This is a genomic window from Nocardioides panacihumi (assembly GCF_039530925.1).
GTDB classification, from domain to species: Bacteria; Actinomycetota; Actinomycetes; order Propionibacteriales; family Nocardioidaceae; genus Nocardioides; species Nocardioides panacihumi.
In genome coordinates this window covers 889,000-980,433 of record NZ_BAAAPB010000001.1, presented here as the reverse complement: position 1 = coordinate 980,433, position 91,434 = coordinate 889,000, and the positions used below count along the sequence as shown (strand labels likewise).

Annotated in this window: 90 protein-coding genes and 3 tRNA genes; 49 read left to right on the top strand and 44 right to left on the bottom strand. The window is 70.6% G+C overall.

Annotated features, from left to right (window positions below; translation table 11 throughout):
• Nucleotides 1-55: 55 nt before the first annotated feature.
• Together ABD205_RS04700 and ABD205_RS04695 are read left to right on the top strand one after the other, a co-directional pair.
• On the top strand, nt 56-547 hold the full coding sequence (locus tag ABD205_RS04700) for a hypothetical protein (RefSeq protein ID WP_344042907.1): 492 nt from the start codon (nt 56-58) through the stop codon (nt 545-547).
• 130 nt (nt 548-677) lie between these two features.
• Complete coding sequence (locus tag ABD205_RS04695; protein WP_344042905.1) at nt 678-1,532, top strand: sigma-70 family RNA polymerase sigma factor; 855 nt, start codon at nt 678-680, stop codon at nt 1,530-1,532.
• A gap of 164 nt (nt 1,533-1,696) precedes the next feature.
• On the opposite strand, the gene ABD205_RS04690 is transcribed toward ABD205_RS04695, so the two are convergent.
• From ABD205_RS04690 to ABD205_RS04680, 3 genes are read right to left on the bottom strand one after another with little or no spacing between them, the layout of a single operon-like run.
• Nucleotides 1,697-2,608, bottom strand: coding sequence for a pseudouridine-5'-phosphate glycosidase (locus ABD205_RS04690; RefSeq protein ID WP_344042903.1), 912 nt, complete (start codon nt 2,606-2,608; stop codon nt 1,697-1,699).
• Nucleotides 2,605-3,510, bottom strand: a complete 906-nt coding sequence (locus tag ABD205_RS04685; RefSeq protein WP_344042901.1) for a PfkB family carbohydrate kinase — start codon at nt 3,508-3,510, stop codon at nt 2,605-2,607. Before ABD205_RS04685 ends, ABD205_RS04690 begins: the two co-directional genes overlap by 4 nt.
• Complete coding sequence (locus ABD205_RS04680) at nt 3,507-4,094, bottom strand: TetR/AcrR family transcriptional regulator (protein ID WP_344042899.1); 588 nt, start codon at nt 4,092-4,094, stop codon at nt 3,507-3,509. The genes ABD205_RS04685 and ABD205_RS04680 overlap by 4 nt, the downstream gene beginning before the upstream one ends.
• Before the next feature lie 79 nt (nt 4,095-4,173).
• Here ABD205_RS04680 and ABD205_RS04675 point away from each other — a divergent pair, with 79 nt between their 5' ends.
• Nucleotides 4,174-5,610, top strand: a complete 1,437-nt coding sequence (locus ABD205_RS04675) for a DHA2 family efflux MFS transporter permease subunit (protein ID WP_344042897.1) — start codon at nt 4,174-4,176, stop codon at nt 5,608-5,610.
• 83 nt (nt 5,611-5,693) lie between these two features.
• Here the strand turns inward: ABD205_RS04675 and ABD205_RS04670 are convergent, their stop codons facing one another.
• The 3 genes from ABD205_RS04670 to ABD205_RS04660 are packed head-to-tail and all read right to left on the bottom strand — an operon-like array spanning nt 5,694 to nt 8,643.
• Nucleotides 5,694-6,686, bottom strand: a complete 993-nt coding sequence (locus ABD205_RS04670; protein WP_344042895.1) for an aldo/keto reductase — start codon at nt 6,684-6,686, stop codon at nt 5,694-5,696.
• 21 nt (nt 6,687-6,707) lie between these two features.
• A complete protein-coding gene (locus ABD205_RS04665) occupies nt 6,708-7,985 on the bottom strand; it encodes an alpha-hydroxy-acid oxidizing protein (RefSeq protein ID WP_344042893.1) in 1,278 nt (425 codons plus the stop codon).
• A gap of 4 nt (nt 7,986-7,989) precedes the next feature.
• On the bottom strand, nt 7,990-8,643 hold the full coding sequence (locus ABD205_RS04660) for a TetR/AcrR family transcriptional regulator (RefSeq protein WP_344042891.1): 654 nt from the start codon (nt 8,641-8,643) through the stop codon (nt 7,990-7,992).
• Between the two features lie 68 nt (nt 8,644-8,711).
• Between ABD205_RS04660 and ABD205_RS04655 the strand changes: the two genes are divergently transcribed.
• The 3 genes from ABD205_RS04655 (at nt 8,712) to ABD205_RS04645 (ending at nt 10,925) form a co-directional block, all read left to right on the top strand.
• A complete protein-coding gene (locus tag ABD205_RS04655; RefSeq protein WP_344042889.1) occupies nt 8,712-9,596 on the top strand; it encodes a sterol desaturase family protein in 885 nt (294 codons plus the stop codon).
• The gene (locus ABD205_RS04650) at nt 9,593-10,441 is read left to right on the top strand and encodes an alpha/beta fold hydrolase (protein ID WP_344042887.1); all 849 of its coding nucleotides are present in this window, start codon (nt 9,593-9,595) and stop codon (nt 10,439-10,441) included. Before ABD205_RS04655 ends, ABD205_RS04650 begins: the two co-directional genes overlap by 4 nt.
• A 64-nt stretch (nt 10,442-10,505) precedes the next feature.
• The gene (locus ABD205_RS04645; protein ID WP_344042885.1) at nt 10,506-10,925 is read left to right on the top strand and encodes a VOC family protein; all 420 of its coding nucleotides are present in this window, start codon (nt 10,506-10,508) and stop codon (nt 10,923-10,925) included.
• Here the strand turns inward: ABD205_RS04645 and chrA are convergent, their stop codons facing one another.
• Nucleotides 10,926-12,041, bottom strand: a complete 1,116-nt coding sequence (chrA, locus tag ABD205_RS04640; protein WP_344042883.1) for a chromate efflux transporter — start codon at nt 12,039-12,041, stop codon at nt 10,926-10,928. It lies immediately after the preceding gene.
• A 72-nt stretch (nt 12,042-12,113) separates the two neighbouring features.
• On the opposite strand from chrA, the gene ABD205_RS04635 reads away from it, so the two are divergent.
• Nucleotides 12,114-12,254 (top strand): hypothetical protein, encoded by a 141-nt coding sequence (locus ABD205_RS04635; protein WP_344042881.1) that lies wholly within the window; start codon nt 12,114-12,116, stop codon nt 12,252-12,254.
• A 119-nt stretch (nt 12,255-12,373) separates the two neighbouring features.
• Here the strand turns inward: ABD205_RS04635 and ABD205_RS04630 are convergent, their stop codons facing one another.
• The gene (locus tag ABD205_RS04630) at nt 12,374-13,753 is read right to left on the bottom strand and encodes a cytochrome P450 (RefSeq protein WP_344042879.1); all 1,380 of its coding nucleotides are present in this window, start codon (nt 13,751-13,753) and stop codon (nt 12,374-12,376) included.
• 300 nt (nt 13,754-14,053) lie between these two features.
• Between ABD205_RS04630 and ABD205_RS04625 the strand changes: the two genes are divergently transcribed.
• The 4 genes from ABD205_RS04625 to ABD205_RS04610 all read left to right on the top strand — a co-directional run bounded on the left by ABD205_RS04625 (nt 14,054) and on the right by ABD205_RS04610 (nt 17,186).
• The gene (locus ABD205_RS04625) at nt 14,054-15,199 is read left to right on the top strand and encodes an HNH endonuclease signature motif containing protein (protein ID WP_344042877.1); all 1,146 of its coding nucleotides are present in this window, start codon (nt 14,054-14,056) and stop codon (nt 15,197-15,199) included.
• 53 nt (nt 15,200-15,252) lie between these two features.
• Nucleotides 15,253-15,636: a hypothetical protein gene (locus ABD205_RS04620; RefSeq protein ID WP_344042875.1), complete on the top strand. Its 384-nt coding sequence runs from the start codon at nt 15,253-15,255 to the stop codon at nt 15,634-15,636.
• A gap of 7 nt (nt 15,637-15,643) precedes the next feature.
• Nucleotides 15,644-15,946, top strand: coding sequence for a DUF1905 domain-containing protein (locus ABD205_RS04615; RefSeq protein WP_344042873.1), 303 nt, complete (start codon nt 15,644-15,646; stop codon nt 15,944-15,946).
• Between the two features lie 79 nt (nt 15,947-16,025).
• The gene (locus ABD205_RS04610) at nt 16,026-17,186 is read left to right on the top strand and encodes a S1C family serine protease (protein WP_344042871.1); all 1,161 of its coding nucleotides are present in this window, start codon (nt 16,026-16,028) and stop codon (nt 17,184-17,186) included.
• Nucleotides 17,187-17,206: 20 nt separating this feature from the next.
• Here the strand turns inward: ABD205_RS04610 and ABD205_RS04605 are convergent, their stop codons facing one another.
• Both ABD205_RS04605 and ABD205_RS04600 read right to left on the bottom strand, forming a co-directional pair.
• Nucleotides 17,207-18,226, bottom strand: a complete 1,020-nt coding sequence (locus ABD205_RS04605) for an aldose epimerase family protein (RefSeq protein ID WP_344042869.1) — start codon at nt 18,224-18,226, stop codon at nt 17,207-17,209.
• A gap of 11 nt (nt 18,227-18,237) precedes the next feature.
• The gene (locus ABD205_RS04600) at nt 18,238-18,594 is read right to left on the bottom strand and encodes an ArsC/Spx/MgsR family protein (protein ID WP_344042867.1); all 357 of its coding nucleotides are present in this window, start codon (nt 18,592-18,594) and stop codon (nt 18,238-18,240) included.
• Between the two features lie 182 nt (nt 18,595-18,776).
• Between ABD205_RS04600 and ABD205_RS04595 the strand changes: the two genes are divergently transcribed.
• Together ABD205_RS04595 and ABD205_RS04590 are read left to right on the top strand one after the other, a co-directional pair.
• Nucleotides 18,777-20,900, top strand: coding sequence for a CARDB domain-containing protein (locus ABD205_RS04595; RefSeq protein ID WP_344042865.1), 2,124 nt, complete (start codon nt 18,777-18,779; stop codon nt 20,898-20,900).
• Nucleotides 20,900-21,361, top strand: coding sequence for a hypothetical protein (locus tag ABD205_RS04590; RefSeq protein WP_344042863.1), 462 nt, complete (start codon nt 20,900-20,902; stop codon nt 21,359-21,361). Before ABD205_RS04595 ends, ABD205_RS04590 begins: the two co-directional genes overlap by 1 nt.
• A 6-nt stretch (nt 21,362-21,367) precedes the next feature.
• Here the strand turns inward: ABD205_RS04590 and arfA are convergent, their stop codons facing one another.
• Both arfA and ABD205_RS04580 read right to left on the bottom strand, forming a co-directional pair.
• The gene (gene arfA / locus ABD205_RS04585; protein WP_344042861.1) at nt 21,368-22,906 is read right to left on the bottom strand and encodes an arabinosylfuranosidase ArfA; all 1,539 of its coding nucleotides are present in this window, start codon (nt 22,904-22,906) and stop codon (nt 21,368-21,370) included.
• Between the two features lie 308 nt (nt 22,907-23,214).
• Nucleotides 23,215-23,298 (bottom strand) — tRNA-Leu (locus ABD205_RS04580).
• 157 nt (nt 23,299-23,455) lie between these two features.
• Between ABD205_RS04580 and ABD205_RS04575 the strand changes: the two genes are divergently transcribed.
• The 7 genes from ABD205_RS04575 to pknB are packed head-to-tail and all read left to right on the top strand — an operon-like array spanning nt 23,456 to nt 32,149.
• Nucleotides 23,456-24,157: an FHA domain-containing protein gene (locus ABD205_RS04575; RefSeq protein WP_344042859.1), complete on the top strand. Its 702-nt coding sequence runs from the start codon at nt 23,456-23,458 to the stop codon at nt 24,155-24,157.
• Entirely contained in the window at nt 24,157-24,627 is a 471-nt protein-coding gene (locus ABD205_RS04570; protein WP_344042857.1) for an FHA domain-containing protein FhaB/FipA, read from the top strand. Before ABD205_RS04575 ends, ABD205_RS04570 begins: the two co-directional genes overlap by 1 nt.
• The gene (locus ABD205_RS04565) at nt 24,624-25,910 is read left to right on the top strand and encodes a PP2C family protein-serine/threonine phosphatase (RefSeq protein WP_344042855.1); all 1,287 of its coding nucleotides are present in this window, start codon (nt 24,624-24,626) and stop codon (nt 25,908-25,910) included. The genes ABD205_RS04570 and ABD205_RS04565 overlap by 4 nt, the downstream gene beginning before the upstream one ends.
• On the top strand, nt 25,910-27,322 hold the full coding sequence (locus tag ABD205_RS04560) for an FtsW/RodA/SpoVE family cell cycle protein (protein WP_344042853.1): 1,413 nt from the start codon (nt 25,910-25,912) through the stop codon (nt 27,320-27,322). The genes ABD205_RS04565 and ABD205_RS04560 overlap by 1 nt, the downstream gene beginning before the upstream one ends.
• Nucleotides 27,319-28,815, top strand: coding sequence for a peptidoglycan D,D-transpeptidase FtsI family protein (locus ABD205_RS04555; RefSeq protein WP_344042851.1), 1,497 nt, complete (start codon nt 27,319-27,321; stop codon nt 28,813-28,815). The genes ABD205_RS04560 and ABD205_RS04555 overlap by 4 nt, the downstream gene beginning before the upstream one ends.
• Nucleotides 28,812-30,365, top strand: coding sequence for a protein kinase domain-containing protein (locus tag ABD205_RS04550; protein ID WP_344042849.1), 1,554 nt, complete (start codon nt 28,812-28,814; stop codon nt 30,363-30,365). Before ABD205_RS04555 ends, ABD205_RS04550 begins: the two co-directional genes overlap by 4 nt.
• Nucleotides 30,362-32,149, top strand: a complete 1,788-nt coding sequence (gene pknB / locus ABD205_RS04545; protein ID WP_344042847.1) for a Stk1 family PASTA domain-containing Ser/Thr kinase — start codon at nt 30,362-30,364, stop codon at nt 32,147-32,149. The genes ABD205_RS04550 and pknB overlap by 4 nt, the downstream gene beginning before the upstream one ends.
• A 153-nt stretch (nt 32,150-32,302) precedes the next feature.
• Here pknB and ABD205_RS04540 read toward each other — a convergent pair whose 3' ends face one another.
• Complete coding sequence (locus tag ABD205_RS04540; protein WP_344042845.1) at nt 32,303-33,079, bottom strand: DUF881 domain-containing protein; 777 nt, start codon at nt 33,077-33,079, stop codon at nt 32,303-32,305.
• A gap of 65 nt (nt 33,080-33,144) precedes the next feature.
• Between ABD205_RS04540 and ABD205_RS04535 the strand changes: the two genes are divergently transcribed.
• Nucleotides 33,145-33,597 (top strand): cell division protein CrgA, encoded by a 453-nt coding sequence (locus ABD205_RS04535; protein ID WP_344042843.1) that lies wholly within the window; start codon nt 33,145-33,147, stop codon nt 33,595-33,597.
• Between the two features lie 344 nt (nt 33,598-33,941).
• On the opposite strand, the gene ABD205_RS04530 is transcribed toward ABD205_RS04535, so the two are convergent.
• Nucleotides 33,942-34,856: a rhomboid family intramembrane serine protease gene (locus tag ABD205_RS04530; protein ID WP_344042841.1), complete on the bottom strand. Its 915-nt coding sequence runs from the start codon at nt 34,854-34,856 to the stop codon at nt 33,942-33,944.
• A 1-nt stretch (nt 34,857) separates the two neighbouring features.
• Complete coding sequence (locus tag ABD205_RS04525; RefSeq protein WP_344042839.1) at nt 34,858-35,364, bottom strand: peptidylprolyl isomerase; 507 nt, start codon at nt 35,362-35,364, stop codon at nt 34,858-34,860.
• A gap of 90 nt (nt 35,365-35,454) precedes the next feature.
• On the opposite strand from ABD205_RS04525, the gene ABD205_RS04520 reads away from it, so the two are divergent.
• Nucleotides 35,455-35,934 (top strand): hypothetical protein, encoded by a 480-nt coding sequence (locus ABD205_RS04520; protein WP_344042837.1) that lies wholly within the window; start codon nt 35,455-35,457, stop codon nt 35,932-35,934.
• Nucleotides 35,935-35,988: 54 nt separating this feature from the next.
• Here the strand turns inward: ABD205_RS04520 and ABD205_RS04515 are convergent, their stop codons facing one another.
• From ABD205_RS04515 to dnaA, 14 genes are all read right to left on the bottom strand, one after another.
• Complete coding sequence (locus tag ABD205_RS04515) at nt 35,989-36,297, bottom strand: DUF3817 domain-containing protein (protein ID WP_344042835.1); 309 nt, start codon at nt 36,295-36,297, stop codon at nt 35,989-35,991.
• A complete protein-coding gene (locus tag ABD205_RS04510) occupies nt 36,294-37,052 on the bottom strand; it encodes an SURF1 family protein (RefSeq protein WP_344042834.1) in 759 nt (252 codons plus the stop codon). Before ABD205_RS04510 ends, ABD205_RS04515 begins: the two co-directional genes overlap by 4 nt.
• 274 nt (nt 37,053-37,326) lie before the next feature.
• Nucleotides 37,327-37,399: transfer RNA gene (locus ABD205_RS04505), tRNA-Ala, on the bottom strand.
• Nucleotides 37,400-37,408: 9 nt separating this feature from the next.
• The gene (locus ABD205_RS04500) at nt 37,409-37,543 is read right to left on the bottom strand and encodes a DLW-39 family protein (protein ID WP_344042832.1); all 135 of its coding nucleotides are present in this window, start codon (nt 37,541-37,543) and stop codon (nt 37,409-37,411) included.
• 53 nt (nt 37,544-37,596) lie between these two features.
• Nucleotides 37,597-37,670: transfer RNA gene (locus ABD205_RS04495), tRNA-Ile, on the bottom strand.
• A 134-nt stretch (nt 37,671-37,804) separates the two neighbouring features.
• Entirely contained in the window at nt 37,805-38,332 is a 528-nt protein-coding gene (locus ABD205_RS04490; RefSeq protein ID WP_344042830.1) for a DUF3566 domain-containing protein, read from the bottom strand.
• Between the two features lie 38 nt (nt 38,333-38,370).
• Nucleotides 38,371-41,034: a DNA gyrase subunit A gene (gene gyrA / locus ABD205_RS04485; RefSeq protein ID WP_344042828.1), complete on the bottom strand. Its 2,664-nt coding sequence runs from the start codon at nt 41,032-41,034 to the stop codon at nt 38,371-38,373.
• Nucleotides 41,034-43,070: a DNA topoisomerase (ATP-hydrolyzing) subunit B gene (gene gyrB / locus ABD205_RS04480; RefSeq protein ID WP_344044461.1), complete on the bottom strand. Its 2,037-nt coding sequence runs from the start codon at nt 43,068-43,070 to the stop codon at nt 41,034-41,036. Before gyrB ends, gyrA begins: the two co-directional genes overlap by 1 nt.
• A gap of 264 nt (nt 43,071-43,334) precedes the next feature.
• Entirely contained in the window at nt 43,335-43,907 is a 573-nt protein-coding gene (locus ABD205_RS04475) for a DciA family protein (protein WP_344042826.1), read from the bottom strand.
• Nucleotides 43,897-45,069 (bottom strand): DNA replication/repair protein RecF, encoded by a 1,173-nt coding sequence (gene recF / locus ABD205_RS04470; protein WP_344042824.1) that lies wholly within the window; start codon nt 45,067-45,069, stop codon nt 43,897-43,899. Before recF ends, ABD205_RS04475 begins: the two co-directional genes overlap by 11 nt.
• A gap of 34 nt (nt 45,070-45,103) precedes the next feature.
• A complete protein-coding gene (locus ABD205_RS04465; protein ID WP_344044459.1) occupies nt 45,104-45,715 on the bottom strand; it encodes an HAD family hydrolase in 612 nt (203 codons plus the stop codon).
• A gap of 20 nt (nt 45,716-45,735) precedes the next feature.
• Nucleotides 45,736-46,638 carry a phosphogluconate dehydrogenase (NAD(+)-dependent, decarboxylating) gene (gene gnd, locus ABD205_RS04460; protein ID WP_344042822.1) on the bottom strand — a complete coding sequence of 301 codons (903 nt, stop codon included), beginning with the start codon at nt 46,636-46,638 and terminating at the stop codon, nt 45,736-45,738.
• A gap of 67 nt (nt 46,639-46,705) precedes the next feature.
• Nucleotides 46,706-47,839: a DNA polymerase III subunit beta gene (dnaN, locus tag ABD205_RS04455; RefSeq protein ID WP_344042820.1), complete on the bottom strand. Its 1,134-nt coding sequence runs from the start codon at nt 47,837-47,839 to the stop codon at nt 46,706-46,708.
• A 525-nt stretch (nt 47,840-48,364) separates the two neighbouring features.
• Nucleotides 48,365-49,864: a chromosomal replication initiator protein DnaA gene (gene dnaA, locus ABD205_RS04450; RefSeq protein WP_344042818.1), complete on the bottom strand. Its 1,500-nt coding sequence runs from the start codon at nt 49,862-49,864 to the stop codon at nt 48,365-48,367.
• Nucleotides 49,865-50,459: 595 nt separating this feature from the next.
• On the opposite strand from dnaA, the gene rpmH reads away from it, so the two are divergent.
• The 8 genes from rpmH (at nt 50,460) to ABD205_RS04410 (ending at nt 55,632) form a co-directional block, all read left to right on the top strand.
• The gene (rpmH, locus tag ABD205_RS04445) at nt 50,460-50,597 is read left to right on the top strand and encodes a 50S ribosomal protein L34 (RefSeq protein WP_192679977.1); all 138 of its coding nucleotides are present in this window, start codon (nt 50,460-50,462) and stop codon (nt 50,595-50,597) included.
• 41 nt (nt 50,598-50,638) lie between these two features.
• The gene (gene rnpA, locus ABD205_RS04440; protein ID WP_344042814.1) at nt 50,639-50,986 is read left to right on the top strand and encodes a ribonuclease P protein component; all 348 of its coding nucleotides are present in this window, start codon (nt 50,639-50,641) and stop codon (nt 50,984-50,986) included.
• On the top strand, nt 50,983-51,228 hold the full coding sequence (yidD, locus tag ABD205_RS04435) for a membrane protein insertion efficiency factor YidD (protein WP_344042812.1): 246 nt from the start codon (nt 50,983-50,985) through the stop codon (nt 51,226-51,228). Before rnpA ends, yidD begins: the two co-directional genes overlap by 4 nt.
• 22 nt (nt 51,229-51,250) lie before the next feature.
• Nucleotides 51,251-52,216 (top strand): membrane protein insertase YidC, encoded by a 966-nt coding sequence (yidC, locus tag ABD205_RS04430; protein ID WP_344042810.1) that lies wholly within the window; start codon nt 51,251-51,253, stop codon nt 52,214-52,216.
• The gene (locus ABD205_RS04425) at nt 52,213-52,713 is read left to right on the top strand and encodes a Jag family protein (protein WP_344042808.1); all 501 of its coding nucleotides are present in this window, start codon (nt 52,213-52,215) and stop codon (nt 52,711-52,713) included. Before yidC ends, ABD205_RS04425 begins: the two co-directional genes overlap by 4 nt.
• A gap of 110 nt (nt 52,714-52,823) precedes the next feature.
• A complete protein-coding gene (rsmG, locus tag ABD205_RS04420) occupies nt 52,824-53,528 on the top strand; it encodes a 16S rRNA (guanine(527)-N(7))-methyltransferase RsmG (RefSeq protein WP_344042806.1) in 705 nt (234 codons plus the stop codon).
• 221 nt (nt 53,529-53,749) lie between these two features.
• A complete protein-coding gene (locus tag ABD205_RS04415; RefSeq protein ID WP_425572786.1) occupies nt 53,750-54,628 on the top strand; it encodes a ParA family protein in 879 nt (292 codons plus the stop codon).
• Nucleotides 54,625-55,632, top strand: coding sequence for a ParB/RepB/Spo0J family partition protein (locus ABD205_RS04410; RefSeq protein WP_344042802.1), 1,008 nt, complete (start codon nt 54,625-54,627; stop codon nt 55,630-55,632). The genes ABD205_RS04415 and ABD205_RS04410 overlap by 4 nt, the downstream gene beginning before the upstream one ends.
• A gap of 173 nt (nt 55,633-55,805) precedes the next feature.
• Here ABD205_RS04410 and ABD205_RS04405 read toward each other — a convergent pair whose 3' ends face one another.
• Nucleotides 55,806-57,128 (bottom strand): aminotransferase-like domain-containing protein, encoded by a 1,323-nt coding sequence (locus ABD205_RS04405; RefSeq protein WP_344042800.1) that lies wholly within the window; start codon nt 57,126-57,128, stop codon nt 55,806-55,808.
• Between the two features lie 88 nt (nt 57,129-57,216).
• Between ABD205_RS04405 and ABD205_RS04400 the strand changes: the two genes are divergently transcribed.
• Nucleotides 57,217-57,915 carry a GNAT family N-acetyltransferase gene (locus ABD205_RS04400; protein WP_344042798.1) on the top strand — a complete coding sequence of 233 codons (699 nt, stop codon included), beginning with the start codon at nt 57,217-57,219 and terminating at the stop codon, nt 57,913-57,915.
• A gap of 49 nt (nt 57,916-57,964) precedes the next feature.
• On the opposite strand, the gene trxA is transcribed toward ABD205_RS04400, so the two are convergent.
• From trxA to ABD205_RS04365, 7 genes are all read right to left on the bottom strand, one after another.
• Complete coding sequence (gene trxA, locus ABD205_RS04395) at nt 57,965-58,297, bottom strand: thioredoxin (protein ID WP_344042796.1); 333 nt, start codon at nt 58,295-58,297, stop codon at nt 57,965-57,967.
• An 89-nt stretch (nt 58,298-58,386) separates the two neighbouring features.
• The gene (gene trxB / locus ABD205_RS04390) at nt 58,387-59,391 is read right to left on the bottom strand and encodes a thioredoxin-disulfide reductase (RefSeq protein WP_344042794.1); all 1,005 of its coding nucleotides are present in this window, start codon (nt 59,389-59,391) and stop codon (nt 58,387-58,389) included.
• Nucleotides 59,392-59,471: 80 nt separating this feature from the next.
• The gene (locus ABD205_RS04385) at nt 59,472-60,122 is read right to left on the bottom strand and encodes a hypothetical protein (protein WP_344042792.1); all 651 of its coding nucleotides are present in this window, start codon (nt 60,120-60,122) and stop codon (nt 59,472-59,474) included.
• Between the two features lie 76 nt (nt 60,123-60,198).
• On the bottom strand, nt 60,199-60,876 hold the full coding sequence (gene sigM, locus ABD205_RS04380; RefSeq protein WP_344042790.1) for an RNA polymerase sigma factor SigM: 678 nt from the start codon (nt 60,874-60,876) through the stop codon (nt 60,199-60,201).
• A complete protein-coding gene (locus tag ABD205_RS04375) occupies nt 60,873-62,621 on the bottom strand; it encodes a protein kinase family protein (protein ID WP_344042788.1) in 1,749 nt (582 codons plus the stop codon). The genes sigM and ABD205_RS04375 overlap by 4 nt, the downstream gene beginning before the upstream one ends.
• Nucleotides 62,622-62,760: 139 nt before the next feature.
• The gene (gene murJ / locus ABD205_RS04370; protein ID WP_344042786.1) at nt 62,761-64,413 is read right to left on the bottom strand and encodes a murein biosynthesis integral membrane protein MurJ; all 1,653 of its coding nucleotides are present in this window, start codon (nt 64,411-64,413) and stop codon (nt 62,761-62,763) included.
• Nucleotides 64,410-66,536, bottom strand: a complete 2,127-nt coding sequence (locus ABD205_RS04365; protein WP_344042784.1) for a DUF6049 family protein — start codon at nt 66,534-66,536, stop codon at nt 64,410-64,412. The genes murJ and ABD205_RS04365 overlap by 4 nt, the downstream gene beginning before the upstream one ends.
• 80 nt (nt 66,537-66,616) lie before the next feature.
• Between ABD205_RS04365 and ABD205_RS04360 the strand changes: the two genes are divergently transcribed.
• From ABD205_RS04360 to ABD205_RS04350, 3 genes are read left to right on the top strand one after another with little or no spacing between them, the layout of a single operon-like run.
• Nucleotides 66,617-68,053: a CCA tRNA nucleotidyltransferase gene (locus ABD205_RS04360; protein WP_425572785.1), complete on the top strand. Its 1,437-nt coding sequence runs from the start codon at nt 66,617-66,619 to the stop codon at nt 68,051-68,053.
• Between the two features lie 10 nt (nt 68,054-68,063).
• Entirely contained in the window at nt 68,064-68,717 is a 654-nt protein-coding gene (locus ABD205_RS04355; protein WP_344042782.1) for a class E sortase, read from the top strand.
• 20 nt (nt 68,718-68,737) lie between these two features.
• Nucleotides 68,738-69,226: an SRPBCC family protein gene (locus ABD205_RS04350; RefSeq protein ID WP_344042780.1), complete on the top strand. Its 489-nt coding sequence runs from the start codon at nt 68,738-68,740 to the stop codon at nt 69,224-69,226.
• A gap of 101 nt (nt 69,227-69,327) precedes the next feature.
• On the opposite strand, the gene ABD205_RS04345 is transcribed toward ABD205_RS04350, so the two are convergent.
• Both ABD205_RS04345 and ABD205_RS04340 read right to left on the bottom strand, forming a co-directional pair.
• Nucleotides 69,328-70,410, bottom strand: coding sequence for an inositol-3-phosphate synthase (locus ABD205_RS04345; RefSeq protein ID WP_344042778.1), 1,083 nt, complete (start codon nt 70,408-70,410; stop codon nt 69,328-69,330).
• 13 nt (nt 70,411-70,423) lie between these two features.
• A complete protein-coding gene (locus ABD205_RS04340; RefSeq protein ID WP_344042776.1) occupies nt 70,424-71,032 on the bottom strand; it encodes a PadR family transcriptional regulator in 609 nt (202 codons plus the stop codon).
• Nucleotides 71,033-71,174: 142 nt separating this feature from the next.
• On the opposite strand from ABD205_RS04340, the gene ABD205_RS04335 reads away from it, so the two are divergent.
• Entirely contained in the window at nt 71,175-73,511 is a 2,337-nt protein-coding gene (locus ABD205_RS04335; RefSeq protein ID WP_344042774.1) for a transglycosylase domain-containing protein, read from the top strand.
• Between the two features lie 13 nt (nt 73,512-73,524).
• The gene (locus ABD205_RS04330; RefSeq protein ID WP_344042772.1) at nt 73,525-74,916 is read left to right on the top strand and encodes a glycosyltransferase family 87 protein; all 1,392 of its coding nucleotides are present in this window, start codon (nt 73,525-73,527) and stop codon (nt 74,914-74,916) included.
• Here the strand turns inward: ABD205_RS04330 and ABD205_RS04325 are convergent.
• Entirely contained in the window at nt 74,877-75,920 is a 1,044-nt protein-coding gene (locus ABD205_RS04325) for an alanine racemase (RefSeq protein WP_344042770.1), read from the bottom strand. The two genes, ABD205_RS04330 and ABD205_RS04325, sit on opposite strands and share 40 nt — an antisense overlap.
• Nucleotides 75,921-75,924: 4 nt before the next feature.
• Complete coding sequence (locus ABD205_RS04320; RefSeq protein ID WP_344042768.1) at nt 75,925-77,061, bottom strand: lipid II:glycine glycyltransferase FemX; 1,137 nt, start codon at nt 77,059-77,061, stop codon at nt 75,925-75,927.
• Nucleotides 77,062-77,292: 231 nt separating this feature from the next.
• Between ABD205_RS04320 and ABD205_RS04315 the strand changes: the two genes are divergently transcribed.
• Genes ABD205_RS04315 through ABD205_RS04295 form a run of 5 tightly spaced genes read left to right on the top strand, consistent with a single transcriptional unit; the run spans nt 77,293 to nt 82,810 of the window.
• Nucleotides 77,293-77,898, top strand: coding sequence for an RNA polymerase sigma factor (locus tag ABD205_RS04315; RefSeq protein WP_344042766.1), 606 nt, complete (start codon nt 77,293-77,295; stop codon nt 77,896-77,898).
• Nucleotides 77,898-78,377, top strand: a complete 480-nt coding sequence (locus tag ABD205_RS04310; RefSeq protein WP_344042764.1) for a hypothetical protein — start codon at nt 77,898-77,900, stop codon at nt 78,375-78,377. Before ABD205_RS04315 ends, ABD205_RS04310 begins: the two co-directional genes overlap by 1 nt.
• A 9-nt stretch (nt 78,378-78,386) precedes the next feature.
• On the top strand, nt 78,387-79,949 hold the full coding sequence (locus ABD205_RS04305; RefSeq protein WP_344042763.1) for a S8 family peptidase: 1,563 nt from the start codon (nt 78,387-78,389) through the stop codon (nt 79,947-79,949).
• A gap of 59 nt (nt 79,950-80,008) precedes the next feature.
• Nucleotides 80,009-82,444, top strand: a complete 2,436-nt coding sequence (locus ABD205_RS04300; RefSeq protein ID WP_344042761.1) for a CHAT domain-containing protein — start codon at nt 80,009-80,011, stop codon at nt 82,442-82,444.
• A gap of 60 nt (nt 82,445-82,504) precedes the next feature.
• Nucleotides 82,505-82,810: a hypothetical protein gene (locus tag ABD205_RS04295; RefSeq protein WP_344042759.1), complete on the top strand. Its 306-nt coding sequence runs from the start codon at nt 82,505-82,507 to the stop codon at nt 82,808-82,810.
• 252 nt (nt 82,811-83,062) lie between these two features.
• Here ABD205_RS04295 and ABD205_RS04290 read toward each other — a convergent pair whose 3' ends face one another.
• Nucleotides 83,063-83,860, bottom strand: coding sequence for a deoxyribonuclease IV (locus ABD205_RS04290; RefSeq protein ID WP_425572776.1), 798 nt, complete (start codon nt 83,858-83,860; stop codon nt 83,063-83,065).
• Between the two features lie 79 nt (nt 83,861-83,939).
• Between ABD205_RS04290 and ABD205_RS04285 the strand changes: the two genes are divergently transcribed.
• The 7 genes from ABD205_RS04285 to rplI all read left to right on the top strand — a co-directional run bounded on the left by ABD205_RS04285 (nt 83,940) and on the right by rplI (nt 88,375).
• Complete coding sequence (locus ABD205_RS04285) at nt 83,940-84,233, top strand: metal-sensitive transcriptional regulator (protein WP_344042757.1); 294 nt, start codon at nt 83,940-83,942, stop codon at nt 84,231-84,233.
• Between the two features lie 59 nt (nt 84,234-84,292).
• On the top strand, nt 84,293-85,279 hold the full coding sequence (locus ABD205_RS04280) for an acetylxylan esterase (RefSeq protein ID WP_344042755.1): 987 nt from the start codon (nt 84,293-84,295) through the stop codon (nt 85,277-85,279).
• Complete coding sequence (locus tag ABD205_RS04275; protein ID WP_344042753.1) at nt 85,276-86,511, top strand: FAD-binding protein; 1,236 nt, start codon at nt 85,276-85,278, stop codon at nt 86,509-86,511. Before ABD205_RS04280 ends, ABD205_RS04275 begins: the two co-directional genes overlap by 4 nt.
• Before the next feature lie 128 nt (nt 86,512-86,639).
• The gene (gene rpsF, locus ABD205_RS04270) at nt 86,640-86,927 is read left to right on the top strand and encodes a 30S ribosomal protein S6 (RefSeq protein ID WP_344042751.1); all 288 of its coding nucleotides are present in this window, start codon (nt 86,640-86,642) and stop codon (nt 86,925-86,927) included.
• Nucleotides 86,928-87,015: 88 nt separating this feature from the next.
• Nucleotides 87,016-87,597, top strand: coding sequence for a single-stranded DNA-binding protein (locus tag ABD205_RS04265; protein WP_344042748.1), 582 nt, complete (start codon nt 87,016-87,018; stop codon nt 87,595-87,597).
• A 73-nt stretch (nt 87,598-87,670) separates the two neighbouring features.
• Nucleotides 87,671-87,907, top strand: coding sequence for a 30S ribosomal protein S18 (gene rpsR / locus ABD205_RS04260; protein WP_008355445.1), 237 nt, complete (start codon nt 87,671-87,673; stop codon nt 87,905-87,907).
• A gap of 15 nt (nt 87,908-87,922) precedes the next feature.
• The gene (gene rplI, locus ABD205_RS04255) at nt 87,923-88,375 is read left to right on the top strand and encodes a 50S ribosomal protein L9 (protein ID WP_344042733.1); all 453 of its coding nucleotides are present in this window, start codon (nt 87,923-87,925) and stop codon (nt 88,373-88,375) included.
• Nucleotides 88,376-88,683: 308 nt separating this feature from the next.
• Here rplI and ABD205_RS04250 read toward each other — a convergent pair whose 3' ends face one another.
• Nucleotides 88,684-89,280 carry a DinB family protein gene (locus ABD205_RS04250; RefSeq protein WP_344042731.1) on the bottom strand — a complete coding sequence of 199 codons (597 nt, stop codon included), beginning with the start codon at nt 89,278-89,280 and terminating at the stop codon, nt 88,684-88,686.
• Between the two features lie 9 nt (nt 89,281-89,289).
• On the bottom strand, nt 89,290-90,615 hold the full coding sequence (locus tag ABD205_RS04245; RefSeq protein ID WP_344042729.1) for an MATE family efflux transporter: 1,326 nt from the start codon (nt 90,613-90,615) through the stop codon (nt 89,290-89,292).
• 536 nt (nt 90,616-91,151) lie between these two features.
• Between ABD205_RS04245 and ABD205_RS04240 the strand changes: the two genes are divergently transcribed.
• A partial coding sequence (locus ABD205_RS04240) for a DnaB-like helicase N-terminal domain-containing protein (RefSeq protein ID WP_344044456.1) occupies nt 91,152-91,434 on the top strand: 283 nt, incomplete at its 3' end.

The window sequence follows — 91,434 nt, the reverse complement described above, 5'->3', positions numbered from 1 at the left end:
GAATTCGTGCGCGCAATGTGTGACCCAGGACACAGGTCCGGGCTACGGTGACCGCATGCCTCTGCAGCAGGAGCTCGACAAGAAGCTGCGACGTGGCCTGACGCCGGAGCGTCGGGCCGCGTTGTGGGTGCTCGCCCTCGTGCTCGCCGCGGTCGTGGTGGAGTTCCTGTGGATCGGCGCGAGCCGGCTCCTCGAGGGACCCGACGCCGGCTGCGACCGGTCGGTGGGGAGCTGGCCGTCGGGGCCGCTGACCTTCCTGACGGGCGGGGTCCTCGGTCTGGCGCTGCTCTCCATCCCGATCGGCCACCGCGTCCATCGCAAGGTCGCGCTCATCATCAGCAGCGGCGCCGTCTTCGTCGTCTCGCTCGGCTCGGTGCTGTTCATCCTGGGCTGGTGGGCCGCCGGAAACTCGCCGTCGTCGGCGTGCGGCAGCGTGGCCGGCTACTTCGGTCCGCTGCTGCCGCTGCTGCTGGTCGCGCACATCTCGGGGTTCCTCTTCCGCGACACGATCAAGGGCGGGACGCCTCAGCCGCTGGCCGAGGACTGACGTCATACGGGCTGGTCGTCGGAGCAGCCGGAGCGTATGACGTCCGGGGCTGTTCACCGCCGGGGCTGTCACATCCGGGTGGCGGGCGACGTCATACCCCTGACGACCCTGCGACCAGGAGAATGACGCCATGGATCAGCTCACCCTCGACTTCGAAGCGGAACGACCGCGGCTGCGCGCGATCGCCGTACGGATGCTCGGCTCGACCGCCGAGGCCGACGACGTCGTGCAGGAGGCGTGGCTGCGTCTTGCCCGCACGCCCGACGTCGACAACACGGCCGCGTGGCTGACCACGGTGGTCTCGCGGCTCTGCCTCGACCAGCTCCGCTCGCGCAAGCGGGTGGAGGCGTACGACGTCCCGGCGGCCGCGCTGCCCGGCACGCCCGTCGACCCCGAGGCCGACGCGGTGCTCGCCGACCAGGTCGGGGCGGCCCTGCTCATCGTGCTCGAGACGCTGTCGCCTGCGGAGCGGGTGGCGTTCGTGCTGCACGACCTCTTCGCGGTGCCGTTCGACGACGTCGCCGGGGTGCTCGGACGGTCGCCGGCCGCCGTACGACAGCTCGCCTCGCGGGGTCGTCGGGCCGTGGCCGGCGGTGACGTCGAGGTCGAGCGAAAGACCCATCACGAGGTCGTCGACGCCTTCCTGGCCGCCGCGCGGGGCGGTGACCTCGGTCGCCTCCTGTCGCTGCTGGCGCCCGACGCGATCATGCAGTCCGACGCGGCCGGGATCGCGATGGGCACCGAGCCGGTCTACGCGGGCGCCGACGCCGTGGCCGCGCGGTTCGACGGGGTCCGGGGCGCCGCGCCCGTCACGATCGACGGTTGGGCCGCCGCCGCATGGGTCCATCACCGGGAGGTCAAGGTGGCGTTCCTGTTCACGGTCGCCGACGGGCTCATCACCGGTGTCGACCTGGTCGCCGACCCGGAGATCCTGGCCCGGATGGACGTCGTACTCGCCGGCAACCCTGCCCGCGACGCGGAGTGACCCCGGGCCCGGCGGGGTGCCCAGGGCGGGCCCGGCGGGCTCCAGGGCGCTGCTGGGGTAACCGTCTGTTCGAACAGGTAACCGTCCGTTCAGTACGCCTCCTGACCGTTGCAAGGGTCAGGAGGCGTATCGAACTGACGGTTACCCCTGTATCGAACAGACGGTTACCCCGCCGCGTACGCCGCCGCGACGGCCGCTCCGAACGAGGCGTTGTTCTTCACCAGCGCGATGTTGGCGGTCAGCGAAGCCCCGCCGGTGATCTCGACGATCCGCCCCAACAGGTACGGCGTGATGTCCTTGCCCGTGACGCCGAGGCGGTCGGCGTCGCCCAGCGCCCGGTCGATGATGACGCCGATCTCGTCCGCAGGGATCTCGTCCTCGGTGGGGATGGGGTTGGCGATCACGACGCCGCCCGGGAGCCCGAGCGACCACTTCGCGCGGAGCACCGCCGCCGTCTCGACCGGACCGTCGACCCGCATCGGGGCCGCGAAGCCCGACGACCGTGAGTAGAACGACGGGAACTCGTCGGCACCGTTGACGAGCACCGGCACGCCGAGGGTCTCGAGCGTCTCGAGGGTGAGCCCGATGTCGAGGATCGACTTCACGCCCGCGGACACGACAGCGACCGACGTCGACCCGAGCTCGGTGAGGTCGGCCGAGACGTCGAAGCTCTGCTGGGCGCCGCGGTGGACCCCGCCGAGGCCTCCGGTCACGAACACGCGTACGCCGGCCAGCGATGCCAGTCGCATGGTGGCGGCCACGGTGGTCGCTCCGTGGAGGCCGCGGGCGACGACGTACGGCAGGTCGCGCACCGAGACCTTGATGACGTCGGGGTCCGAGCCCAGCAGCTCGAGGTCGTCGTCGGAGAGGCCGATCCGCGGGACGCCGCCGAGCACCGCGATCGTCGCCGGGACCGCCCCCTGTGCCCGCACGATCGCCTCCACCTCGCGGGCCATCGCCACGTTGCGCGGGTAGGGCATGCCGTGGCTGATGATCGTGCTCTCGAGGGCGACGACGGGCCGCCCCTGCGCGAGCGCGTCGGCCACCTCGTCGGTCAGCTGGATGCGGTCGTTCACAGGTGGCTCCTGACGAGGCTCTCGGTGAGATCGGGGCGGACGGTCGCCGGGGTCGCGACGGTGAGCGCGGCGGCGACGTGCCCGAGGCGCGCTGCCTCCTCGGGGCTCGCGCCGGCGAGCAGGAAGTGGCAGAACGCGGCCAGCATCGCGTCACCGGCGCCGGTGACGTCGACGACCTCGCCGGCGATCGGCGCCAGGGACGCGGCGCCGTCGGGCGTCGACAGCACGGAGCCAGCCGGGCCGCGCCGCAGCCAGACCATCCGAGCGCCGCGCTCGTGCAACGCGGCGAGCGCCCGCTCGGTCTCGGAGATCCCGGTGAGCGCGGCCAGCTCGTCGGTGTTCGGCGTCAGCAGGAACGTCGGGCGCCGCAGCGCCGGGGCGAGGCGGCGGGCCTTGGGGACGGAGACGGGCTCGACCACGACGCGTACGCCGGCCGCCTCCGCGACGTCGAGCACGGCCGTGGCGGTCGCCGGCAGCAGGTTGCCGTCGAGCACGACCAGGTCGGCCGCGGCGATCCGTGCGGCCACGTCGGACGCGCCGGCCACGTCGGCGGCGCTCAGGGACTCGACCGCTGCCATGTCGGCGACGGCGACGGCGAGCTCGCCCGCGTCGTCGAGCACGGCCGTGTAGGTGCCGGTCGACGTCTCCCGGCGCCGGACGAGCGAGACGTCGACGCCGGCCGCGGCGGTGGTCGTGAGCAGGTCGTCGCCGAGCGTGTCACTGCCGACGGCGGTCACGAGGGTCGTGGCCGTGCCGAGCCGGGCGAGGTTCTCCGCGATGTTGCGGGCCACGCCGCCCGACGACAGGCACGTCGTCCCGGGGTTGCTCGTGCCGGCCACGAGCGGGGCGGCGCTGCGGGCCTTGAGGTCGACGTTGGCGCCACCGAGGACGACGACGCTCACCCGGCCCGCCCGGCGGGGGCATCGGGCAGGCGCATCTCCTCGGGGAAGCACGACGCGACGAGCTCCCCCAGCGGACCCAACGAGGAGCCGGGTGCCCCGATGGCGACGAGCACGTTGAGCAGCATCCCGTGCGCGATGAAGTCGCGGACCTGCTCGGGCGACCAGCCGGTCTCGAGCAGGATCGCGAAGATCCTGCTCATGCCGTCGCGCGCCCGCACCCCGATCTCGGGCACGGAGCTCGCCGTGAACCCGTGCATCAGCACGTGCAGGAAGTCGGTGTCGGCGAGCAGCGCGGTGTAGGCCAGGCCCATACGCTCCTTGTCGTCCTCGCTCGACGGGTCGAACGGCCGCTCGTCCAGGACTCCACGGAAGGCCGCCTCGATCCGGTTGCACGCCAGGCCGTAGACGGCCAGGAAGAGCTCGAGCTTGGTGCCGAACATGCGGACGACGTACGGCTGGCTGACGCCGGCCTCCCTGGCCACGGCGTCGGTGCTCGTGCCGGCGTAGCCACCGGCCGCGAAGGCGCGCGTCGCGGCGTGCAGGATCAGCTCGCGACGCTCCTCGGCAGGCATGCGGACGTTCATGCTTGACATGTTATCAGTCGATTACTTAATGTCGGAACATCGCTAGTAATCATTCGATGCCAACTTCCAGGAGGATGCGATGTCCGCACTGAGCAAGGCCCCGGTCGACGCACCGGCCGTGGCAACGGGGCAAGGATCGGCACTGCCGACCCGCGCCCGCCGAGCGCCGCTGTGGCTCGTGATCGCCGCCGTCAGCCTGCCGATGTTCATGGCGACCCTCGACAACCTGGTGATGACCAGCGCGCTGCCGGTCATCCGGGCCGATCTCGGGGCCAGCGTCAGCGACCTGTCGTGGTTCATGAACGCCTACACCCTCGCGTTCGCCACCTTCATGCTCCCGGCCGCGACCCTCGGCGACCGGATCGGGCGGCGCCGGGTCATGGTCGCCGGCATCGTCGTCTTCACCCTCGCCTCCATCGGCTCTGCGCTGGCGGACTCGTCCGGCACGCTGATCGCGACCCGCGCGGTCCAGGGCTTCGGCGCGGCCGCGATCATGCCGCTCTCGCTGACCCTGCTGGCCGCGAACGTGCCCGACCGGCTCCGACCCGCCGCGATTGGCATCTGGGGTGGCGTCTCAGGGCTCGGGGTCGCGCTCGGTCCGGTCGTCGGCGGCGCGGTCGTCGAGGGCGTGAGCTGGCAGGCGATCTTCTGGCTCAACGTGCCCGTCGCGATCCTCGCGCTGCCGCTTATCCTGGCGGCCGTCTCGGAGTCCCGTGGCGCCTGGCAGAGGCTCGACCTGGTCGGTGCACTGATGCTCGGCGGCGCCGTCTTCCTCGGCATCTGGGGCATCGTGCACGGCAACGACGACGGCTGGACCTCGGCCGGCGTGCTGACGCCGCTCGTCGCGGCCGCCGTACTGATCCCGGCGTACGTCGTCCACGCGAGGCGTCGCTCCGACGCCGTCCTGCCGCTGCGCCTGTTCGCGTCGCGCAGCTTCTCGGTCGCGAACGTGGTCGCGCTCGGCTTCACCGTCGGGATGTTCGGCGCGGTGTTCCTGCTGTCGCAGTACCTCCAGGTCGTGCAGGGCTACTCGCCGCTCGGCGCCGGCGTCCGCACCCTCCCCTGGACGGCCGCACCGATGGTCGTCGCGCCGCTGGCGGGCATGCTGGCGGGCCGGATCGGGGTGCGGCCGCTGCTGCTCGCCGGGCTCGCCCTGCAGGCCGGCGCACTGGTCTGGTTCGCCGTGCTGACCGAGTCGGGGTCGTCGTACGCCGCCTTCGTGCCGGCACTCACCATGGCCGGCGTCGGCATGGGCCTGGTCTTCCCGTCGGTCTCCAACGCGACGCTCGACGGACTGCCCGACGACGACTTCGCCACCGCCAGCTCGGCGAACTCGACGATCCGCGAGTTCGGTGTCGCGTTCGGCATCGCGCTGCTGACCGCCGTCTTCCTCGGCAACGGCGGGCAGATCGCGCCGAACGGCTACGACGGCGCTATCGGACCGGCGCTGCTCACCGGTGCCGGCGCCGTTGCGGTCGCATTCGTCGCGGCGCTCTTCGCCCCGCGTCACTCCTGACCCCACGCAACGTCATACGGGTTGGTCGCTCAGGCGGCCAACCCGTATGACGTCCCGGGGGGCGGACGTCACTGGGGCAGACGTCACCAGCGCCCGTGGATCGCCTCGCGGAAGTACGTGTCGTAGAGCCGCCGGACGGACTCGTCGAAGCCCTCGGGGAGCTCGATCGACCCCGCGGCCGCGTTGGCGCGGGCCTGGTCGGGGTTGCGAGCGCCGGGGATGACCGTCGAGACCTGCGGCAGCGAGGCGATCCAGGCCAGCGCGGCCTGCGCGGGAGTCACGTCCGGCATCGTGGAACGGACGAGCTCGCTGAACTCTGCGGCCGCACGGACACCGGCCTCGTAGTCGACACCCGAGAACGTCTCACCGACGTCGAACGCCTCGCCCTGACGGTTGTAGGTGCGGTGGTCGTCCGCCGAGAACGTCGTCTCGAGCGTGTAGCGCCCCGAGAGCAGGCCGCTGGCGAGCGGCACGCGCGCGATGATGCCGACGCCGGCGCGCGCCGCCGCCGCCGGGAGCACCTCGTCGAGCGGCTTGAGGCGGAACGCGTTCAGGATGATCTGCACGGACGCGATCCCCGGGCGCCGGATCGCCTCCAGCGCCTCCTCCGCGGTCTCGACGGACACGCCGTAGTTGCGGATCCGGCCCTCCGCGACGAGGGTGTCGAGCGCGTCGAAGACCTCGTCGCTGGAGTAGACCGGCGTCGGCGGGCAGTGCAGCTGCACCAGGTCGAGCGTGTCGACTCCGAGGTTGCTCCGGGAGCGGTCGTTCCAGGCGCGGAAGTTGTCGAGGACGTAGTTCTCGGGGATCTGGTCGACGCGCCGGCCCATCTTCGTGGCCACGGTGACGCCCGATCCGGCGTTGGCCTTCAGCCACGACCCGATGAGCGACTCGGAGCGGCCGTCGCCGTACACGTCGGCGGTGTCGAAGAACGTCACGCCGGCGGCGTACGCCGCGTCGAGGACCGCGAAGGCGTCGGCCTCCGCGACGTCACCCCAGTCGGCGCCGAGCTGCCAGGTGCCGAGGCCGACGACGGAGACGGTGCGGCCGGTGCGTCCGAGAGTGCGCGTCTGCATGCGCCCCACCCTAGGAGGCGCTCAAGCGAGCAGGTCCCGGGTGAGCCCCTTGACGCTGCCCACGCCGGCGAGCCCCATCGTCAGGTCGAGCTCGGCGACGACGTTCTCGAGGACGGACCGGACCCCCGCCTCGCCGGCCAGCGCGAGCCCGTAGACCCACGGCCGCCCGAGCAGCACCGCGTCCGCACCCAACGCCACGGCTACGGCCACGTCGGCGCCGCTGCGCACCCCGCTGTCGAAGAGCACGGGCACCCGACCGGCGACCTCGGCGACGACACCCGGGAGCGCGTCCAGCGAGGCGATCGCGTTGTCGATCTGGCGACCGCCGTGGTTGGAGACGACCAAACCGTCGACGCCGTGCTCGATCGCGAGGCGCGCGTCGTCCGGGTGCTGCACGCCCTTGACGAGGATCGGCAGCGACGTCATCTCGCGCAGGCGGGCCAGATCCGCCCAGGTGAGGTCCGAGCGCGAGAACACGTCGAGGAACGTCTCGACCGACGCCCGCGGCAGGGGCGAGCGCAGGCTCTCGCGGAACGAGCCGCCCGTCCACCGGGCGTGGTGCCTCGCCATCGAGAGCAGCGCGCGTACGGCGGCCACGGTCGGTCGCGGCGTCGCCTCCGTGGACGCCGGCCTGGTCGCGGCGAGCTCGCGGAACGCCGGGTCGGAGAGGTACTGCGCGATGCCCTCCGCACGCGCGAACGGCAGGTAGCCCAGGTCCAGGTCGCGCGTCCGCCAGCCCAGCAGGTGGGTGTCGAGCGTGACGACGATGGCGTCGGAGCCGATCGCCTCCGCGCGCTCGACGAAGGACCGGACGACGGTCTCGTCGCTGCTCCAGTAGAGCTGGTAGAGCCGCGGGGACTCGCCGAGCGTCCGGGCGGTGTCCTCCATCGGCACGCTGCCCTGCGTGGAGATGACCATGGGGATCCCGAGCGAGCGGGCGGCTCGCGCGACGGCGTACTCCGCGTCGGGGTGCGCCATCTCGAGCACACCGATCGGAGCGAGCAGCAGCGGCGCCGGGATCGTCCGGCCGAGCAGCGTCGTCTCCAAGGAGCGCGTCGTCACGTCGACGAACATCCGCGGCACGATGCGGTGGCGCGCGAAGGCGGCGGTGTTGGCGGCCACGGTGCGCTGCTGCCCGGCCCCGCCCGCGACGTACGCCCACGCCTGTTTGCTCATGGCGCGCCGGGCGGCCGCCTCGAGCTCGCTGGGCTCGACCGGCACTCCCGGACGGTGGCCGAACACGCCCGCGCGGTAGATGCGGCTCTGGATGGTGCGCCCGACGCCGGGACCGATGCTCACGGAGTCAGTCTGCCGTGAGAGCCGACGGGAGGGGCGCACCCAGCACGACGTGGAAGAGACGGAGGCAGCGCGCGGTCATCGACGCCGGCGTCTCCTCGGGATGGTCGAGCCACCAGCTGACCAGCGAGTCGGCGACGGACAGCCAGGCCGACGTGAGCGCCGAGACGTCGAGCGGGTCGTCCGCCCCGGCCAGCCGCATCATCTCCCGGACCCCCTCGTCGGCGAGGGCGGTGATCCGGTCGGTGTAGTGGGCGATCTCCGCCGCGATGCGCTCCTCGCCGCGCGGGATGGTGGGGTCGAAGAAGAGCCGCCAGATCCACGGCTGCGGCTCGAGCAGGGTGAAGATCCCCTCGAGCGTCCGCAGCGCCCGCTCGAGGCCGACGGCGTCACCGCGCGCGATCCGCTCCATCTCCTCGGCGAGCATCGCGCCGGCCCTGTGCAGGCACGCGGTGAACAGCCCCTCCTTGGAGCCGAAGTAGTTGTAGATCAGCGGCTTGGAGATGCCGGCCCGCTCGGCCACGTCGGCGACGGAGGTCGCGGCGAAGCCCTGCGAGCCGAACACCGCTGTCGCTGCCAGGACGATCTGCTCCTCGCGATCGGCACGCGGCACGCCCTTGGTGCCGGCGTTGGGGCGTCGGGCAACCGTCGTACGAGCCATGCCGGAATCCTAGGCACAAGATATGAACCGGTGGTAACTTACCCGCGAGTCATATCCCTGGAGGCGACGTGCACGACCTGCTCGACCCGGCGAAGAACCCGGTCACCTTCGCTGTCCCCTTCTTCGTCCTCAGCATCCTGCTGGAGCTCGCCGCGCTGAAGTGGCTCGACCACGACGACAACGTCACCGGCTACGCGCTCCAGGACGCGCGGACGTCGATCCTGATGGGCGCCGGCTCGCTGGTGACGTCGCTGACCCTGAAGGTGGCCAGCTTCTTCGTCTTCGTGTGGATGTACGACCACCTCGCGCTCTTCCACCTCCCGACCGACACCTGGTGGTCGTGGGTCGTCATGCTCGCCGCGGTCGACCTCGCCTACTACTGGCAGCACCGCTTCGTGCACCGGGCTCGGGTCGGCTGGGCGGCGCACCAGGCACACCACTCCTCGGAGTACATGAACTTCGCGACCGCCCTGCGGCAGAAGTGGAACCCCTGGTTCGACTTCTTCTTCTGGCTGCCGCTGCCGATCCTGGGGGTCGCGCCCTGGGCGATCTACTTCGCCTTCGGCATCAACCTGATCTACCAGTTCTTCGTGCACACCGAGACGATCCGCAAGCTGCCGCGCCCGGTCGAGCTCGTCTTCAACACCCCGAGCCACCACCGGGTGCACCACGGCTCCGACCCGGAGTACCTCGACAAGAACTACGCCGGCATCCTCATCATCTGGGACCGCATGTTCGGGACGTTCCAGCCGGAGGTGCAGCGGCCGACGTACGGGCTGACCCACCCGGTCGGGACCTACCACCTGCTCCGGCTCCAGTACGGCGACTACGTGGACCTCTGGCGCGACGTCCGGGCAGCCGCCCGCTGGCGCGACCGGATCGGCTACCTGTTCCGACCCCCGGGGTGGACGCCGCAGCTGCGTGACTCCGACCGTCCTACAGTCGGACTGTGACCACGCCGACCCGCCACGTCCTGTCCACCGACGGCGTCTCCCTGGCGGTCTACGAGACCGGAGACCCCGAGCGCCCCACGGTCATCGCGGTGCACGGCTACCCGGACGACCACACGGTCTGGGACGGCTTGGTCGGCCTCCTGGCCGACGACTTCCACGTCGTGACCTACGACGTCCGCGGCGCGGGTGGGTCGGAGGCGCCGAAGCGGCGTGAGGGCTACCGGATCCCACAGCTGGTGGACGACCTGGCCGCCGTCATCGACGCGACTTCGCCGGGACAGGACGTGCACCTGATCGGTCATGACTGGGGCTCGGTGCAGAGCTGGGGGGCCGTCGTGGACCCGCGGTTGGAGCCCCGCCTGCTGTCGTTCACGTCGATCTCGGGTCCCAGCCTCGACTACGCGGGGGCATGGCTGCGCGGGATCCGTCGCCACCCGGGTGCCGCACTGCGACAGTTGGCCGAGTCGTCGTACATCGGGTTCTTCCAGCTGCCGGCACTGCCCGAGGCGGCGATCCGCGCAGGGCTGCTCGACCGGCTGATCGCCCGGACCTCGGGCACGGCGGCACGGTCCGAGGACGACGCGGTCAACGGTCTCGAGCTCTACCGCGCCAACTTCCTCAACCGGATGACGCGTCCCGACCCACGCGCGACCGTCGTGCCGGTGCAGGTGATCGCACCGAGCAGGGACCCCTACATCTCGACGAGGCTCGCGTGCGAGGCGCCGGAGCCCTACGTGCCCGACCTGCGCGCCCAGGTCGTCGAGGGGCGGCACTGGGTCGTGGCGGAGCAGCCGGAGCTCGTCGCCGACCTCTTCCGGGGTTTCGTCGCCGACGTGACCCGGTGAGCTCCGGACGTCGTCGGATCGAGGCACTGTCGCGCTGTCGGTGGCTGGGTCTAGCGTCGGCGTCATGGCCAGCAAGCTGAATCCCTACCTGTCATTCAAGGACACCGCGCGCGACGCGATGGAGTTCTACCAGTCCGTCTTCGGAGGGGAGCTGTTCGTCAGCACCTTCGGCGAGATGGGTGACCCGGACGCGGCGGAGGCCGGCCTCGTCATGCACTCCTCGTTGCAGACTCCGAGCGGCTACACGCTCTTCGCCTCCGACACCCCGCCCGGCATGGAGTTCACGCCGGGCAGCCAGATCACCGTCAGCCTGAGCGGCGACGACGGCGACGAGCTGCGCGGCTACTGGGAGAGGCTGTCCGCCGACGGCGCCGTGCGGATGCCGCTCGAGCGCCAGGTGTGGGGCGACGAGTTCGGCATGGTGACCGACCGGTTCGGCATCGAGTGGATGGTCAACATCGCCGGCGAGGGCACGCCGTCCTGATCAGGTGACCAGCGTGACGGTCGCGCCGACGAGTGCGGCCGTCACGAGCACGGCCACGACGCTGCGCCGCAGCGCCAGCAATGCGACGCCCGCCCCGGCCAGGACGGCGTACTGCCAGGGCTCGGTGATCTCGCGGGCGAGCGGCACGGCGGATCCGTAGATCGCCCCGATGGCGGCCGGCCCGGCGCCCGCGAGGAAGGCCTGCACCCGCGGGCTCTCGCGGAGCCGGTCGAAGTGGCGGCCACCGAGCAGCACGAAGGCGAACGACGGCCCGAAGGCGACGACCGCGGCGAGCACCCCGCCGACGAGCCCAGCGGCCGCGTACCCGACGACGGCCACGGTGTGCACGACCGGACCGGGTGTCACCTGTCCGAGCGCGACGGCGTTGAGGAACTCCTGGCCCGTCATCCAGCCGTGCTGCGCGACGGCGTCGGACTGCATCAGCGGGATGATGACGAAGCCGCCGCCGTACGACAGCGCCCCGACCTTGAACGACGTCCACGCCAGCGAGATCAGCACACCTGCGCCGACCGTCCCACCGCCTGCGGCGGCGAGCGGGAGGACGCCGGACAGGTCGCGGGCGGGATGGCGCACCAGGAGCTCGACGAGACCGCAGGCGAGCAGGACGACCACCACCCAGGGTCCCAGCGAGGCAGCGGCGAGGGCCCCCGCGGCGAGATAGCCGATCCAGCGAGGCGTCGACCGCCGTCGCGTCCAGCTCGCGGGCGTCAGCCCCCAGCCGGCGTGGACTGCCACCGCAGCGACCGCCGCACCTGCTCCCGCGCCAGCCCCGAGCACCCAGTCCGGCGGGCCGCTGAGGAAGAGCGCCGCCAGCGCGAGGATCGCGACGAGGCCGGGCACGATGAAGGCGAGCCCGCCCACGACGGCACCGGCCGCGCCGCGAACGCGCCAGGCGGTGAAGATCGCGAGCTGCGTCGACGACGGGCCCGGCAGCAGGTTGCAGGTCGCGATGGCGTCCTCGAACTCCTCGGCGTCGATCCACCGCTCGCGGTCGACGCAGAGCTCACGCAGGAGCCGGATGTGCGCCGACGGTCCGCCGAAGCCGAGACAGCCGATGCGCCCCCAGGCGCGCAGGACGATCAGGAGGCCCGGCACCGCCACATTGTCGCGTGCAGATCCAGATCGCGTGCATCTGCCGGGTGGGTCGCGGGTACGTGGGAAGTCGACATGAGCACGAACGTGAAGCCACCGCAGGGTCGTCACCGCGCGCCGGTGAAGGCCCGGCGCGCCGTTCCGCCGACCGCCGTACGGGCGCTCGGCGGGGTCACGCTCGCGCTCGCCCTTCTCGTCACCTGGCAGGTCCTCTGATGCGTCTCCACGTCCGATCCCTGATCCAGGTGTCGCTCTCACTCACGCAGGCGGTCGCCATGCTGCGACCGCGCCGAGCCCGCGCCTGACTCCCCGGGCACCTGGCCGACCGCACGCGGTCAGGTGCCCGAGGTCAAGCGGGCTGGGAGGCGGTCCCAGCCGCGCAGGATCCGCGTCTCACGGCGCATCGCGCCCGGCTCGATCCGCAGGTCGGGGAACCGCTCGAAGATCGATCGCAGTCCGACCTCGCCCTCCATCCGCGCGAGCTGCGCGCCGAGGCAGTAGTGCCTCCCCGCTGAGAAGGAGACGTGCTCGCGTGCGTTCTCACGCATGACGTCGAAGCGCTCGGGCTCCTCGAACACGGCGGGGTCGCGGTTGGCTGCCGCGAGGATCGTCGTCAGCGGATGCCCGCCCCGCACCTGCTGCCCGCCGATCGCGGTGTCACGCAGCGAGATCCGGCCGGTGAGCAGGACCGGCGGGTCGAAGCGCAGCACCTCCTCGACGGCGTTGCCCCAGGTGGCGCTGCCGTCCCGGAGGTGCCTGAGCTGGTCCGGGTGCTCGCTGAGCAGCACGATGCCGTTGCCGAGCAGGTTGACGGTGGTCTCGAACCCGGCCGCCAGGACGAGCCCGGCGGTCGCCTTGAGCTCCCGCTCGGTGAGACCGACGCCGTCCTCCTGCGCCCTCAGCAGCTGGCTGAGCAGGCTCTGATGGTCGGGGTCGTCCACCGGCTGCCGCCGCAGGTGCTCGAGGTGCCCGGTGAGCCACTCGTCGAACTCCACCAGGGCACGCTCGATGGTGCGGAACTGGCGCCACCCGACGCCGAGGTCGAGGCTGGCCCCGGCCTGGTTGCCGAGCTCGAGGATGCGCTGTCGCCTCTCGTCGGGAACGCCCAGGATCTCCGAGATGAGGATGACGGGCAGCTGGCTGCAGTAGGCCTCGACGAGGTCGACGGGTGAGGACGGGTCGATCGCGTCGAGCAGGTCGGTGGCGATCTCCTCGGCGCGCCCACGGAGCCGCTCCACCGCGCGCACGCTGAAGACTCGGGTGACCAGCTTGCGGTAGCGCGTGTGGTCCGGCGGCTCGGTGACCAGCAACGACGGCGGCTGGACGGGGTTGAACACGTCAGTGGCCGCCCACCGGCCGAGTCTCGACATCGAGCCGGCACTCGTCGGCAGGCCGGTGGTGAAGTCGTTGCTGCTCAGCACCTCCTTGACCGCGGCATGGTGGGCGGTCATGTAGCTGAACTTCCCCGGGGCGAGGATGCCTCGGCCGCGCAGCTCGTCGAAGAGCGGAACCAGTCGGTCGGTCCTACCGTTCTCCGCCGCGGCCGTGATGAGGCGCCCCTGCAGGTCGCCCTGCCGGGCTGCCCGGCCGATGACCGCGCGCGGGATGCCGTGACCCAGGCCCCATCTGACCAGCTGCTTGACGGGATCGACGGCGCGGTCGGCGATCCTGCGGGTCCGCCGTGCGACGCGGGGCGCGGGCGACAGCTTGAGCATGCCCAGCACGATACGGCCCGGGTCGGGGTGGCGACGAGCGTCTCGTCGAGCGCCGCGAAGAGTGTCCGACCGCTCGTGCGCAGGGTGTACGAGGGCCGGTTGCCGTCCACAGGATCGGCTCGTGCCGTGTTGTGCACAGCGGCGTCCGCGAGCGATCGGAGTGTCGGCGGAGCGTCCTAGGGTGAACCCAACGCATTGGATCTCTCGGGAGTCTCGATCATGTCCGCACCCGCATCTGCCGCACATCCTGTGCTGGGGGCTTTGGCCGTGGTGGAGGGTGCGCTGAGGGACGTGGCGGGTGTGAACCCGACGTTCATGGAGCCCGATGCGCAGCGGTTGGCGTTGGTCGGGTTGGCCGCGGCGCGGGCACGGCTCGACGAGCTCGAGCTGCGGCTGATCTCGGCTGCGGCCGAGGTCGCTGCCACTGACGCGGCCCGTGATGTCGCGGGGTGGCTGGTCGCGCACACCCGTCGTGACATCCGGACCGCGCGTGCTGATGCTCGGTTGGCGGAGGCGTTGGACCGGCGCTATGAGGTGTTGCGGGTCGCGATGGCCCAGGGACGCGTCCATGCCGAGCAGGCCCACGTCATCGCGCACGCGCTTGACGGGCTGCCGGGCGATCTCGACCCGGCGGTGCTCGTCGATGCCGAGGGGATGCTGGTCGACCTGGCGTCCCGGCACACGCCGCGGGAGCTGCGTCGGCTGGGGCAGCGGATCTTGGACACCGCCGCCCCCGACGTCGCCGAGCAGACCCTGGCCCGCCGGCTGGAGGCCGAGGAGGCCTCCGCGTCGAGGAGGACGCGGCTGACGTTGCGGTCCAACGGGGACGGCACCACCCGGATCAGCGCGGTGGTGCCCGACGCGGCGGCGCTGCGGCTGAAGACCTACCTGGACGCCTTCACCTCACCGCGGCAGGGAGCCACCCGTGGGGAGGGGCCCTATCCGCGGATCCTGGGGACCGCGTTCTGCACGTTCCTGGAGCGGGTCGACCCCAAGCTGCTGCCGCGGCACGGCGGGCGGGCCACCACGGTGGTCGTGACGATCCCGCTGCAGTCCCTCCAGCAGGAGCTGGGTGTGGGTGACCTGATCGGCGGGGAGGCGGTGTCGGCGACCGAGGTTCGGCGGCTCGCCTGCACCGCCGGGATCGTCCCGGCCGTGCTCGGTGGCAGCGGGGAGATCCTCGACCTGGGTCGTGAGCAGCGCCTGTTCACCCCGGCCCAGCACAAGGCCCTCGTGATCCGCGACCGCACCTGCCGGGCCCAGGGCTGCGACATCCCCGGCACCTGGGCCGAGGCCCACCACCGGATCCCCTGGAGCCTGGGCGGCAAGACAGACCTCGCCAACGCGGTCCTGCTCTGCAGTCACCACCACCACCGCGTCCACGACCCCCGGTTCACCGCCGACCGACTCCCCAACGGCGACGTCCGCTTCACCAGACGGCGGTGAGGGGTTGGGAATCGGGCCTTTTCGCAGCGCCGGGTCCCGGCTAGCGTCACCCCATGAGGCGCCGGCCCCACGAGAACGTCGCGACAGTGCTGGTGGAGCCCCGCGTGCTCGTCGACCTGGAGCTCGAGCTGATGGAGCGCGACCTGCGGCTCTGGCCGATCCGGACGGCCCCGATCTGTCCCGACGGTCCGCGCACGGCGTTCCAGGTGCGCCGCACGATGCTGCTCGCCAAACGCGGGGCGTGGGACTGCGCGGCCGACTGGGTCCCCGTCTGGATCAGCTTCGGCGAGAGCTGGCACCGCGGAGAGGACCCCCTGCCGTGGGCGGCGCACGAGGCGCTGTGGGACACCCTCGAGGCTCACGCCGACCACCTTCGCTACCAGAAGCGGCTCAGCGGCGTACGCCCCTTGATGGTCGCCGCGGAGCTCACCCGGTAGCCGGTCGATGGAGCTCACCTTCTCCGGTCCGATCTTCACGTGGCGTGGGCCCGCCCCGTTCTACTACGTCGCGGTCCCGGACGAGGACAGCGAGGACATCCGCGACATCGCCAACGCCGTCACCTACGGCTGGGGCGTGATCCCTGTCCGCGCGACGATCGGGCGGACGTCGTACGAGACGTCGCTGTTCCCGAAGGACGGCCGCTACCTGCTCGGTGTGAAGGCCGCGGTCCGGCGCAGCGAGGATCTCGGCGAGGGGGACGAGGTGACGGTCCGGATGACCGTCGTGGGCGCGGCGCTGGGTCCGTAGGAGGGTCCGGGCTCCGTCACAGGAAGCCCACAGTCACGGGATCGAAGGTCGGTTCATCACCGTCCTCAGGAGGATCCCCATGGCCCACCGTCTCCGCAGCATCGTCGCCGCCACCGTCCTGGCTGCGCCCTTGGTAGCGCTGCCCGTCGCCGCCGCTCCGGCGCTCGCCGCCGCCGCTCCGGCGCTCGCCGCCGTCGACCACGGCTACCGGCCCGGCTTCGGCGGCGGCGCCTGGTCGAGCGGTGACGGCGGCGGCTACGGCGGCGGCTACGGCGGCGGCTACGGATATGACTACGGCAGCGGCGGCTACTCGTCGTACGCCACCACGTCCACCATCGACGCCCAGCCGGCGACGGCCCAGGAGTCGAAGGGCGTCGTCCTCGTCGACACCGTCCTCGACTACGGCACGGGCGAGGCCGCCGGCACCGGACTCGTGCTGACCGCCGACGGAATCGTCCTCACCAACCACCACGTGATCGGCGACAGCACGTCCATCACCGTGACGGTGCCGAGCACGGGCCGGGAGTACGTCGCCGATGTGGTCGGGTACGACGCCACCGACGACGTGGCCGTCCTGCAGCTCGAGGGCGCCAGCGGTCTCGCCACCGTCGCGACCGACACCGGCGCCGCGACCACGGGAGCGTCGGTCACAGCCGTCGGCAACGCCGAGGGCGGCGGCACCCTGGTCGCCGCAGACGGCGCGGTCACGGATCCGAGCTCCGACATCACGGTCTCCGACGACAACGGCGGCACCGAGAGCCTCAACAACCTCATCGAGGTCACGTCCGACGTCGTGTCCGGCGACTCCGGTGGCGCCCTCCTGAACGCTGACGACAGGGTGATCGGCATGAACGTCGCCGCCTCGAGCGGGAGCGCCGACGTCGTCGGGTACGCCATCCCGATCGACACCGTCCTCAACATCGCGACGAGCATCCTGGCCGGCGACACCGGCGGTGACCTCGCGCTCGGGTACGACGGCGCTCTGGGTGTCCAGCTGTTCACGACCTCGGGCGCACCGGTCGTGGCGGGTGTCGTCGACGGCGGCGCGGCAGCGGACGCGGGCATCACCTCCGGCAGCACGATCACGTCGTTCGCCGGCGTGGGCGTCACCTCGGCCGACGGCCTGGCCGCCTCGATCACGAAGCACGCGGCCGGCGACAGGGTGAGGGTCGGTTGGACCGACACGGACGGCACGACCCACTCCGCCACCGTCACGCTCGGACGCGCGCCGATCGCGTGACGCGGCGCTCGACGAGAGTGTCAGAGCACCCCGAACCGCCACTCGATCACCGAGCGGTACGTGTCGCCCGGGTCGAGCCTCGCGGACGGCCAGTCCGGGTGGTTCGGAGTGTCGGGGTACACCTGCGGCTCCAGCGCGATGCCGTCGCCGGGGCGGTAGCGGCGCCCGGCGCGACCCGGACCGGCGAGCCCGTTGCCGGTGTAGACCTGCAGCCCGGGCTGGTCGCTGAGCAGCTCCACGGAGGTGCGGGTCAGTGGCGACGTGAGCACGGCGACCGGCCGCAGTCCCTCGCCACGTACGACGAAGTTGTGGTCGATCCCGGACGCGAGCGCCACCTGCGGGTGGTCCGTGCGAAGCGCCGGGCCGAGCACCGTCGGCGTCCGCAGGTCGAACGGTGTGCCGTCGACCGGAGCGTGCTCTCCGACCGGGATGCCGGTCGCGTCGACCGGCGTGTAGTGGTCGGCATGCACGACGAGCGTGTGGCCGTCGATCGTGCCCGCGCCGTCGCCGTCGAGGTTGAGGTAGGAGTGGTTCGTCATGTTGACGACCGTCGGGGCGTCGGTGGTCGCGGTGTGCTCGACCCGCACCGTGGACCCCTCCGCGGAGTAGGTCACCGACGCCGCGACCGCACCCGGGAAGCCCATGTCCCCGTCGGCGCTGACCAGTGAGAGCGTCACCGAGGACGCCTCGTGCGCGTCGACCGTCCACAGCAGCTTGTCCCAGCCTTCGGGGCCGCCGTGCAGGGAGTTGCCGCGGTCGCTCGTCCCCACGGTGACCGGCGCTCCGTCGAGCACGAAACGGCCCGCGGCGATCCGGTTGGCGTAGCGGCCGATCGTCGCCCCGAGGAAGCCCTCGACATCGAGCAGGTCGGCGATCCGGTCACGACCGAGCGCCACGTTGCGACGTACGCCGTCACCGCACCCGACCTCGACCCGGTGCACCGTCGCACCCAGCGTGAGTACGTCGACCACGACTCCCGGCGCCGCCCCGATCGTGATCCGCTCGACCGGACGGCCGTCCGGCATCTCCCCCACCCGCATGGTGGGGAACGTTATCGGAGCACCGACCGCACGGCGTCCTCTGTCCGGGCGACGATCGTCGTGCCGTCGTCCGCCGTGATGATGGGCCTCTGGATGAGCTTGGGGTGCTGCGCGAGCGCGCCGATCCACCGGTCGCGCGCCTCCGCCGTCCGCGGCCAGTCCCGAAGCCCGAGCTCCTTCGCGTCGGGCTCGGTGCTGCGGACGATGTCCCACGGCTCCAGCCCCAGCCGCTGAAGCACCTCGGCGATCTCCGCGGGCGTCGGCACCTCCTCGAGGTAGCGGCGGACGGTGTAGTCGGCACCCTCCGCTTCGAGGATCGACAGCGCCGAGCGGCACTTGGAACACGCGGGGTTGATCCAGATCTCCATACGAGGATTGTCGTGCTGGGCGGACGCGGCGCCACGCCGGGCCCCGTGGTGACGGCCCCGGCGTACTGCTCGCCCGGAAGGTCAGCCACCAGATGGGTGATCCACTCCCGTGAGGCGAAAGCCGTGACCCGCCTCACGTTGCCTCGTTGGGCACTTCAGCGACGCCTCGTGAGGAGACCCCTATGCGCCTGTCCGTCCACCTGTCCCGGTCCGTACGCCGTCCACTCGCCGCGATCGGAGCAGTGATCCTGATCGGCGGAGCACTGACCGACAGCGGTTCCGCGGGCGCGAGCTCGCCCGGAGAGGGCACTGTCAGCGACACCTCGACGTCGGTGTCCTGGACCGGTGGCCCGTTCGCGGCGCCCAACGTCACCGGCAACGCCCTCGGCACCCCCGACTGCTCGGCGCCGCAGAGCTGCGACGACTACACGCTGCACGTCTCGACGCCGGCCGGCTACGGCGGCACGCACTCGCTGAAGGTCGACGTCAGCTGGGCGCAGTCCGCGGCGGACTTCGACGTCTACGTGCTCGACCAGGCCGGCAACGTGGTGGGCCAGGCCGCCTCCAGCGCCGACCCCGAGCAGGTCGTCCTCCCGCCGACCACGGGGACCTACACCGTCCGCGTCGTTCCGTTCCTGCCGCTGGCACAGACCTACACGGCCAAGGCGTCCCTGGTCGACCAGCCCGCCCCGCCGCCGCCCGGCACCGCGACCCCGCCCGGATTCGCGGCCTATCCCGCTCCGCAGGGGCTGAACAAGGACGTCAACAACGCCGGTGAGCCGTCCATCGGGTCGAGCTGGAAGACCGGCGCGACGCTCTTCCAGTCCTACCTCTCCACCTACAAGGTCATGTTCGACGACAGCGTCTCGCCGGCGAAGGCGACCTGGAGCGACGTCTCGGCGACGTCCGCGAACGGGTGCCCGCAGGGCGGCCTCGCCAGCCTCGACCCGATCCTGTTCACCGACCACGCGACCGGACGGACCTTCGAGTCGCAGCTCTCCGGCCAGGACTCGCTGACCTGCTACACCGACGACGACGGCGGCAGCTGGCATCCCAGCACCGGCGGCGGCATCCCCTCCGGCGTCGACCACCAGACGATCGGCGGCGGCCCGTACAGCCCGAACAGCGTCGGCGCCCTTCCGACGTCGAGCTACCCGAACGCCGTCTACTACTGCAGCCAGGACATCGCGACGGCGTTCTGCGCCGCCTCCCACGACGGCGGCGCGACGTTCGGGCCGGGCGTGCCGACGTACAGCCTGCTCGACTGCGGCGGCCTGCACGGCCACGTGAAGGTGGCCCCTGACGGCACCGCCTACCTGCCCAACAAGGCGTGCGGCAGCAATGCAGCCCTCGTGGTCAGCAAGGACGGCGGCACCAGCTGGAAGGTCGACCCGGTCCCCGGCAGCACCCCGAGCGACGCCGACCCGTCCGTCGGCGTCGGGGCCAACGGCACCGTCTACTTCGGGTACGTCGGCTCCGACGGTCGGCCCGCCATCGCGGTGAGCCACGACCAGGGCGCGACCTGGACCGACCAGCAGCCCGTCGGCGCCGACCTCGGCATCCACAACGCCGTGTTCCCCACCATGGTGGCCGGCGACGACGACCGCGCGACGCTCGCCTACATCGGGACCACGAAGGCCGGGAACTACCAGAGCCAGACCGACTTCAAGGACGCCGAGTGGCACCTCTACCTCGCCACCACCTACGACGGCGGCAAGACCTGGGTGTCCAGTGACGCCACACCGAACGACCCGGTCCAGCGCGGATCCATCTGCACCGGCGGGACGACCTGCGGCAACGACCGCAACCTGCTCGACTTCATCGACGTCACGGTCGACGGGACCGGCCACGTCGAGGCCGCGTTCGCCGACGGGTGCATCGACGCCTGCGTCACCGACAAGACCCACAACAGCGACGACGGCCCGGCGGACGCCCAGGCGGCGTACGCCACCGTCGCCCGGCAGAGCAGCGGCCTCGGCCTCTTCTCGGCGTACGACCCGCAGGCGAACCTGACGCTCCAGAAGCAGAGCGTGGCCAAGAAGGGGAACCAGTTCGTCGCGACGATGACCGTGGCGAACACCGGGCGGGCCGCGGCGTCGAACGTGGTGGTCCAGGTCGCCGACGGCCGGACGACGGTCGGGCGGACCACCCTCGCCTCGCTCGCACCGGGGGCGACGACGACCGTGCAGCTCGCCTGGTCCGCCACCAAGGGGACGCACACCTTCACCGGCGTCGTCGACCCCGCGGACCTGATCGCTGAGTCGAACGAGTCCGACAACAAGCTCGTCACGACCGGGACGGCCTAGTGGTACGCCGACTCGCCGCCGCGGCTGCCCTCGCGACGCTCGCCACGGTCGCCGCGGCATGCGGCAGCGGTGACGCTGACGCCGGCGACCACCAGACCCGCGACGCTCACGCCGCCGCCGACTCGAGCACGTGTGTCGCCGACGCCACCGCGGTCACCTCGACGCCTCCTGCCTACCCGGCCGACTTCCCGCTGCCGAAGGACACGGTGGTCTTCAACATCGAGGACCGGGGCGCCGACGGCGTCATCGCGACCGGCGTCACCACGACGCGCTTCGACGACGTCCTGACCGCCATGAACGACTCCCAGCAAGCAGGCTTCAAGGTCACCAGCGGCGAGACCGAGGAGGACGACGCAGAGGCGAACTGGACGGGCAACGGCTTCACCGGCCGGTGGGCGATCAAGAAGTCGGCCACGTGCCCCGGAGAGACCGTGGTCCAGCTGCTGTCGAAGAAGAGCTGACCCGGGTCACACGGCGACCCCGTTGCTCGAAGGCTCGACGAGGGTGACCGCGGTCCACGACACCGGGGGGAGCGTGAGCCGGAGAACACCGCCGTCGATGGTCGCGGTGCCATTCGGCGCGACTCCGACCCTCCCCTGGTCGTGCAGGGTGTTCGCAGCGTGGATGTCCTCGTCGTGAAGCGTCTGCACACTCCCGATCAGCACGTCGCCGAGGTGAGTGGCGTCGATCTCGAGCGTGACCTCCTCGGTCTGGCTCCGGTTCACCAGGAACACCGCGGTGGCTCCGGCCTCGGCGTCGTGCGTGGCGACCGCATCCACCACGGGCACGTCCCCGTAGAGCGCCGTCTGATAGGTGGGGCAGTCCAGCCTCAGCTCGAGCGTGTGCCCACTCGCCAGGGACGAGACGAGGGCGAACGGGAAGAACGTCGTCTGTCGCCACGCGTCGCCGCCGGGTTCGGTCATGATCGGCGCGATCACGTTCACGAGCTGCGCCAGGCTCGCCGACGTGACGCGATCGGCGTGCCGGAGCAGCGAGATGAGCAGGTTGCCGACGACCACGGCGTCCACGACCGTGTAGGCGTCCTCGAGGAGCCGCGGCGCCACCGGCCAGGTGTCGACGTCGGTGATCCGTTCGAGCTCGTTGTAGCGGGTCTGGTACCACACGTTCCACTCGTCGAACGAGAGGTGCATCGTCTTCGTGCTGTGCTTGAGCGCCTTCACATGATCGGCGGTCGCGACGACGGAGTCGATGAAGCGGTCCATGTCGACGGCAGAGGCGAGGAAGCTCCCGTAGTCGCCGTCGCGGGGCTCGTAGTACGCGTGACACGAGATGTAGTCGACGTCGTCGTACGTCTCCTCGAGCACGACGCGCTCCCACTCGCCGAAGGTCGGCATCCCCGCGCCGGAGCTGCCGCAGACGACGAGCTCGAGCTCGGGGTCGAGCTGCCGCATGGCGCGTGCGGTCTTCGAGGCCAGCTGGGCGTAGCTCTCGGCGGTGCCGTGGCCGAGCTGCCAGGGTCCGTCCATCTCGTTGCCCAGGCACCACATGCGGATCGCGTGCGGTTCCGGGGACCCGTGCGCCGCGCGCAGCTCGGACAGCGCCGTCCCCGACCGGATGTTCGAGTACTCGAGGACGTCGAGTGCCTCCTGCACCCCGCGCGTGCCGAGGTTGACGGCGTACATGAGCTCGCAGCCCACCTTGTCCAGCCAGCGTGCGAACTCGTTCAGGCCGACCTCGTTCGTCTCGGTGGAGTGCCACGCGAGATCGAGCCGGCGCGGCCGCTCCTCCCGTGGCCCGACACCGTCCTCCCACCGGTAACCCGAGACGAAGTTGCCGCCGGGATACCGGATCGTGGTGACGCCGAGCTCCCGCACGAGCTCCATGACGTCCCGCCGGAAGCCGTCCTCATCCGCGGTGGGATGAGCAGGCTCGTACACACCGTCGTAGACGCAGCGCCCGAGGTGCTCGACGAAGGAGCCGAACAACCGCCTGTTGACGGGTCCGACGACGAAGTGGGGGTCGATGGTCAGATGAGCGCGGATCATGGCTCCTCGGTTCGGCTCGTCCTGCGGCAACGGGTCACGGCTCTGCGTCAAGGCTTCCGACGGACAGGCCGTGACGGCGTAGGAAAACGATATCGAACGTGGGAGGTCCCGGCTGGGACACCGTCCGGCGACGACCGACTGGCGGCGCGGCCGACCAGGTCCTGACCGCTGGGTCGGTCGCGCATCGACACCGCATCGACCCTGCGTCGACACCGCGTCGACACCGCATCGCCGCCCGGAACGCAGAAGAGCCAGGCCCGGACCTGAGTCCGACCTGGCTCTCTGTTGGGGAGATCCCCGTTCACACGTGCGCGAGGGGGGAGTTGAACCCCCACGTCCTTTCGGACACACGGACCTGAACCGTGCGCGTCTGCCTATTCCGCCACTCGCGCGTGAAGCAGTCCGAAGGCTATCCCAGGCCGACGTCAGCGCCCAAACCGGCGGCGCGCATGCACCCGACCCCTGAACGACCCCAGTACGATCGACGAGCCCGCCGGGATACCTGCGGGCATTCATGCATGTGGACACGACGAGATGCGAGGAGGCGCCGTGGGCGGGCTGCAGAGGTTCGAGCAGCGCCTGGAGTCGATGATCTCCGGCGTCTTCGCCCGGGCCTTCCGAAGCGCGGTGCAGCCTGTCGAGATCGCAGCGGCACTGCAGCGCGAGTGCGACAACAACGCACAGGTGCTCTCCCGGCAGCGCCGCCTGGTGCCCAACGACTTCCACGTCGAGCTGAGCCAGCCGGACCTCGACCGGCTGCAGCCCTTCGACACCGCGCTCGTCGACGACCTGACCAACCAGCTCCGGGACTACGCCGAGGAGCAGGGCTACGTCTTCCCGGGACCCATCTCGATCGACTTCGAGCACGCGGACGACCTGACGACCGGCCGGTTCCGCATCCGCAGCGTCGCGAAGGCGGAGGTCAGCGGCAACGCCAGCGACACGCGACTCACCCGCGCGTCGGCGTACCTCGAGGTCAACGGCACGCGCCACCCGCTCGACCGCAACATCGTCGTCGGCCGCGGCACCGAGGCCGACCTGCGCATCAACGACCCGGGCGTGAGCCGGCGGCACGTGGAGTTCCGCGTGCGCCAGGGGCCGGTCCCGCAGATCGAGGTGCACGACCTCGGCTCGACCAACGGCGTGCTCGTCAACGGGCAGCGCGTGGCGAGCGCGCTGGCCGACGACGGCACCGTCGTCAAGGTCGGCAACACGACCATGACCGTCCGCGTCGTGGAGGAGCCGGCCTGATGTCCGAGCTCACCCTGTTCCTCATCAGGATCGCCTTCCTGGCGATCCTGTGGATCTTCGTCCTCAGCGCCGTCTCGGTGATCCGCTCCGACATCTTCGGCGCGCGGGTGCCCGACACCGGGCGCGGCGCGGTGGCCGTGAAGCAGCGCAAGCAGCCGAAGGCCCGCGCCCGCAAGGGCGTCCCGACGCACGTGCTGGTCGTCGAGGGCCCCAACGCCGGCGAGCGCGCCGAGCTGGCCCAGGCGCCCGTCCTGATCGGCCGTGGCACGGACGCCGCCATCCGCCTCGACGACGACTATGTCTCCACCCGCCACGCACGCATCGCGGCGAGCGGTGACCAGTGGTTCGTCGAGGACCTCGGCTCCACCAACGGCACCTACATCGGCACGGTCAGGATCAGCCAGCCGACCACGCTCACCCTCGGCACGCAGGTCCGCATCGGCAAGACGATCCTGGAGCTGCGGAAGTGACCCTCCAGCTGCGCTATGCGGCCATCTCCGACGTGGGGAAGGTCCGCAAGGACAACCAGGACAGCGGGTACGCCGGCCCCTGGCTGCTCGCCGTGTGCGACGGTGTCGGCGGCGCCGCCCGCGGCGACCTCGCGTCGAGCACGGCCGTCCAGCAGCTGCGCAACCTCGACGACCCCCCGGAGCCGGAGCACACGGCCGAGGAGCTGGTCAGCCAGGTGGCCGGCGCGCTGCACCGCGCCCACGACCGGATCGCGGAGCTGGTCGAGCACGACCCGGCCCTGAGCAGCACGAGCACGACCGCGACGGTCGGCCTCTTCGACGGCGAGCAGCTCGCCATCGGCCACGTCGGCGACAGCCGTGCGTACCTGTTCCGCGAGCAGGGACTGACCCAGCTCACGCACGACCACACCTTCGTGCAGACCCTCATCGACGACGGCCGGATCACCGAGACCGAGGCGCGCTACCACCCGCACCGCAACCTCATCCTCAAGGCGATCGACGGTCAGCGCGAGGCGGAGCCGGACCTCTTCGTCGTCCCGCTGCAGGCCGGTGACCGGCTGATGCTCTGCAGCGACGGCGTCTGCGGCGTCCTCGACGACGGGCGCATCGCCGACGTGCTGACCGGCGGGAGCGCCGACTACGCGGCCGTCGAGCTCGTCCGGGCCAGCCTCGAGGCCGGCAGCAGCGACAACGTGACCTGCATCGTCGCCGACGTGGTCGAGGCGCCCGCCGACGACGCGGTCGACCCCGACGAGGTCGCCGAGCCCCAGCTCGTCGGCGCGGCCGCCGAGCTGCGCCGTCGACGGTTGTTCAAGGGCCACCGCAGCGGCGACACCGGCGAGCTCGAGCCGATCGTGGTCGACGACGACGCGGAGGGGCTGCCCGCCGGGGCGATCCCCGACGACCCCCTCGACCCCGATATCCGCGAGGCCCTGCGCTACGCGCCACGGTCCCCGCGACGCTTCGTGTGGCTCCGCCGCGTGCTCGTCATCGCGATCCTCGCCGGCCTGCTCTGGGTGGCCGCCGCCGCGGCGTGGTCGTGGGCGCAGCGGCAGTACTTCGTCGGGGTCGACGGCAACGTCGTCACCGTCTTCCGTGGCCTGAACACGTCGTTCGCGGGGATCGACCTGTCGACGCCGTACATGCGCACCGACCTGGCCGTCGCCGACCTCCCGACCTACGACGCGCGTCAGGTCGAGCAGGGCGTGACGCAGTCGAACCTCACCGACGCCCGCCACTACATCGACACCCTCGCATCGCACGCGGGCACGGGAGCCGAGTGATGTCGACGCTCTCCCCGGGCCGGGTCGACCAGCAAACCACCTTCCGCAGCCGTCGCGGCGCGGAGCTGTTCCTGCTCGTCCTCGCGCTGATCGTCGGCATCGGCGCGTACGCCTCCGTCGGGCTCGGCGTGAACGGCCACGTGCCCGCGGACATCCTGGGGTACGGCGGCTGGCTGGTCGCGCTCGTCGTCGCCGCGCACGTCACCATCCGCCTCGTCGCGCCGTACGCCGACCCGGTGCTGCTCCCCATCGTCGCCGCCCTCAACGGGCTCGGCCTGGCCGTCATCCACCGGATCGACCTGGCGCGGACCGACACCGACTTCGCGGCGAAGCAGCTCTTCTGGATGAGCGTCGGCGTCGGCCTGTTCATCGCCACGCTCGTCTTCCTCTCCGACCACCGCGCGCTGCAGCGCTTCACCTACACCTGCGGCCTGGGGGCCGTCGTGCTGCTGCTGCTCCCGCTCGCGCCGGGCCTTGGGACCCAGATCAACGGCGCCCGGATCTGGATCCACGTCGGCGGGCTCAGCTTCCAGCCGGGCGAGGTCGCCAAGGTCCTCCTGGTGATCAGCTTCGCCGGCTACCTGGTGCTGCACCGCGACGCGCTCGCGCTGGCGGGCCGCCGCTTCGGTGGGATCGACCTGCCGCGGGGCCGCGACCTCGGTCCGATCCTGGCGATGTGGCTGATCAGCCTCCTCGTGCTCGTCGCCCAGCGCGACCTGGGCTCGGGGCTGCTCTTCTTCGGCCTCTTCCTGGTGATGCTCTACGTGTCGACGGAGCGACCTGGCTGGCTGGTCGTCGGCGGCTTCCTCTTCACGGCGGGCGTCGCGGCGACGTACTTCCTGTCCGGGAGCGTCGGCTTCCTCGAGCACGTGCGCAACCGGTTCGACATCTGGCTGCACCCGATGGAGTACTACGACCGCAGCCCCGGCAGCTTCCAGCTCGTCGAGGGTCTCTTCGGCATGAGCTGGGGCGGGCTGATCGGCCGCGGCTTCGGCGAGGGACGCCCGACGCGCGTGCCGTACGCCGAGTCGGACTTCATCATGGCCGCCATCGGCGAGGAGCTCGGCCTGACCGCCGTGATGGCGATCATCCTGCTCTACGGCCTCATGGTCGAGCGCGGCCTGCGGATCGCCCTGATCTCGCGCGACAGCTTCGGCAAGCTGATGGCGACGGGTCTCGCGGTCAGCCTCGCCCTGCAGGTCTTCACCGTCGTCGGCGGCGTCACCCGCCTGATCCCGCTCACCGGCCTGACGACACCGTTCCTGTCATACGGCGGCTCGAGCCTGGTGGCGAACTGGGTCATCATCGCGCTGCTGATCCGGATCTCCGACCACGCGCGCCGTCCTCTGCCCGATCTCTCGGTCCCCGACGACCAGGATCAGCTCAACACCCAGGTCGTCAAGCTGCCATGAACAAGCCCATCCGCCTGATCGCGATCTTCCTGATGCTGCTGTTCGCGGCTCTGATGATCAACGCGACCTACCTGCAGTACTACGCCTCGGGGCGCTACAACGACGACGCCCGCAACCGCCGCGTGGTCGACGCCGAGTTCTCCCGCCAGCGCGGCGCGATCCTCGTCGGCCGCGACCCGGTCGCCGAGAGCGTGAAGTCGAAGGACCTCTACAAGTTCCAGCGCACCTACCCCAAGCCGCAGCTCTACGCCGGCGTGACCGGCTACTTCGCCTACGGCGGCGCTGTCACCGGGGTGGAGAAGTCGCAGAACAACGTGCTCTCCGGTGACGACTCGCGCCTCTTCGTCAACCGCCTCATCGACCTGCTCGGCTCCAAGGGTCCGGAGGGCGGCGACGTCGAGCTGACCATCGACGCCAAGGCGCAGAAGGCGGCGTACGACGGCCTGACGTCCCTTCCGGGCAAGGTGAAGGGCGCCGTGGTCGCGCTCGAGCCGAGCACCGGGAAGATCCTGGCGATGGTCACCACCCCGACCTTCGACCCCAACAAGGTCGCCACGCACGACTTCAGCGCCAACCAGAAGGCCTACGACAAGCTCAACGCCGACCCCGGCAAGCCGCTGCTCAACCGGGCGGTCCAGATGTCGCTGCCGCCCGGGTCGACGTTCAAGGTCGTCACGGCGGCGGCTGCCATCAGCTCCGGGAAGTACGACGCCTCGTCGATGGTCCCCGGCGGCGCGACGTACCAGCTCCCCCAGACGAGCGGCCCGTCCGGGCTCGTCGACAACGAGGGTCGCGACTGCGGCGTCAAGACCGTCAAGTTCACCCAGGCCATGGAGAACTCCTGCAACACGGTCTTCGCCCAGCTGGCGGTCGAGGTCGGCGCCGACGCGATGCAGAAGCAGGCCGAGGCGTTCGGCTTCAACTCCGACTACGACAGCTGGGACGACCTGCAGGGCACCAACGGGAAGTCCACGCTCACCACGTCGAACTTCCCGACGCAGATGAACCCGCCGCAGACCGGCCAGAGCGGCTTCGGGCAGTACGAGGTCCGGGCCACGCCGCTCCAGATGGCCATGGTCGCCGCCGGCATCGCCAACCAGGGCACCGTCATGAAGCCCTACCTCATCAACGAGGTGCAGTCGGCCGACTCCGACACGGTCGCCACCACCCAGCCCAAGAAGCTCTCCCAGGCGGTCACCCCGGAGACCGCCAAGGAGGTCACCAAGCTGATGGTCGCCACCGTCAACGACGGCACGGCGTCGCCGGCGGCCATCACGGGCATCCAGGTCGCCGGCAAGACCGGCACCGCGCAGAGCGGCCAGGACAACGTGCCGCCGTACGCGTGGTTCGTGTCGTTCGCGCCCGCCGACAACGCCAAGGTCGCCGTCGCGGTGATGATCGAGAGCGCCGACATCCCGCGCGACGACATCGCCGGCGGCAAGTGGGGCGGCCCGATCGCGAAGAGCGTCATGGAGGCGGTGTTGAACCCGTGAACCCTCCTGAGAACGGCGACGACACCGTGTACGCCGACGACGCCGGCCGCTACGTGCTCGAGAGCCGTATCGCCACGGGCGGCATGGGCGAGGTCTGGCGCGCCCGCGACACCGCGCTGGGCCGTGACGTCGCCATCAAGCTGCTCAAGCCGGAGTACGCCGGCGACCCGGTCTTCCGCACCCGGTTCGAGGGCGAGGCACGGCACGCCGCCGGGCTGCAGCACCCCGGGATCGCCGCCGTGTACGACGTCGGCGAGCAGATCCAGCGCGACGGCACCGTCCGGCCGTTCCTCGTCATGGAGCTCGTCGACGGCCGACCCCTCTCGTCGCTGATCCGTCCCGGCGTCGGCATGGACCCGACCGTGGTCCGCGACCTCATCGCGCAGACGGCCGACGCGCTGGCGGCGGCGCACGCGGCCGGGATCGTGCACCGCGACGTGAAGCCGGCGAACGTGCTCGTCACAGCCGACCGCACGGTGAAGATCACCGACTTCGGCATCGCTCGAGCACTCTCCGCGGCCGCGGTCACCGGGACCGGCGCCGTGATGGGCACCCCGCAGTACCTCTCCCCCGAGCAGGCCCGCGGCGACACCGCCTCGCCCGCCTCCGACGTCTACGGCCTCGGCGTCGTCGCGTACGAGTGTCTCGTCGGCCGGCGACCGTTCGAGAAGGAGACCGCCGTCGCGACGGCACTCGCCCATCTCAACGACCCCGTGCCGCCGCTGCCCGCCACCGTGCCTGCCGACATGGCGGCCGTGGTGATGCGGGCGCTGGCCAAGAAGCCGGCCGAGCGGTTCCCCGACGCCGCCGCGTTCGCCGCAGCGCTCCGGGGTGTGCCCGGCGCGCTCGACGCGCCGACCCAGGTCGTCGCTCCGGTGGCGACGCCCCCGGCTGACGCGACCCAGGTGATCACGGGCGTCGGAGCCCCGTCGCCGGGGACGACGACCACCTCCCGCACGACGACCGACGACGACGACCGACGCCGCGTCAACCCGTGGCTGATCGCCCTCATCACCGGTGCCGTGCTCGCAGCGATCCTCGTGGGATGGCTCCTGCTGCGTGGCAACGCGAACGACGCCCCTCCGCCCGGACCGACGACTCCGACGACGAGCGCCACCACCCCGACGCCGTCGCAGACCCCGACGACGAGTGCGGCACCGAAGACGTTCGACCTGAACGAGTCCGACTACGTCGGCCGTGACGTCGACTCCGTGCTCGCCGACCTGCGCGCCCTCGGCCTCGAGCCTCGCTCCAAGGAGATCGCGAACCCCGGCGACCAGAAGGCCGACAGCGTGGCCGCGATCTCGCCCACGAAGGGGCTGCAGGAGGGCGACAGCGTCGAGGTCGCCTACTACGGCAAGCCGACGCCGTCGGCGTCTCCGACCACCCAGACCCCGACGCAGCAGCCGACGACGAGCAGCCCGCCCACCACGCAACCTCCGACGCCCCCGGCCACGACGCCGCAGAGCGCGCAGACCACCACGACCAGCAGCACCACCACCGCGGAGCCGACAGCCAGCCCCGCAGCCCGGAAGGACATGGCCCGATGAGCAACGCAGAGCCGACGATCGTCGGTGGCCGCTACGAGCTCGGGGAGCTCCTCGGTCGCGGCGGGATGGCGGAGGTGCGCAAGGGCACCGACACCCGCCTGGGCCGTGTCGTCGCCGTGAAGCGGCTGCGCACGGACCTGGCCAGCGACGCCACCTTCCAGGCCCGCTTCCGCCGTGAGGCCCAGTCGTCGGCATCGCTCAACCACCCGGCCATCGTCGCCGTCTACGACACGGGCGAGGAGGTCACTCCCGAGGGGGTGGCACAGCCGTACATCGTGATGGAGTTCGTCGCCGGCCGGACGCTGCGCGACATCCTTCGCGAGGGTCGCAAGATCCTGCCGGAGCGAGCGCTCGAGATCACCTCGGGCGTGCTCTCCGCGCTCGACTACAGCCACCGCGCGGGGATCATCCACCGCGACATCAAGCCGGGCAACGTCATGCTGACCCCGTCGGGCGACGTGAAGGTGATGGACTTCGGCATCGCCCGTGCCATCAGCGACGCGCAGTCGACGATGACGCAGACCGCGGCGGTCGTCGGGACCGCGCAGTACCTCTCGCCCGAGCAGGCCCGCGGCGAGACCGTCGACTCGCGCTCCGACGTCTACAGCGCCGGCTGCCTGCTCTACGAGCTCCTCACCGGCCGGCCGCCGTTCGTCGGCGACTCTCCGGTCGCGGTGGCCTACCAGCACGTGCGGGAGCAGGCGCAGCCGCCGAGCGACCACGACACCGACCTCCCCCCGGAGATCGACGCCATCGTCATGAAGTCGCTCGCCAAGCGCGTCGAGGACCGCTACCAGTCGGCCGCGGCGATGCGCAGCGACATCGAGCGCTACCTCGACGGTCGCCCGATCTCGGTCATCGCCTCGGCCCCGCCCGCGTCCCCGCCCGCTGCGTCGCCGACGGCCACCGCTGTCGTCGCGCCGGTCCCGGCCGCGAGTCCCCTTCTCGACGCCGAGGAGGAGGAGTACGACGACCGGCGCTCCCGCACCGGCATGCTGGTCCTCCTCGGCCTGATCGTGATCGCGCTGATCACGGCCGCCGTGCTGCTGTGGCCCAAGCTCTTCCCGAACGCCCCCGAGCAGGTGGCCGTGCCGCGGCTGGTCAACCTGACCGAGTCGCAGGCGCGGGCCGCCATCGGGGACGCCGGCCTGACCGTCACCAACGTCGAGTTCACCAACAGCGACACGGTCGCCCCCGGCAACGTGGTCAGCCAGCAACCGCAGCCCGACACCTACGTCGACCCCGGCACCGGCGTCGAGATCACGCTCTCGGCCGGCAAGCCCCAGGTCGCCGTCCCGAACCTCGTCGGCATGCAGCTGAAGTCCGCGAAGGCCGCTCTGGAGGCGGCCGGGCTCGTGGCGAAGCCGGAGGTGCGCGAGTCCGACGAGCCGAAGAACAAGGTGCTCGAGTCCAACCCAGCGCCCGGCATCAAGGTCGATGCCGGCCAGGCGGTCACGCTCTACTACTCCGACGGCCCGGAGCAGGTGCCGGACGTGCGCGGCAAGACGCAGGCCCAGGCCGAGCAGATCCTGCGCGACGCCGGCTTCGACCCGGAGGCCAGGCCCGAGCCGAACACGACCGCTCCGAAGGGCACCGTCGTCGACCAGTTCCCGCAGGCCCCGGAGACGCGCAAGCAGGGTGAGAAGGTGCTCATCTTCGTGTCGACGTACGAGCCGCCGCCGCCGGTCAGCACGCCGCCCCCGTGCATCACGCCGACGCCCGGCATCCCGCCGCAGCCGACGGACCCGCCGATCTGCACGACCACACCCCCGGCGACCCCCTGACACCGCCGAGTCGGCGCATCCTGGCACTCTGACACCGCCGAGTCGGCGCATCCTGGCACTCTGAGAGCGCCGAGTCGGCGCATCCTGGCGAGCGCTTGCGAGGACGCGCCGACTCGAACCCTCACCAGCGCGAGGACGCGCCGACTCGAGCCGTCAGCGGATGGGACGCGCGTAGCTCAGGTCGCGCAGTCCGGTGTACGCCGGGGCCGTCAACCGGCTCTCCGGGTGCATGCTCCAACCGATGGATATGTCGGGGTTCTCCGCCTGCTGCCGGTAGAGCGTGACGTACGAGTCGTCGTTCACCGACCGGAGCATGTCGTCGACGTTGCCGACAGCGTCGATGACGAACGGCTGGGGGTACGGCACGCCCTGCAGCTGGATGGTGCTGCCCGAGCACTTGATGCCGGTCGTGCTGATCACACGCTGACCCTGGATCGTCACGGCGGTCGCGCCCCCGCGCCACAGTGCGTTGACCACGGCCTGCACGTCCTGCTGGTGGACGACGAGGAGGTTGGCGGCGTCGTCGCCGACGCGCTGGATCTTGTCCTCCGGCGCGTCCGACAGGGTGATGCGCAGCCCGGGGCCGGTGTGCGCCACGAGACCGGCGGGGTCCTTGAGGCCGTCGATCTCGTTCTTGTAGCGCTTGACCGTCGTGTCGTCGACCTCCTGGGTGAGCCGACTGACCTCCTTGTCGGTCTGCGTCACCTGGTCCTGGATCCGGTGGTAGCGCTGAGCCTCCGAGCCCGTCAGCGTGGCGAGGTCGGTGTAGCGGCCGGGTCGCAGGTCGGTGCCGTGGCTGTTCTCTGCGCTGACCACGAAGAGGGCTCCGCACACGAGGATGACGAGGGGTGTGCCCACCCGCCACAGCGGGATCCGCCGTACGGCGCGCCCGGTGGCGTGCGCCTGGGCTTTGTGCGGGTGGCCGGTCATGCCGACTAGGCTACGGCCCACGTGCGCCAGCACCATAGCCATCGCCGAACCCAGGAGTTGTCCTCGTGCCCAAGCTGAAGCCCTCGAAGGACTTCGTCGACCCGACGCGGGGACGGATCTTCACCGTCCGCTTCATCGTGTCCCTCGTGCTGATGGTCGTCGGCATCGCCTGGATCGTCTACTACTACGTGGCCGTCCGACCCGGCGACAACGGCAAGGCGGGCAGCCCGGCGTTCATGGCCGACTGGGCCAACTGGAACTACCTGATCGGTTTCGGGCTGTTCTTCCTCGGCCTGCTGGTCGCCGCCCACCCCTCGACGCCGCTCGGGCGCGGCCGCGGCGTCGTCGTCGGCATGCTCGGCTGCTTCCTGCTCGGCCTGGCGTGGATCTGCGTCTTCTACATCTTCTCCAACGACCTGACGCCGATCCCGGTGTTCAACGACCTCGGCCAGAAGAACCTCCTGGTCGGCATCGCCTTCATGGCCGTCGGTTTCGCCTACGCCACTCGCTGGGAGTGAGTCTCGACATCCCACGTTTGCGAACGCCGCTCCCGGGCAACCGGGGCGGCGTTCTTCGCATTTTCTGGGCCGGTTTCTTCACAGCTTGGGATAAACCTGTGGACGAATCACATTGATGTGATTCGTCCACAGTTGTGTATAAAGTTGTGGATTTCGAAGACTGGCGCGCGGCCCGCGAGGGCCGCGCAGGCTCAGTGCAGCAGCCCGCCACGAGCGACGGCGGACAAGCCCCGGTGCTGCCCCTCAAATTGGGTACGCCGGACCGCGGGCGCGGCGTGGCCGACCCGCGCCAGGTCCCCGCCAGGACCCCGCCAGGTCCTCGCCAGGACCGCGTCCCGTGAGGGTCAGGTGAGCGTCAGCGTGCGTACGACGATCATGAGGACGATCCCCGCGGCGATGACGCCCATGCCGCCCCACTGCACCTGTTGGCGCCACTTCCGCGGCGCCCAGACGATGGCGGCCGCGACGAGCACGCCGCCGATGAAGCCGCCGAGATGGCCCTGCCAGGAGATGTTCGGGATCGTCAGCGTCAGCACCGCGTTGATGCCGATCCAGACGAGGATGGACGACACGTTCATCCGGGTGCGCAGCGCGACCACGAGCAGAGCGCCCATGAGTCCGAAGATCGCGCCCGACGCGCCGAGAGTCGCCTGGTAGATGGGGGATGAGGCGTACACGAGCGCCGATCCCGCCAGGGCGGAGAGAAGGTAGAGGGCGACGTAGCGCACCCTGCCGAAGAGCTGCTCCAGCTGGGGGCCGAGCACCCACAGGGCGAACATGTTGAAACCGATGTGCAGGATCTCGACGTGCGTGAACGCACTGGTGATCAGCTGCCAGTAGGCGCCGTCGCTGACCCCGGGATACCACGTGCCGCCGTTCTTGGTGCAGACGTCACGCGCCACGTCGAACGCAGACGGGCCGACCACGCACACGCCGCTGGGCCGCAGCTCGAGCACGGCCAACAACCTGCTGCTGCCCCGCCCGGTGACGTTCACGAGCAGCCACACAGCGACATTGATCCCGATCAGGACCATCGACACCAGCCCGGCCGCGGACGGTCGAAGGCCGCCGTACGCCGTCCGGAGCGGGCGCTGCGTGCGCTGCCCCTCCTTCACGCACTCGGGGCACTGGAAGCCGACCGACGCCGCCACCATGCAGTCGGGGCAGATCGGGCGCTCACACCGCTGGCAGCGGATGTGTGCCTCGCGGCCAGGGTGCCGATAGCAGATCGGCACCCCGGCCGCAGAGGACTCGGTCACGTCAGACGATCTCGACGGACTCGATGACGACGGCGTCCTTCGGACGGTCGCCCGGGCCGGTCGCCGTGCTGCCGATCGCGTCGACGACGTCGCGGGACGCCTGGTCGGCGACCTCGCCGAAGATCGTGTGCTTGAAGTTCAGCCAGGTCGTCGGGGCGACCGTGATGAAGAACTGCGAGCCGTTGGTGCCCGGGCCGGCGTTCGCCATGGCGAGCAGGTAGGGCTTGTCGAAGACGAGCTCGGGGTGCGGCTCGTCCTTGAACGTGTAGCCGGGGCCACCGGTGCCGGTGCCGAGCGGGCAGCCGCCCTGGAGCATGAAGCCGTCGATGACGCGGTGGAAGGTGAGACCGTCGTAGAACGGACCGGTCTTGCCGTTACCCGCGTCGTACGCCTTCTCGCCCGTGGCGAGGCCGACGAAGTTGGCCACCGTCTCCGGGGCGTGGTTCGGGAAGAGGTTCAGGGTGATGTCACCCCGGTTGGTGTGGAGGATGGCCTGCTGGTCCGCCATGACTGTCCTTCTCTGATGTGGGTACCACTGATGAGTGCGGGTCGATCCTCGCACGACTGTTCAACGCCATTGACGTCAGGAGGCCCCACGATGACCAGGCAGACCACGCTCCTCGAGCGCGCCGCCGACCGGACCACCGATGCGGTGGAGACGGCCGTCGGGATCACCCAGGAGTTCATCGAGAACACCGCGAAGCCCTTCGTGGAGAACACAGCGATGCCCGCCCTGCAGGACGCGGCCGCCAAGACGGCGCCGATCGTCGCCGCCGGCGCCGGTATCGCCGCCGAGCGTGCAGCTCAGGCCAAGCAGTTCGCTGAGGCGAAGTCCCAGGAGCTCACCGGCCACCCCAAGAAGAAGCGGCGGGGACGCAAGCTGCTCATGTTCGCGCTGCTCGGTGCGCTCGCCGCGGCCGGCGGAGTGCTGGCGCGCCGCATGATGGGCAACTCGCCGGACTGGACGTCGGCAGAGCCGGCCTCCACGCCGGAGTCACCCGCGGAGACGCTCTACACCGACACGCCGGTCGACGACCTGACGACGCCGGTCAACAAGCCGCCGTACAGCTCCAACTAGATCCGGCGACACGTCTGAGCCGTCGTCGGCCCCCAGGGGTCGGCGACGGCTTCGTCATGCCAGCTCGGGGTTCTCCATCCGGATGCGCTCGACAGCGCGGTGCTCGACCCAGAAGATCAGCCCGGGGATCAGCCCGGCGATAAGCATGAGGGCGAACTCGGGCAGGCTCCAGCCCAGCCGGTGGGTCAGGACGAACGCGACCACCAGGTAGACGATGTAGATCCAGCCGTGCATCATCCAGAGCCACCACAGGTCCGGGACGTCGCTGTTGATCGCGTGGAGCACCCAGTCGATGCTCGCGGTCAGCAGGAAGACGCCGACCAGGATGGCGAGCACGCGATAGGCGGCGAAGAGCTTGGTCACGGCGCCGAGGGTACGGCGTCCTCCTGAGCGTCGTTCTCAGGGGTCGCCCCGGTGACCTCCTGGATGTGACGCCACCAGATGTAGACCACGAAACCGGCGAAGACCCACCACTCCAGGCCGTACAGGAAGTTGCGCAGACCCGTCAGCGTGCCGGCGTCCGGCAGCTGCTCGAGCGAGGCCCGCTGGAGCCCGGCCGCGGGCTCGCGATCGACCACGTAGGCGCCGTACAGGTCCTGGTCGACGTGTTGGATCACGTCGGCGATCCGCAGCTGCGGCAGTACGTCGTCCGACGGGTTGTCGTCGGAGACGCCCTCCGCGCCCTCCGGCGGCTGCAGCCACCCTGTCAGCTGGACGCCGCCGGTCGGCGGGGCCGGCGCATCGGCGACATGGGCCACCCACCCGCGTACCACCGGCATGGCCGGCTTCCCCGGACCGCCCACCGCCACCGGCGTGACGACCCAGTAGCCCTTCGCGCCCGCGTGCTCGCGCCCGCTCACGTAGACCGTGCCGCCGGGGACCCAGTCGCCGCTGAGCTCGACCGGGTGTCCTGTCATGAGTCCCGGGAACGGGTCGTCAGGCCCCATCACGGCGCTGAGCGGCTTAGGGGCCGCGGTGGTCGCGTCCTGAGCCTTCGCGTCGCGGTGGTCGCGCCACACGCCGATCTGCCACAGGCCGAGACCGATCGTGCCGACGAGGAGGACGAGCGTCAGCAGATGAGCCCCCCACAGACGCGGGGACCAGATCTTGGGTGGCACGCCAGTCAGGGTACGTCCGACGGGGTCGGCGCGCGCACTCGGCGAGATCCGTCAGCGCAGGGGTGTGACGCGCGCCGCGCGCGAGCAGCGAAGGACGTGGTCCCGACGGCCATTCATCAAGCCGTCCGCTGCTGGTCCAGGGCCATTCAGCGCACCGGGTCAGCGCAACTCGCCGAGGAAGGTGCGCGTGTCGCGCCTCGAGGGGCGCCGGGAGTGGCCCCTCATCGCGACACCCACGGGTAGTGACCGCAGGACGACCTGCGGTTTCACTCGGTGGAGCGTAGGGGACTCGAACCCCTAACCCCCTGCTTGCAAAGCAGGTGCGCTACCAATTGCGCCAACGCCCCCGGCGGCCGTCAGGCCTTGTGCGACGGAGTGACCGTGTCGGTCGCCTCAGCCCACTGCGCCCGCTCGGCGTTGCTCTTGTCGAACTGCTTCTTCGCGACCACGGCCGCGGCTGCTGCAAGAGCGATGAGGATCAGCTTCTTCACTGTCGTCTCCTTGTGAGAAGCCCCGGTCCGCTGTCGCGTCCGGGGCTTGTCCGTGGGCCTAGGAGGACTTGAACCTCCGACCCCCACATTATCAGTGTGGTGCTCTAACCGTCTGAGCTATAGGCCCGGGTGGCAGCCGGGTGGAAGCCCCGACGGCCGAGGCCAGACATTACCGGAGCCCTCGACCCGCCGCCAAAACGAGGTGACGTCATACGCGCTGGCGGCCGAGGCAGCCAGTTCGTATGACGTCCACCGAAGAGGTCAGCGGTCTTCCGTCAGGGTGACGTCGATCCCGCCCAGCAGTGCGGCCGCCATGTTGTAGAGGAACGCACCGAGGGTGGCGACGGCGGTCATCAGGACCACGTCGATCACCGACACGATCATCGTGAAGCCCATGACGCGTGACATGCCGACATAGTTGGTGACGTCGAACGAGGACGCGTCCGAGCCGCCGACGATGTCCTGCACGGTCTGGTTGATCGAGTCCCACACGCCGGCGGCGCCGAGCACCGACCAGACGATGAAGACAGAGACGATCGTGACCACGCCGAGTGCGATCGACAGCAGGAACGCCGTCTTCATCACCGACCACGGGTCGATGCGCGTCAGCCGCAGGCGTGCGCGCCGGGGAGTCCGTGCTCCCGGCCGCCGCTGCTGCGTCGGCGCGGAGTCGGTGTTCGCTGCGCGGAACTCGTCCGCCGCGGCGCTCAGGCGCTCCTTCAGCTGCTGCCCGAAGCCCGGGCGTGTAGCCGTGTCGTCGTCGCGCTGCGGCGCTGGACGACCGCTCACCCGAGTGGCGGTACGTTCGCCGGGACGCTCAGACATCCTCATTCCTCCGTGTCATCGACAATCTCAGCCGCGCCAGCGGCGTCGGCCGCCTCGATTGTTGCATCCACGTCCACATCCGCCGCCTCGGCGACGTCCGGCTCGAGCGGCCCGTCGGCCGCGGCAGCGGCCAGGTCCTCCTCGATCTCGTCCTCGCGGGACTCGACCGAGCGGGCCACCACGGCCACCGAGTCGCCGTTCTTCGGCGAGACGAACTTCACGCCCATCGTCGAACGGCCCTTGGCCGGGAAGTCGGCGTCGATGGGCGAGCGGACGACCTGCCCGTTGGCGGTGATCGAGAGGATCTCGTCGCCGTCCTTGACGATGAACGCCCCTGCGAGGACGCCGCGCTTCTCGTCGCTGAGCTGCATGGCACGCACGCCGAGACCGCCGCGGTTCGTGATCCGGTATTCAGAGATCCGAGACCGCTTGGCGAAACCGCCGTCGGTGATCGTGAAGACGTACTGCACGTCCTCGTCGGACTCCTCGTGCGCGGCTTCGGCCGCCCGGATGACCGACATCGACAGCACCGAGTCGCCGTCGCGGAACTTCATGCCCGTCACGCCCGACGTCGCGCGGCCCATCGGCCGCAGCTGGTCGTCGCTCGCGATGAACCGCACGGCCTGGCCCTTCCGCGACACCAGCAGGATGTGGTCGTCAGGGTTGACCAGCTCGGCGCCGACCAGCTCGTCGTCGTCCTCGCGGAAGTTGATCGCGATGACACCCGCCTGACGCGGCGAGTTGTAGTCGGCGAGCCGCGTCTTCTTGACCAGGCCGCTCCTCGTGGCCAGCACGAGGTACGGCGCCTGGTCGTAGTCGCGGATCGCGAGCACCTGAGCGATCGACTCGTCCGGCTGGAACGACAGCAGGCCGGCGACGTGGCCGCCCTTGGCGTCGCGAGCGGCCTCGGGCAGGTTGTAGGCCTTGGTGCGGTAGACCCGGCCGGCCGTGGTGAAGAACAGCAGCCAGTGGTGGTTGGTGGTCGCGATGAAGTGCTCGACGATGTCGTCGCCACGCAGTGTGGCGCCACGGACGCCCTTGCCCCCGCGCTTCTGCGAGCGGTAGGCGTCGGCGCGGGTCCGCTTGGCGTAGCCACCGCGGGTGATCGAGACGACGAGCTCCTCGTCGGGGATGAGGTCCTCCATGGACAGGTCCCCGTCGGCCGCGATGAGCTGCGTACGACGGTCGTTGCCGTACCTCTCGACGATCTCGTCGAGCTCCTCGATCACGATCGATCGCTGCCGCTCGGGCTTCGCGAGGATGTCCTTGAGGTCCGCGATGACGCGCTCGAACTCAGCCAGGTCGTCGATGATCTTCTGGCGCTGCAGCGCGGCCAGCTGGCGCAGCTGCATGTCGAGGATCGCGGTCGCCTGGAGCTCGTCGATGTCGAGCAGCGCGATGAGGCCCTGGCGGGCCTCCGCGACGTCGGGCGAGCGCCGGATGAGCGCGATGACCTCGTCGAGCATGTCGAGGGCCTTGACGAGGCCGCGCAGGATGTGGGCGCGCTCCTCGGCCTTGCGCAGTCGGTAAGCCGTCCGTCGCTGGATGACCTCGATCTGGTGCGCTACCCAGTTCGAGATGAACTGGTCGATCGAGAGCGTCCGCGGCACACCATCGACGAGCGCCAGCATGTTGGCGCTGAAGTTGGTCTGCAGCTCGGTGTGCTTGAGCAGGTTGTTGAGCACGACCCGCGCGACCGCGTCGCGCTTCAGCACGACGACCAGTCGCTGGCCGGTGCGGTCCGACGTGTCGTCGCGGACGTCGGAGATGCCCTGCACCTTGCCGGAGTCGGCGAGCTCGGCGATCTTCAGGGCCAGGTTGTCCGGGTTGACCATGTAGGGCAGCTCGGTGATCACCAGGATCGTGCGGCCCTTGTCGTCCTCGTCGACGGCGATCACGGCGCGCTGCGTGATCGAGCCGCGACCGGTGCGGTAGGCCTGCTCGATGCCGGCGTGGCCGACGATGAGCGCTCCGTTGGGGAAGTCAGGGCCCTTGACGCGCTCGATCAGCGCCTCCTGGAGCTCCTCCCGGGTCGCCTCGGGGTGCTCGAGGGCCCACTTCGCGCCGTCGGCCACCTCACGCAGGTTGTGCGGCGGGATGTTGGTCGCCATGCCGACCGCGATGCCGGCGGACCCGTTGACCAGCAGGTTGGGGAACCGGGCCGGCAGGATCGTCGGCTCCTGCGAGCGGCCGTCGTAGTTCGGCTGGAAGTCGACGGTCTCCTCGTCGATGTCGCGCACCATCTCCATGGCGAGCGGCGCCATCCGGCACTCGGTGTATCGCATCGCCGCGGCGGAGTCGTTGCCCGGCGAGCCGAAGTTGCCCTGGCCCTGCACCAGCGGGGCGCGCATGACCCACGGCTGCGCCAGGCGCACCAGGGTGTCGTAGATCGCCGTGTCGCCGTGCGGGTGGTACTGACCCATCACGTCGCCGACGACGCGCGAACACTTCGAGAAGCCGCGGTCCGGGCGGTAGCCGCCGTCGTACATCGCGTACAGGACGCGACGGTGCACCGGCTTCAGGCCGTCACGTACGTCGGGCAGAGCTCGCCCGACGATGACCGCCATCGCGTAGTCGATGTAGGCGCGCTGCATCGAGGTCTGCAGCTCGATCGGCTCGATGCGACCGCCGAGGGGGGCGCCGCCGTCAGTGGGAGTCTCAGTCATCAGATATCGAGGAACCTAACGTCCTTGGCGTTGCGCTGGATGAAGGAGCGGCGCTGCTCGACGTCCTCGCCCATGAGGATCGAGAAGATCTCGTCGGCATGGGCGGCATCGTCGAGCGTGACCTGCAGCATCAGCCGCTGGTCGGGGTCCATCGTGGTCTCCCACAGCTCCTTGGCGTTCATCTCGCCGAGACCCTTGTAGCGCTGGACCGGGTTCTCCTTCGGCAGCTTCTTGCCCTGGGCCTGACCCTCGCGCAGCAACGCGTCGCGCTCGGCGTCGGAGTAGACGAACTCGTGCTCGTGCGGCTTGTTCCAGCGCAGGCGGTAGAGCGGGGGCTGGGCCATGTACACGTAGCCCTGCTCGATGAGCGGCTTCATGAAACGGAACAGCAGCGTCAGCAGCAGCGTGTTGATGTGGTGGCCGTCGACGTCGGCGTCGGCCATCAGCACGATCTTGTGGTAGCGCAGCTTGGCGATGTTGAACTCGTCGTGGACCCCGGTGCCCAGTGCCGAGATGATCGACTGGACCTCCTGGTTGGCCAGGACCTTGTCGAGGCGCGCCTTCTCGACGTTGAGGATCTTGCCGCGGATCGGGAGGATCGCCTGGATCCGCGGGTCGCGGCCCTGCCGGGCGGAGCCGCCGGCGGAGTCACCCTCGACGATGAAGACCTCGCACTCGGCCGGGTTCGTCGACTGGCAGTCCGAGAGCTTGCCCGGGAGGGCGCCGTTGCCGAGCAGGCCCTTGCGGTTGCGGGCGAGGTCGCGCGCCTTGCGGGCGGCGATGCGGGCGGTCGCCGCGGCCTGGGCCTTGCGGATGACCTCCTTGCCCTCGGAGGGGTTCTGCTCCAGCCATGCGCCGAGCTGGTCGTTGACGACCGACTGGGTGAAGCCCTTCGCCTCGGTGTTGCCGAGCTTGGCCTTCGTCTGGCCCTCGAACTGCGGCTCGCCGATCTTGAGGCTGATGATCGCCGTGAGCCCCTCGCGGATGTCGTCACCCGTGAGGCGGTCCTCCTTCTTCTTGATCAGGCCCCACTCCTCGCCCCAGCGGTTCATCAGGCTGGTGAGCGCGGCGCGGAAGCCCTCCTCGTGGGTCCCGCCCTCGGGGGTGTTGATCGTGTTGGCGAAGGTGTGGACGGCCTCGTTGTACGACGTCGCCTGCCACTGCATGGCGAGCTCGAGGCTCATCGGGTTGCGGGCGCTGTCCCCGGTCTCGGCCTCGAAGTGGATCACCGGCGAGACCGGCGCCTTGCGCTTGTTGAGGTACTCGACGTAGTCGGCGAGACCGTTGTCGTACTTGAAGATCTGCTCGAGGATCTTGTGGCCGCCCTCGTCGGTGGCGTGGACGTCGGAGGCCAGGTCGCTCTCAGCGCCCTCGGCGGCCACCGCCTCGGCGATCTCCTCGGTCTCGGGCCGCTCGTCGCGCAGCACGATCTTGAGGCCCTTGTTGAGGAAGGCCATCTCGCGGAACCGCGTCGAGATCGTCTCGAGGTTGTACTCGGTCGTCTCGAAGATGTCGTCCGAGGCCCACCAGGTCACCTTGGTGCCGGTCCGCTCGCCGCCCTCGAGGGCGCGCACCTGCCGCAGCGGGTAGTCGGGGACGCCCGACGAGAACTCCTGCTCCCAGACGTGGCCGCGGTTCTTGACCTCCAGGCGCAGGCGCGTCGAGAGCGCGTTGACGACCGAGGAGCCGACGCCGTGCAGACCACCGGAGACCTTGTAGCCGCCGCCGCCGAACTTGCCGCCGGCGTGGAGGACCGTCAGCGCGAGCGTCGCCGCCGGCAGCTCCTGGCCCGGAGCCGTGTCGGTCGGGATGCCTCGCCCGTTGTCCTCGACGCTCACCGAGCCGTCGGGGTTCAGCGTGATGAGGATCGTGTCGCAGTGGCCGGCCAGCGCCTCGTCCACCGAGTTGTCGACGATCTCCCAGATCAGGTGGTGGAGGCCGCGCACGCCCGTGGAGCCGATGTACATGCCGGGACGCTTGCGGACGGCCTCGAGCCCTTCGAGCACCTGGATCGCCGAGGCGTCGTAGTCCGCCATGACGGGGGTGGGAGGTGTGGGCTTCTGGGGCGTTTCGACTTGCGTCGGCTGGGACTGCGTGTCGGCGGTCTCGTCGGCTTCGCTCACGGGCCAATGTTACCGGTCTGAGACCCGGAAACCACGCATCGCCCCTGTGGACGGGGGCGACTGGGAGTGAAAAGCGGCCCGTGACGTGACGGAAGCGGCGCTGCGAGGCCCGAACGGGGGTCCCGATGGGTCCCTGTACCGGCGGGCGGCCGTCAGATCGGCAGATTCGAGGTCGACTCAGCCGTACGTGTCGCGCGGACCGCGACCGTCCCGGGACGAGAGCCTGCCCTTCTTCCACGACGGTCCGTGCGGGCCGAGGACGTCGATCGCCAGGACCGTCCCGTGCCCGAGCTCCTCGTTGAGTCGACGTACGACGGTCGGCGCCAGCAGCCTCAGCTGGGTCGCCCAGGCCGTCGAGTCTGTGCGGACCACCAGGCGGCCGTCGGCGAACGACTCGGGCGTCGCGTGGTCGGCGATCTCGGTGCCCAGGATCTCGGACCACCGGGCGAAGACGCCGTGCACGCGCAGGTCGAGCTCCCAGCCGTGGTCGGCGACGAGGCGTCCGAGCGTCGCGTCGAGGAGCTGGGGGTCGCGGTCGTCGGGGTGGCTGCCACTCACCCGGCCTCGCACGGGCGGCTGCTGCTTGCGCCGCTTGGTCGCCTTCCTCGTCGAGGACCCAGCGGTGGCCCGCGTCAGCGCGCGAGCCAGGTCGAGACCGTCCGCTGCCGGCGTCTCGTCGGCAGGCTGACCCTCCGGTCGCTCCGGCCGTACGTCGTCGTCCGCCCGGGCAGGATCGTCCTCAGGCGTCATCGCGGTCGACCTCCCCGCCCGCCACGCGGTAGCGCGTCCCGCGCAGCGCCTCGGGCACGTCGGCACCGACGGCCGCGGTCACGAGCACCTGCTCGGCGCCGGCCACGAGCGCGGCTAGCTGGTCGCGCCGGTCGGTGTCGAGCTCGGCGAACACGTCGTCGAGGATGAGGATCGGGTCGTCGCCGTCCGCACGGAGCAGGTCGTACGACGCCAGCCGGAGGGCGAGCGCGAACGACCACGACTCCCCGTGCGACGCGTAGCCCTTCACCGGAAGATGACTCCTGCGATCCGGCTCCTCCGGCGCGGGCGACCCGGTGCCGATCGTCAGCAGCAGCTCGTCGCGGTGCGGCCCGACCAGTGACACGCCCCGGTCCAGCTCGTCGCGCTGCCGTCGGGCGAGCTCGGCGTGGATGGCCTTCTCGATCTCCGCCTGGGTGGTGGCCCCGGCGAGGTCGAACGACGGCCGGTAGGCGATCTCCGCGTCGTCACGCGACGCTCCACGCGCGACCGTCTCGTAGGCCTTGCCGACGTACGGGCGCAGCGCGTCGGTGAGCGCGAGCCGCTCCGCGAGGATCTCGGCGCCGGTGCGCGCGAGGTGCTCGTCCCAGACCGCCAGCGTCGCGAGGACGCCTTCCTGGCCTCCCCGTCCGCCCGAGCGCCCGGTGCGGAGCAGCGAGTTGCGCTGCCGGAGCACGCGGTCGTAGTCCGCGCGAGCGCCGGCCAGTCGCGGCGTACGCAGCACCATCAGGTCGTCGAGGAAGCGTCGGCGCTCGGCGGGATCGCCCTTGACGAGGGCGAGGTCCTCGGGCGAGAACAGCACGGTACGCACCAGGCCGACCAGCTCGCGGGTGCGCGGCAGGGGCGAGCGGTTGATCCGCGCACGGTTCGCTCGGCCGGGATTGATCTCGACCTCGAGGACGGCGGTGCGGCCGTCTTTCACGACAGCCGCGCGTACGACGGCCTGGTCGGCGCCGGCGCGCACGAGCGGTGCGTCGGAGGCCACGCGGTGCGACTGCAGCCGCGACAGGTAGTCGATCGCCTCGACGAGGTTCGTCTTGCCCTGGCCGTTGCGGCCGACGAACGAGGTGACGCCGGGCTCGAGTGCGACCTCCGCGCTCTCGTAGGACCGGAAGTCGTGGAGGGTCAGGTGCGAGACGTGCACGACTCCTCCTCCCCGTTCGCCTTCGGGGAGAACTCTAGGACGCGGTCGGGACGACGCCGTGCTCGGCCAGCAGCTTCTCCAGCAGTGCGTGGCCGTCGCGCAGGTGCCAGTGCACCGCCGGCATCCCCGCCGCACGCGCGCCGTCGACGTTCGGCCCGGTGTCGTCGACGAACAGGACCTCGCCCGGCTGCGCGCCGATCAGCTCCGCGGCGCGCCGGAAGTACGCCGGGTCGGGCTTGGCCAGGCCGAGCTCGGCGGAGTAGCAGGACACGTCGAACAGGTCGTCGTACCCGAGCTCCTCGCGCATGTACGCCGCCCGGCGCAGGGTCTGGTTCGTGCCGAGGTGGACTCCGAGACCGGCGGCGCGCAGCCGCCGGACCAGGTCGAGGCTGTCCGGCACGGCCTCGATCCGGTGCCACACCGACTCGAAGACGAGCTCGGGCTGCGCCGCCACTCCGTGGCTGTCGAGCACCTCGGCCAGCACCTCGACCGCGTCTCGCTCACCCCGGATCGCCGGCTTCTCCGCCTCGAACATCTCCTCGAGGAAGTCCGGGGCCCGCACGCCCAACCACTCCTCGAACGCGCTCTCCCAGCCGCCCGGCCGGCGCTGGAGGACGCCGTCGGCATCGAGGAGGACGTGCCGGATCGCTCCGGTCGCGGAGACGGTCAGGCCTCCGACTCCGAGATGACGGCGTGACCGCCGAACCCGTTGCGCATGGCCGCGATCGCCTTCATCGCCACGTCGTCCTCCTGGCGGGAGACGAATCGCGCGAACAGCGAGGCCGAGATGGCCGGCATCGGCACGGCGTTGTCGATCGCGGCCTGGACGGTCCAGCGACCCTCGCCGGAGTCGTCGGCGTAGCCCTTGATCTTGTCGAGGTGCTCATCGGCGCGGAGCTGGTCGACGAGGAGGTCGAGGAGCCACGAACGGACGACGGTGCCGGTCCGCCAGGAGGCGAAGATCTCGGGCACGTTCTGGACGATGTCGACCTTGTTGAGCAGCTCCCAGCCCTCGGCGTACGCCTGCATCATCGCGTACTCGATGCCGTTGTGGACCATCTTCGCGAAGTGGCCAGCACCGGCCGTCTCGCCGCAGTGGACGAGGCCGTCCTCGGTGTGGTCGGGCTTGAGCGCGAGCAGGGCGGGCATCACCTTCTCGGCCTCGGTCGCCTTGCCGCCGTACATCAGCGCATAGCCGTTCTCCAGGCCCCAGACACCGCCCGAGACGCCGCAGTCGACGAAGCCGATGCCCTTCTCGCCGAGGGAGGCGGCGTTGTCCGCGTCGTCGGTGTACTTGCTGTTGCCGCCGTCGACGACCAGGTCGCCCGCGTCGAGGAGCTCCTTGAGCTCGACGATGGTGGCGTGGGTCGGCTCGCCGGCCGGAACCATCACCCAGACCACCGTCGGCCCGTCGCCGATCGCGCGCAGCTGCTCGACCATGTCGGCGAGGCTGCTGGAGTCGGAGAGATCCTTGTTGCGGTCATAGCCGATGACGGTGTGGCCGGCGTTGCGCAGACGGGTGCGCATGTTGCCGCCCATCTTGCCGAGGCCGACGAGTCCGATGTGCATGGCGATCCTCTCGTGGGTGGGTCTGTCCCAGACTAGGTGCCGTTCAGGTGCCCAGTCGGGGCAGGGATCAGGACAGCAGGCGGCGCGGCATCAGCAGGTAGCGGAAGCCCGCGACCTCGTGCTCGCCGGAGCCGCTGATCACCACTGGCTTGGACGCCTGGGTGAAGGCGAGCTCGACCGTGGTCTCGTCGATCGCGGTCAGCCCGTCGAGGAGGAACTGCGGGTTGAAGCCGGTCGTCAGCTCCTCGCCGTTGATGTCCGCCTCGATCGACTCCGATGCCTGTGCCTCCTCGCCGGACCCGGCGTCGAGCGTGAGGACGCCCTCGGAGAACTTCAGCTGGACCGCGGTGTTGCGCTCCGCGACGAGCGAGACGCGCTTGACGGACTCGACCAGCGCCGCCTTGTCGACGAGCGCCTTGGTGAGGTGCTCGCTCGGGAACAGGCTGCGCACCTTGGGGAACTCGCCGTCGAGCAGGCGCGTCGTCGTGCGTCGTACGCCGCCCGCGGCCGCGCCCTCGAAGCCGATGATGCCCTCGCCGGCGCCGCCGGAGGACAGCGCGATGGTGACCTCGCTGCCGTTGGTCAGCGACTTGGCCGTGTCGGCGAGCACCTTGGCCGGCACCAGGGCGGCGAGGGTCTCGTCGGGTGTGCTCGGGGACCACTCGAGCTCGCGGATCGAGAGCCGGAAGCGGTCGGTGGCGAGCAACGAGATCGTCGAGCCGTCGATCTCGAGGCGGACGCCGGTCAGGACCGGGAGCATGTCGTCGCGACCGGCGGCCGTCACCGCCTGGGCGACGGCGTGCGCGAAGACCTCGCTCTTCACGGTGCCGGCGGCGGTGGGCATGTCGGGGAGCGTCGGGTAGTCCTCGACCGGCATCGTCTGGAGGCTGAACCGGGCGGAGCCACAGGTCAGGCTCGCACGCGTGCCCTCGAGGGTGAGCTCGACGGGCTTGGCGGGCAGGCTGCGGACGATGTCGGCGAGCAGGCGACCGCTCACCAGTGCCTTGCCCTCGTCGGCGACCTCGGCGGACAGGGTCGCCCGGGCGGAGGTCTCGTAGTCGAAGGTCGACAGGACCAGACCTTCGTGGCTCGCCTCGATGAGGAGGCCGGACAGGACAGGCGTGCTCGGGCGGACGGGAAGGCTGCGGGCAGCCCAGGCGACGGCATCCGCGAACACGTCGCGGTCGACGCGGAACTTCACGATGTGTGGTCCTTCTTGCTCGGGCGCGGCTGGGGGTCCAGACGTGGGATCTGAATCCTGCCACGCGACGGGGACACTCGGCACCGGCGGGTGACGGGAAGTGTGACAAGTCCTGTGGTTCTGAGTGGTTGTCCCCAGGAAAGAGGCGTTGTGGGTTTTCACGGATGATCGAACCGGTTATAGGTCCGAGGGAGTCATAGGGTCCGTGGAAACTGTGGACAACGGCCGTTGTGGCTGGTCGCACGGAGGACTTGTTGCACACAGGGGGTGTGGACGCCGCCGTGGAGAGACGGCCGTCGGTGTGTGCGGCGCCGTTCGTCCACCGTGTTCGTCAGGGCTCGTCCTCAGATCCTCCCCGTGTAATTCGGACCTCTGACCGCCCGAACTACACAGGCCGATGGCTCGGTCGATGACCCCGCCCGGTGACCTCGCCGTCGATCCCGGTGACGACGTCCGGAGACGACCGTGGCCCCACGAGCTCGGCTCGCAGGGCCACGGGTCGCTTGCGACGTCGTGCGCGACGCGTCAGGTCTGGCGCGCCTGCAGCTTCACCCGGTTGGTGAGCTCGCTGACCTGGTTGAAGACGGCGCGGCGCTCGGCGAGCAGCTGGTTGATCTTCCGCTCGGCGTACATGACCGTCGTGTGGTCGCGGTTGCCGAACTGCGCGCCGATCTTCGGCAGCGACAGGTCCGTCAGCTCGCGGCAGAGGTACATCGCGATCTGGCGTGCCATCACGAGATGGCGGCCGCGGGAGGGCCCGGTGAGCTCGTCGATCGAGAGCCCGAAGTACGCCGCCGTCTGGGCGATGATGAGGCCCGCGGTGATCTCGGGCTCGCCGCCCTCGGGGATGAGGTCCTTGAGCACGATCTCCGCCAGCGTCATGTCGACCTCTTGGCGATTGAGGTTCGCGAAGGCCGTGACCCGGATGAGCGCACCCTCGAGCTCGCGGATGTTCGTCTGGATCTTGGTCGCGATGAACTCGAGCACGTCCGGCGGCGCAGTGAGTCGGTCCATGGCCGCCTTCTTCCGCAGGATCGCGATGCGGGTCTCGACGTCGGGCGGCTGCACGTCGGTGATGAGGCCCCACTCGAACCTGTTGCGCAGCCGGTCCTCGAGCGCCTCGAGGCGCTTCGGGGCGCGGTCGGAGGTCAGCACGATCTGCTTGTTCGCGTTGTGGAGCGTGTTGAACGTGTGGAAGAACTCCTCCTGGGTCTGGGTCTTGCCCTCCAGGAACTGGATGTCGTCGATGAGCAGCACGTCGACGTCGCGGTAGCGCCGCTTGAAGCGGTCCTGCCGGTCGTCGCGGATCGCGTTGATGAACTCGTTGGTGAACTCCTCCGAGCTCACGTAACGCACCTTCGCCCCGTTGTAGAGGCTGCGCACGTAGTGCCCGATCGCGTGCAGCAGGTGCGTCTTGCCGAGTCCGGACTCGCCGTAGACCAGGAGCGGGTTGTACGCCTTGCCGGGCGCCTCGCTGACCGCGACGGCGGCGGCGTGGGGGAAGCGGTTGGACGAGCCGATGACGAACGTCTCGAACGTGTACTTCGGGTTGAGCCGAGTCTCGAGCGCGCTCGGACGCGTGTCGGCGCCGCTCGTGGACGAGGAGTGCGACGTCGGCTCGGCCTGTGTCGACATATCGACTTGTTGATTAGTCGGTACGTCGATCTCCTGCTGGGGCACCTGCGGCGCCGGCGTCTCGAGCGTCATGACGGGCTGACCCTCGAGCTCCTCGTTGACCGTGACCGCGATGCGCACCTCCCGGCCCAGCTCGCGGCTGAGCGCATCCTCGAGGTCCTTGCGGAGGGCGCCCTCGAGGCGGTTGCGGGTGAAGTCGTTGGGGACGGCGACGATCGCGGTGTCACCGTGGATGGCGACGGGCTGGCTCGTGCGTACCCAGGCCTGGGCGCTCGGCTGGAGATCGCGGACGACCTTCGACCAGGCGGTTTCGAGGGACGTCTCGCCGGAGTCGCCGGTCGACGCGTGGTGTCCAGTGGCTGGAGGCTCCGGAGCTGACGTGTTGTCCACGCGGATCAGCCTTCCCTGTCAGGAGTCGCGGACGTCTGCTCGGCGGCCGCGGTTCGGTCGTGGTGGTGATGGTCTCCACAAGTTTGTCCACAAGCTGTGAACCCGGCTCATAGTGTGTGGATCGAACCGGACCGAGACACGACCCCGATCATGATCCTCGAACGTTTTCGCAGGTCAGCGCGGCATTCGAGTGATCTCCCGACTGCTCCCCCCGCGGAAGCGCCCCAGGGTCCACGGCGACGGCAGGGAACCTCGGTACCTGACGAAACTAACCCCCGGGACTCGCTCCTAGCAACCCGTTGTCCACAGGCCGTGACGATCGTCCCACGGGTACTGTTCGAAAGGACCGCCGGCAGGTGTCGCCGGAGTTTGACCCTGTCAGTCGGCTCCGCGTACCGTTGGCCGGTCGCCGGTAGTAGAAGAGAGCGTCGACCGACGCCGCATGTCCACGGGATCCTCGATCGTTTCGGGGCTCAACCGCGGGCGGGCGGTGCCAGCCGACCGGACTGATCCACAGTGCCGACCACAGTGGATCACGGTGCTGCCGACTGTTGCCGGGCGACACGCCAAGACTCGATTCACCTAAGGAATTCTCGTGAGCAAGCGTACGTACCAGCCGAACAACCGTCGTCGCGCCAAGACGCACGGCTTCCGTCTGCGCATGCGCACCCGCGCTGGCCGCGCGATCCTGGCGGCTCGGCGCCGCAAGGGTCGCAAGGACCTGGCCGTCTGAGCCGGTCCGTCCACGGCTGACCGCCGCGTCGGCGTCCTGTTGTGTTGGCCCGTGCTCAACGGCTCACGGACGCCGCGGGCTTCGCCTCGGCAGTACGGCGGGGACGCCGGGCCGGTAGCCGCACGCTGGTCGTCCACCTCGACACGGTCGAGGGTGACGCCGGGGTGCGGATCGGCTTCGTGGTCAGCAAGGCGGTAGGACCCTCAGTGACGCGGAACCGTGTGAAGCGGCGACTTCGACACCTGGCCCGGGAGCAGCTCTCCTCCGTGGAGACGCGGCTTCCGGGCTCTGCTGTGCTCGTGGTCAGGGCGCTTCCTGCCTCTGCCGATGCCGGCTACGAGGAACTCCGCGTCGACCTGGCTCGTTGCCTCGAGCGGGTGACATCGTGAAATACCTGCTCATCGGCCTGCTCAAGGCCTACCGACTGTTGATCAGCCCGCTGTACGGGCAGGTGTGCCGCTACCACCCGAGCTGCTCGGCCTACGCGCTGGAGGCGGTGCAGGTGCACGGCAGCGCACGTGGCAGCTGGCTGGCGGTGCGGCGCGTCGCTCGATGCCATCCCTGGGCCGCCGGCGGTTACGACCCGGTCCCCCCTCGTTCCTCCCGTGTGCGCACGGGTACGTCTCACTGACCCCCGTTAGGAGCCCGACCTCGTGGGCAATCTGCTGACCACCATCGGCACCCCGCTCTACTACGCCATCTCGGCGATCTGGCTGGGCTGGCACCGGCTGTTCGACCTGCTGCCGATGTCGTCCGGCTGGTCGTGGACCCTGGCGATCATCGGCCTGACGGTCACGATCCGAGCGATGCTGATCCCGCTCTTCGTGAAGCAGATCAAGTCGAGCCGGAACATGCAGCTGATCCAGCCGAAGGTCAAGGAGCTGCAGAAGAAGTACGGCCACGACCGTGAGCGTCTCGCCCAGGAGACGATGAAGCTGTACAAGGAGACGGGCACGAACCCGTTCGCCTCGTGCCTGCCGCTCATCCTGCAGATGCCGATCTTCCTGTCGCTGTTCCACCTGCTGAACAACGCCGCCAAGGGCACGCCGAAGGGCTTCCTCAAGCAGTCCGACGTCGACGAGATCAAGCACGCTGAGATCTTCGGCGCGAACATCTCGGAGTCGCTGACGCACCACACGACGACCAACGTCGTCGTGCTGGCCATCATCCTGGTCATCGCGATGACCGCGACGACGTTCACGACGCAGCGTCAGCTGATGAGCAAGAACATGCCGGCCGATGCGATGACCGGGCAGTACGCGCAGCAGCAGAAGCTGCTCCTCTACGTGCTGCCCGTTGTCTTCGCCGTCGGTGGCATCGCGTTCCCGATCGGCCTGATGATCTACTGGACGACCTCGAACATCTGGACGATGTGCCAGCAGTTCTACGTGATCCGCAACAACCCTGCGCCCGGCACTCCCGCCGCGAAGGCGAAGGAGGAGCGCGACCGCGCCAAGGCCGCGCGCCACGGCGAGACGCTCGCGGTGGACGGCCCGCCGGCCACGGACGTCGTCGAGGAGAACCGGGCCCCGAAGCGGCAGCAGCCGAAGCGCCAGACCCGCGAGCAGCGCAAGCAGTCTTCCCGCCCGAACACGCCGAAGAAGGACGAACAGCCATGACCGACGAGATCTCCGAGCCCGTCAAGGACGACACCGACCGCGTGAAGCGCCTCGAGCAGGAGGGCGACATCGCAGCCGACTATCTGGAGGAGCTGCTCGACATCGCGGACCTCGACGGCGATCTGGACATGGACGTCGAAGGTGACCGTGCTGCCGTGTCGATCGTCGGAGCGGATCTCTCCCAGCTGGTCGGCGGCGACGGCGAGGTGCTGGACGCGCTGCAGGAGCTGACGCGGCTCGCCGTCTACCGCGAGACGGGTGAGCGCTCGCGTCTCATGCTGGACATCTCGGGTTTCCGTGCGGACCGCCGGACCGCGCTGGAGAAGGTCGCCGAGGAGACCGTCGCGAAGGTCAAGGAGACGGGAGCACCCGTCGCTCTCGAGCCGATGTCCCCGTTCGAGCGCAAGGTCGTCCACGATGCTGTCGCCGGCGCGGGCCTGACGTCCTCGTCCGAGGGCGTCGAGCCGCGTCGCTACGTGGTAGTGCAGCCCGCGTGACTTCCGTTCCACGTGAAACGCCCCGGGTTGCGGCCCGGGGCGTTTCACGTGAAACATCAGAACCGATGACTGACCGCGGGGAACTCGGCGCACCCTCCCTGCCTCCGGCGATGCCGGAGGTCGCAGGGAGGGTTTTCGCTGCCGACCGCCTCCCCCTCGTCGAACGCTATGCGGCGTGGCTGGCTGACGCGGGCGTGGTCCGCGGCCTGATCGGCCCGCGTGAGGTGCCGAGGCTCTGGGACCGACACATTCTCAACTGCGCGGTGCTCGCGACCGCGCTGCCCGAGACCGGCACGGTCGCCGACATCGGCTCGGGAGCCGGCCTTCCCGGGCTGGTGGTCGCGATCACCAACCCGTCTCTGCAGGTGACGCTGATCGAGCCGCTGCTCAGGCGTACGACGTTCCTGTCCGAGGTCGTCGAAGATCTCGGCCTCTCCAACGTCGAGGTGGTTCGCGGCAGGGCCGACGCGCTGCACGGACAACGCCGATTCGACGCCGTCACGTCCCGGGCCGTCGCTCCCCTCGGTCGACTGCTCGAATGGTCGATGCCGCTGGTCGCGCCCTCCGGAGCCCTCGTCGCGATGAAGGGATCGTCGGTCGGCGACGAGATCGAGGAGGCCGCGCCGACGCTTCGCCGGCTGGGCTGCGCCAGGCCCGAGGTGTCGGAGCTCGGGGCGGGACTGTTGGACTCCACAACCGTGTGCCTGCGAGTCGCTTGGGCCGATCCGGCAAAGGTATCTTTGGCGTCTGCTCGGCGCCCGGCGGGCTCGGCGAAGAAGATGCGTAAGCAACGAGACCGGAGGCGTGAAGCGTGACCGACGGAGAACAGCGCAACGAGGCGGACACAGAGTTTTCCACCGGTGGGAGCGTGTCGCCTGAGCGTGAACATCCACAGAACGGTGTGTTTCATCCACAGGAGCGCAACGTCAGGGAGGAGGATGTTTCACGTGAAACACCGACCCGGACGACGTACCAGGTGAAGACCGCTGCCGACCTCGCGGCCTTCTCCACGAGCTTCGCTGACGCAGAGACTCCGCTGGCCCGTGCGGCGGAGAACAGCGTGCTCGCCCGCATCGGTTCGCAGAGCCGTCCGTCGATCCCCCGACCCATGGCGACACGCACGTTCGTCGTCGCCAATCAGAAGGGTGGCGTCGGCAAGACGACGTCGACGGTCAATGTTGCCGCAGGACTCGCCCAACTCGGCCAGCGCGTCCTGGTGATCGATCTGGACCCGCAGGGCAACGCCTCGACCGCACTCAGCATCGACCACTTCCAGGGGACGCCCGGCACTTACGAGCTGCTGGTCGACGGTACGCCGCTGGGTGACGTCGTGGTGCCCTCCCCCGAGATCCCCGGTCTCGACGTCGTGCCGGCCACCATCGACCTGGCCGGCGCGGAGATCGAGCTCGTGAGCGTCGTCGCTCGCGAGGGTCGGCTGCAGAAGGCACTCCGCGCGCACCCGCGGGTCGGCGACGCCGAGACGGCCGGCGAGGACCGCTGGGACTACATCTTCATCGACTGCCCGCCGTCGCTCGGGTTGCTCACGATCAATGCCCTCGTGGCCGGCGCGGAGCTGCTGATCCCCATCCAGGCGGAGTACTACGCACTCGAGGGACTCGGTCAACTGCTCAAGACCGTGGACATGGTGCGTGCTCACCTCAACCCCGATCTCGCCGTCTCCACCATCCTGGTGACGATGTACGACGGCCGGACACGTCTCGCGGCGGGTGTCGCCGAGGAGGTCAAGTCCCACTTCGGCGACCAGGTCCTGCGCACCTACATCCCGCGCTCCGTGCGTGTCTCCGAGGCACCGTCGTACGGACAGACGGTGATGACCTACGATCCGGGCTCACCGGGTGCGCTGAGCTATCTGGAGGCGGCGCGCGAGATCGCCTCGAAGGGGATGAGTCGATGAACAAGCCTGTGGCGAAGCGAGGTCTCGGACGGGGTCTCGGATCGCTGATCCCGACGGCCCCGGTTGTCAACCATGACGTCCGGGATGCGGACTTTGCCCCAGGATCGACGAACGGCGCATCGGCGGACCCCGGGTCCACCCTGTCGACGAACGGCCGTCAGATCGAAGATTCGGCTCTGGCGCCCGTGGATGGGGCCTATTTCGCCGAAATCGCGGTCGGATCGATCCGCCCCAACGCGGCGAACCCGCGGCAGGTCTTCGACGAGGACGCGATGGCCGAACTCGTCCATTCCATCACTGAAGTCGGCCTCCTTCAGCCGGTCGTGGTCCGCAAGACGGGCGACGACCAGTTCGAGCTCGTCATGGGCGAGCGGCGGTGGCGCGCGACGCAGCAGGCCGGCCTCGAGACGATCCCGGCCATCGTCCGGGAGACCGACGACACGGCCATGCTGCGCGACGCGTTGCTGGAGAACCTGCACCGGTCCCAGCTGAACCCGCTCGAGGAGGCCTCGGCCTACCAGCAGCTGCTGGAGGACTTCGAGTGCACCCACGAGGAGCTGGCCACTCGCATCGGTCGGTCACGTCCTCAGATCAGCAACACGATCCGCCTCCTGCGCCTCTCCCCCGCCGTCCAGCGCCGTGTCGCCGCCGGTGTTCTCTCGGCCGGCCACGCGCGGTCCTTGCTTGCCGTCGAGGACGCCGAGGTCCAGGACCGGCTGGCCCAGAAGGTCGTGGCCGAGGGCATCAGCGTGCGCGCGCTCGAGGAGATCGTCGCGGTCGGCGAGACCGGCGACGGCAAGCCCACCCGCGTGACCCGCGCCAAGCCGGTCGCCCCGGGCCTCGCCGAGATCTCGGACCGCCTCGGGGATCGCCTCGAGACGCGTGTGAAGGTCGACCTCGGACGCGCCAAGGGCAAGGTCACGATCGAGTTCGCGACGCTGGACGACCTGCGCCGGATCGTGGAGATCATCGACCCGCGCAACCGTACCGACAGGCCGATCTAGCGCTTTAGAGGTTTAGCGCTTTGTCGACAAAGCGATTGGCGTACGCGACGGACGGAGTACCCGGTTAACCGGGTACTCGTGACGTTACCCAGGGAACTCCGGAACTCCCGGGGTGTCATGACACCCGAGAAGTTCCGGAGTACCCGGTTAACCGGGTACTCCGACCGTGGCCGTCAGCGGACGTCGGTGCCGGGATTGTCGAGGCCGGCACCGAGGCGCAGCTCGCGGGTGTCGCCGAACGTGTCGAGCAGCTCGAGCTCGGCCTCGACGACGCCGGCCAGGCGGCGTACGCCCTCGCGGATCCGCTCCGGGGTCGGGTAGCAGTAGGACAGCCGCATGGCGGACGAGCCGAAGCCGTCGGCGAAGAAGGCAGTGCCCGGCACGTAGGCGACGCGGGCGGTGACGGCCCGCGGCAGCATCGCCTTGGCGTTGACGCCGGGCGGCAGGGTGAGCCACACGTAGAAGCCACCGTCGGGCACGTTCCACCGGACCGAGGCCGGCATCATGTCGGAGAGCGCGCCGATCATGGCGTCACGACGCTCGCGATACATCTCCCGGAACTGCTTGATCTGACCCTGCCAGTCGTGCACGGCCAGATAGGACGAGATCGCCATCTGGCTGAACTGCGGCGGGCAGAGCGTCGCGCTCTCCTGCGCGAGGACGAGCTTCTCGCGCACCGAGTGCGGGGCGAGAGCCCAGCCGACGCGGAAGCCGGGCGCGAACGTCTTCGAGAACGAGCCGAGGTAGATGATGTTGTCGCTGCTCAGTGAGCGCATTGCGGGCAGCGGGTCCCGGTCGAAGCCGAGCAGGCCGTACGGGTTGTCCTCGAGGATCAGGATGCCCTCTTCGGCGCAGATCTCGACGATCTCGTGGCGACGCTCGACCGACAGCGTCACGCCGGCGGGGTTGTGGAAGTTCGGGATCGTGTAGAGGAACTTGATCGTCTTGCCCGCGGCCTTCGTCGCGCGGATCGCGTTGCGCAGCGCCTGGGGGACGAGACCGTCGGCGTCCATCTCCGCGTGCACGACCTCGCACTGGTAGGACTTGAAGACGCCGAGCGCACCGACGTACGACGGCGCCTCGCAGACGACCACGTCGCCCGGGTCGCAGAACACACGCGTCACCAGGTCGACGGCCTGCTGCGACCCGACGGTCACGACCACGTCGTCCGAGCTGGCACGGATGCCCTCGAGGCGCATCACCTCGCAGATCTGCTCACGGAGCTCCGGGACGCCCTGGCCGGAGCCGTATTGCATCGCGACGGGACCCTGGGTGGCGACGAGGTCGGCGATCGCGCCGCCGACCACGTCGAGCGGCAGCCCGGAGATGTTCGGCATCCCGCCGGCGAGCGAGACGACCTCGGGGCGTGAGGCCACCGCGAAGAGCGCGCGGATCTCCGAGGCGGTCATCCCTGCCGTGCGGGCTGCGTACCTGTCGACGTACGGGTCGAGGACAGACGGGTGGCGCGCGGGCACGGAGGATGGCAGAGATTCCATGATCCTCCTAGCATGAACGATGAGACCGGCGCTCGCACACCGTCTTACCCAACGGTCGCGTCACATCACACCGGCTCCAGGAGGTGCCGTGTCGCGCAAGGTCTCCAGGCTGACCCTGGACGCGTTCGAGGAGCTGCGGGCCCCCTGCCGGACCTGCCTGTTCTGGGAGCTGGACCCGGTACGCCGGGCCCAGGTGTGCGACGGCGAGGCGGCCGATGAGAAGGACGCATGGCTCTCCAGGGTCCTCCGCGAGTGGGGCTCGTGCGGGCGGGTCGTCGTGGTCGACGACCAACCGGTCGGGTACGTGATCTACGTGCCCGAGGCGTTCGTGCCGGGCGCCGCTGCCTTCCCGACATCACCCGTATCGCCCGACGCGGTGCTGATGACGACGGCGTGGGTGCATCCCGACCACCGCGGCGGCGGACTCGGCCGGATGCTGATCCAGGGCATGGCGCGCGACCTCATCGAGCGCGGCGGCATCAGGGCGGTCGAGGCCTTCGGCGACCGGGGTGCCGCGAGCGGGCTCCACGGCAAGCGGTGTGCGGCGCCCGAGGAGTTCCTCGCGCGGGTCGGCTTCAAGACCCACCGCACCCACCCGACGGCCCCGCGGCTGCGGATGGAGCTCAAGGGTGCGGTGCGCTGGCGCGAGGAGGTCGAGGGAGCGGTCGAGCGGCTCCTGGGTGTCGTACGGCCCAAGCAGCCGGCACCGAAAGCGACCCGCACGGCTCCGAAGGCCGCTGCCCCGAAGACGCCGCTGCCCCAGCACCGTGAGGTGCCGGGGCAGTGACGACGACTGCGACCGCGGTGCCCGGCGAGCGTGCCGCCGGGTGCCTCGGTCAGGCGTTGATGAAGTCCGAGAGCTCGTTGAGGATCGCGGCCTTCGGGCGGGCGCCGACGATCGACTTCACGACCTCGCCACCCTGGTAGACGTTGATGGTCGGGATGCCGGTGACGCGGTAGTTCGAGGGCGTGACCGGGTTCTCGTCGACATTCATCTTGAGGAACGTGACCTTGTCGCCGTGCTCGCCGGCGATCTCGTCGAGGATCGGGGCGACCTGCTTACACGGCCCGCACCACTCGGCCCAGAAGTCCACGAGGACGGGCTTGTCGGACTTGAGGACCGCGCTGTCGAACTCGGCGTCGGTCACGGCGGAGATGTTGTCAGCCACTTCGGGCCACCCTTCGGTGTAGATGAACGAAACGTCTGGTGGAGGAACCCACGGCGCAAGGCGGACATTCCCGCCGGGCCGCGCTGCGATCAGGCCTGGGCGAATGCCGCGTCGGCCTCGGCGACGCTGTCGGTGTGACGCGCGCTCGCTGCCTGGTGCTCGAGGAGTGCGAGGTAGCGCTCGGCGTCGAGCGCCGCCGCGCAGCCGGAGCCGGCAGCCGTGATCGCCTGGCGGTAGGTGTGGTCGACGAGGTCACCCGACGCGAAGACGCCCCGGACGTTCGTCGCCGTGGACCCCGCGTGGGTGAGGACGTAGCCCTCGGCGTCGAGGTCGACCTGGCCCGCGAGGAGCTCGGAACGCGGCTCGTGGCCGATCGCGATGAACAGGCCGGTGGACGGGAGCTCGCGGGTCTCGCCCGTGACGGTGTCCTTGAGGGTCACCGACTCGAGGCGGCCGTCGCCGTTGACGGACTCGACCACGCTGTTCCACTCGATGTCGAGCTTCGGGTCGGCGAAGGCGCGCTCCTGCATGATCTTCGACGCGCGCAGCTCGTCGCGGCGCACGATGAGGGACACCTTCGAGCCGAAGCGGGTCAGGAACGTCGCCTCCTCGACCGCGGAGTCGCCACCGCCGACGACGGCGATGTGCTGCTCGCGGAAGAAGAACCCGTCGCAGGTCGCGCACCAGGAGACACCCTTGCCGGAGAGGGCGTCCTCGTTGGGGAGGCCGAGCTTCTTGTAGCCCGATCCCATCGCGAGGATGACGGCCTTGGCGTAGAACGTGCCGCCGTACGTCACGACCTTCTTGACCTCGCCGGTCAGGTCGACCTCGATGACGTCGTCGGGGACGAGCTCGGCGCCGAAGCGCTCGGCCTGGGCGCGCATGTTCTCCATGAGCTCGGGGCCCATGATGCCGTCGCGGAAGCCCGGGAAGTTCTCGACCTCGGTGGTGTTCATCAGTGCACCGCCGGCGGTCACCGAGCCCTCGAAGACCAGGGGCGCGAGCGAGGCGCGCGCGGCGTACACGGCGGCGGTGTAACCCGCCGGGCCGGACCCGATGATGATGACGTTGCGGGGCTCGGACTGGTCGGTCATGGTTCTCCTTGGTTGGCTCCCTGCTCCAACCGATCCTAGGTGAGGTTTGTTCCATCTCCGGACCCAACCCGGCACTGTCGTCAGCGTGCCGGAACCGTCACCGATGCCAGCACCCGGCCGGTGCCGCACTGGAGCACGTCGGCGACCTGCTCCCCGCCCGCCGGCGGGCGCAGCACCAGCATCGCGTCGGTGCCGTCGAGTCGCGCCGGGACACCCGATCCGGCGCCCCAGCCACCGTCAGCACAGGTGAAGGACGCGGGCGGGCTCGCCGACGACGGCGCCGAGCCGAGCGAGACGGGCAGGCCGGCCACGGCGCGGCGTACGTCGTCCGCGAGCGTGGCCCGGTGCAGCTCCGCGACGTGCGGGGTCACGATCGCGAAGCCCTCCGGGGCGGCCTCCGGGCCCTGGTTGCGCCCCCCGGCCGACGATGATCCCGCCGAGTCGGCTGACGAGGACGCGGATCCCGACGTGCCCGACCCCTCGGGCCACACGGACCGCAGCGCGACACCCCCGACCACGACCACGGCCGCGGCGACCAGTCCGGCCGCCCAGCGGCGGCGGCGCGGGTCGTGCCGCCGCCGCAGCGGCGTCACCTCCGCCGGGCGCCCCTCGGCAGCCAGGTCGGCGAGCACCCCGTCCAGTCGCGCGACGACGTCGGCCGGGACCGGCTCGTCGTGGCGGGCGTCGGCGAGGAGCCGGCGGACGAGCTCCTCGTCGGGGGTGTCGGGCATGACGTCCTCTCGGGTGGCGGTGCGGACGGTCGAGGACCGGCCGTCGTGGGCGGCGGGATGGGCACTCCTGGGTGGCTCAGGCGGGTGGTGCCCGGGCTGGTGGCTCCGAGGATGGGACGGCGGGCGGGGTGTCCTGGTTCCCCTCGACGGCCACGGGCGGCGCCGGCGGCAGCACGCCGGCCGCCCGCAGCGACACCGCGAGTCGCGCCCGGCCGCGCGAGCACCGCGACTTCACGGTGCCGACGGGGACGTCGAGCACCTCGGCGGCCTCGGCCACCGACATCGCCTCCATGTCCACCAGCACGAGTGCCGCACGCTGGTCGGCTGGCAGCTCGGCCAGCGCTGCCAGCACCAGACGGCGCTGCTCGGATCGCTCCGCGGCCAGCGCCGGATCGACGGTGTCGGCGACGGGAGCGGGAAGTGGCTGGTCGTGGTCATCGGGCAGGGTCGCCGTGCGACGTACGGACGAGGCGCGCAGGCGGTCCAGGCAGGCGTTGACGACGACGCGGTGCAGCCAGGTCGTGACGGCGGAGTCGCCGCGGAACGAGCCGGCGCGGCGGTACGCCGCCACGAGCCCGTCCTGGAGCCCGTCGGCGGCGTCGTCCGCGTTGCCCATCGTGCGCAGGGCGACGGCCCAGAGGCGGCTCCGGTGCCGTGCGAAGAGCTCGGCGAACGCGTCGTGGTCCCCAGCGACGTGGGCGGCGAGCAGCTCCCGATCGGTGCGGTCGGGCCGCTCGTCCGTCCGGTCGCTCACACCGCGGTCCCGATGACGGAGACCTCCGCCAGCTCGGCGCGGTAGCCGCCGGCGACCTGGGGCAGCGACGTGAGCCACACCGTCACGAAGCGGCCCGTCGCCGGCGGGTCGATCGCCACCTGGTTGGCCTGCTGGGCCGTGACGGTCGCGACCGGCTTGCCGAGGTCTGCCGCGGACTTCGGCGCCGCGTCGGCGACGTACAGCGAGACCTCGGACCCCGCCTTCGCGAAGGCCATCCGGACGGCCGTGACCCGGTGCGTCTTCCGGAGGTCGACGATGAGGCCGACGCCGCTCTTGATGCCGCCCGGACCGAGGTTCTGGCGGTAGGTCGAGGTCCGCCAGCTCGTCGTGGGGTCGCCGTCGACCGCGAGCGGTGTGAGGTCGCTGTTCTCCGTCGGTGGCGTCCCGAACGGGTCGAAGTCGAGCGCGGTCGTCCCCGTGATCGGACGGGCGGACGGCCTCGACGAGGCACTGGCACTCGACGAGGTCGACGTGCCCTTGCCCGGCTGGTCCGGGCCGCCGTCGTGGAGCTGCTGCGCGATGACCACCCCGGCGACGACGATCAGGAGCAGACCCGCCAGCGCGAGCGCCAGCCGCAGCCAGCGACGGCCCGGCACGGGCGCCTCCTCCGGGGTCGCGTCGAAGGGCCAGTACGACGCGGAGTCGGTCGCCGGCTCGGGCGGAGCTGCCGACACCGCGCCGGGACGTGCCCTCCGGGCCGGTCCGCCGTCGGCGGGCAGCGGCGCGAACAGCGGTCGCTCCGGCGCGGGCTCCAACGGTGGCGGCGGCGCCGGGACGTCCTCCCGTGGCGCGAACCAGTCGGCGTCGGAGGTGTCCGCGGGCCGGTCCGAGGTGTCGGCGGTGTCGTCGAAGACCGGCAGGCCCGCGACGGTGGCCTCCGGCTCTGGCGCGGGCCTCGGCTTGTGCCCGATGACCGGCACCGGTGACGTCTGCGCCATCTCGTCCGAGAGCCCGGACCGGTCGCCCACATATGCCGAGAGGACCTCGTGGATCTCCCGGGCGGTGTTGGGGCCGGCGTGACGTCCGTGGGGCCGGTTGAGCACCTCGTCCACCAGGTCGTCGAGCACACGCGGGACGCCTGCCCTGATCTGGCGCGGCCGGAGGATCCGGACATCGGGGCCGTGCTGCTCGCGCGGGGCCTGCGGCGCCCCCGACTCCGACAGTCCCGCCCACTTGCCGGTCAGCGAGAAGTGGAGCAGGCCGACCAGGTCGACCACGTCGATCCCGATCCGGTCGGAGCCGAGGCCGTAGAGCGCCGCCTCGACGGCGAACCCGATGAGGCGCACCGACCCGGTCGTGTCGATGAGGACGTTCTCCGGGTTGAGCCGGCCGTGCGCGACGCCGTGGTCGTGGGCGTTCACGAGCGCGGCCGCGACCTCGTCGACGATCCATGCGGCCCGCCGCGGGGGCAACGGGCCCTCGGCGGCGACCAGGTGGTCGAGGGAGGTGCCGTTGCCCCACTCGTTGACGACGTAGCAGATCCGGCCGTCGTTCTCGATGTCGAGCACCCGCAGCAGCCGTGGCTCGACGATCTGGGCGGACGCACGGGCGGCTTCCATCAACCCCACGGCTCGCTCGTCGTCCGCGTCGATGACGTGGATCGCGACCGCCCGGGAGAGGACCTGGTCGTGGGCCCGCCAGAACCGCCCCTGTCCGGTCTCGCTCAGCAGGTCGTCCAGCCGGTAGCGCCCTGCGAGCACGTCACCCGGACGCTTCCTCGTCATGGCACCTCCCCCGGTGACCTGGCCTGACCACGTCGGGCGCCATGCTAGTGCTCCGGTCGTGATCTCACCGGGGCGCGCCACACGAGATCCCGCACAGAGTGGATCCGGCGGATCGGCGAGTCGATCGGCCCGCGGGCGGTCAGCGCTTCAGGCGCCGCGTCAGCGTGTCGATCACGTCGGTGAGCTCGGTGATCCGCATGACCCGGGCCACGACGAGCAGCAGGCCGAGATCGATGATGCCGATGACGGCGCACTGCGCGACCGAGCCCAGCAGACGGTGCTCGGCGGACAGCGCAGGGACCAGCTGGATGACGCCGTACGTGATGCCGGTCGAGATCGCGACGGCGACGAGCATCCGGACGAGGAAGCGCAGCAGGGTGCGGGTCCGGAGCCCACCGACCCGGCGCGAGAGCGTGGCGTAGGAGACGAGCGAGCCGACGGCGTACGAGAGGCCGTAGGCGATCGTCAGGGCCGGTGTCGTGTTCTGGTCGCTGGCCAGGCGGACCAGGACGAGTGCGGCGACGATGTTGGTCGCAGCCACGGCGCACTGGATGTAGAAGACGACACGGTTCTCCTCGCGGGCGTAGAAGCCTCTCAGCAGCAGGTAGTGGACGGTGAAGAACACCAGCCCCGGTCCGAAGAGGATGAGCGTCGGGACGTAGTTCTCGACGTCGGCCTCGGCGGCGCCGTACCCCCACAGCACGTGAGCGGCCTGCGCGGCCACGAGGGGCAGCATGGCGGCGAACGGGATGATCACCGCCAGCGCTGTGCGCAGCGTCGGCGCCAGCGTCCGGGCGACGGCGCGCTGGTCCCCGCTCTCCGCGTACGACGAGAGTCGCGGCAGGATCGCGGTCGCGAGCGAGACCGTCACGATCGCGTGCGGGACCATGATGATGAGGAACGCCTGGGAGTAGACCGTGTAGCCGGTGCCGTGGGACGTGCCGTGCTCGGTGCCGGTGGAGGCCAGGTGCACGACGACGGCGTACGCGATCTGGTTCGCGATCACGAACAGGACCGTCCAGACGCCGAGCCGCAGCGTGTGCCCGAGCCCCGAGTCGCGGAAGTCGAAGCGCGGCCGCAGCGACACCCCGGCCGCGCGCAGGTAGGGCAGCAGCACGACCAGTTGCGCGACGATGCCGAGCGTCGAGCCCACGCCGATCAGCAGCGCACGGCCGCCCGTGAACGCGCCGTGGTGCGGGTCGTCGGCGCCGAAGACGACCAGGTAGCTCACGAGCACGGCGATCGAGATGATGTTGTTGGCGATCGGCGCCCACATCATCGGGCCGAAGAAGCGCCGCGAGTTGAGCACCTGTCCGACCAGCACGAACATGCCGTAGAAGAACACCTGCGGCAGGCAGTAGCGGGCGAGCGTCACCGCCGAGTCGTACGACGCCTGGTCCCACGAGCCGGAGACGAAGATCCGCATCCACCACTGGGCGGTGGCCATCAGCAGCACCGTGACGCCCGCGAGGAAGAGGCCGACGAGCGTGATTACGCGGCTCGTGTAGGCCTGACCGCCGTCGGGGTCGTTCTTCAAGGACCGGACCAGCTGCGGCACGAGCACCGCGTTCACGACCCCGCCCGCGAGCAGGATGTAGAGCATGTTCGGGATCGTGTTCGCGATGTTGAACACGTCGGCGTGGATCAGTGCCCCGAGCGCCGCCGCCAGCAGCGCGGAGCGCACGAACCCGGACAGGCGTGAGACGAGCGTCCCCGTCGCCATGACCGCGCTGTTGCGCAGGACCGACTGCTGCTCGGTCACGCTCTCGTCGGCCCGCTCCCGCTCGCTCATGCGCGTGCCGCCCTGACCCGGCGCGCCAGCCGCACCGCGATGGCGCCGAAGAGCAGAGCGCCGCCGACGCCGAGGAAGACCCAGATGATCTTGCTGACCTCCGCGACCCGGATCGGCACCGACGCCGACCCGCCCAGGCGCTGACCGCTGGTGTCGACGAGCTGGAGGCTCACGTTGTGCACGCCGGCCTCCGCCCCGCTCGCCTCGAGCAGGACGGTGAAGCGGCCCGAGGCGGTGACCTGCACCGACTTCGGTCCGGAGATGGTGATGCCGGGATCGGTGACGGCCCGGAGCGAGACGGTGATCGGCTGGTCGAGGCCGTTGACGACCGTCGCCGCGAAGCGCCCGGAGGCGCCGGAGAGGGTGACGCCGGACGGACCCTGCACCTCGATCTGCCCGAGCTGGGTCTCGATCCAGCTGCGCGACGACGACGCGTCGTCGGAGAGGCTCGCCCGGGCGGAGTAGCCCACGTCCGTCAGGGCCTCGTCGACCACCTCGGAGGCGACCGTGTCGTTGCGGGTGAGCACACGTTGCAGGCTACGGCCCGTCCTGACGAGGGCGTTCGCCGACGCGAACCGGGCGCCGCTGAGCTCGTCGCGGGCGGCGCTCGCGGAGTAGCGCAGCGACGCCGGGTCGATCGTCGGCGCGAGCTGTCCGGACGTGGCCGCGGCGAGGCCGGCGACGTCCAGCCATGGCTGGGAGAGTCCGTCGAGGAACCCGATCGGATCCGCCGGGTTCCAGCGCTGCGGCAGCGTCATCACGAGCGGAGGACGCGTCGGGTCGAGTGCTCGGACGGCCGCCTCGGCGAGCACCCGCTGCCGCAGCGGCACGTCGGCCTGCGGGTCGCCGGGTCCCGGTCCGCCGCTGCCGGCCTCCGAGGACGACACCGCGATCCGCCGCGAGCCGGTGTCGACGACGGGCGGCGACGCCTTCACGCCCCAGCCGAGGTCCTCGGGCAGGGCCGTGTCGGCGAGCACCAGCGGGGCCGCGCTGTCGGTCATGGTGAGACCGTCGTGGCTGATCACGCCGTTGGGCGGTGCGTCCACCTGTTCCGCCGGGATGCCGAGGTCCTCGAAGAACGCGATGCTCCGGGTGTGGGCCGTGCCGTAGCTGTCGGGGTCATGGGCAGCCGCGGCGGGCAGGTCGAGGTCGCCGTACGGCAGGGCGAGGACCTCGGCGTCACGGAGCACGGGCACCATCGCGTCCAGCCATCCCGAGGCGAGCGTCGCGACGGCCGTCGTCTGCGGGTCCGCCTTCTGCTCGGGCGCGGCCGACGCGGACGGCGACGGGGTCGGTGACGGGGACCCGCTCGCGTCGTCGGACGGCTTCTCGGTCGGGGAGATGTCGCGGGGCCGGTTGCCGGCCGCGAGCTGGCGGATCGCGTCGAGCAGGGCCGGGTCGACGAGCCAGCTGAGCGACCGGCCGCCGGCCGACGTACCGATCGCCCGGGCCTTGCCGAGCCGCCCGGTCGGCGAGAGCAGACGCTGCCAGCTGGTGAGTGCCGCGACGGAGCCGTCGGGGTTGCGCATCACGTGCACCCTCAGCGGCATGAGCAGCGCCGCGCGCACCGGGGTGGTCTTCGCGGGCAGGAGCGGGAGGAAGGTACGGGCGCGGCCGTCGGCCAGCCCGTCGGAGCCCTCGGGGCCGGACCCGAGGGCGTGCACGCCGAACCAGTAGACGCCCGGAGCGGTCGGCAGGTCGTCGCGCGGGACGGTCAGCGTGTAGCTCGTGGTCTGGCCCGGCTGGAGGTCGCCGATCCTGACGAGGTCGGTGACGATGCGGTGGCCGACGTCGGCGGTCTCCTCGGTCGCGGCGGCCTCGGCCAGCTCGGCGGTCGTCGTCATCGGCTGCGCCGAGGCGAACGGGTAGACGGTCACGTCCAGCCACGGCGCGTCGTCAGTGTTCGTCACCGTCCCGGTGAGGGTCACGGTGCCACCCGCGCGCGGCACGAGGGCGGACGGGCTCAGGGAGCCGATGGTGACGGCCAGCGGGGTCTGCTCCTCGGCCTGGGAGGCGTGCGCCGGCGCAGGAACGACACCGACGAGCACCGTCAGAAGCCCCCCGAGCGCCGCTGCGAGCACGGCTGTCTGGGCGCGACGAAGCGCCGCTCGGGGTCGAGGCATGCACGCGAGGATAACGGCCGCGTCTGAGCAGTCTCTTAGACTGAGCCCCCGTGTCCGAGACCCCGCTTCCCGCCCTGACGATCGCCGACGTGCAACGCGCGGTGACCGCCGAGCTGGATCGCCTCGGTCCGGTCATCGACGAGCTCGGCGAGCTGTTCGCCGCGGCGGGTCACGAGCTCGCGCTGGTGGGCGGTCCGGTGCGTGACGCGATGCTCGGCCGGCAGCACAACGACCTCGACTTCACCACCTCGGCCCGCCCCGACGACACCGAGGCGATCCTGAAGCGCTGGGTCAGCTCCGACCGTCGCGGCGCGACCTGGGACATGGGGCGCGAGTTCGGCACGATCGGCTGCCGCAAGGGGCCGTGGCAGGTCGAGGTGACGACGTACCGCTCCGAGACCTACGACCCGACCTCCCGCAAGCCTGACGTCGACTTCGGCGACTCCCTCGCCGGCGACCTGGTCCGCCGCGACTTCACGGTGAACGCCATGGCGGTCCGGCTTCCCGGGCGCGACGTCGTCGACCTGTACGGCGGCGTGGTCGACCTGGCCACCGGGATCATCCGGACGCCGGGGACACCGGAGGCGTCCTTCTCCGACGACCCGCTGCGCATGATGCGCGCCGCGCGCTTCGCTGCGCAGCTCGGCTTCGACGTCGCCCCCGAGGTCGTCACCGCGATGCGCGAGATGGCCGACCGGATCTCGATCATCAGCGCCGAGCGGGTCCGTGACGAGCTGGTCAAGCTGGTCACGGCGCCGTACCCCCGGCGCGGCCTGAGCCTCCTCGTCGACACCGGCCTCGCGGAGCGAGTGATCCCCGAGCTCCCCGCGCTGCAGCTCGAGCGCGACGAGCACCACCGGCACAAGGATGTCTACGAGCACACGCTGACCGTGCTCGAGCAGACGATCGACCTCGAGCCGCGGCTGCCCGGCGGCGGACCCGACTTCGTCGCCCGCTTCGCCGCGCTGATGCACGACGTCGGCAAGCCGAGGACCCGGCGCTTCGTCGAGGACGGCACGGTCACCTTCCACCATCACGACGTGGTCGGAGCGAAGCTGACGCGCAAGCGGATGCAGGCGCTGAAGTTCTCCAACGCCGACATCGACGCCGTGAGCCACCTCGTCGAGCTGCACCTGCGCTTCCACGGCTACGGGTCGGGCGAGTGGACCGACTCGGCGGTGCGGCGCTACGTCCGCGACGCCGGCGACGAGCTCGACCGGCTGCACGTCCTCACCCGGGCCGACTGCACCACCCGCAACCGCCGCAAGGCCGAGCGGCTCTGGCGCACGTACGACGCGCTCGAGGATCGCATCGAGCGGCTGGCCGCCGAGGAGGAGCTCGCCTCGCTGCGGCCGGCGCTCGACGGCAACCAGATCATGTCGATCCTCGGCCTGGCACCGGGCCGTCAGGTCGGCGAGGCCTACCGCTTCCTGATGGAGCTGCGTCTCGACGAGGGCCCGATGTCGCGGGAGGACGCCGAGGTGCGGCTGCGGGAGTGGTGGGCGACCCGCGGTTAGTGTCGCTCCCATGGCAGCGGGGGCGCGTCGGTGGCAGCTGCGACTCGGCGTGCTGCTGGTCGCCGTCGGCCTGCTGCTCGTGGGGTACGTCGGCTGGGAGTTCTACGGCACCGACGTCGTCGCCCATCGGCACCGCGACCAGGTGCTCGGAGAGCTGCAGCGTGCCTGGGACCGCGGCGAGACCGAAGCACGGACCGCACGTGGCACCACCCGCGGCGTGATCCGCATCCCGCGCTTCGGCGCGCACTATCGCGTGCCCGTCCTCGAGGGCACCTCCGACACGGTGCTGGCGACCGGCTTCGGCCACTACACCGGCACGGCGGGACCAGGTCAGGTCGGCAACTTCGCGATCGCGGCCCACCGGGTGACGCACGGGCAGCCGCTGCGCGACATGCCGGAGCTCCGGGTCGGCGACCTGGTCCACGTCGACACCGCGACGACGACGTACACCTATCGGCTGACGACGGGCGGCGACGACCTGGTCGTGCCGTTCACCGCCGGCTGGGTGCTCGACCCGCTGCCCCAGAACCCCGGCAGCGGCGCGGAGCCGCCCCAGCGGGAGGGCGAGCGGCTCATCACGCTCACCACCTGCTCGGAGCTGTTCCACACCGACGACCGGCTCGTCGCGTTCGGCATCCTGGTCGGCACCTCACCACGGAAGTGACTTGCCAGTAACATCACGGCATGACGACCACTGCTGCCGCCTCCGCCACCGGCTCCGAGCTCAAGGCCACCATCTCCGTCGCTGCCTCGCCCGCGCAGGTCTGGGCGCTCGTGACGGACGTGAGGCGGATGGGTGAGTGGAGCCCCCAGGTGGTGAGGACGCTGGTGCTCGGCGGACCCGTCCGCGAGGGGACCCGATTCGCCAACCTCAACCACCAGGGCTGGAAGCACTGGCCGACGTCCGCGAAGGTCGTCCGGTTCACGCCGCACAGCGACTTCGCGTTCCGCATCACGGAGAACCGCACCGTGTGGTCGTTCCAGCTCGAGCCGACCGCCGACGGCGGCACGTTCGTCACGCACCGCAGGGAGACCCCCGACGGGATCTCAGCGGTCTCGAACCTCCTGGTCGGACGTTTCCTCGGCGGCCAGGAAACGTTCGTCCCCGAGCTCCTCGAGGGCATGGGTCAGACCCTCGACCGGGTCAAGGACCACATCGAGTCCGGGGTTTAGGCCCCTCGAAACCTGGATTGTGGCCTGAAATGGAGAGTGGCCCGTGCGTGCGCACGGGCCACAATTCAGGTTTCGAGGGGCCTAAACCCCAGACTCCATGATCACTCGCCGGAGATGAACTTCTCCAGCAGGACGCGACCCTCGGTGTCCTCGATCTGGACCGGCGGGCTCTTCATGAGGTACGCCGACGCCGGGATGATCGGGCCGCCGATGCCGCGGTCCTTGGCGATCTTCGCGGCACGGACGGCGTCGATGATGATGCCGGCGCTGTTGGGCGAGTCCCAGACCTCGAGCTTGTACTCGAGGTTCAGCGGGACGTCACCGAAGGCGCGACCCTCGAGGCGGACGTAGGCCCACTTGCGGTCGTCGAGCCACTGGACGTAGTCCGACGGGCCGATGTGGACGTTCTTGTCGTCGATCTTGCCGGCCAGGGGGCCGTTCAGGTTCGAGGTGACGGCCTGCGTCTTCGAGACCTTCTTGGACTCCAGGCGCTCACGCTCGAGCATGTTCTTGAAGTCCATGTTGCCGCCGACGTTGAGCTGGTAGGTGCGGTCCAGCACCACGCCGCGGTCCTCGAACAGCTTCGCCATGACGCGGTGGGTGATGGTGGCACCGACCTGCGACTTGATGTCGTCGCCGACGATCGGGACGCCAGCGGCCTCGAACTTCGCGGCCCACTCGGGGTCGGAGGCGATGAAGACCGGGAGCGCGTTGACGAAGGCGACGCCCGCGTCGATCGCGCACTGGGCGTAGAACTTGTCGGCCTGCTCGGAGCCCACCGGGAGGTAGGAGACGAGGACGTCGACCTCGGCGTCCTTGAGGGCCTGGACGACGTCGACCGGGTCGGCCGCCGACTCCTCGATGGTCATCCGGTAGTACTTGCCGAGGCCGTCGAGCGTCGGGCCGCGCTGGACCTCGACGTTCTTGAACGGGACGTCGGCGATCTTGATGGTGTTGTTCTCAGAGGCGTTGATCGCCTCGGAGAGGTCCTTGCCGACCTTCGTGTCGTCGACGTCGAACGCGGCGACGAACTGCACGTCGGAGACGTGGTAGTCGCCGAACTTGACGTGCATGAGACCGGGGACGGTGCCCGACGGGTCGGCGTCCTTGTAGTACTCGACACCCTGGACCAAGGAGCTGGCGCAGTTGCCGACTCCCACGATTGCTACGCGTACCGAACCCATCAGGGCTCCCTTCCTAGTGCTGAGAAGCGTGCGGTTCGCCCTCGGTGGAGCTCCGCTGACTGGTGCTTACTTCGGGACTTGTTGCTGGGTTCCTCTCGGCGTTGATGAGGTCGGAGAGCCACCGCACCTCTCGCTCGACCTGTTCCACGCCGTGCCGTTGCAGCTCGCCGGCGTAGCGGTCGACCTCCGCCTGGGTCATCGCCAGCTCGCGCTGAACGCGGTCCAGCCGCTCCTGGAGCCGGGTGCGACGCCCTTCGAGGACGCGCAGCCTGATCTCCATGTCGGTGCGACCGAAGAACGCGAACCTGATGTCGAAGTTGTCGTCCTCCCACGCGGTGGGACCGACCTCCGACATCAGGCGCTCGAACTCCCGATGTCCCGCCTCGGTGACCCGGTAGACGATCCGCGGGCGACGCGTCACCGGGGTGACCGACGCCGTCTCCTCCTCGATGAGGTGGGCCCGCAACATCTTCTTCAGGGTCGGATAGAGCGAGCCGTATGACAGCACCCGCCCCCAACCGAGCATGAGGTTGAGCCGCTTGCGCAGCTCGTAGCCGTGCATAGGACCCTCGTGCAGCAGTCCGAGGACTGCCAGCTCGATGGTCTCTGCGCGACGTGCCATGAGACCTATCGTAGCGATATATCCGCGTGTTGCGAACTGGCGGTACATCGGCGGGTCATGTCGGGGTCACCGAATGGTCCGCTCGGCGGGTGTCTGCCGACGATCAGGAATCTCTAGGGTTCGGCCCGTAACCTGTTCCCCCGTGAGTTCTCCGACCCCCCAGAGCAACGGCAGTGGCCGGCGCCGTGCGCCGGCCAAGAAGGCACCCGCCGGGGGGCGGGGCTCGACGTCCAAGACCGCCAAGAAGCCGCCGCGCACCGTCAAGGGCTGGTTGCTGTGGCTGCTGAAGTGGGGCCTCGTCGCCGCGCTCGGCCTCGTCGTCGTGCTGGCGATCGTGCTCTTCGTCGCCTACCAGAAGACGACGATCCCGAGCCCCAACAAGGCGTTCCAGACCCAGACGACGAGCATCTACTACGCCGGCGGCAAGAGCAAGATCGGCCAGTTCGCGGTGCAGAACCGCGAGTCGATCCCGTACTCCCAGATGCCCGACTGCATGAAGCAGGGCGTCGTGGACGCGGAGAACAGGTCGTTCTGGACCGACAAGGGCATCGACCCCAAGGGGATCATCCGCGCCGCCTTCAGCAACGCGAAGGGCGGCCAGACGACGCAGGGCGCCTCCACGATCACCCAGCAGTACGTGAAGATCCTCTACCTCAACCAGGAGCGGACCTACACGCGCAAGATCAAGGAGGCGTTCCTCTCCCTCAAGCTGCAGCGCACGCTGAGCAAGCAGCAGATCCTCGAGGGCTACCTCAACACCATCTACTTTGGTCGGGGCGCCTACGGCATCCAGGCGGCGTCGCAGGCGTACTTCGACAAGCCGGCGGCCAAGCTCGACCTGCAGCAGTGCGCGGTGCTCAGCGCGGTGCTCAACAACCCGTACGGGCTCGACCCGAACAACGGTGACGCCAGCAAGGCGGCGCTGCTCGCCCGCTACCGCTACGTCCTGAACTCGATGGCCAACGTCGGCGACATCACCGACACGCAGGCCGCGCAGGCCGAGACCGCGCTGCCGAAGTTCCCCAAGGCCAAGGCGAGCTCGGCCAAGGGCGGCCAGAAGGGCCACATGCTCACCATGGTCGAGAGCGAGCTGCACAGCCTCGGCTTCTCCGACCAGGAGATCTCCGGTGGTGGTCTGCGGGTGACGACGACCTTCGACAAGCAGGCCATGGCCAACGCCGAGGAGGCCGTCAAGGAGGTCGCGCCGAAGGAGACCAAGGACGGGTCCGCCAAGATCACCGACAAGCAGCTCCACGTCGGCGTCGCATCGGTCGTGCCCGGCACCGGGGCCCTCGTCGGTTTCTACGGCGGTCAGGACTTCCTGAAGTCGGAGATCAACTGGGCCTCCGCGGGCGGCATGGCCGGCTCGACGATGAAGCCGTTCACGCTGGCGACCGCGCTGGAGAACGGCTACTCACTGAAGGACACCTTCGACGGCAACTCGCCGTTCACCTACCCGGGGTCGACGCTCCAGGTCCACAACGAGGGTGAGCAGGCGGGCGAGGCCAACGGTCACTCGTACGGCGCGCACATCACGGCGACCACGGCGCTCGAGCAGTCTGTCAACACCGCGTTCGTCGACATGTCGAGCTCGATCCCGAACGGCCCGAAGAAGATCTACGCGACCGCGACGAAGATGGGCCTCGCGCCGGAGAAGCCCGAGAAGGACCTGCCGGGCATCCCGGCCCGGACCCCCGACCTGTCGCCGAAGGACAGCCTCATCACGCTCGGCCGGGCGCAGGTCAGCCCGATCAACATGGCCAACGCGTACGCGACCATCGCGGCCGGCGGCAAGCGCGCCGACGTCCACGTCATCACGAAGGTCGTCGACCGCAGCGGCACCGTGCGCTACCAGTACAAGAACCACACCCAGCAGGCCATCGGCGCGGACATCGCCGCCGACACCGGTTACGCGATGCAGCAGGTCGTGAAGTCCGGCACGGGTCGCAGCGCGCTGGCGCTGGGCCGCCCGGCCGCCGGCAAGACCGGCACGGCCACCAACGACAAGGGCCAGGTCTCCTCGGCCTGGTTCGTCGGGATGACGCCGCAGCTGTCGACGGCCGTCGTCTACGTGCGAGGCACCGGTCGCGAGCAGCTCGACGGCTGGATGCCGTCGTACTTCGGTGCGGACTATCCGACCGACACGTGGCTCGCTGTGATGAACCGCGACCTCGAGGGCCAGCCGGTCGAGGACTTCCCGCCGCCGGCGAACGTCGACGGCAAGGCGCCGACGAGCGGGCACGACCCGGTGCCGACGCAGGCCCCGCCGCCGCCGAAGCCGACGAAGACCAAGACGCCGAAGCCGACCAAGACCACGGCTCCGCCGCCGCCCGCGACGACGTCCGCGGCCCCGCCGCCCCCGTCCTCGTCGGCTCCCCCGACACCGCCGCCGACGTCGCCGACGATCGGCGTCACGCCCCAGCCGACCACCCCGGGTCCGGGGTCCGGCGGACCGAACCAACGCGCCAAGCTGGACTGAGCAACGGTCCGGCATGAGCGTCGTACACCCCACCCAGGATGACCCCGTCGCCCTCGCCCTGAGCGAGGGCATCGGGGGCCAGCGGGGTGAGCACGCGGGGCGGCACCGCTGGTGGACGCCGGTGCGCATCCTGCTCCTGCTGACCGCGATGACCTTCGCGCTCGGGATGGTGCAGAAGTCGGGATGCTTCGACGACACCTGGGAGGACGGCACCGGCCGCTACACCCAGATGTGCTACTCGGACCTGCCCTACCTCTACACGGCGCGCGGCTTCGCCGAGCTGAACTGGCCCTACAGCTCCGACCCGCAGGTGCGCGCGCGGTACGAGGTCATGGAGTATCCGGTCGGCATCGCCTACTGGGCGTACGGCGCCGCCTGGGTCACCCACTGGCTGAACGGGTCCCCCTCGCTCGACAACCGGTACGTCGCACCCGTCTCCGACCTGTGGGGCATGCCCGACGTCCATCGGGAGATCAGGCTCTACGTGGTCGTGAACGCGATCGGGTTCGCGATCCTCGCGCTGGCCTCCACCTGGCTGCTCGCCGGCGTCCGGCCGCGGCGGCCGTGGGACGCCGCACCCTTCGCGCTGGCGCCGGCGATGGTCGCGGCCGGGCTGGTGAACTGGGACATGGTCGCCGTCGTGTGCGTGGCGGGCGCGCTGTTCGCCTGGTCGCGCGGCAGGCCCGGCTGGACCGGTGTGATGATCGGGCTGGGCACGGCGGCGAAGCTCTATCCGCTCTTCCTCCTCGGCGCGGTCCTGATCCTCGCGTGGCGCACTCGCCGGTGGGGCGATCTCGCACTCGCGAGCGCCGGCGCCGCCGCCTCCTGGGTCCTGGTGAACCTGCCGGCCTACCTGTCCGGGCCGGACCAGTGGAAGGTCTTCTGGTCGTTCAACTCGGGGCGCGCCGCCGACCTCGGCTCACTCTGGCTCGCGGCCTCGGACGTCTTCCACACCACGTTCGCCGTGTCGACGATCAACTCCTGGTCGTGGCTCCTGTTCGGCGCCTGGTGCGCGGCCGTCCTGGTGGTCGGCATGCTGGCCCGGCGTACGCCGACCTTCGCCGAGCTGGGTCTGCTGATCGTCACCGGCTTCCTGCTGGTGAACAAGGTCTACTCCCCGCAGTACGTGCTGTGGCTGCTGCCGCTCGCCGTGCTCGCGCGGCCCAAGTGGCGCGACCAGCTGGTCTGGCAGGGGGCCGAGCTCGTCTACTTCGCGAGCGTGTGGTGGTACCTGGGGACGTTCCTCAACTCCGGTGCCGGCGACAAGCACCCGTTCTACAGCCTGGCGGTGCTCGTCCGGGTCGCCGGTGAGCTCTACCTGGTCGCGCTCGTGGTGCGGTCGTGGTTCACGCTGCGGCGCGAACCTCAGCTGACGGAGACCGAGTCGAACGTCGTGGCGGTGTAGCGGACCCTCACGTCCAGCGACTCGCCGACGTCCGGCACGCGGGCGCCGCGCGGCAGGAGAAGCATCGAGGCCTGCATGTGCGGGGGCTCGGCGAAGTGCAGCGATCGCCCGTCCAGGACGTACGGCGACCGCAGCACGCCCAGCGACTCCAGCCCGCCCTTCGCTGCCACGGCGGCGCGACCCCGCAGGCCCGCGCCACCGGACGGTGCCGCCAGGCCGATGCCGTGCGCGGTGCCGCCGGAGACGATCAGCAGGTGGCTCGCGGTGCCGGGCGCCGGCGTGTGCCGCTGCCGGTAGCCGAAGGTCTCGCCGCGCGAGATCGGGTGGACGTCGAGGACCTTCGCGGTGACCGAGAGTGCGCCCCGGTCGCCGAGCCACAGGCTCGTGCCGACACGCGGGCGGATGGTGATGTCCGGATAGCCGGCGCGCAGTCGGCCCAGCTCGGCCGGCGTCATGTGGCTGATCCAGACGGTGGTCGCCTCGGCGCCGACGACGTCGTCCATCAGGCGGAGCGCCTCAGGCAGGTTGGCGCCGGTCATCGGGAGGTGGATGCTGACGCCCTCGACCCGGACGCGGCGCCGGGCGACCGGCGCGGTGTCCCAGAGCTCGACGGCGGTCATCCCGTGGCGCCGCATCGAGGTCATCCGCTCGAGCACGACGCGGGCACCCGGCTGCCGGGCGGCCAGTGTGCCGAGGTCGGCCGGCCGGGAGACCGTGTGGACCACGCGGCGGTGGAGCTCGGGGGCGAGCGGGGCGACCCACGGCCGCCACGGCGTCAGGACCAGCAGCGAGCCCGGGAACCGGTCGGCCACCTCGGGCAGCTCGTCGTACGTGCCGACGGCGAGGGTGTCCGTCTCCAGCCACTCGGAGCGGCGGGCGAGCCGGGCGAGGCCGAGGCCGTAGCCGTTGCCCTTGGCGACCGGCACCAGGCCCGGGGCGGACTCGGCGACGGAGCGGAGGTGGGCGCGCCAGCGGGGCCCGTCGACGTGCAGGTCGAGGCTCACCGCGTCACCCCCGCCGGCTCATGTAGAGGGTGAAGGCCTTGTAGAGGAGGGGACGCAGGGGCAGGTCCCACTCGCCGGCGTACTCCACGGCCTGGCCGCCGGTGCCCGCCTTGAACTGGATGAGCCCCACGTGCGGGTCGTCGACGGACAGGGTCGGGGTGATCCCGCGCAGGTCGTAGACGTCGCAGCCGGCCGCGATCGAGTCGCGCATCATCGCCCACTGCAGGGCGTTGGAGCCGCGCACGTCGCGCTTCTCGGTCGAGGACGCGCCGTAGGAGTACCAGGCGTGGGTGCCCACCCGGACCAGGATCGTGGCTGCGACCAGGTCTCCCTCGTGCCGGGCCAGGTAGAGCGTGATGCGCTCGGGGTCCTCGGAGCGCATGGCGTCGACCATGGTGCGGAAGTAGGACAGCGGCCGCGGGGTGAAGTGGTCGCGCTCGGCCGTGTGGACGTAGAGCTCGTGGAACGCCTCGAGATCGCCGCCTCCGCCGTCGGAGACGCTGACCTCGACGCCCTCCTTGTCGGCGCGCTTGATGTTGCGGCGCCAGAGCTGGTTCATGCCCTTGAGGACGTCGTCCTCGGACCGTCCGGCCAGGGGGATCTCGTAGGTGTACTGCGGCTGGCCGAGGCCGAACCCGTCCTCGGGCGACTGCGGGATCCAGCCTGCCTCGCGCAGCTGGCTCACCACGCGGGCGCCGGCGGGCTCACGGTGCTCGGGGGCCAGGTCCGCGAGACGACGTACGTCGTCAGAGGCGACGCCCTCCTTGACCTGGGCCGCGCTCCACGTCGCCGTGCGCACGGGCGGCCCGATGCGGACGGCGAACGCGCCGTTGGCCTTGAGGTGGTCGGCGAGCGGGCCGAGCCAGTCCTGCAGCGTCCACTCGTCGAGGGCGCCGGACCAGTCGATCGCCGGACCCTCCGGCAGGTAGGCGAGCGTGTAGCGCTTCAGCTTCGGCACCGGGCGGTGCAGCACGAGCCCGGCACCCACCAGGCGGTCACCGTCGAACCAGCCGAGCGACTCCGAGCGCCACTCCGTCTTCACGCGACCCCACGCGGGGGTCTGGAGGAAGCTCACCGACCGCTGCCGCGAGACGAAGGCGAGGTGTTCCTCGGCGCTGATCGGTCGGATGGTGAGAGCCACACCGAGACCCTAGAGGACGGTCGAAGCCCGTCGTGCGCTCGCCCGGGCGCGACGGCGCCGGATCGAGACGAGATCGGCAGAACCCTCCCGGACGGGGCCGATCGGTGCCACGCTGGGTCTGGGCCGCTAGCCCGTCCACGTCGAAAAAAGTTCTCGGAGCCGTGTATCAACGCCTCCCTTCGGTGCTCCTCGGGGGACGTGACAGTGACGAGCACTCAGGGAGCAAGACCCATGAGCAGCAGCACGATCACCGAACGCGGTGACGCCGGGCAGGCGCCCGGCGGCGTGTGGGCGCGGTCCGCAGACGCCTTCGACCGGTGGATAGCGGGGGATCCATCGGCGTTGGACGACCTGGTGCGGGTGATGACACCCGTGCTGTGGCACGTCGTGCGGGCCTACCGGCTGGACGCCGAGCTTGCGGAGGACGTCATCCAGAGCACCTGGCTGGCTTTCGTCCGACGCAGCTCGACGATCCTCGACACCGCGGCCGTCGGTGGCTGGCTCACCATGACGGCGCGCCGGGAGGCCTGGCGCGTCGCCAAGGGGGCCGGTCGGGCCACGCCGACCGACGAGGAGGAGCTGGCGCCGCACCTGCCGCGGCAGCGTTCGGCCGAGACCGATGCGGTCGAGGCCGACCGTCGACGACGCCTATGGGGGGCTGTCGACGGGCTGCCCGAGCGGTGCCGCCGGCTCCTCCGCGTCGTGGCGTTCGAGAACCGACCCGACTACGCCAGTCTCGCCAGCGAGCTGGGGATGCCCATCGGCAGCATCGGCCCGACCCGCGGCCGCTGCCTGGCGAAGCTCCGGGTCGCCCTGATCGAAGCAGGAGAGCTGTGATGACTGAGATGAGCCGCGAGCAGCTCCTCGCCGTGGTGCGTTCCGTGTACGCCGAGAGCGACCCCGTCCCGGAGGGGCTGGTCGAGCGGATGCAGGCGACCGCCCACGACGCTGCCGACGACCTCGGGATGAGCCTGGAGCTGGAGCTGATGACCCTGCTGGAGCAGAGCACCGAGCTGGTCGGCACCCGCAGCGAGGCGACGACCCGGTCGGTCTACACGCTGCGGTTCGTGCACGGCCAGGTCGACCTGCTGCTGCGCGTCGCACCCGAGGGTGAGCGCAGCCGGATCGACGGCTGGGTGGTCCCACCGGAGCCCATCACGGTCCGCGTCCTGCACGACGACGGCACGGTCCTGGCGGCGCTCGTCAGCGACACCGGCCGCTTCGACATCCCCGACGTACCGCTCGGCCTGGTGCGGCTGCGGCTCGAGCCGCACGACGACCGGGCGCCTTTCGTGACCCCCACCTTCGAGATCTGAGAGGGCAACATGCCGCTGCGAAACCCCGCCGAGACCTGGCTCAGCCCCGGGCTGGGAGACACCGGTCGTGTCCTCGACCCGGAGACTGCACCGACCTACGGGACAGGCACGGTCAGCTCGACGCGGTACGACGCCGCGCAGCTCCTCATCGCCGAGACCGACGAGGGCTACAAGGATCGGATGGACACCCTCAGGATCGCGGCGGAGAAGCTCGGCTGGGACATCGAGCGGACCGAGCTCGCACCGGGTCTCAGCACCGTCGAGGTCCGGCCCAAGGAGGACGAGGTCTCGCAGCCGCCGGACGCGTGGCTGCTCCTGCAGCACGCCCGGATGAGCGCGGGCGGCACCCTGCGCGCCGTCGCACTCGACCATCACCTCGACTCCCCCGGCATCGAGCCGAACCCGGTCGAGCTCTCGCACCCGGTCGAGCTGTCGCACCCGGTGGAGCTGTCGCACCCCGTCGAGCTGTCGCACCCGACCTCGACGTACGGCGTCCCGGGGTTCGGTGGCCGGCAGCCGGTCGCCGTGGTCGGTGGCCCTCCGCCCCGCCACGAATCGGTCAAGGGTCGGCGGCCTGTCGTCGCGATCCTGGACACCGGCGTCGCTCACCACCCGTGGCTCTCCGGCGTGGTCGAGTCCGACATCGCCGCCGCGGACGGGAACCCGATCGGTTACAAGCACACCGTCGACTACGCACCCGGGACGCGCAGCAAGGACAAGGACGAGTCGATCGACGGCGCCCTCGAGCCGCTGCTCGGACACGGCACCTTCATCGCCGGGGTCATCCGGCAGGTCTGCACCGACGCGGACATCATCTCCTGGCGGATCGTGCCCGAGGAGGGCCCGATCAAGGAGAGCGCGTGGCTCAAGTGCCTGCACCAGATCCTCCAGCTCGTCAGGATCGCCGTGGACGAGGAGGAGCGAGAGGTCCCGCAGCACGAACGCAAGGGCGTGCTCATCGACGTGCTCAGCCTGTCGATGGGCTACTACCACGAGAGCCACAAGGACGCGCTGTTCGACGAGATCGTGCGTCCGCTCATGGACGACTTCGGCAAGCTCGGCGTCGTGGTCGTGTGCTCGGCGGGCAACGACTCCACGCGCCGCCCGTCGTTCCCGGCGGCGTTCGCGCCCTGGGACCCGGCCGACGAGGGACACACCCACCACCCCGAGCGCTACCGCACGCACGCCAAGCAGGTGCCGCTGGTCTCGGTCGGCGCGAGGAACCCGAACGGCACCGGAGCGTTCTTCTCCAACGCGGGCCCCTGGGTCCGCGCGTGGACGACCGGTGCGGCTGTCGTCAGCACGATGCCGCGTCGCAACGGCAGCCTGTTGCCGGTCGCCGGCGAGGACGTCGACGGCATGCGTCGTGAGTGCATCGATCCCGACGACTTCACCGGCCGTTTCGCGGTCTGGAGCGGTACGTCGTTCGCGGCGCCGAACGTGGGGGCCCAGATCGCGGCGGCGCTGCTGAAGTACTTCGACAAGCACGGCGTCGACGACCGCAGGGGCGCGCGCGTCAAGCGTGGATGGGACGTCGTCACCGACGTCGCGGGCATCAAGCCGCACCACTGACGTCGTCCCCGGCGTCCAAACCCGTGCCGTGATCGTCGAAAGAGCGACATGATCGGAGGGTGACGACCGCCGGCGAGCTGCACAAGCGTGGGGTGGCGGCGCTGAACACGCGCCGCTATCCGGTGGCCGCGTCGCTCCTGCGCCGTGCCGCCGTCGCCGCTGTCGCGGCCGAGGACGCCGACCGTCACGCCCGGGTCATCGCCAGCCAGGCCTTCCTCGACTACGAGACCGGATCGATCGAGGATGCTTTCGCCTCGCTGGAGCGCGCGCTCGCGGGCGACGGGCTCTCGGGGGACACCCGTGGCGTCCTCCAGTGCCAGCACGCGATGCTCCTGCTGCGGCACGGTGAGACGGCCGCGGCGCTGGAGGCGTTCGAGTCCGGTATCCGTCGGCTCGAAGACCCGGTCGAGCTCGCTCGCGCGCTGGTCAACCGGGGCGGGGTGAGGCTCGCGCAGGGCCAGCCGCGAGAGGCATCGACCGACTTCGAGCGGGCGCTCACGCTGATGACCGCCGCCGGACGGACGGACGAGGCGGTCGCGGCCCGACACAACCTCGGCTACGCGTCGTTCCTGGTGGGTGACCTCGTCGCCGCCCTCGGACACATGGACGCGAGTCGGGAGCGGATGTCGGCGATGTCGCCCGTGATGGCGGCCACCGCAGCCCAGGATCGCGCCGAGGTGCTGCTCGCGGCCGGCCTGGTCTCGCTGGGGCGCCGCGACCTGGCGGCGGCGGCCACCGACTTCGGCCGACACCGGCTCGGCCAGCGCCGAGCGGAGGCCGAGCTCGCGCTGGCGCGCACCGTGGTCGTCTCGGACCCGGCGGCCGCCCTGCGCGCCGCCCGCACAGCCTCCCGCCGCTTCGCGCGGGTCGGAGCAGAGTCGTGGCGGGTCCGCGCCGACAGCGTGGCGCTGGTCGCCGCGGTCCGGACGGGGCGACCGGGAAGGTCCTTCGTGCAGCGCGCCGACGAGCTCGAGGCGGGGCTGCGCGCCCAAGGGCTCACGTGGGGTGCCCACAGCCTTCATCTGACCGCGACCCTGGGCCAGGTGCGCCAGGGCGACGTGGCCGACGCGCGTCGGCGCCTCCGGGACGCCAGACTGCCGCGGCGGGCACCCCTCGCCGTGCGGCTCCTGGACCGCGAGACACGTGCCGAGCTCGCGGCAGCCCAGGGACAGCGTGCCGCGGCGTTCGGCCACCTGCGGGCCGGGTTGGAGGAGCTGCACGCCTGGCAGTCGTCGTTCGGCTCGCTCGACCTGCAGACCAACGTCGCGGGCCATGGCGTCCGTCTCGGCACGCGGGGGCTCGCGCTTGCGGTCGAGTCCGGTCGGCCGGCCACGCTCTTCGAGTGGTCCGAGCGCGCGCGCATGCTCGCCTCCCGGGTGCAGCCGGTGCGCGCCCCGCAGAACCCCGAGATCGTGGCCGGGCTCGCGGAGCTTCGTGACGGGGTGACGCAAGCGCGCGAGGCCGAGCTTCGCGGACGCATCCGCGAGCTCGCCTGGCGAAGCGACGGGTCCCGCGAGGTGATGGACCCGGTCTCGCTCGAGGAGCTGCAGGGGGCGCTCGGCGACGAGACCGCGCTGGTGGCGTACGTCGTCACCTCGGATCGCCTGGTCGCCCTCGTCGTCACGGCCGCGCGCATCGGGTGGCACGATCTCGGCCCGCGCTCGGCACTCGACGCCCTGCTCGGCGGCCTGCTGCCCGACCTCGACATGGCGGCCTCCGAGCTCCCCGACCCGATCGGCCCGGTGGTGCGCGGCGGGCTCGTCGGCCGGCTGCAGCAGCTGGCGGGGTTGCTCGTCGCACCACTGACCGGCGACCTCGGGGACCGCGCCGTGGTGCTCACCCCGTCCGGCGTCCTGGCCGGTATCCCGTGGACGGTGTTGCCCGGATTCGCCGGGCGCCCGGTCACCGTCGCGCAGTCGGCCACCACCTGGCTGGCCCGTGCCGCGAGCCCGCTCCGAACCGCCTCGGCCGGCCTCGTCGCCGGTCCCCGGGTCGCCCGCGCCGAGGACGAGGTCACCGCGTCGGCCAAGGAGTGGCCGGCGGCGACCGTGCTGACGAACTCCGCCGCGACCGCCGAGGCCGTCTCCGCGCTCGCGGCCAGCGTCGACGTCCTCCACGTCGCCGCGCACGGCCAGCACTCGGCTGAGAACCCGCTCTTCTCCGGTCTCCAGCTCCATGACGGGCTCTGGTTCGGCTACGACATCGACCAGCTCTCGTCGGTGCCCGACGTCGTGCTGCTGAGCGCCTGCGAGGTCGGTCGCTCGACGGTGCGGTGGGGCGAGGAGCTGATCGGCATGGCGACCGCCTGGCTGCACGCCGGCGCCCGCTGCGTGATCGCCTCCCCGGCGGCCGTGGCCGACCAGGCGGCGTACGACGCACTGGTGGCCGTCCACCGCGGGCTGGCCAACGGCCTCGCGCCGGCGGCCGCGCTCGCGGCTGCGGTGCCGGCTCCGACGGCCGAACGGCCACCGGTGCCGTTCATCTGCTTCGGCTGACCGGTATCAGGTCCGCGTCACCACGCTCCTCAGCAACAAGTCGTCAACGAGGAGCGAGTCATGAGCGTCATGCAGACCATGTCCGACACGATCTCCATCCACACCGTCCGCGACCCTGCCGCCGGCGCCCTCGTCGAGATCGACGCCGGCAACCGGCTGGACGTCAGGTTCAGCGGGACCGGCCTGGTGTCACGCTGGGAGGTCGTCGACCGACCGTGCAACCTCGTGCCGCTCGCGGTGGGGCGTACGTCGTTCAGCTTCCTGGCGTTCCGGTCGGACGTGCCGGTGCAGGAGTTGGTGCTGCGTCGCACGGGCGGTGTCAGGACCGGCGAGACCCGCGTCGTGCGGGTCGTGACGCACCCGTAGAACCTTCGCCGAGTCGGCGCATCTTCGCGCTCTGGGGACGCGGAGTCGGCGCATCTTCGCGCGCTGGGGAGGCCGAGTCGGCGCATCTTCGCGCGCTGGGGACGCCGAGTCGGCGCATCTTCGCGCGCTGGGGACGCCGAGTCGGCGCCTCCTGACATCAGGCGTGCGAGGTTGCGCCGACTCGAGGGTCTGAGGGTGCGAGGTTGCGCCGACTCGAGGGTCTGAGGGTGCGAGGTTGCGCCGACTCGGCACTCAGGAGTCGATCCGCTCCCGGAGCCAGGCGAAGTCGGACCGGTGCTCGCCGGCGCCGCCGGGCGTCTCGCACACCACCGGAGCGCCGGCATCGCGCACCACCGCGGCCAGCAGGTCCGGGTCGATCCGGCCGGCGCCGAAGTTCGCGTGCCGGTCGGCACCGGAGTCGAAGTCGTCGCGTGAGTCGTTGGCGTGCACCAGGTCGATGCGACCCGTGATCTTGCGGACGTCCTCGACGATGGTCTCCAGCGGGTTGCCGCCCGCGTGCGCGTGGCAGGTGTCGAGGCAGAAGCCGACGCGGTCGAACTGCTCGGTCGCGGAGATCGCGTCCCACACCCCGGCGATGCGCTCGAGGTAGCGGGCCATGGCGTTGTCGCCGCCGGCGGTGTTCTCGATGAGCAGCGGCAGCTTCAGGTCGGTCGCCTCGACCGCCTTGCGCCAGTTGTCGAAGCCCTTGGCGGGGTCGTCGGCCTTGTTGACGTGGCCGCCGTGCACGATCAGCCCCTTCGCGCCGATCGACGCGGCCGCGTCGACGTGCTGCTGCAGCAGCTTGCGTGACGGGATCCGGATCCGGTTGTTCGTGGTCGCGACGTTGATGATGTACGGCGCGTGCACGTAGAGGTCGATCCCGGCGGCCTCGGCATCGGCGCGCAGGGCGTCGGCGCCGCCGGCGTACGCGAACTCGGGGCCCTTGTAGTCCTGCGGGTCGCCGAGGAAGAACTGCACCAGCGTCGTGCCGCGCGCCTTCGCCTCCGCGATCGGGTCGGTCTGGTCGACATGGGCTCCGATGACCACCATGCGCACCAGCCTAGGTGCCGCCGGGGACAGTCCGTCCGACTGGCGACCCGACGTACCCACGGGGGGTATCGTCGAGCGTATGACCCACGCACACCCCGGCTACGCCGACCGCAAGGTCGACCACCTCAAGCGCCTGCGCCGCATCGAGGGGCAGATCCGTGGCCTGCAGCGGATGGTCGAGGAGGAGCAGTACTGCATCGACGTCCTCACCCAGGTCTCCGCCGCCACCAAGGCGCTCCAGTCGGTCGCGCTGAGCCTCCTCGACGAGCACCTGGGCCACTGCGTCGCCGACGCGGTCAAGGAGGGCGGCGCCGACGCCGACGCCAAGCTCAAGGAGGCCAACGAGGCGATCGCCCGGCTCGTACGGTCGTGACGGCGTTCACGCGTGGCCTCTGGCCCGCGCCGGGCCCCATGACGACCTAGAGTCGCGACGTGCCCCGGATCGACCTGTCCCTGCCCGAGCTCTGGGAGTACCGCCCCGAGCTGCCCGAACCGCCCGGCTTCGACGCGTTCTGGTCGCGCACGCTGACCGAGCAGTCTGCCGTGCCGCTGCACGTGAGCCTCGAGCCCGTCGACAACGGGCTCGTCGCGGTGGACACCTTCGACCTGACCTTCTCGGGCTTCGGCGGCGACCCCGTGCACGGGTGGCTGCACCTGCCGGCGGCTCCGCTGCGCGGCGACGGGCGGCTCGCCGGGATCGTTCAGTTCCAGGGCTACAACGGCGGCCGCGGGATGCCGCACGAGCACGTCTTCTGGGCGCTCGCGGGCTACGCGCACCTGGTCATGGACACACGCGGCCAGGGGAGCGGCTGGACGACGGGTGCGACCGGCGACCCGCACGGCTCCGGGCCGAGCACGCCCGGCTTCCTGACCCGCGGCATCGGCCATCCGGACGCCCACTTCTACCGACGGGTGTACGTCGACGCGGTCCGTGCCGTCGAGGTGCTCCGTCGTCACGAGCTGGTCGACGGCGCCCGCGTCGCCGTGACCGGCATCAGCCAGGGCGGCGGGATCGCGCTGGCGGCCGGCGCGCTTGCCCCGCTCGCCGGGCAGGCCGTCGCCGCCGTCATGCCGGACGTGCCGTTCCTCTGCGACTTCCGTCGGGCCGCCGACCTGCCGACACTCGACCCGTACGCCGAGATCGGCCGCTACCTCTCCGCCCACCGCGACGAGGTCGACCTGGTCTTCACGACGCTGGCGCACTTCGACGGAGCGATCATGGGCCGCCGGGCGACGGCGCCCGCGCTCTTCTCCGTGGCGGTGATGGACACGATCTGCCCGCCGTCGACGGTCTTCGCGGCCTACCGGTCCTACGCGGGACCGAAGGAGCTGGCCGTCTACGAGTTCAACGACCACGAGGGCGGCGGCCCGTTCCAGCAGGCGCGGCAGGCGGCCTGGCTCGCGGAGGTCCTCCGATGAGCGTCGGCACGACCTGGGCCGGGTCGCACACGTACGCCGCCCGCGAGCTGCGCCGTCCGACGTCGCTGGCCGAGCTCGCCGAGCTGGTGGCCGCGGAGCCGCACCTGAGGGCGCTCGGCAGCCGCCACTCGTTCACCGACCTGGCCGACTCCCCCGGCGTGCTGGTCGACGTGACCGGCCTGCCCGGCGAGGTCGAGGTCGACGCGTCCCGGCGGGTCGCGCGGGTCCCGGCGGGACTGCGCTACGGCGACCTCGCGACCACGCTGCACCAGGCGGGCTGGGCGCTGGCCGCGCTCGCCTCGCTGCCGCACATCAGCGTCGCCGGCGCGGTCGCCACCGGCACCCACGGGTCGGGCGACGCGGTCGGGTCGCTGGCGGCCGCGGTGGCCGCGGTCGAGCTGGTGGACGGTCGTGGCGAGCACGTCCGGCTCGCGCGGGGCGACTCCGACTTCCCCGGCGCGGTCGTCGCGCTCGGTGCGCTGGGGATCGTCACGGCCCTGGAGCTCGACGTCGAGCCGACGTACGACGTCCGCCAGGTGGTGCTCGAGGGGCTGACGTGGGACGCGCTGCTCGACCGCACCGACGAGGTCACCGCAGCGGCGTACTCCGTCTCGGTCTTCACGCGCTGGACCGGCGAGCAGGTCGGGCAGGTGTGGCTCAAGGAGCGTGGTGAGCCGCGGGTGCTCGACGGCACGCGTCCGGCGGCCGGGCAGCGGCACATGATCGCCGGCATGGCGGTCGAGAACACCACGCCGCAGCTCGGAGCGCCGGGCCCGTGGCACGAGCGACTGCCGCACTTCCGGATGGGGTTCACGCCGAGCGCGGGCGAGGAGCTGCAGAGTGAGTTCTTCGTGCCGCGCGCCCGCCTCGCCGAGGCTCTCGCCGCGGTGCGCGAGATCGGCGCCGAGCTGGAGCCGGAGCTGCTCGTCTCGGAGGTGCGCACGATCGCGGGCGACGACCTCTGGCTCTCCGGCGCGTACGGCGGCGACGCGGCCGCCCTCCACTTCACGTGGGAGCGCCGGCCGCTGCAGGTGCTGCCGCTGCTGGACCGGCTCGAGCGGGTGCTGCTCCCGCTCGGGGCGCGCCCGCACTGGGGGAAGGTGTTCCGCGCGCACGCGGACGTCGTGACGCCGCGCTACCCGCGGATGGGCGACTTCATCGACCTCGCCGGACGCTTCGACCCGGACGGCCGCCTCCGCAACGAGTGGACCGCACAGACGCTGGGCCTCTGATTTAGGAGCGGCGTCCGGCAGTTGATAGCCTGACGCGTCCCTCTCCGACATGGGAGAGGCACAACCGCATCAGCCCTCCTGCCACGGAGAGACCGTGGCCGCCGAGTCCAGAGGAGGTGGAGATCGCTATGCGTGCATATGAAGTGATGGTCATTCTCGACCCGAGCCTTGACGAGCGCACCGTCGCTCCGTCGCTCGACAAGTACCTCAACGTGGTCCGCAACGACGGTGGAACCGTCGACAACGTGGACGTGTGGGGTCGTCGTCGCCTGTCGTACGAGATCAAGAAGAACGCCGAGGGGATCTACGCCGTGGTCACGCTGACCGCGGAGCCCGCGACGGTCAAGGAGCTCGACCGCCAGCTGACGCTCAACGAGTCCATCCTGCGCACCAAGGTCATCCGCCCGGGCAAGTGAGCCCTGTGGATTGACCCGCCAGTGTCGGCGGCATCCGCAAGGATGGTCTCCGACACCGGCACCGATCAGAACAAGCTAGGGAGTACTCATGGCAGGCGACACCGTCATCACCGTGATCGGCAACCTCACCGACGACCCGGAGCTCCGCTTCACGCCGTCGGGTGCTGCGGTCGCCAACTTCACGGTGGCGTCGACCCCCCGCACCTTCAAGCGTGAGACGAACAGCTGGGAGGACGGCGACACGCTGTTCCTGCGCTGCTCGATCTGGCGCCAGGCTGCGGAGAACGTCGCCGAGTCGCTCACCCGGGGCACTCGCGTCATCGTGCAGGGGCGGCTCGTGTCGCGCTCGTACGAGGACCGCGAGGGCCAGAAGCGCACCGTCAACGAGCTGCAGGTCGACGAGATCGGCCCGTCGCTCACCTGGGCCACCGCCAAGGTGACCCGGGCCTCCCGTCAGGGTGGTGGCGGCTTCGGCGGCCAGCAGTCCGGCGGCGGCGGTGGTCAGCAGTCCGGTGGCGGCGCCCCGGCCAACGACCCGTGGGCCACGCCCGCTGCTCCGTCCGCTCCGGCGGGTGGCGGTGGTGGGTACGGCGGCGGTGGCGGCCAGTCCGCTCCCGCCAACGACCCGTGGGGTGCTCCCGGGGTCGGCTCCGACGAGCCCCCGTTCTGATCCTTCCCAACCCGTAACCATTCCGGCACTCAACCCATCAACGGGGCCGGGCTTCTAGAGAGGAAGCACCACAATGGCCAAGGCAGTGATTCGCAAGCCCAAGAAGAAGGTTTGCCAGTTCTGCAAGGAGAAGGCGACCGGCGTCGACTACAAGGACGCCACGCTGCTCCGGAAGTTCATCTCCGACCGCGGCAAGATCCGCGCGCGTCGGGTGACCGGCAACTGCGTCCAGCACCAGCGGGACGTGGCCATCGCCGTCAAGAACGCCCGTGAGGTCGCCCTGCTGCCCTACACCTCCACCGGTCGCTGAGAGAGGAGCTGACACATGGCTACCAAGATCATCCTGACCCAGGAGGTCACCGGCCTCGGCTCCGCCGGCGACATCGTCGAGGTCAAGGACGGCTACGCCCGTAACTACCTCGTCCCGCGCGGCGACGCGATCCGCTGGACCCGTGGCGCCGAGAAGCAGGTCGAGGCCATCAAGTCGGCCCGTGCGGCCCGCGCTCTGCGCGACGCCGACCACGCCGGCCAGATCAAGGCGAAGCTCGAGTCCGCTCCGGTCCAGCTCAAGGTCCGGTCCGGCAAGGAGGGTCGTCTGTTCGGCTCCGTCACCGTGGCCGACGTCGCCGAGGCGCTCTCGGCCGTCGCCGGTGAGTCGGTCGACAAGCGCACCGTGGTGATCGGCAACCCGATCAAGGCCCTCGGCGCGCACCAGGTCTCGGTCCGGCTGCACGACGAGGTGTCCGCTTCGGTGGCCCTCAACGTCGTTCCTGCCTGACGTTCGAGTCACACGAGCGGGGTCGGTCCTTCGGGATCGGCCCCGTTCGGCATTTCCGGGTCCTTGCCCCGCTGCGGACGTCATACGCCGTGGTTGTCTGGGCGGCCACCCCGTATGACGTCGCGGCCGGCGCCGGACGTCATACGCCGTGGTTGTCTGGGCGACCACCCCGCATGACGTCCTGCCCCCCGCTCCGGACGTCATGCGCCGTGGTGGTCAGGGCGACCACCCCGTATGACGTCCTGCCCCCCGCTCCGGACGTCATGCGCCGTGGTGGTCAGGGCGACCACCCCGTATGACGTCGCGGGTCAGAAGCGGTTGGCGAGGGCGGTCAGCTTCTCGACGTACGCCGGCCAGTCGTAACCGTCCGGGATGTTGGTGTTGTCCGGGTGCAGTCCCACGGCCCCGTCGTGCAGCTCGCGGATGATGTCGGCCTGGCCGGCGTGACGGGCGGTGTCGTCGATGACGCGCACGACCAGGTGGTGCAGGTTGGCTCGGGCGATGTCCTCCGGCCACCACGGGACCCGGCCGACCGTGTCGAGCGGCAGCTCGTCGATCGTGGTGCGGGCAGCCTCCCCGACGCGGTGGTAGAGATCGATGATGCCGCTGGTCGTCTCGTCCTCGGTGGCGTACCAGTCGGCCTGCGGGTCGGCCGCGTACGCCTCGAACGGCACGAGCAGGTGCTGGTCGGGGAAGGTGCGCCCGAAGGTCATGCCGAGGTAGCCCCACTCCACGTTGGCGCAGTGCTTCACGATCCCGATCAGGCTCGTGCCTGTCGGGGTGCGCGGCATTCGCAGGTCGCGCTCCGAGAGCCCCTCGAGCTTCAGGAGCAGCCCTTCTCGGCCGCGCTGGAGGTAGTGCTTGAGGATCGCCTTCGGGTCGAACAGGTCGCTGAAGTCGCTCATGCGCTCACGCTAGGCGGGGGCACCGACAACCAGCCACGCGTTTCCCCGGGCGCGGTGGACGAGCACGACGAGCCGGGCGCCCATGAAGACCACCGAGAAGGCGATCCACACCGTCGCCAGCGAGCTGTGCAGCAGCAGCACCACGGGTGCGTAGACGAGCAGGGTCACGAGGCCGCCGTACGCCAGGTAGCGGCCGTCGCCGGCGCCGATGAGCACGCCGTCGAGCACGAACACGATGCCGCAGACCGGTTGTGTGACCGCGACGATGAGCAGCACCGGCACGAGCAGCTCCCGCACGGCGTCGTCGCCGGTGAACAGCCTGCCCAGGAACGGGCTGGTGGCCGCGAGCAGGATCCCCGTCGCCACGCCCGAGACGACGCCCCACCAGACCATCCGCGCGGTGATCGAGCGGGTGCCGACCACGTCGCCCGCGCCGAGGGATCGGCCGGTGAGGGCCTGCGCCGCGATGGCGATCGCGTCGAGCACGAAAGCCAGGAACGTCCACAGCGTGAAGGCGATCTGGTGAGCGGCGAGCTGGGCGTCCTGGTCGGAGAGGGAGACCAGCGTGACGGCGTACGTCGTCACGAGCAGCGCGGCCCGGAGCGTGAGCGTGCGGACGACGAGCGGGACGCCGCTCCGCCCGGCTCGGCGGATGCCGGCGAGATCGGGTCGCAGGGGAGCCCGGTGGCGTCGTGCGCCGCGGACGACGACGGCGGCGAGCGTCATGGCCGACAGCACCTGGGCGATCACCGAGCCGGTCGCCGAGCCCGCGATGCCCCAGCCGTCGAAGGGGCCGAAGCCGTAGACCAGCAGCAGGTTGAGCACGATGTTGAGCAGGTTGCCGCCGACGGCGACGACGAGCGGCGTACGGGTGTCCTGGAATCCGCGCAGCACGCCGGTCGCGGCGAGCATCACCAGGAGCGGGGTGACACCGAGGACGGCGATGCGGAGGTAGGTCGTCCCGTGCTCGACCACCGCGCCGTGGGCGCCGACAGCGCGCACCAGCGGCCCGGCGAGGAGCAGGCAGGGGAGGGTGACGAGCACGCCGATGACGACCGCGAGCCAGAGCCCGTCGACGCCCTGCGCGATCGCGCCGCGCAGGTCGCCCGCGCCGACCCGGCGCGCGACGCTGGCGGTGGTGCCGTACGCCAGGAAGACGCAGATGCCGACGATCGTCTGGAGGACCGCGCCGGCGACGCCGAGCCCCGCGAGCTGAGCGGTGCCGAGGTGGCCGACGATCGCGGAGTCTGCGAGCAGGAACAGGGGCTCGGCGACCAGAGCGAGGAACGCGGGGACCGCAAGACGCACGATCTCGCGGTCGTGGGTGCGGTCCATGTCAGAGCACGATAGGGGGCTCGGCAGGACCGGTGGAAAACCGGGGGATAACTATTGTCCTGGGACGGTCCCAGGCCGATTGTCGACAAACCGGCACGAAACCGGCACATGGCCGGGAAGTGAACTGGATCACTCCCGAACTATTTTCGCTGCACACCCCTGGGATACCGTTTGTCCAGGTCAGACGCCGATTATGGGTTGGGCGGGTTAGTGGGTCCACAGGGCCCTCCCCAGTGAGTGCACACCTCACCGCGTGTCGTCCACGGGGATCCGTGAGTTATCCACACCCCCCTGTGGACAACGCGATTTCACAGCACCACCTGAGGGACCTACGGTGGCACATCCGCACCCCCCGAAGAGTCCTCGGGCCGAGGGGTGCCGGACACGCACGTGCGGGGCTGTCGGTGCCCGCGTCTAGCGTGCAGGACAGTGGGTCGAGACACGCGAGTGGTGCGGAGGAGCGAGCAGTGAGCGTCACCGAGTCCGACCCCCGGCGCATCCCGGACCCGCCGTACGACGAGTGGGGCGACGGTCCGGTGGCGCACGAGCCGGGCGAGCGTCGCAGCTCCTCGGCGATCGACCGCACGCCGCCGCAGGACATGGCGGCCGAGCAGTCGGTGCTCGGCGCGATGCTCATCTCCAAGGACGCCATCGCCGACGTCACCGAGGCGATCCGAGGGGTCGACTTCTACCGGCCGGCGCACGAGACGATCTTCGACGTCGCCATCGACCTGTACGGCCGCAACGAGCCGGTCGACATGGTCACCGTCGCGGCCGAGCTTCAGCGGCGCGGCGAGCTGCAGAAGATCGGCGGGGCGC

Bases quoted from the DNA above. Each gene is read 5' to 3' on its own strand.
- ABD205_RS04700 (WP_344042907.1), top strand. From the start codon at position 56: ATGCCTCTGCAGCAGGAGCTCGACAAGAAGCTGCGACGTGGCCTGACG.
- ABD205_RS04695 (WP_344042905.1), top strand. From the start codon at position 678: ATGGATCAGCTCACCCTCGACTTCGAAGCGGAACGACCGCGGCTGCGC.
- ABD205_RS04680 (WP_344042899.1), bottom strand. From the start codon at position 4,094: ATGAACGTCCGCATGCCTGCCGAGGAGCGTCGCGAGCTGATCCTGCAC.
- ABD205_RS04675 (WP_344042897.1), top strand. From the start codon at position 4,174: ATGTCCGCACTGAGCAAGGCCCCGGTCGACGCACCGGCCGTGGCAACG.
- ABD205_RS04670 (WP_344042895.1), bottom strand. From the start codon at position 6,686: ATGCAGACGCGCACTCTCGGACGCACCGGCCGCACCGTCTCCGTCGTC.
- ABD205_RS04660 (WP_344042891.1), bottom strand. From the start codon at position 8,643: ATGGCTCGTACGACGGTTGCCCGACGCCCCAACGCCGGCACCAAGGGC.
- ABD205_RS04645 (WP_344042885.1), top strand. From the start codon at position 10,506: ATGGCCAGCAAGCTGAATCCCTACCTGTCATTCAAGGACACCGCGCGC.
- ABD205_RS04635 (WP_344042881.1), top strand. From the start codon at position 12,114: ATGAGCACGAACGTGAAGCCACCGCAGGGTCGTCACCGCGCGCCGGTG.
- ABD205_RS04630 (WP_344042879.1), bottom strand. From the start codon at position 13,753: ATGCTCAAGCTGTCGCCCGCGCCCCGCGTCGCACGGCGGACCCGCAGG.
- ABD205_RS04620 (WP_344042875.1), top strand. From the start codon at position 15,253: ATGAGGCGCCGGCCCCACGAGAACGTCGCGACAGTGCTGGTGGAGCCC.
- ABD205_RS04615 (WP_344042873.1), top strand. From the start codon at position 15,644: ATGGAGCTCACCTTCTCCGGTCCGATCTTCACGTGGCGTGGGCCCGCC.
- ABD205_RS04610 (WP_344042871.1), top strand. From the start codon at position 16,026: ATGGCCCACCGTCTCCGCAGCATCGTCGCCGCCACCGTCCTGGCTGCG.
- ABD205_RS04605 (WP_344042869.1), bottom strand. From the start codon at position 18,226: ATGCGGGTGGGGGAGATGCCGGACGGCCGTCCGGTCGAGCGGATCACG.
- ABD205_RS04600 (WP_344042867.1), bottom strand. From the start codon at position 18,594: ATGGAGATCTGGATCAACCCCGCGTGTTCCAAGTGCCGCTCGGCGCTG.
- ABD205_RS04595 (WP_344042865.1), top strand. From the start codon at position 18,777: ATGCGCCTGTCCGTCCACCTGTCCCGGTCCGTACGCCGTCCACTCGCC.
- arfA (WP_344042861.1), bottom strand. From the start codon at position 22,906: ATGATCCGCGCTCATCTGACCATCGACCCCCACTTCGTCGTCGGACCC.
- ABD205_RS04570 (WP_344042857.1), top strand. From the start codon at position 24,157: ATGTCCGAGCTCACCCTGTTCCTCATCAGGATCGCCTTCCTGGCGATC.
- ABD205_RS04560 (WP_344042853.1), top strand. From the start codon at position 25,910: ATGTCGACGCTCTCCCCGGGCCGGGTCGACCAGCAAACCACCTTCCGC.
- ABD205_RS04555 (WP_344042851.1), top strand. From the start codon at position 27,319: ATGAACAAGCCCATCCGCCTGATCGCGATCTTCCTGATGCTGCTGTTC.
- pknB (WP_344042847.1), top strand. From the start codon at position 30,362: ATGAGCAACGCAGAGCCGACGATCGTCGGTGGCCGCTACGAGCTCGGG.
- ABD205_RS04540 (WP_344042845.1), bottom strand. From the start codon at position 33,079: ATGACCGGCCACCCGCACAAAGCCCAGGCGCACGCCACCGGGCGCGCC.
- ABD205_RS04525 (WP_344042839.1), bottom strand. From the start codon at position 35,364: ATGGCGGACCAGCAGGCCATCCTCCACACCAACCGGGGTGACATCACC.
- ABD205_RS04520 (WP_344042837.1), top strand. From the start codon at position 35,455: ATGACCAGGCAGACCACGCTCCTCGAGCGCGCCGCCGACCGGACCACC.
- gyrA (WP_344042828.1), bottom strand. From the start codon at position 41,034: ATGACTGAGACTCCCACTGACGGCGGCGCCCCCCTCGGCGGTCGCATC.
- gyrB (WP_344044461.1), bottom strand. From the start codon at position 43,070: ATGGCGGACTACGACGCCTCGGCGATCCAGGTGCTCGAAGGGCTCGAG.
- ABD205_RS04475 (WP_344042826.1), bottom strand. From the start codon at position 43,907: ATGACGCCTGAGGACGATCCTGCCCGGGCGGACGACGACGTACGGCCG.
- gnd (WP_344042822.1), bottom strand. From the start codon at position 46,638: ATGCACATCGGACTCGTCGGCCTCGGCAAGATGGGCGGCAACATGCGC.
- ABD205_RS04425 (WP_344042808.1), top strand. From the start codon at position 52,213: ATGACCGACGAGATCTCCGAGCCCGTCAAGGACGACACCGACCGCGTG.
- rsmG (WP_344042806.1), top strand. From the start codon at position 52,824: ATGCCGGAGGTCGCAGGGAGGGTTTTCGCTGCCGACCGCCTCCCCCTC.
- ABD205_RS04410 (WP_344042802.1), top strand. From the start codon at position 54,625: ATGAACAAGCCTGTGGCGAAGCGAGGTCTCGGACGGGGTCTCGGATCG.
- ABD205_RS04405 (WP_344042800.1), bottom strand. From the start codon at position 57,128: ATGGAATCTCTGCCATCCTCCGTGCCCGCGCGCCACCCGTCTGTCCTC.
- trxB (WP_344042794.1), bottom strand. From the start codon at position 59,391: ATGACCGACCAGTCCGAGCCCCGCAACGTCATCATCATCGGGTCCGGC.
- ABD205_RS04385 (WP_344042792.1), bottom strand. From the start codon at position 60,122: ATGCCCGACACCCCCGACGAGGAGCTCGTCCGCCGGCTCCTCGCCGAC.
- ABD205_RS04375 (WP_344042788.1), bottom strand. From the start codon at position 62,621: ATGACGAGGAAGCGTCCGGGTGACGTGCTCGCAGGGCGCTACCGGCTG.
- murJ (WP_344042786.1), bottom strand. From the start codon at position 64,413: ATGAGCGAGCGGGAGCGGGCCGACGAGAGCGTGACCGAGCAGCAGTCG.
- ABD205_RS04365 (WP_344042784.1), bottom strand. From the start codon at position 66,536: ATGCCTCGACCCCGAGCGGCGCTTCGTCGCGCCCAGACAGCCGTGCTC.
- ABD205_RS04355 (WP_344042782.1), top strand. From the start codon at position 68,064: ATGGCAGCGGGGGCGCGTCGGTGGCAGCTGCGACTCGGCGTGCTGCTG.
- ABD205_RS04350 (WP_344042780.1), top strand. From the start codon at position 68,738: ATGACGACCACTGCTGCCGCCTCCGCCACCGGCTCCGAGCTCAAGGCC.
- ABD205_RS04345 (WP_344042778.1), bottom strand. From the start codon at position 70,410: ATGGGTTCGGTACGCGTAGCAATCGTGGGAGTCGGCAACTGCGCCAGC.
- ABD205_RS04340 (WP_344042776.1), bottom strand. From the start codon at position 71,032: ATGGCACGTCGCGCAGAGACCATCGAGCTGGCAGTCCTCGGACTGCTG.
- ABD205_RS04330 (WP_344042772.1), top strand. From the start codon at position 73,525: ATGAGCGTCGTACACCCCACCCAGGATGACCCCGTCGCCCTCGCCCTG.
- ABD205_RS04315 (WP_344042766.1), top strand. From the start codon at position 77,293: ATGAGCAGCAGCACGATCACCGAACGCGGTGACGCCGGGCAGGCGCCC.
- ABD205_RS04310 (WP_344042764.1), top strand. From the start codon at position 77,898: ATGACTGAGATGAGCCGCGAGCAGCTCCTCGCCGTGGTGCGTTCCGTG.
- ABD205_RS04305 (WP_344042763.1), top strand. From the start codon at position 78,387: ATGCCGCTGCGAAACCCCGCCGAGACCTGGCTCAGCCCCGGGCTGGGA.
- ABD205_RS04295 (WP_344042759.1), top strand. From the start codon at position 82,505: ATGAGCGTCATGCAGACCATGTCCGACACGATCTCCATCCACACCGTC.
- ABD205_RS04290 (WP_425572776.1), bottom strand. From the start codon at position 83,860: ATGGTGGTCATCGGAGCCCATGTCGACCAGACCGACCCGATCGCGGAG.
- ABD205_RS04285 (WP_344042757.1), top strand. From the start codon at position 83,940: ATGACCCACGCACACCCCGGCTACGCCGACCGCAAGGTCGACCACCTC.
- ABD205_RS04275 (WP_344042753.1), top strand. From the start codon at position 85,276: ATGAGCGTCGGCACGACCTGGGCCGGGTCGCACACGTACGCCGCCCGC.
- rpsF (WP_344042751.1), top strand. From the start codon at position 86,640: ATGCGTGCATATGAAGTGATGGTCATTCTCGACCCGAGCCTTGACGAG.
- ABD205_RS04265 (WP_344042748.1), top strand. From the start codon at position 87,016: ATGGCAGGCGACACCGTCATCACCGTGATCGGCAACCTCACCGACGAC.
- rpsR (WP_008355445.1), top strand. From the start codon at position 87,671: ATGGCCAAGGCAGTGATTCGCAAGCCCAAGAAGAAGGTTTGCCAGTTC.
- rplI (WP_344042733.1), top strand. From the start codon at position 87,923: ATGGCTACCAAGATCATCCTGACCCAGGAGGTCACCGGCCTCGGCTCC.
- ABD205_RS04250 (WP_344042731.1), bottom strand. From the start codon at position 89,280: ATGAGCGACTTCAGCGACCTGTTCGACCCGAAGGCGATCCTCAAGCAC.
- ABD205_RS04245 (WP_344042729.1), bottom strand. From the start codon at position 90,615: ATGGACCGCACCCACGACCGCGAGATCGTGCGTCTTGCGGTCCCCGCG.